The organism is Flavobacterium proteolyticum (genome assembly GCF_015223105.1).
Taxonomy (GTDB): domain Bacteria; phylum Bacteroidota; class Bacteroidia; order Flavobacteriales; family Flavobacteriaceae; genus Flavobacterium; species Flavobacterium proteolyticum.
Window position 1 is genome coordinate 576,716 of sequence record NZ_JADFTZ010000001.1, and the last position, 115,343, is coordinate 692,058.

A 115,343-nucleotide genomic window follows, 5' to 3' on the forward strand; every position below is an offset into this window, starting at 1 on the left:
TAGCGTTTGATAATGCAAAAAAACAACTTGAAAACAGTTTGATTACTATCAACAATCAAAAGGAAAACGCGCAACTTGCTAAAGAAGTTTTTGATAATACCAATAACAACTACACACAAGGATTAGCTGCATTAACCGATTTATTAGATGCTGAAAACGCAATGGTAGAAGCACAAAACAATTATACTAATGCTATTTTAGAATACAAATTAGCTGAAATTCAATTCATAAAATCAAAAGGCGAACTTAAAACACTAACCAATAAATAATTAAAATGAAAAAGACAATTATAACCATAGTAATCATTTTAGCCTCATTAGGTATAATCGGATTTATATTAACTAAAAACAAAGCAGAAAACGAAGCTAAAACAGCAATCGTAGCCGAAAAAAACGCATCAGTTTCAGTAAAAGTGGATACGGTAAAAACAGAAGAAGTTTCATTAGATTTCGTATCAAACGGAAACTTTGAACCAATTCAAGAATTAAAATTTTCTGCTGAAAAATCTGGGAAAGTAACTGAAGTTTTAGTTAAAGAAGGTGATTATGTAAAAGCAGGACAAACACTTGCAATTGTAAGAAGCGATGTTATTAACGTAAATGCGCAAAACGCTAATGCGGTATATCAAAACGCTGTTGCAGATTACACAAGATTTGAAAATGCTTTTAAAACAGGCGGTGTAACTAAACAACAATTAGATCAAGCAAGATTAGCAATGGTAAATGCAAAAGCAAATTTAACGCAAGCTAACATCAACGTAGGTGATACTAGAATTAAAGCGCCAATTAATGGTTTTATCAATAAAAAATTCATTGAACCAGGATCTATTTTATCTGGAATGCCACCAACAGAATTGTTCGAAATTGTAAACGTATCTAAATTAAAATTAAAAGTTACGGTTAACGAAAGTCAAGTGGCGAGCTTAAAAGTAGGAAGCGTAATTAAAGTAGGTTCAAACGTGTATCCTGACAAAGAATTTACAGGAAAAATTACTTTCATTGCTCCAAAAGCAGATGCAAGTTTAAACTTCCCTGTTGAAATTGAAATCACAAATAATACTTCAAACGACTTAAAAGCGGGTATGTATGGAACAGCAAAATTTGCTTCAAACCAACAAAAACAAACGTTGAAAATTGTACCAAGAAATGCATTTGTTGGAAGTGTTAGTAGCAACGAAATTTTTGTAGTTGAAAATGGAACTGCAAAACTTAAAAAAGTAACAGCAGGTAGAATTTTAGGAGACAAAGTAGAAATCTTAGACGGATTATCTAACGGAGAAATTGTAATTGTAACTGGACAAATCAACTTACAAGACGGAAACGCTGTTGAAGTTATTAAATAATCAAAACATATGAAATTAGCAGAAATATCGATAAAACGTCCGTCGTTAGTAATTGTATTGTTTACAATTCTAACGCTTGGTGGACTGTTCAGTTATAGCAATTTAGGCTACGAATTGATTCCTAAATTTGAAACTAACGTAATTACAATTGCCACAATTTATCCTGGTGCATCGCCAAGTGAAATTGAAAACACGGTAACTAAAAAAATTGAAGATGCGGTAGCTTCTTTGGAAAACATCAAAAAAATTGATGCAAAATCATACGAAAGTTTATCAACCGTATCCATTACATTAACATCAAATGCTGATGTAAATGTTTCGATGAATGATGCGCAACGTAAAATTAACGCTATTATTAGTGATTTACCAGATGATGCCGAAACACCTTCGTTAACTAAATTCTCCTTGAGTGATTTACCAATTATGACAATTGGTGCCAACGGAAAAATGGACGAAGTTGCTTTTTACGACTTAATTGATAAAAAATTAGCTCCGATTTTATCTCGTGTTCAAGGTGTTGCGCAAGTAAACATTATTGGTGGACAAGAGAGAGAAATTCAAGTAAATCTTGATGCAGTAAAAATGCAAGGTTACGGACTTTCGATTCCTCAAGTGCAACAAAATATTTTATCATCAAATTTGGATTTCCCTACTGGAAACATTCAAACGCGTGACCAAAAAATATTAATTCGTTTAGCCGGAAAATATAAAAATGTTGAAGAATTAAGAAACTTAATAGTGTCATCAAGAAACGGAATTCAAGTTCGTTTAGGAGATATTGCTGATGTTCAAGACACTCAAAAAATTGCTGAAAAAGTTGCTCGTGTAGATCAAAAAAGTGCTATTCTTTTACAAATTGTAAAACAATCTGATGCTAATGCTGTAGCGGTAAGTGAAGAATTGGTAAAAACCATCAACAAATTAGAAAACGATTATAAATCAAAAGGATTACAATTAGAAATTGCAAAAGACAGTACTATTTTTACATTAGAAGCAGCAGATGCGGTGGTTCATGACTTACTTATTGCCGTTATATTAGTAGCTTTAGTAATGTTGTTTTTCTTACACAGTGTTAGAAACTCGTTAATTGTAATGGTTTCGATTCCTGCTTCGTTAATTGCAACTTTCATTGGAATTTACTTAATGGGATATACCTTAAACTTAATGAGTTTATTAGGATTATCTTTAGTTGTTGGTATCTTAGTGGATGACGCGATTGTGGTATTGGAAAACATTTACCGCCACATGGAAATGGGTAAAAACAAAGTTCGAGCTGCTTATGATGGAACCGCCGAAATTGGAGGAACCGTTGTATCGATTACCTTAGTAATTGTGGTAGTATTTTTACCAATTGCAATGAGTACAGGATTAGTTTCAAACATTATTACGCAATTCTGTGTAACGGTTATTATTTCGACTTTATTGTCGTTAGTGGCTTCGTTTACTATTATTCCTTGGTTATCGTCAAGATATGGAAAATTAGAACACATTACGGGTAAAACCTTTTTCGGAAGAATTATCCTTGGATTTGAAAGCTATTTAACTCGTTTTACGGACTGGGTTTCAGGATTATTAACTTGGTGTTTAGATCATTATATCAAAACAATAATAGTAGTTCTAGTATTATTCTTTAGTTCAACCATCGGATTAATGGGTGGTGGATTTATTGGTGGTGAATTCTTCGCAGCATCTGATAGTGGTGAGTTTTTAGTTCAAATTGAAATGCCGAAAGACGCTTCGTTAGAACAAACCAACTTTATGACGCAAAAAGCAGAAGCTTTCCTGAAAAAAGAACCATTCGTTCACAGTCAAATTACAACTATTGGTCAAACGAGTGAAGGTTTAGGAGCTTCTCAAGCAACTGCTTATAAATCTGAGATTAACGTAAAAATGGTTGGTTTAGACAAACGTGATGAACCAGCAAACGTTTATGCTGCCAAAACAAAACGAAAATTAGAGAAAATCTTAGTTGGAGCAAAAGTTAAAACGGTTCCAGTAGGTATTTTAGGAACTGCTGAAGATGCAACTTTAGGTTTAATCGTTACAGGTCCAAATGTGGAAACAGCTATGGCATTTGCAAAAGCTGCTGAAAGAGAATTACGTACGATTCCTGGAGCTACAGAAATTGAATTATCTGTAGAAGACGGAAATCCAGAAGTAAACGTTCAAGTGGATAGAGATAAAATGGCAGCGCTTGGGTTAAGTTTACAAACTGTAGGTATGACGATGCAAACTGCATTTAGTGGAAATACCGATGGTAAATTTAGAGCTGGTGAATACGAATATGACATCAACATTAAATACAATGCATTCGACAGAAAAAGTATTGAAGATGTAAGTAATTTAATTTTCATAAACGATAGAGGTGAACAAATCAAATTAATTCAATTTGCAACGGTTTCTGAAAGTTCTGGTCCAAGTGAATTAGAACGTAGAGACAAATCAGCATCGGTAACTGTAAAAGGTCAAAATGTGGGAGTTGCTTCTGGAACTATTGTATCGCAATGGCAAGAGAAGTTAGACAAATTAGAAAAACCAACTGGAGTAGATTACATTTGGGGTGGTGATATGGAAAATCAATCGGAAGGTTTTGGAACACTTGGAATTGCTTTATTAGCAGCTATTATCTTGGTTTACCTTGTAATGGTTTCGTTATACGACAGTTTTGTGCATCCATTTGTAGTATTGTTTGCGATTCCGCTTTCGTTCATTGGAGCTATGCTAGCTTTAGCTTTAACAAACAACTCTCTTAATATTTTCACTATTTTAGGAATCATCATGCTAATTGGTCTGGTGTGTAAAAATGCGATTATGTTAGTGGATTATACGAATCAAAGACGTAAAGCAGGAGAAAGTATCAGAACAGCATTAATTCAAGCAAATCATGCAAGGTTACGTCCAATTTTAATGACTACGATTGCGATGGTATTTGGTATGTTCCCAATTGCATTAGCTTCTGGAGCTGGAGCAGAATGGAAAAACGGTTTGGCTTGGGTAATTATTGGTGGATTAATTTCATCATTATTCTTAACCTTAATTGTAGTTCCTGTAATTTATGAAATTATGGAGAAAATAATCGCTAAATTCTCTAAAGGAGAAAAAACAGATTATGAAGCAGAAATGGTTGCCGATTATGTTCACCAAGAATTAAGTGAAGACGGCTTCAACCCAAAACATACCTTATAAAAACAAAAAGTCCCGATTAAATCGGGACTTTTTTTATACTTCAAATTGAATTAGTTTTTAACTAAAACATCTTTTGACCATTTTTTTACTTCAGCAATTCTACTATCTGAAAAATCAACTTCGCTTAAAGAATCTTCACTCCAGAAAAACCATTTTCCAGTTTTAGCACCTTTGTTGTATTCTCCAATTGATTGTTTAGAACCATCTTCGTTATAAGCCATCCATTTCCCATGTAACTTCCCATCTAAATAATACCCTTCTTGTTTTACTTGCCCGTTATCATAATAATATGTTGCTTTTACCATTTGGTCAACCACTTCTAATTTTGGTTTTACTTCTTGTGCAAATGACAAACTTGAAACCAATAAAACTACTGCAATTACTACTTTTTTCATACTCTTTTCTTTTTTAGGTTAACATTACAGTAACAAATATAAAATATAATTTACAATAAAAAAACTTTTGCTTAACAATTTGGTAACATTAGATAAAAACTTAACATTGAAAAAGCCAATACATAATGTATTGGCTTTAAATAGAATATAAAATAAAGGCTATTATTTCACTAAACCATCTAGTAATTCAACCAAAGTTGCAGAAGAAGGTCTTGGCGCATCAGCCTTAACTACGTTCCCGTTTGGATCAATTAATATGAATCTAGGAATCGAATTAATTCCGAATGCTTTGATAAAATCTGACATCCAGTTTTTATCGGCAAACAATTGAATTCCTCCTAATTGTTTTTCAGTTACAAATTTTTGCCATTTCTCATGATCTTTATCTACATCAACCGAAATACTAACGAATTCAATGTTTTTACCATGATATTTTTCTTCAATTTTCTTTAAATGAGGAATTTCCGCTCTACAAGGGCCACACCAAGTTGCCCAAACATCGATATACACATATTTTCCTCTTAAATCTTCTAATTTCGTTTTTCCACCTTTGTGGTTTTCATAATCAAAAGAAGGAGCTGTAGTTCCTTCTACTTTTTTAGCAGCCGCTTTTTGATTATAATATTGGGTTAGCATCATACCTTCTTGGGCAATTCTTGGTTTTAAAGCGCTTACTAATTTTTCATCTAAACCAGCACTTTCTAATTTTGCTAAATCTTCTTTTGCTTTTTTATCAAGAGCAGCCTTAAAAGTAGCTTCGTCTTTTTCTAATAAACCTTCAAGTTCCATTTCAAATTTCTCATCTGACAATGCTTTTTGAGCTAAAAAGTTACTTTCTTTCGAACCTTTTCCAGTATAAACAATTGTTTCGTCAAATTCTTTTGCATCCAATGTTAATTTGATATCATCGCCTCCTCTTAAATACATCATTGAAGATTCTGACCCATCACTAAATTGATGTAACCCGTCAGTTACTTCAAAAGAAGCTTCAAAAACTCCTTTTTTATTAATTGGGATTACTTGTTTAAATTTATTTGGGCCAAAAACAGTTAACGTGTCACTGTTTCTATTTTCAATTTTAGCCGAAAATTTTACTTTTTCTTTTGTAGTAGTTTGTGCAAAAGAAAAACCGACTGATAATACTAATAAATAAACTAGTTTTTTCATAAAATGTGTTATAAGGTTTGTGTAAAATTATATTATTATTTTATAAAACGAAAAATAACGAATTAAAATTCTATTATTATTAACAATTGAAAACAAAAATTTTCTTTTTTGTTCTTACTTTTGCATAAAATTTTTCAAAATGTACAGAAGTCATAATTGCGGCGAATTAAACGCATCACATATTAATACAGAAGTTACCCTTGCAGGTTGGGTTCAAAAATCGAGAGATAAAGGATTTATGATTTGGGTTGATTTACGTGATCGATACGGAATCACGCAATTAATCTTTGACGAGCAAAGAACCGACAAAGCCGTTATTGAAAAAGCAAAATCTTTAGGAAGAGAATTTGTGATTCAAATCAAAGGAACTGTTATTGAGCGTGTTTCTAAAAACCCAAATATGGCAACGGGTGACATTGAAATTTTAGTTGCTGAATTAACGATTTTAAACGAAGCACAATTGCCTCCATTCACTATCGAAGACGAAACCGATGGTGGTGAAGACATTCGTATGAAATACCGTTATTTAGATATCAGAAGAAATCCGGTTAAAAACAACTTATTATTCCGTCATAAAGTTTCGATGGAAGTTAGAAAATATCTTTCTGACCAAGGTTTTTGTGATGTAGAAACACCTTATTTAATTAAATCTACTCCAGAAGGTGCTCGTGATTTCGTGGTACCAAGTAGAATGAACGAAGGACAGTTTTATGCACTTCCACAATCACCACAAACGTTCAAACAGTTATTGATGGTAGGTGGAATGGATAAATATTTCCAAATTGTGAAATGTTTCCGTGACGAAGATTTACGCGCCGACCGTCAGCCAGAATTTACCCAAATCGACTGTGAAATGGCATTCGTTGAGCAAGAAGACATTTTAAACATGTTTGAAGGTTTAACACGTCATTTACTAAAAGAAATCAAAGGAATTGAAGTAGATAAATTCCCAAGAATTACTTATGATTACGCTATGAAAACCTACGGTAACGACAAACCAGATATTCGTTTTGAAATGAAATTTGGCGAGTTAAATGCTGTAGCGCAACATAAAGATTTCCCTGTATTCAATTCAGCTGAATTAGTAGTCGGAATCGCTGCACCAGGTTGTGCAAATTATACAAGAAAAGAAATCGATGCTTTAATTGATTGGGTAAAACGCCCTCAAGTTGGAGCTTCGGGAATGGTATATGTAAAATGTGAAGAAGATGGAACTTTCAAATCATCGGTAGATAAATTCTATGACCAAGAAGATTTGAAAAAATGGGCTGAAATCACCAATGCAAAACCAGGTGATTTAATCTTAATCTTATCTGGAAACGCAAATAAAGTTAGAACACAATTATCGGCACTTCGTATGGAAGTAGCTACTCGTTTAGGTTTGAGAAAATCAGACGAATTTGCTCCATTATGGGTAGTTGATTTCCCTTTATTAGAATGGGATGAAGAAAGCGGTAGATACCACGCAATGCACCATCCATTTACCTCTCCAAAACCAGAAGACATGGCATTAATTGAAACCGAACCAGGAAAAGTTCGTGCTAATGCTTACGATATGGTTTTAAACGGAAACGAAATTGGTGGAGGTTCTATCCGAATTCACGATAGAGAGTTACAATCAAGAATGTTTGATTTGTTAGGATTTAGCAAAGAAGAAGCACAAGCGCAGTTTGGATTCTTAATGAGTGCTTTTGAATTTGGAGCGCCACCACACGGAGGTTTAGCTTTTGGTTTAGATAGATTAGTGTCTATTTTAGGCGGACAAGAAACGATTCGTGATTTTATTGCTTTCCCTAAAAACAACTCAGGAAGAGATGTAATGATTGATGCTCCTTCAACTATTGATGAAGCACAATTACAAGAATTACACATCAAACTAAGATAATATGAAAAAGGTTCTAATTGGTTTAATTGTCATTGTATTAGGCTTAATTGGTTTTGGATATTTCCAAAAAAACAATGGCTTAAATGGCGAAAAATGGATTGGAATTGGAGTTCTATTGGCTGCTTTTGTTCTTATGCCTTTATTTTTATATTCGAGGTTTAAAAATAAAGAAACTAGAGAGCGAATGCTAAACTTAGGTTTAAAGAAAAAAGAAGATACTGATAATCAGTAATTTTGAAATATTTTTAACTTTTTCTTGTTTGTGTTGGAAATAAGTATATCTTTGATAATTATTAATTTTTTACAATACAAAATGAGAACAGGTAAAGTTAAGTTCTTCAATGAATCAAAAGGTTACGGTTTTATTACTGACGATGAAACTGGAAAAGACATTTTCGTACACGCTAGCGGAATGAGAGTTGAATCTTTAAATGAAGGTGATGCTGTTAGTTACGAAGAAGAAGAAGGAAGAAAAGGTAAAGTAGCTGCTCAAGTAGTAGTTATCGAAGACTAATATATATTATTTTTTGATTACCTAGAAAGATCAAAGTCCCGATTTAATCGGGACTTTTTTTATACCATATATTTATAAATGTAACTTTATTCCATAAAAAAAGAGCTACATTACTGTAGCCCTTTTAAACTAATCAAACCATATTTTACTTAAATAAATACTTTACTCCAAATAAAATATTTCCTTTTGGCATTGGCACCATTCCTGCTTCAACATACTCTGTGTTGAAAATATTATTAGCGTAAATCGAGAATTCCAGCTCTTTTAATTTGTATGAGGCACTTACATCCCAAATGTTATAACTAATTCCTGAAGTTCTCTCTACGTATCTATATCCGATAGAATTACTAAAATTCTTGAACCATTCCATTGCATAATTTCCAACAAATTGGTGTTTCATAGAATTGATGGAATATCTTGAATAAGCAGCACTGGTTTGCTTAACATCGTCTTCGATAAAAGTGTAACCCATTTTAATTTTTTGTGGCAAAGAATTTAATGTAAAACGATATTCTACTTGTGTTTCAAATCCTTTCGTATTTACATCTTGAATGTTTTGAGGCGTGTAAACCACATCTGATTCTGTTAATCTTACATAATCTATCAAATCATTTGAATCTCTATTGAATGCTGCAAACGTAAAATCAAACTTTTTAGTTAACCATTTCACTCCAATTTCTTCCGAAATAGCTTCTTCTGGTTGCAAATTTTCGTTTCCAATGGCTTGTGGTCCTATGTAATACAAATCGGTATATGTTGGAACTCGGTAAGTATATCCAATGTTTCCATACACTCTAAAATTTGACGAAACTTGATAACCTAAATCTAATCCAGGAAATGCTTTGCTGTCAAAATCAGAAAAATAAGAAACAGCAACTCCTGGTGTTATATCAAATTTTTTATCCAAAAACTGAAAACGATGTTCTAAAAACACAGAAGCCATTTCTCTTGAATTATCACCTAATCGATTACTAGAAATGTAATATTTAGCCATTTCAATACCAAAACCAGTGATTCCCACCTTTGATTCATATGAACCATTTAATTCAGCAGCAAACTTATTGGTAATATGTAAATTTCTATAAATAGAAGGATTACTTCTTATGTAGTGATATTCATCTTGATTTCTTCTCCAATACACTCGTGGTTTCCAAGTTAAATTTCCTTTTTTAATCACCGTTGAAAGTCCAACTAAACTCGCTTGAGTTTCTTCATATTGATCTGTTGCTGATGGAATTCCGTAAAAACCATTTGCACCGAATTTTCTTTCTGAATAAGTTGTAAGTAATTCAATAGGTAATTTATTTTTATTGAATTGATTTTTCAATACATAATTGGTATTGTCAAAATCGGTATTATAACGATATCCTTCTGAAAAGTTTTTAGAAAAATGTACAATATGACTACTTTCTTTTAAACTAACTGTACCGGTAGCTTCAGCAATAAATTGACCAAAAGAACCACCTTGCACTTTAGCAATCAAAGAATTTTGTTCAACATCTTTGGTTACAATGTTAACCGCGCCTGTAAAAGCATTTTGTCCAAAAACACGAGCAGCGGGACCTTTAATTACTTCAATTCTTTTGATTACTTCAATTGGTAAAGCTAAATTCATCGTGTGATGTCCAGTTTGCGGATCATCAACTTTAATTCCATCAATAAGTAATAACGTTTGATCAAAACCTCCACCTCTAATATATAAATCGGCTTGCATTCCGTTTACACCTTGGCGTCTTACGTCAATTCCTGCTAGTTGTTGTAAAGCATCTGCGACATTAGTAACACCTAATTTTTTGATGTCTTCAGCGGTAACAATTTGAATTGTTCTTGAGTTTTCTTTGAAAGGTAAATCAATACGAGAAGAAGTAACCACAACTTCTTTAAGAGAATCTGTTTTTAATTCTGTTTCTTGTGCATTTCCTACTATAGAACCAAAAAGCAAGACAGATAAAAAGTATTTGTTTTTCATTTGAAGTTTATTTTAAAACGGCGCAAAAGTCGTAACTTTCCGGACGATTAAAATAGTCCAGTTTTAAAATGAAAGATAGTCCGGTTAATGTGTTACTAAAAGAACTTATTCACTTTGATAAAACGAGTGCTACATCGGTGTATGTTCAAATTTCCCAACAAATTATAAATGCTGTACAAAGAAGGTATCTTAAAGAAGGAACAGCTTTGCCCGGCACCCGAATTTTCAGTCACTTACTTAACATTCATAGAAATACTGCAGTTGCGGTTTATGAAGAATTAGCTTCACAAGGTTGGGTTGAAATTATTCCAAACAAAGGGACTTTTATTTTAGTTCCAAAACCAAAAACAGCTACTATCAAAGCGCGTTCCAATAAAATAAACGATGCTTATAGTTATCCTAAAACGACAGGATTTCCTTTTCAAACATCCTTTCACTTGGCATCAACACAAGAATTTTCGGAAGCTAAATACATTTTAAACGATGGCCAACCTGATTTACGATTGCATCCTATACACGAATTTTCGAAATGGTACGGCACATCAATGAAAAGAAAATCATTGATTTCAAAATGGAACAATACATCAAAAAACAGCTATTCTACGTTTGAAAATCAATTGTGTAATTTTTTAAATGCAACCCGAGGTTTTCACATCAAACCCACAAATTTAATAAGTACACGAAGTACCGAAATGAGCTTGTACATCATCTCGCAACTTTTAATTCGAAAAAAAGATGTGGTTTTGGTTGGTAATTTGAGTAATTATAATGCCAATATGATTTTTCAAGAAGCTGGAGCCAACATTAAAACCATTCCTGTTGATGAAAATGGATTAGATATTAATTACATTGAAAAACATTTTACAAAAGGCAAAATTCGATGTGTTTATGTGTGTTCCAATCGCGATTATCCCACAACAAATACTTTGTCTGCCGAACGAAGATTACAACTTTTACAACTTGCCAAGAAATATCAATTTGCCGTAATTGAAGATGATTTTGATTACGATTTTCAACTCGAAGGTTCTGCTATGTTGCCCATGGCTAGTTCAGACGGAAATGGAATGGTAATTTATCTTGGAAAGTTAGGCCAATCGTTATTTCCTAGTTTTCAAACGGGATTTGTGGTAGCTCCAGAAAATTTGATTTTGGAAGCAAAAAACTATCTTCAAATGTTAGATAAACAAGGCGATTTAATTCAAGAACAAGTACTTTCGGAATTAATTTATGAAGGTGAAATTCATCGATTACTGAAAAAGAACACCATTATTTACAAACAAAGAAGAGATTTTGCATGCGAATGTTTGAAGCGTTATTTCAATGAAACCATTCAATTTAAAAAGCCTTCTGGAGGATTAGCTATTTGGATTGAATTTCAACCTTCCATATCATTAATTCAAATTGCTGAAGAAGTTTCGAAATTAGATGTCTTTCTTCCAAAGACCATTCTTTATCAAGATAAAAATACGTGTGCCATTCGTTTTGGATTTGGACATTTGAATGAAGAAGAAATTGAAATTGTGATAAGTAAATTAAATCTTGCTTACAATTCAATTATAAAATAATACAACAAAAAAAGTCCCGCAAATTGCGGGACTTTTTACTATAAATCTATTGTCTTAGTCAGCTAAAACAATAATCTTGTTTTCATTCATTTCGATGGTACCTGAATTAATAGGCAACCAATACGTTTGCTCATTTACTTTATTGAATTTAGAAACGAATTCTTTTTCAATTTTAATGTTTTGAGCATTGATTTTCACGTTTCCTTTTGCCAATAATGAAACAATAGGTGCGTGATTATTTAGCATTTGAAACTCACCGTTAATTCCAGGAACTGCTACCGAAGTAACTTCTCCTTTAAACAATGTAGCTTCTGGTGATACTATTTCTAAAATCATATTTCTTAGTGATTAGTGAATAGTGATTAGTGATTAGCAAGTAACTGAATACTGTGACTGAACACTGAACACTGAATTATGCTTCTGCTAACATTTTTTGTCCAGCTTCGATAGCTTCTTCGATAGTACCTTTAAGGTTGAACGCTGCTTCTGGTAAGTGGTCTAATTCACCATCCATAATCATGTTAAATCCTTTGATAGTTTCTTTAATATCAACCAATACTCCAGGAATACCTGTAAATTGCTCCGCTACGTGGAAAGGTTGAGATAAGAAACGTTGTACACGACGCGCTCTAGCTACTGCTAATTTATCATCTTCTGACAACTCTTCCATACCTAAGATGGCGATGATATCTTGTAATTGTTTGTATTTTTGAAGAATTTCTTTTACTCTTTGAGCACACTCGTAGTGGTCTTTTCCTAGGATTTCTGGTGTTAAGATACGAGAAGTAGAATCTAGTGGATCTACCGCTGGATAAATACCTAACTCAGCAATTTTACGAGACAATACTGTTGTTGCATCTAAGTGAGCAAACGTTGTTGCAGGTGCAGGGTCAGTTAAGTCATCTGCAGGAACGTAAACCGCTTGTACAGATGTAATAGATCCTTTTTTAGTTGAAGTAATACGCTCTTGCATTACCCCCATTTCAGTTGCTAATGTAGGTTGATATCCTACCGCAGATGGCATACGACCTAAAAGTGCCGACACCTCAGAACCTGCTTGTGTAAAACGGAAGATATTATCAACGAAGAAAAGTACGTCTTTACCTTGCCCATCTCCTGCTCCATCACGGAAGTATTCAGCAATCGTTAAACCTGATAAAGCAACACGTGCACGTGCTCCTGGTGGCTCATTCATCTGACCGAATACGAAAGTAGCTTTAGAATCTTTCATTAATTCTTTGTCTACTTTAGCTAAATCCCATCCTCCATTTTCCATAGAGTGCATGAATTCATCACCATATTTAATAATTCCTGATTCTAACATCTCTCTTAAAAGGTCATTTCCTTCACGAGTTCTTTCTCCAACACCAGCAAATACTGATAAACCTCCGTGACCTTTTGCAATATTGTTGATCAACTCTTGAATCAATACGGTTTTACCTACTCCAGCACCTCCAAACAAACCAATTTTTCCTCCTTTTGCATAAGGTTCAATAAGGTCAATTACTTTGATACCTGTAAATAAAACTTCAGTAGAAGTTGATAAATCTTCAAATTTTGGAGCCGGTCTGTGAATTGGCAAACCGCTTTCACCTGCTTTTGGTAAATCTCCTAAACCATCGATTGCATCACCGATTACATTAAACAAACGACCAAAAACTTCACCTCCGATTGGCATTTGAATTGGAGCTCCAGTAGCAACTACTTCCGCACCTCTTGACAAACCATCTGTAGAGTCCATAGAAATGGTACGTACAGTGTTTTCACCAATGTGAGATTGAACTTCTAATACTAATAAAGTACCGTCTTTTTTAGTGATTTCTAATGAATCGTAAATTTTAGGTAATTCGTTATTTGAATCGTTGAAAACGACGTCAACAACTGGCCCGATAATTTGTGCAACTTTTCCTGTGATTCTAGACATTGCTTATGTATTTATTTAATAGCTAATTAATGTTGAAAAAATGATGTATTTTTCCGAGTGCAAAGATAGTTTTTTCTAAAACAATTTTGCAATTTATTTTTTGAATTTTTTGCAATAAAAAAGCGAAATCTTCCAATTTCGCTTTTAAAATGTTATTCTACGGTAACGGATTTTGCTAAATTCCTAGGTTGATCCACATTACAACCTCTTAAAACTGCAATATGATACGATAGTAATTGTAACGGAATTGTAGTTAATAATGGTGTAAACGGTTCGTTTGTTTCTGGAATTTCGATCACGTGGTCTGCTAAAGCTTTTACTTGCGTATCTCCTTTAGTAACTACGGCAATAATTTTTCCGCTTCTTGATTTTATTTCTTGAATATTGCTTACCACTTTATCATAATGCCCTTTGTTTGGAGCAATTACAATTACCGGCATAGATTCATCAATCAAAGCAATTGGCCCATGCTTCATTTCTGCTGCTGGATAACCTTCAGCATGGATATATGAAATTTCTTTTAATTTTAAAGCCCCTTCTAAAGCTACTGGGAAGTTATAACCTCTTCCTAAGTATAAACAATTGGTTGCGTCTTTGTAAATTTCGGCAATTTGTTTCGCAACATCATTTGTTAACAAAGCTTCTTGCACTTTTTCTGGTATTAATTCCAATTCCAATAAATAACGTTGGTAATCTGAATTATTCATTGTTCCTTTTGCTTTTGCTAAACGTAATGCTAACAATGTAAGGATTGTAATTTGTGTTGTAAATGCTTTTGTAGAAGCTACTCCAATTTCTGGACCCGCGTGCGTATAAGCGCCAGCATGAGTTTCACGAGAAATTGATGAACCTACAACATTACAAACTCCAAATACAAATGCACCGTTTTCTTTAGCTAATTTGATTGCTGCCAAAGTATCAGCTGTTTCACCTGATTGTGAAATTGCAATTACAACATCATCTTTATTAATGATTGGATTTCTATATCGGAATTCTGATGCGTATTCTACCTCTACCGGAATTCTTGAAAATTCTTCAATAATATATTCTGCAACTAATCCTGCGTGCCATGAAGTTCCACAAGCAACAATTAGGATTCGTTTAGCGTTTAAGAATTTTTCAATATTATCTTCAACACCTGACATTTGGATAATTCCTTTGTTTGCCAAAAGTCTACCTCTGTAAGTATCTTTGATTACACTTGGCTGTTCGTAGATTTCTTTCATCATGAAATGATCGTAACCACCTTTTTCAATTTGCTCCAAGTTTAATTGAAGTTCTTGAATATAAGGATCAACCAATGAATCGTCTTTAATTTTTCTAACTTTTAATGGCTTGTGTAAACGCACAATTGCCATTTCTTCATCTTCTAAATAAATAGCATTTGAAGTATATTCTATAAATGGAGTTGCATCTGATGCTATAAAAAACTCGTCTTCACCAATTCCAATTGCCAATGGACTACCTAAACGCGCTACAATAATTTCATCTGGTTTTTCCACGTCAATTACTGCAATCGCATAAGCACCAATAACCTGGTTTAATGCAACTTGAACTGCTTTTCCTAGCTTACAATTTTCTTTTTTCTTAACTTCTTCAATCAAGTTTACTAATACCTCAGTATCTGTATCCGATTTAAAAGTATAACCTCTTTTGATTAATTCTTGTTTTAATGGCTCGTAATTTTCGATGATTCCATTATGAATAATCACTAATTTTCCAGAATTCGAAAAATGTGGATGCGAATTTACATCATTAGGAACTCCATGAGTTGCCCAACGTGTGTGTCCCATTCCTATTTTACCAATAGTCGTTTTCTCGCTTTCCGCTTTAGCTTCAAGGTCAGAAACTTTTCCTTTGGTTTTTGATAATTTTAAATCTTTTCCATCATACAATACAATACCGGCACTATCGTAACCTCTGTATTCTAAACGATGTAATCCTTTAATAATTACAGGATAAGCATCTCTATGACCAATATAACCTACAATTCCACACATACAATACTAGTTAGGTTTAGTATAATAAATTTTTAATTTCAATTTTTTATCTTCAGGAACATTAACATGATTTCCATATAAAATTGTTCCCAATGTATTTATAGCAGAAGCAAGTGGAATATTTTTTTGGATATCTGAACCAACTAAAAAAGGATATCTTAAACTAGCTGAAACAGAAAGGTTAATATTTTCAGTAACTACTAAACCTAATCTCATGTCACTCTTCAAAAACTTATCTTCACTATTAATCCATTTTTTCAACTGTTCTGTTATTCTTATTTTGTAATAGTATTGATCATTTTCTTTTACAAGAATTCCTCCATAGATAAATTTATTTTTCTTTATATCTTCTGAAACACTATTATCTACCAAATAATCATATACAAGAGTATTATCACCTGCGTTGAATAAGTAAATTCTTTTAGGCTGATCAACTCCAGCAGCAGACATGTGAGTTCCGTCAACATAAAATTTAAGATATGCATCATTAATTAACCAATTATTAGCACGTATTTCTTCTAATTTATCCGCAATACCATTTGAGTCTGCATCATCTCCAAATAATTCAATATAAGAAACTGCACCGTCACCTCCTTTTACATAAAGTCTTTCATCACCTGTTAACTCATTAGAATTGTTAATTCCTGTTTCATAAACTGAGCCTGAAATATCATTATCAAAGAAATTAATTCTATTTCCTCCAAGTTTAATCTTAACACTTCTTTTTGTATTAACTGTTGAAATGGTTGAGTGATACTGAACAGTTATATATCCTCTCGAAAAATCTAGCTTTGCTAAAACTCCAGCCTCACCACTATTCTCTTCCGCTTTAAAATACAATCCTCTAAAATAATCTTTAAAAAGACTGTTATTGATTAGATTACTTGGATTTGCTAATAATACTTTATTTTTAAAAAAATCTTTATCTAAATTGATCCACATACCTGGAACCAATTTTTCTTTTACAACTTTTTCTGCAGGATCAGTTGTAATTGCGCCTGATGAATCTAAAAAATTTCCACTACCATCTGTTTTGTAAATAATAATTTCGTCTTTTTTAAATTTAAACTGACTATTCTCTTCGGTATTTGAACCGTTATTTAATTGAAAACCTGTTAAATTAGATTCAACCAAATTTTTATCATCAGAGTAATACTTTTGTGAATAAGAACCTACTTCTCCGGGATTTGGATTTGGTTCAAAATCTCTAATGTAATATTTATTTTCGTAAATTTTTAAATTTATTGAACTTTCAACATCACCGTAAATAGAATCTAAAGTGTATATATTTTCATTGTTTACAACTTTTTTAGTTGAAAAATATGGAACATAAAGATAAACTGAATCATTAGGTTGAATTTCAATTTCAGTACCGTAATCGGCTCTAGGAGCTACCAATTCTAATTGAGAAACAAAACTTGCTGTTGTTTTTCCAAACTTAGGATTATTATATACACCTAGTGCATTAATAGGTAAGTTATTTGCTTGCACAGCCCCTGTTCTTTTAGAAAAAGCTAACAAAGGAACATCATCCACCGACTCTAAATCAAAATGAGGATCATCAACAAGATCAGAACCCACAGTGTTAAAATCTTTGTCACAAGAAATAATTGTAACAGCAACTGTAATTACAGAAAATATTTTAAGAAAACTTTTTTTCATAGTCGAAAACCCTTTTATAATACGTGATTTTTAATAAACGAAGTATAAACTTCTTTAATTGTGTCTTTGGAGGCGAAAGGTAAAAAAGGTTTGTTTGAACTTTCTATAAATTTTGTTAAAGTTGGAGACAACACTTCAGAACCCGCCACTACTGCATCGGAATGCATAATTGAAACCTTCATTAAGTTCTCATAAGTAGGTGATGCTAAATCTGAAACAGCATCTTTATTAATGTTATCAAATAATACTTTATTGATAAATTCTTTATCTAATTCTCCTTCAAAACCTTGCTCGTAAACCGATGAAATAATTTTTGTTTCCGCAAAAATACCTTCATCTTTATAATAATGTTTCAAATAAACTGGCAACATAGCTGCCATCCAACCATGAACATGAATTACATCTGGAACCCAATTTAATTTTTTAACAGTTTCAACTACTCCTTTTGCAAAGAAAATAGCTCTTTCGTCATTATCAGGATATAAAACACCTTCTTCGTCAGAAAAAGTTGCTTTTCTTTTGAAATATTCGTCATTATCAATAAAATAAACTTGAATTCGCTCTTTAGGAATTGAAGCTACTTTAATAATTAGAGGCATATCCATATCATTTACCACCAAATTCATCCCTGATAAACGAATAACTTCGTGTAATTGATGTCTTCTTTCGTTAATATTACCATATCTAGGCATAAAAATTCGTATTTGACCGCCTAAATCATTAATCATTTTTGGCATTTCATACGATTGTAACGATACTTCATTTTCAGCTAAATAAGGCACCACTTCAGATGATACATACAATATCCTCTTGTCTTCCATAATGTATTCTAGTTAATTAATGTTTTAAAAAACCTTGCAAAATTACAAAATTTTATGGATTTATCCACTAAAATAGTAAGTTTGCACCTGAAATAACAAAGTAGAAAATGCTCATTTTTAACAAAAAGTCCGATTTAAGCGCTTTTTTAAGCCCATTAATCAAACAAAATAAATCCATTGGATTTGTTCCTACCATGGGAGCACTGCATCAAGGACACTTGTCGTTACTAAAAAATTCGCTTTCTGAAAACGATGTAACGGTGATGAGTATTTTTGTAAATCCTACTCAGTTTAACAACGCTGAAGATTTAGATAAATATCCAAGAACTCTGGAACGCGACGTACAAATCATGCAAGATTTAAGCAACAAAATCATCGTTTATGCACCAGAAGTAGCCGATATTTATGAAGGAAACACCGTTTCTGAAAATTTCAATTACGATGGTTTAGAAAATCAAATGGAAGGCAAACACCGACCAGGACATTTTGATGGCGTAGGAACTATTGTGAAACGTCTTTTCGAAATTGTTCAACCGAACAAAGCTTATTTTGGTGAAAAAGATTTCCAACAACTACAAATTGTGAAAAAATTAGTTTCAAAACACAACATTCCAGTTGAAGTTATTGGTTGCCCCATTCATAGAGAAGCAAATGGATTAGCTATGAGTTCAAGAAATGAACGCCTTTCAGAATCTGCAAGAGAAAAAGCAGCTGTAATTTATCAAATTTTAAATACGGCTAAAGATTTTTTCCAAAGCCATTCAGCAGAAGAAACCACAACATTTGTAGAAAAAGAATTCGAAAAACATCCTGAGTTTCAATTGGAATATTTCGAAATCGCCGATGAAGCAACTCTTTTACCCGTTTCTGAAAAAGAATCGAATAAAAAATATCGCGGATTTATCGCCATTTTCATTGAGAATATCAGATTAATTGATAATATTTCACTAAATTAATTACCTTTGCATCATGCAAATTCAAGTAGTAAAATCGAAAATTCATAGAGTAACCGTAACGGGTGCCGATTTGAATTACATAGGAAGTATCACCATTGACGAAGCCTTAATGGAAGCGTCTAACATTATTGAAGGTGAAAAAGTACAAATCGTTAACATTAATAATGGCGAACGATTAGAAACGTATGCTATCAAAGGACCTAGAAACACAGGCGAAATCACATTGAACGGACCAGCAGCTCGTAAAGTGCACCGTGGTGATATTGTTATTATCATTTCTTACGGAATTATGGACTTTGAAGAAGCTAAAAAATTCAAGCCTACTTTAGTTTTCCCTAACGAGAAAGACAACTCTTTAACTTAGTTTGAAAGCCAGTATCCGAAAATTTTTAAGTCTATCTATCCCACTTTTAATTGGGTTAGGAATTATTTATTATCAGTTTACCACTCTTTCATCTGACGAATTAGAAAAAATTAAAATCAGCTTTGTTAAAGCTGATTATTTCTACATTTATTTATCTCTTTTTATAGCGCTTTTCGGGTTTTGGTCAAGAGCCTACCGCTGGAAATTTGCTTTACAACACTTAGGTTATCACACTAAATTTCACAACGATTTACTTACTGTTTGTGTTTCTTATTTAGTTAACTTAACCATTCCTCGCTCTGGTGAAGTATCGAGAGCAATGCTACTAAAAAAATATGAAGACGTCCCTTTTGACAAAGCTTTTGGAACCATCGTAGCCGAACGTATTGTTGATATGTTGATTTTTTTACTCTTTGTTGCTATCGGTTTTTTATTGCAGTTTGACACCATTTACCAATACCTAGTTAATAACGGGGTAGAATTCGAAACTTTAATTTGGGCTGGAATTTTAGGATTTGTTTTATTTATAATTTTCATTCTAATTTGGATTTATGCCGAATGGAAGATTATCTTAAAACTTAAACAAAAACTTTCAGGATTAATTGAAGGCATGCAAAGTATCTTAAAAATGAAAGACAAATGGAAATATATTTTTCATTCTTTCTTTATTTGGTTTTCTTACTTAGCCATGTTTTATGTAACCATTTTTGCTTTACCCGAAACCACTAATATTAGTTTTGATGTTGTAGTAATGGGATTTATTTTTGGAACACTTGCCGTTGGATTTACTAATGGCGGCTTAGGCGCTTATCCTTTAGCCGTAGCTTCAATTTTAGGTTTATACGGAATTTCGGAAGGAATTGGAACTGCCTTTGGTTATTTAATTTGGGTTTCACAAACATTGTTAACCATTTTATTAGGATTATTATCTTATTTGCTTTTACCTATTTTAAATAAAAAATAAATTAGTAAATTGCTAATCTATTTAACCAAACTATTTAAAATGAAAACCAAACTTTTCCTTTTTGCTTTATTGGTATCGTCATGCTTATTTGCACAACGCACACCAGAAACTATCGAATCTAAAAAATTAGGCACGAGAACTTTTACAGTTGTAACGCCAGCATCATACGCTACTAGTCCAGAAAAAAGCTACCCAACTTTGTTAGTTTTAGATGGAGAATATCTACTAGATCCATTTGAAGGAATTTTAAAATATGGCGCTTATTGGGATGATTTACCCGAAATGATTATCATCGCCGTAAATCAAAACAATGGGGAAACTCGTTTTGCAGATAGCGAATTTGACCAAGCTGGATTTCCTTCTGGTACAGGAGCAAATTTCTTTGAATTCATTGGACAAGAACTTTATCCTTATGTAGATAAAAAATACCGCACCATTCCTTTCCGAATGATTGCTGGTCATGACACTACCGCTGGATTCTTGAACTTTTACTTGTACAAAGACAACCCAATTTTCAATGCTTATATTTCATTAGCTCCAGAAATGGCTCCAGAAATGGAAAAACGTGTAGCAGAACGTTTAGCTAAAATGACTAAACCAGTTTTCTATTATCAAGCTACAGGCGAAGGTGATCTAAAAGAAATCAACGAAAAAGCAGCAGAGTTAGACGCCAATATTAAAGCCGTTCCAAATGCAATATTTAAATATCAAAACGATGCTTTCAAAGGTGCTTCGCATTATTCTTTAGTAGCTAAAGCTATCCCAAATGCCATCTATTTTATTTTTGATGGATACCAACCGATTTCAATGGTAGAATTTCAAGATAAAATTTTAAAATTAGATGCCGGTTATACTGATTATTTAGTTGCGAAATACGACGAATTAGAAAAACGTTTTGGTTTTAAAATGAAACCAAGATTATCTGATTTTAAAGCTATCGAAGCCGCAATCATGAAAAACAAAGCTTACAATGAATTATTAACTTTGAGTGATTATGCTAATAAACATTATCCAAAAACTACTTTAGGAACTTATCACGAAGCTTTATATTATGAAAAAACAGGTAATTACAAGAGAGCTATTAAAACCTATCAAAGAGCTTTCACGCAAGAGCCAATTCGTGAAATAACTAAAGATTTCATGTTGAACCGTGCAGAAGCTTTAAAAGGAAAACCAGATAAACCAACTGAAGAAGCACCAGCGGAAGTTCCAACTGAAACTCCAACAGAAGAAAAAAAACAAGAATAAAACCAAATGAGTAAAGTAAAAACCGCTTTTTTTTGCCAAAATTGTGGCACCCAATATTCAAAATGGCAAGGTCAATGTAACGCCTGCAAAGAATGGAATACCATTGTAGAAGAATTGGTTCAAAAAGAAGAAAAAGTAGCGTGGAAAACCACAACAGCTACATCTAAAACGGCTTCAAAACCTTTACTTGTAAAAGAAATAGACACCGCACAAGAAATCCGATTGAACACGACTGATAACGAGTTGAATCGGGTTTTGGGTGGCGGATTGGTTCCAGGTTCCTTAACGTTGTTAGGTGGCGAACCTGGGATTGGAAAAAGTACTTTGCTCTTGCAGATTGCTTTAAAATTACCTTACAAAACGCTTTATGTTTCGGGAGAAGAAAGCCAAAAACAAATTAAAATGCGTGCCGAACGTATTACCTCAACCGGCGATAATTGTTACATTTTAACTGAAACCAAAACCCAAAATATCTTCCGTCAAATTTTAGAAATTGAGCCCGATATTGTGATTATCGATTCGATTCAGACTTTACATACGGATTATATTGAATCGTCAGCGGGAAGTATTTCTCAGATTAGAGAATGTACAGCCGAGTTGATAAAATTTGCCAAAGAAACCAATACACCCGTGCTTTTAATCGGTCACATAACCAAAGACGGAACCATCGCTGGACCGAAGATTTTGGAACACATGGTCGATACCGTTTTACAATTTGAAGGTGATCGAAATCACGTGTACCGCATTTTACGTTCGTTGAAAAATCGTTTTGGTTCTACTGCCGAATTAGGAATTTACGAAATGCAAGGTTCAGGCTTACGCGAAGTAGACAATCCTTCTGAAATTTTGATTTCGCATAAAGATGAACAACTTTCAGGAACCGCTATTGCTACCACTTTAGAAGGCATGCGTCCGTTGATGATTGAAATTCAGGCTTTAGTAAGCACCGCAGTTTATGGAACACCACAAAGAAGCACCACAGGTTACAACGCCAAGCGCTTAAACATGATTTTAGCCGTTTTAGAAAAACGTGCTGGTTTTAGATTAGGCACAAAAGACGTTTTCCTAAACGTTACAGGCGGAATTTCAGTCGAAGACACCGCCATTGATTTAGCAGTTGTAGCTGCTATTTTATCCTCAAACGAAGACATTGCTATTGCAGAAGGTTTTTGCTTTGCTGGAGAAGTTGGACTTTCAGGTGAAATTAGACCTGTTAACCGCATCGAGCAACGCATTCAAGAAGCAGAAAAATTAGGCTTTACCACGATTTTTGTTTCCAAACACAACAAAATTTCCTTGAAAAACACCGGAATCAAAATTGTTTTAGTGGCAAAGATTGAAGATGTGGTGAGTGAGTTGTTTGGCTAATCTTTTAATCTTTTAGACATGAAGAAAGAAAAATTAAAAATACTTCCATTTCTATTATTACTATTCTATTATGGAATTACCAAACTTTTTAAAGATTTGTCTTTTGAAAAGAAGATGGCAATGTTGCTACCTATTATTCTAATTTCAATAATCATCTATAGTATTCAATACAAAAAAAATCCATCGGAAAACAAAAAAACAAAATTTTACATTTTGCTGTTTTTCATTATCGTTTCTACTTTAATAACTTGGTTTGGATATAATGCAATTGAATAATAAACATTCTTAATTAAAAGATTTTGTCCGATTTAAAAGAACGAAGATTAAAAAGTCTTGATTACCAAATTCAAGAATTAGAAAACCGCCCCAATTATTATAAAAAATATTGGCTTAGGATAATTGTAATTGGTGTTTTAGTAACTTTAATTGCTCCAGAATATACAGCAAAAAATTCTAAAAATTTAATCTATTATTTTGATTACAACTATCCGTTGTGCTATACCATTGTAGCACTTTCTTACATCGTACTTTGTGCAATAATGCTATTAACTTTTAATATCCAAGACAAGAAAAAGTTGAAGAAATTAAAAGAAGAACGCGATTTGATGGATTTGTTTAGGAGTTAAGAAAACAAGAAATTAATTAAAAATATTGAGGAATAACTTGATCAGAATATAAAGGTTTTCCAATTCTAGATACTCCTTTTTTTAATTTCAAATAATTTGTGGCAAGTTGCCAAATATATTCATAACCTTTATCGCCAATTTCATTTTTCCTTCTTTCAATTTTAGTTACATCACTTGAAACTAAGTCTGCAATTATTGGATGAACTAATGTCCACATTCCTGAATTATTTTCACCAGGAATTAAATCTGATTGTAATTGAGATATTTCTGCAAATGTATTAACACAAACTAATCTATCTTGAACCTTAAAATTATATTTATTTTGGATTTTGTCTTCAAATACCAGCATGACAATACAATCAATATCTTCATTATAAGCTGCAATTAACAACGGATTTGTTTTTACAACTATTGCGCCTTGACTATCTCCATATTTTACATGCTCAGAAATAACTTCAATATGAGTTGCAAAACCCCAATTCTTGAATTTATATTTAATTTGCTGAATCGGGCTAAATATTTCTGGAATTAGAAACTTTAATTTTTTTAAATCGATACCAATTCCAATTGAATCAGATGCGAAAGACGAATTATCGTGATATTTCATAGTTTTTTTAAAATAATTGAAGAAAGGTAATCATAAATTTTAACTTAAACTAAATGTCGATAGCGCGGAATTGCATTCCGTGCCCACAATCTACTTCAAAACAAATCTATCATAAGACCAGACAGGTTTTTGAAACCTGTCTGGTCTAAAATTGCGCTATCGTTGCGGTGAGATATCTGAGCGGTTGGGTTTGTTTAGTAGTTAAAACACCAAACGTCGAAAGTGAGGATTTACAATTCGTGCCTACTATCAACTTCTAATAATCTATGAATTAAAAATTCCTATAAACATAATAAGTAAACAAAGTTAAACCTAAAGAAAACAGACCGTAAACATCAACTAAATATTTCTTTTTCCCTAAATTATATTCATTTTTTGTAATTATAGTATCTAATTTTTTTAGTTTCAGATAATAGAAATTATTAAAAATTACAATGACAATTTGAATTACAAAATAATAGTAATGAATTTTATATTCGAAATGAAAATTGGCTAGATAAAAAATAACATTTAAAATAGTTAACACGTTATTTGCCTGACAAAAAGACAAAAATGTTATTACAGGAATTTCTGGCGAAGCATTTACTTTGACACTATCGCTATAAAGATTGTAAAATATGCAGTTAAAAAACCTTTTCATCCAGTATAAATTTACTTATTCACCTAGTAATACTTATCCAAAAAACATTTCCCTAATTGGAAATACTAGGATTTTCATCATACAAATCCTCTAAATCCCCTCCAACAACTCCAACGCCTTATTCACACTTTTCACATTATCAAAAGTAAGTAATAAACGTAAGCCGTTTTTGGTTTCTTTTTCTTTTATTTTACATACATTGCCGTTGCGTTGCGCAAATTGTAGCACTTTCATAAAACGGTTACTTTGGTAGAAATCACTTTGTTGGTCGCCAATAAAATAGCCTATCATTTTGCCTTGTTTCATCATCAAACGTTCAATTCCCATAGCGGTAGCTTTCCATTTAATACGCACGCTATTTAGTAAGGCAATCGCTGGTTTTGGTAAGGCGCCAAAGCGGTCAATTAGTTTTTGTTCAAATTGTTGTAATGTAGCTTCGTCTTTAATTTGGCTTAATTCGTTGTATAAATTCAAACGCTCGGTGATGTTGTTGATGTATTCATCTGGGAACAGCAATTCAAAATCGGTATCAATTTGAATGTCTTTGACAAACTCTTTGGTTTCGATGTCGTTTTCTTCTTGGTACAAATCTTTGAATTCGTTTTCTTTCAACTCGTCAATGGCTTCGTTCATGATTTTTTGGTAGGTATCAAAGCCAATTTCGTTGATAAAACCACTTTGTTCTCCGCCTAATAAATCACCCGCACCACGAATTTCCAAATCCTTCATCGCAATGTTAAAACCGCTTCCTAATTCGCTGAATTGCTCCAAAGCCGTAATACGTTTTTGCGCTTCTCCCGTCATCATCGAATACGGCGGCGTAATGAAATAACAAAACGCTTTTTTATTACTTCTTCCCACGCGACCACGCATTTGGTGCAAATCAGACAAGCCGAAATTATTAGCATTATTGATAAAAATCGTATTCGCATTCGGTACATCTAATCCACTTTCGATGATTGTGGTAGCTACCAAAACATCAAATTCACCTTCCATGAAAGCCAACATCAATTCTTCTAGTTTCTTCCCATCCATTTGACCGTGACCGATGCCTACTTTTGCTCCTGGCACCAAGCGTTGAATCATTCCGGCAACTTCTTTGATGTTTTCAATTCGATTATTGATGAAATAAACTTGTCCACCACGCTGAATTTCATACGAAACCGCATCGCGAATCACTTCTTCATTAAAACGAATAACTTGCGTTTCAATCGGATAACGATTTGGCGGAGGCGTTGTAATTACTGATAAATCGCGAGCCGCCATCAACGAAAACTGCAACGTTCTCGGAATCGGAGTTGCAGTTAATGTCAAGGTATCGACATTCGTAGCAATAGTTTTCAATTTGTCTTTTACGTTTACTCCGAACTTTTGTTCTTCATCGATAATCAACAATCCTAAATCTTTAAACACTACATTTTTGTTTACCAATTGATGTGTTCCAATTAAAATATCGACTTTTCCTTCTTGTAGTTTTTGAAGGGTTTCCGCTTTTTGTTTCGCTGTTCTAAATCGGTTCAAATAACTCACAGTAACCGGCATATCTTTCAAACGTTCCGAAAACGTGCGGTAATGTTGATAGGCTAAAATAGTTGTTGGCACTAAAACGGCAACTTGTTTTCCATTATCCACTGCTTTAAAAGCCGCACGAATAGCAACTTCTGTTTTTCCGAAACCAACATCGCCACAGACTAATCGGTCCATTGGACGTTCGTTTTCCATATCGGCTTTTACATCGGCTGTAGCGGTAACTTGGTCGGGCGTATCTTCGTAAATGAACGAACTTTCTAATTCTTTTTGCAAATAACTATCGGGTGCAAACTGAAAACCTTTATCTAATCTTCGCTTTGCATACAACTGAATTAAGTTGAACGCAATGTGTTTTACACGTGCTTTTGTCTTTTGTTTTAAGGCTTTCCAAGCGTTGCTTCCTAATTTGTAAATCTTAGGTGGCGCGCCATCTTTCCCGTTATATTTTGAGATTTTGTGTAGCGAATGAATGCTCACATACACAATATCGTTATCGGCATAGACCAATTTTATGGCTTCTTGCGTTTTGCCTTCGACCTGAATTTTCTGCAAACCACCAAACTTTCCAATTCCGTGATCGATGTGCGTTACATAATCGCCCACCGACAAGGAAGTCAATTCTTTTAACGTAATCGTTTGCTTTTTAGAATACCCATTTTTGATAGAAAACTTATGGTAACGCTCAAAAATTTGATGATCAGTGTAACACGCTATTTGATTTTCTTCATCGATGAAACCCTCAAACAAAGGCAACACCATGGTTTTGTATTGTTTGCGAATGCTTTCGTGATTGGCTTCATCAATATCTTCAAAAATATCATGAAAACGACTCGCCTGATTTTCATTAGAACAACACAAATAATTTTTGTAACCATTAAAATGATTTTCGCTCAAATTATTCAACAACAAATCAAATTGTTTATTGAACGAAGGTTGCGGCTGAATATGAAATTCAACTTTTTTATCGGTTTTAAAAACAGCGTTCGTATGTAATTCAATTACTGAAAAATCAAGAGCTCTTTTCAAAAATTGCTTTTGATTTAGGAATAATTCTTCGGGTTTTGCGTGTTGAATGTCTTTGGATAATTTCTCGAAAGCTTCATTGGCTTTATCGAATAATTTATCCAATTGTTGTCCTAATAATTCGGTATTTTGAATCACTAAAACCGTTTTTTCGTTGATATAATCTAAGAAACTTTCGCGATTTTCTTGCAGTAATTTATTCTCGACATTTGGGATAATCGAAATCTTTTTCAGCTTTTCAACTGATAATTGGGTTTCCACATCAAAACTTCGGATGCTATCGACTTCGTTTCCGAAAAATTCAATTCGGTACGGATTATCATTGGAAAACGAAAACACGTCTATGATTCCACCACGAACGGAAAATTCGCCTGGTTCCGTAACAAAATCGACACGTTTGAAATTGTATTCAAATAAGGTTTCGTTGATAAAATCGATAGACAAATTATCACCAACCGACAATTTCAAAGTGTTTTTCTCTAACTCTTTTCGAGTAACTACTTTTTCAAAAATGGCTTCGGCGTAGGAAACAATAATCGCAGGTTTTTTTCGCGAATTGATTCGATTTAAAACTTCGGCACGTAACAAAACATTAGCGTTGTCGGTTTCTTCAATTTGGTAAGGTCTTCTGTACGAACTTGGGTAAAAAAGAACGTCTTCGGTATTAATTAATTGCTCTAAATCGTTCAAATAATACGCTGCTTCTTCTTTATTACTGAATAAAATCAGGAAAGGAAGTTCAGATTTTTTAAACAACGAATGTGCCACAAAAGACAACGAAGACCCGACCAAACCCGTCATTTGAGACTTTTGGCGCGCTGCGAATGTACTTTCTAAAAGGGCAATCTTTGGTGACTTATCGTAAATGGATATAATATCGGACTTGCTCAAAATGAAATTTTTAATGGACTACAAAAATAAAAAAACCACTACGTTTTCAATAGAAAAGTAGTGGTTATATTACTGAAACGTTTGTTAAAAAATAAATTTCTTAGCAACGGTAACGTTATTTTCTAATGTTGTCTTAATTATTAAAGCTTGATTGTTTCGTGTTAATTCAGAAAGAACAATTTCTGAAGTGTTTATTTTATCTTTTGAAAGGATAATTCTTCCTAACATATCATATACAATTACGCTTGTAATGTTTGATTTTGTAGAAAGGATTTTTGGTTGATTATCATTTTTGAAAACGTAAACAGAATTTTCATTTCCTACAAAATTATCATTTGACAAAGAAATATCTTGATAATGGATTTTAAATCGAGAATCAAAAGTTCCAATTGTTGTTGTGAAAGTAAAAGCACTGTTTTTCAAATTGTGAAAAGTACCTGTGCTAGTGTCTTCTAAAAAAATATCTTTATCAGCGAAAAAAGTATCAAAATGATCAATAGCAATATCAAAAGTTCCTGCTTGCGACGTAGTGTAACCTAAAGGAATAACATCGCTAATTGACCAAGGATAAGTTCTTGCTTGAATTCCAAATCCAAAAGTTAATGAATTTATCAAAGAATAAAAACGAATCGCTCCTTCAGTTGAAGCTAAAGCATCTGAACCAAAATCATAATCATTAGTAGCATCTTCTTGATAACCAACAGCAATTTGCTTAAAGGCTCCCAATGTATTGGTCATGTTTAAATGAAAATAATAATTCAAAGGCAAGTCCAAAGTTGCTCTGTAAAATTGAGTATTGTTTCCTGCAACACGCATTGCATTAGTAAAATTGATGGTTGTAGTTGTCCCTGCCGACGCAAAAAAACCCTGTCCTGCTGCAATATACAATCCTGGAGCAGTTCCTCCTGTAACAGCCGCTGTTCCTGTTGTTCTTGTGCGTATGGCATAATCATTCGATGTAAAAACATTGTTGGTAATCGCAGAATTATGAGTCCAGAAATAAAGGGTTCCAAGGTTAGTATTATCAATTAAAGTAACCACATTTATAGCTGAAGGGTACGGATTAGATAATAAATTATAATTTAACAATCCTGGATTAAAAGCAACAACATTTGCCGGAACATTTCCGTTATTTGGAGTTCCTACAAACTGGCCATTAAAAACTTGAGGTGTTGCTGTATATCCTTGAGGCGCTCTTATGGCATACCCTTTACCAGGTGTCATAACACTACTTGAGTTTTCTAAGACCCAATTATTAACCCCAATACTTGAATTGTAAGAATAAAATTTGTCAGAAAGTGTTAATGGTGAAAAAACATTTAAAACTTGACCTATAATTGGCGAACCCCAATACGTGTATTCAAACTCTCTCATTGGTGCTGCATTTCGTTTATAAGTAATATTACCAACATTAATTGCACTAGAATTAGCCTGTAACAATGACGCATTATTCTCAAAAACTAAGTTTGATCCCGAAACAACATTAACACCGTTTTCAACTGACAAAGTATGATTGGAATTAATGGTTACTATGGCATTATTTGTTACTGTTATTGAACAAGCCGTAAAATCAGTCAAAGAGGAATAATTTCCAGTAAAAACCACATTTTTATTAGCATTTGGTTCGCCTTTATCCCAGGATGTTCCATTCCATGTGGTAGTCATGGCACATTTTTGAACTAGTAACTTATTTGCGTGAATGTTGTTTAGATCATTTCCAGCATCCGTATTCCCAACATATAATTTAAACCCTGAAAATTGACCAGTTCGTACTCCTGAAGAATAACTATCAGAACCTCTCGTTATTACAACCTCATAAGAATTTGAATCAACTTGATTGACTTGCAATTGAAAAACAGAAGCTTGGTCATAAGTCCATCCAAGATTGGCATTTGTAGTTGTAACATAAATGTCAGAGCCAACATTAAAATTGTATAATAAATTAAAATTTTGATCCATTAAATCAATTCCTTTGTAACCATTTCTAAAAGCAATTGCTAAATCAATTTTAAACGTTTGTCCTGATAACAAATATTGTCTTCCTCCAACAGCCGGCGAACCTGTGTTGTTCAAAAAACGTTGTGCATTAGCCTGAACGAAAGTTCCTCCAGGATTGGCATACATAGAAAATGAACTTCCTGAAGTATTGACATCACCAAAACCTTGTCCAGTAGAACTTCCCAGAAAATGGCCTGCAAAATGAGTTCCATCAGTGTTTTGAGTCCACATATCCCAATTAGAAAAACCAGTTCCGGCATTGCTTCCATTAGTCCAAGAACCATAGTTGGAAGCATTGTCTGAAAACAATGTTAATTGTGCAAAGCTAGTTTGTAAGAATAGAAAAGCTAAAACAATAAAAAATGTAGAGGTATAATTTTTTTTCATTTGTAACTATTTGATAATAAATATAGTAAAAAAATTTATTTAATTTTATCAGAAATTTCCATCTTTTTTCGCATTTCATCTGGATTTGCGTTTCGCGTTGTATCCAAAGCTTGCAGCATTAACTCCTCACCAATTTCTTTAGGAATGGCTTTTTTAATGATAATTTCGTCCCATTGTTTGTACAATCCTTTAATTTCTTCATTGATTTCTGGAATTAACTTAGCAATTCGTTGTTCTGGAATTACTCTTAAATTCATGAAAGTTTCAAGTGATTTTAATTTGGTATTTAAAGTAGTAATTCTACTTAAAATCTGAGGTTTGTTATATTCGAAAGGAACTGTTAGAGCTAAAGTATCTGCTTTTTTTGACAAATTCTTTGTCTTCATTTGAAAAGCCGACAAGGTAGATTGCGGTTTTTGAAGCATTTCAATTTCAAACTGACGCCATTCATTCCAACGATCTAAAGTAGTTGCTACTTCAGGTCGTGGCGTTGGAAAATTAAACTGCCACATTTTCGAAATGTTCTTAAAAACTGCTTCGTTTTTTTGAGCTACTTTTTGGGCTTCTAATTGTTGATTTTCATTTTCGCATGAAATCAATGTTAAAACTAAAAGCGACAAACTATATAAGAAAACTTTCATTCGGATAAATTAAAAAGCAAAGGTACAAATGTTTACTTAACGTAGTTACTTTTCTAATAATATCTTAACACCAGTTTTACATCTAAATTGTTAATCTGCTAAGAAAAATCTTTGAAAAGATGTTAATTTATTAAATATCTAAATTAAGCAAAGCATTTATAAAAATATCACAAAAAACCATCCTAAAAATCAGTACTAAAATATTATATTTGTTACCTCATTACACTATCAAATGGACACAAAAATTTTAATAATTGGTGCTTGTGGGCAAATTGGCACTGAACTTACAGCTAAATTAAGAGCTACCTACGGAGTTAATAACGTTATCGCATCAGATATCAGAAAATTAGAAAATGATGTAGTTAACAACGGAATTTTTGAAGTAGTAAACGCTCTTGATTATAATCAAATTGAGCATTTACTTGAGAAATATCAAATTACTGATGTGTATTTAATGGCGGCATTGCTTTCGGCTACGGCTGAGAAAAATCCGGCATTTGCTTGGGATTTGAATATGAATTCGTTGTTTCATGTTTTAAATTTAGCCAAAGCAGGAAAAATTAAAAAGATTTTTTGGCCTTCAAGTATTGCCGTTTTTGGACCTACAACACCAAGACACAATACACCTCAATATACCGTTATGGAGCCTTCAACTGTTTATGGAATTTCGAAACAAACAGGTGAAAGATGGTGTGAATATTACCATAAACAATATGGTGTAGATGTGAGAAGTATTCGTTATCCAGGTTTGATTAGTTGGAGTACCGAAGCTGGTGGAGGAACTACCGATTACGCAGTAGATATCTATCACAAAGCTATTACGGATGGAAAATTCACGAGTTTTTTGTCTGAAAATTCAGAATTACCGATGATGTATATGGATGATGCAATTAAAGCGACAATTGGAATTATGCAAGCTCCAGCGGAACAAATTAAAATTCGTTCGTCTTATAATTTAGCTGCGATGAGTTTTACACCTAAGCAAATCGGAGAAGAAATTAAGAAACATTATCCAAATTTCGAATTAAGCTACGAACCTGATTTCCGTCAGAAAATTGCTGATAGTTGGCCTGCTAGCATTGATGATACTTCGGCAAGAGAAGATTGGGGTTGGAAAAACGATTTTGATTTAGAAAATATGACCGTAGATATGTTCAAAAACTTAAACGAACATATTTATAACAAATAAAAAAACGCCTCGATTACTCGGGGCGTTTTCCATTAAAACAAAAAACAAACTTACTCCTGAACGATAGGAGCTCTCAATGATTCTAATACAGCAACAACTTCACCAATTAAAGCAGGATCTGTAACCCCGTTTAAACCAGCTGCCGCTCCAACATATCCTATAAATTTATCGTATTCAGCATCATTAGATTTTTTCCCCATACGAGGATTTTGTGCTGGATCATGTGCTGCCACCATATTCAATCCTGTATAAGTATTAGTAGCACCTCCCCCTGTATTTGCTGAGAAGAAATCGGTTAAATTATCACTCAAAATAGCAACATTAGTAGTATTTCCGCTTAAAGCTTCTGAAATTACTGGTGCAAAATGTTGCCCTAAGTTTCCTTCTGCTCCTACCACAATGTCAGAAACAATTAAAGTGATAGTTGAATCCACTACAGAACGATAGCTCAAACGTCCCTGTTCAATCATTTGTCCAGGATTGTTTGGATCAGCTACCATAGTAGTACCACCTAATTTTGCATATAGAGATTTTGGTTTTGCTGAATCATCATCACTACATGATATAAACAAGCTTCCCGATGCAATAAACAAAGCCACCAAGGCTAATTTTGAAAAATTTTTCATAGTAATAGTATTTGGAAATTAATTAAAAATTCGTTGAATTCCTCTAGAAAATTTGTAACTAAAACTGTCCTCAGACATAACAGGACAAGCTGTTTTATTTTCTAATTCTTTTGGAAGCACAAAACGTTCTGCTTTGTAATTCCCCATTGCCATAAGCTTATTGTAAATAGTTTTAGAATCCGCTACTTTTATATCGTGAAAGAAAACTAAAACACCTGTTTCTTTATTCAATCTATCGGTTTTAACTCCTGGAATAGATTTTAAATTACGATGGATTTCTTTTGCTTTAAGCGAATCTATTGGTTCTTTGAAGTCAATTCTGCTAATTTGTAAAGTAGCATTATCTACGACTATAGGTTTTGCAGTTGCGATGTGAACTACTAAAACCAGAAATAAAATTAGGAAGATTCCGAAGACACTTCCTAAAGCAATTTTGATTTTTCTATTAATTTTCATTTTGTTTGAGATTTTTGTTTAGTTGCATTTACGAGAACTACATCACTTTGGTTTTCTCAAACTGAAAAAAAATTAATTTTTAACATTTGGGCATAAAAAATCCCAAGACAAAATCTCTTGGGATCAACAATTATTTCTGTTTGTTTTACTTCTTTTCGGAAAGAATTTTATCTTCTATAACAGATTTTATTTTTACAACTTCATCCACATTGTCATTTGGAACCGTCATCGAAAGCACATAATGTTTGATTTTCCACTGTTCGTTTTCTTGAACCAAAACACCAGAACCACGACAGATTTTCATTTGGGTACTCAATAATTCATCAAACCATACTGTTTTTCCGTTTTCACTAAAATAAATATTACGTTCGATTGCTTTAAAGTTCCAAGCTTTCCCTTTATCAAAATACGGTTTTGCAAACGCTTGAAATTGTTTTTTGTTCCAATTTTCAGTGGCGTCTGTTCCAATGAAAATGGATTCGTCAGACATAGCTCCAAAATACGCTTCGTAGTTTGCAGCGGCAGCAGCTTTGTGCCAATTGTCTAAAAGGGTCGTGATGTTTTGTTTTTCTGATTGTATTTTTTCCTCGCAGGGCTTGCAGGAGAAAACTAGAGTTGATAGGATTAGGATGGTTAATTTTTTCATATTAAAAAGTATTAATTACAACTGTTTTCACATTCACAAATTCTTTGATGCCGTCTTCGGCTAATTCTCTTCCGTAACCTGATTTTTTGATTCCCCCAAAAGGTAATCTTGGGTCGGATTTTACCATTTCGTTGATGAAAACAGCACCTTCATTAAAAGCTGAAATCTTGGTTTTGATGAAATCAATGTCTTGAGTAAAGATGGAAACTCCCAAACCAAATTCCGATTGATTACTTAATTCGATGGCTTCTTCAATGGTTTTGAAAGTTATGATAGCTGCAACAGGTCCGAAAGTTTCTTCATTGAAAACTGGCATTTCTGTTGTTACTTTTGTTAAAATTGTTGGTTCATAGAAAGCGTCTTTCCTGTTTCCACCAGCAATCAACTTAGCTCCCATTTGAATGGATTTTTGAACTTGCACTTCTAATTCTTCGGCTAAGTCAACTCGAGCTAATGAACCGATTTGCGTTTCTTTATCTAACGGATTTCCGGTTTTTAAGTTTTGAATCGCAACTTTGGATTTTGCTACAAACTCTTCTGCAATATCTTCGTGTACTAAAAATCGTTTCGCTGCGATACAGCTTTGACCAGCATTTTGCATTCGGGCATTCACAGCTATTGCTACTGTTTTCTCTAGATTAGCATCTTCTAAAATGATAAAGGCGTTACTTCCGCCTAATTCTAAAACACACTTTTTTAAATGTTTGCCAGCTTCGGTAGCGACTGCGATTCCAGCTTGTTCACTTCCTGTTAAGGAAACAGCTTTTATGATTGGATTTGCAATGATGTTTGCGACTTCGCTACTTGGAATAGGTAAGTCTTGATAACAGCCTTTTGGAAAACCAGCTTGCTCAAATATTTCTTGAATTAATTTAGCTGATTTAGGAACATTACTTGCATGTTTTACAACAATGGTATTTCCAGCGACAATTGTTGGAACTGCAAATCGGAAAACTTGCCAAAATGGAAAATTCCAAGGCATTACACCTAAAATCACACCTAAAGGTTCGTAGGTGACAAAACTTTCAGAAGCTTCGGTTTTTATGTTTTTTGTTGCTAAAAAGGTTTCGGCATTTTCGTAATAGTAATTGCATAAAAGGGCGCATTTTTCAACCTCAGCAATGGCTTGCGAAATGGGTTTGTGCATTTCGGTGGTGATGCAAGTTGCGTATTCTTTTTTATTCTCTAAAAGTAGTTTTGCCAATTGGGGCAAAAAAGATATTCTATTTTTAATAGATAATTGTTTCCATGAAAGTTGTGTATGGGCTGAAAATTCTAATTGTGATTGCATAACAAAAGTGTTTATGTAAAATTACGCATTAAAATTGAAAACACAGATTGGTTAAAAATCCTTTGTTACAAAAACAACAAATTTAAATTCGAAAGGAAATAATATCTTTGTATCATATTTGCAATTTTATTAAAAATGGAAGATTGTTTTGAAACCTTAATTTCGAGTTATTTGGATTCGAAAGTAGGCATTGTAGAACATTTTGTATCGGAGGAATTGGCGCAACATTTGTTAAAGAGATTGTTTGAATTGAAAGAACAAAATTTACTAAAAGCCGCCGGAATAGGAAATGCAGCGAAACTGACTCAGAATTCGGCAATACGAAGCGATGCTATTTATTGGTTAGACAGAGCGAATAATAACGAACATGAAAATGCATTTTTAGATCAAGTAGATGATTTTGTGTCGTATTTGAACCGAAGTTGTTATACTGGAATTACAGGTTATGAATTTCATTTTGCGTTGTTTGATAAAGGCAGTTTTTATAGAAAACACTTGGATCAATTTCAAGATAACTCAAGCCGACAGTTTTCGATGATAACGTATTTGAATGAAAATTGGCAACCTGAAGATGGTGGCGAATTGTGTATTTATGATGGCGATGAAACTCAAAAAATAGCTCCAACGAATAGAAAAACGGTTTTTTTTAAGAGCAATGAATTGGTTCACGAAGTGTTAGAAAGTCACAAACCTAGATTGAGCGTTACGGGTTGGTTGAGACGAGATTAAATAAAAAAACCGATACAATTAGTATCGGTTTTTTGTTGCTCCCCCTCTTGGGCTCGAACCAAGGACCCTCTGATTAACAGTCAGATGCTCTAACCAACTGAGCTAAGGAGGAATCACCTCAAAGGTTTATGTTTTGCTAAAAAGTTGCTCCCCCTCTTGGGCTCGAACCAAGGACCCTCTGATTAACAGTCAGATGCTCTAACCAACTGAGCTAAGGAGGAAGGTATTTATCTTTTTAGCGAGTGCAAATATAAACTGATTTTTTATTATCGCAAATTATTTTATTGAAAAAATTATAAAAGTTTATCTACCACTAATTGGTAAATATCTTTTCCGAAAGTTAAAGCCATTAGCGTCAATAAGATAATCATTCCGGCTGTTTGTACATAACCTGCAGCTTTGTCTGATAATTTCTTACCTGTTATCATTTCAACTATTGTAAATAATGCATGTCCACCATCTAATCCTGGAATTGGTAATAAGTTCATAAATGCCAACCCAATTGAGAATAAGGCCGTGAAATTCCATATGAATTCCCAGTTCCAAGTGTCTGGTAAACGACGTGCAATTCCAATTGGGCTTTGAACGTGTTTGTAGGCTTCTGTTTTTGGGCGTAAAATTAATTTAAACTGTTTTACATTATAAACTAACAGCGACCATGATTCTTTTACCGCTGCAGGAACCGCTTGACCGAAAGACAACTTATTATTTACTTCGTAATCTAATTTATCTAAAGCTTTGTTGATGAAACCTAATTTTCCTTCTTTATCAACCTTAGCTTTCAATTCGACCATTTGAGTTCCTCTCAAAACTGATAAAGAGATGCTGTCATTTTTATGTTTTGAAATTCGTTCTTTAAACTCATCATAATAAGTAAAAGCACTTCCGTTTAAAGCTTTGATTTTATCTCCTTTTTTTAAACCTGCTATATCTGCTGCCGATTTTGGAACAACCGAATCTACTACGGTATTTGAAAAACGAGGCCCAACAAATTCTTTCCCTTCTTTGCTGATGATTTCACCTTTCATTTCGTCAGTTAAAATCACATCAACTTTTTGACCATTACGTTCTACCTCAACTTTATCGCCAAGTAAAACGTCTAATGTCATACGATTAAAACTTGGCTGAAATTGCCCGTCAACAGCTAAAATCTTGTCTCCATTTCTAAAACCTGCTTTCTGACCTACTTCGCCAAAAGCTAATCCGTTTTCTTGAATTTTTTCAGTAGCAATGAATTTCTGTCCAACAGTTGCATACATAATAGTAAAAATCAACCATGCTAAAATTACATTCACAATAATTCCACCTAACATAATAATCAAACGTTGCCAAGCTGGTTTTGAACGGAATTCCCAAGGTTGTGGTTCCTGATTCATTTGTTCTGTATCCATACTTTCATCAATCATTCCTGAAAGTTTTACATAACCTCCTAATGGCAACCATCCAATTCCCCATTCTGTTTCTCCAATTTTCTTTTTCAATAAAGAAAAACCAGCGTCCATAAATAAGTAGAATTTCTCAACTCGTACTTTGAACATTTTAGCCGTTATATAGTGGCCAAATTCGTGAAGAATTACTAAAACTGATAATATGAATAATATTTGTGCTACTTGAATCATTTTTATGCATTTATTTAAACGACAAAAGTAAGGTTTTCACCTTACTTTTCATCAATATTTTATTTTGGAACTATTTTTTTATAAAATTTTTATGAATTGCACCTTCCGAAGTCGTGATTTTCATAACATGCATACCCGAACTTAAATTGTCAATTCTGAAATCTGTTGTTTGATGTGTTGCCAATAATTGTCCTAAAGTATTATAAATTTCTACTTTTTCTAATTGTGTTGTGGTCGGCATCATAATATGCAATTCGTCATTTGCAGGATTTGGGTAAACCGAAATTGTTTGTTCTAATTCGAATGATTCATTTGATAATGTTACCACATTATTTTTAGAAATAATATGCTTGTTAGGGTCAAATGTTACTCCAGCCACAACAAACGGAACTGGCACTACAAATTCTTGATTATTAACGGTGTTGTTTACAACCACATCATGATTTACACCTCCAGCACTTGTTAGTCGAATTTCTAAAGGCATTTCAAAAAAAGAAACTGACGCATGCGACTGTGTTTGACTTACTGTAATTTTTGCCTGACCAGCACCCCAATTTTGAGCCGTAATGGTATATGTAGGATAGCCTTGCATGTAAAGCCAATCGTTAAAGAATTCTGAAAGACTACTTCCATGAACTGCTTCTAAATGTCCTTTTAAATTATTTGTAAATGCATATCCATAAGCTAAATTTGAATCAGACAAATAATTACGTAAAGCTTGGAAAAAATTTGCATCCCCCATTACCCATCTTAGCATGTGAGTTACCATAGAACCTTTATTGTAAGACAATCTACTACTAAAAATACGATTTACATCAAGTGCTTCAGCATCTGTTAAATAAACTGCACCAGATGTTGAAGATGTAATACTAGAAATCTTACCACTTTTCCAAGAAACAAAACTAGCAGCACCATCTAATTCTTCAACCATAATTCCTGCTGTGTATTCTGTTAGCCCTTCGTTTAACCAAATATCTTTCCAAGAACCACAAGTAATTTTATCACCAAACCACTGATGACCCAATTCATGAGCGATTAAACTTCTACTCCAACCTCCCATTGAAGAAATTGTTGCATGTTCCATTCCACCACCCCAACCAAATTGCACATGACCATATTGTTCATTTCTGTATGGATAAGGGCCAAATTTGGCCTCAAATACATTCATAATAGGAGCAGTAACATCAATTGCCGTTCTTGTTGCAGCTGTATTACTTTCAGGGTACAAATAATTGTTAATTGGGAAAAATGGGCTCTCAGCTGTTCCTAAACCTGCTTGAATATTATAGGTTGTGTAATTAGTTACATTTAACGAAATCAAATAAGCAGGTATTGGATAATTGTGTCTAAAATGTCGCGTTGTATTTCCTCCTGAAGTAACTGTACTTTGTAACAATCCATTAGAAACTCCAATATAAGTATCAGGGCAAGTAATATACATGTCAAAGCTTCCGATTTTATCATTCAAATCCTGCTTACAAGGCCACCAATCTCTAGCTCCAAATGGCTCAGAAAGTGTATAAATTACAGGCGTTCCACTATGCGTACTTCTTGTAAAAGCTCCTTCTGCTTGCGGAGGTGAACCTGCATAAGTAATTTCAACTGTTGCACTATTTCCTGTTGTTAATGTTGAAGGCAAATTAATATTAAGCTCATAGTTACTTTGATTAAAAGTAAGACTAGTACTATTCATTGTTACCGAACTCACTACTAATGCCGTTGCCATATCAAAAGTTACAACATTCATATTTGACAAGGCTGTAAAAGTAGTTTTTACCACACCATTAATGTAAGGTGTTGTATTATTTGGATTTACTGTAAATCGAAATTCATGATAGGTAACATCATAATTCAGAGTATTGGGATTAATTCTGAGATTTTGAACCGAAGAAGCCGATTTCATTTCCGCCTCTACCATTCTATCAAATTCAGCGTTATCTGTTTGGGCAAAACTGATAATACTAAAAAAGAACAATAAACTTAAAGTAATTTTTTTCATTTTTATGTAGGTTATTAAATTGGGGGCTAATATCTATACTAACTAAATTTCGTATTCTTTTATAAATTTGATTTAAAATTATGAAATTATACAAAAATTAAGCGAATATACAATAATATCTTTATTTTAAACTTAGTTTCCATGAGAATTTACTCAATTCATAAAAACACTCCAGCGGTTATATTTTTTATACATTATCTAAATTCAATTCATTAAATTTGCATCTTTAAAATCCTATATATTATGTTACAGATAGCGTACATTAGAGAAAACAAAGACGAAGTAGTAAAACGATTAGCTAAGAAAAACTTAGATGCTAAAAATGCGATTGAAGAAGTCATCGCATTAGACGAAAAAAGAAGAGCAACTCAAGCAGAATTAGATACTATCAAATCCGAGTCAAATAAGCTATCCAAAGATATTGGTGATTTAATGAAAAGTGGCGAAAAAGCAAAAGCTGAAATCTTAAAAGAAAAATCAGTTCAACTTCGTGAAAAAGACAAAGAATTGACCGAAGTATTGAATACACATGCCGCTAAATTACAAGAAGAATTATACAAATTACCTAATTTACCAGCTGACATCGTTCCAGAAGGGAAAACACCTGAAGAAAACTTAAACGTGTATCAAGAAGGTGAAATCCCAAAATTACACGAAGGCGCTTTGCCTCACTGGGAATTAGCGAAAAAATACGATTTAATTGATTTCGAATTAGGAGTTAAAATCACAGGAGCAGGTTTTCCAGTTTACAAAGGGAAATGTGCTAAATTACAACGTGCTTTAATCACTTATTTCTTAGACAAAAATACCGATGCTGGTTACTTAGAATACCAAGTTCCTCATATGGTTAACGAAGCTTCTGGTTTTGGAACTGGTCAATTACCAGATAAAGAAGGTCAAATGTACCATGTAGGTGTTGACGATTTGTATTTAATCCCAACAGCTGAAGTTCCAGTAACGAATATCTTTAGAGATGTATTGTTAAACGAAAATGATTTACCAGTTCTTTGCACAGGATACACGCCATGTTTCCGTCGTGAAGCGGGTTCGTATGGTGCTCACGTTCGTGGACTAAATCGTTTACACCAATTTGACAAAGTTGAAATCGTTCGTATTGAACACCCTGACAAATCTTACGAAGCTTTAGATGGCATGGTAGAACACGTAAAAGGAATTTTACAAGAACTAAAATTACCATATAGAATTCTAAGATTATGTGGTGGTGATATGAGTTTTGCTTCTGCTTTAACGTATGATTTTGAAGTGTATTCAACAGCACAAGAGCGTTGGTTAGAAATTAGTTCGGTTTCTAATTTTGAAACTTTCCAAGCAAATCGTTTAAAATTACGTTTCAAAGACAAAGAAGGTAAAAACCAATTGGCACACACGTTGAACGGAAGTTCATTAGCGTTACCAAGAGTATTAGCTGGAATTTTAGAGAACTACCAAACACCAGAAGGTATCGTAGTTCCTGAAGTTTTAAGAAAATATACTGGATTTGACATCATTAACTAAACGTTAATCTTTATAAAATAATGTACTAATTTGACGCTAAAAAGTGTTACTTTAGTACATTATTTGTTTTATTTATGTTGCAAAAAATAGCTTTTTTCATTTTGTTTTTGTCCTCGTTTTGGGTTTCGGCACAGAATGAGCAATTGGCATTTAATTATATTGATGCTGGAGAATACGAAAAAGCTGCAACCATTCTTGAGGAAGTTTACACAAAAAACAAACATTTATATTTGGACAAACTTTTGTATTGTTACCAACAGTTACAACAATATGATAAAGCGTTAAAATTTATAAATGAATTAAAGCCTAAAAACAACAACCCTACTCTTTTAGTAGAAGAAGGCTATGTTTATCAACTACAAAAAAGACAGTCTGAAGCCGATAAAAAATATCAAGAAGCCCTTAATGAAATTGATAAAAATGCCAATTTTGCATACAATTTAGGAAGTGTTTTCGAAAGAAAAGTATTATTAGAATGGGCATTAAAAGCCTATGAAAAAGGTCAAAAATTAAACCCAAATCTAAATTTCGATTACCAAATCGCCATGATTCAAGGGCAATTAGGTAATTTGGAATTGATGCTAAATAAATTATTAGATTATGGTTTCAACACTCCTGACGGAACTCCAATGGTTCAAAATCAGTTGACTCGTTTTTTAATGGATGATACCGATGGTTCTTTTGCTGCGACTATTCGAAAAAACTTATTGCTAAGAACTCAAAAGTCGCAGGATGTATATTGGAACCAATTTTTGAGTTGGTTTTTTGTACAACAAAAAGAATACGGAAAAGCGTTTGTTCAAGAGAAAGCAGTTTATAAGAGAAATCCTGAAACCATTTATAATATAATAATTTTAGGAAAATTAGCTATCGAAGAAAATCAGCACGAAGATGCTAAAACTATTTTTCAATTTATCTTAGATAATTCAACCGACCCGCAACTTCATCTTGAAGCTTATGATTTTCTTTTATCTTCTCGTATAGAAAATGCTCTTCCTAATGAATATCAAGAAATATATAATAGTTTGAATAACGTTTTAGGAAAGTATCATCAAAATCCTTATCTAACAAAAATTGTTTTACTAACTGCTAGATTTGAAGCATTTTATTTAAATAATTCTGAAGCTGCAAAAAAAAGGCTTAATGATTATTTAAACAATACTTTAAACATCAGAGAACAATCAAAAGTTAAAATGGAATTGGCCGACATTATGGTGTATGATGAAAAATTCAATCAAGCCATTTTGTATTATGCGCAAGTAGAAGACAATTTGAAAAACGATGTTTTAGCTCATGAAGCCAGTCTAAAATTAGCAAAAGCCAACTTCTATAAAAAAGATTTCGATTGGACATTGCAACAAGTGAAAGTCTTGAAACAATCGCCAAGTTTATTAATTGCAAATGATGCAATTGAAATGTTTTTGCTAATCCAAGACAATTCTGCCGAAGACAGTTTACGAGTTGCACTTCAAGCCTATTCAACAGCCGATTTAAAATCGTATCAGAATAAAAAAGAAGAAGCGCTTCAACTCTTTTTAGCCATTTTACAAAAACACAAAGGCGAAAGCATAGAAGAAGGAACCTTATTCAAGGTCGGGAAAATTTACGAAGAAAAAGACGATTTCAACAAAGCTTTGACATATTATCAGAACATATTGGACAATCACAAAGACGGAATTTATAAGGATGAAGCTTTATTCTTTTCGGCAGAGATTTATAGAAAACATCTTTTAGACAACGAAAAAGCAAAAGCATTATACGAAAAAGTAGTTTTAGAACATCCCGATAGTCTGTATTACACCGAAAGCAGAAAGCAATACAGAATGTTGCGTGGTGATTCAACGATTTAAGATTAACCACAAAGTACTTAAAGAAAGCAAAAGGTACACGAAGATTTTTTTAATTATTCCAATTTTTTTAAATCTGTGTTCCAAAATTGATTTTTGAAATTGTACTTGAACTTGAAATTTATTAAAAATGATTATATACAACGTAACCATAAACGTAGACGAAAGCATTCATTCCGCTTGGTTAAAATGGATGCAAAACAAACATATTAACGATGTTTTAGCAACCGGTTTATTTACCAATGCTAAAATGGTAAAGGTTTTAGTGGAAGAAGAAATGGGAGGCACCACCTATGCCGTTCAATATTTTACCGATTCTAGAGCGAAATTAGAAGACTATTACAAAAATCATGCGCCAAGATTACGCCAAGAAGGTTTACAACTTTTTGCGGACAAAATGTTAGCTTTTAGAACGGAGTTAGAAGTAATGGAAGAATTCTACGGAGAAACGAATTAATTTGTTTAGATGAAAAAAGAACTATCAACATCAGAGATAATAATTAAAGGACATCTTTGGGTAAACCTTCCAATTACAATTTTGATAATTTCTGGATTCTACATAATCCATGAATATCTTAAACAAAGTTTCAATATAGCATTAATTGGAGGAATTGTAATTGGTTGGACATATTGGAGTTTTTCAGTAAAACGTTGGATAAAATGGGCATTAACAAATAATGTTGATTCAGAAAAATTATACAAAATTGGAATAAGAAATCTTCTGATTTGGTCTAGAAACGATATAAAACAAGTAGCTGATAAGCTAAATAAAGAATAATGGAAAAAGTAACCGCAAAAAAACACTTAGGACAACATTTCCTAAAAGACGAAAGCATCGCAAAGGATATTGCCGACACACTTTCGCTAGAAGGCTATTCTAAAATTTTGGAAATTGGTCCAGGAATGGGTGTTTTAACCAAATATTTATTGGACAAACCAACCGAAACCTATGTAATTGAAATCGATAAAGAATCGGTGGAATATTTGGGCGTTCATTATCCTAAATTAGAAAATCATATCATTTCGAAAGATTTTTTAAAATACAATTTAAACGAAGTTTTCAATGGTGAACCTTTTGCTATTATTGGAAATTTCCCGTACAATATTTCAACTCAAATTGTCTTCAAAACGTTAGAAATGCGTGATCAAATCCCAGAATTTGCTGGAATGTTTCAAAAAGAAGTAGCCGAAAGAATTTGCGAGAAAAAAGGTAGCAAAACCTACGGAATTCTATCAGTCTTAGCCCAAGCATTTTATGAAGCAGAATATTTATTTACAGTTCCGCCAGATGTTTTCAATCCGCCACCAAAAGTAGATTCTGGTGTAATGCGATTAAGAAGAAAAGCAGATTATTCGTTACCATGTGATGAAAAATTATTCTTCCGAGTAGTAAAAACTGCTTTTCAACAACGAAGAAAAACATTGCGAAATAGCTTAAAAACATTCAATTTTTCTGATAATTTAAAAGAAGATAGTATCTTTGACCTGCGTCCGGAGCAACTTTCGGTAGAACAATTTATTGAAATCACCCAAAAAATAGCAGCCGATGGAGTTTAAAATCAGCAGAGAGTTTCTAACTGAAATAGAACAACTTATAAGTGAAAACAAGTCGCAAGAATTACTTTTGCTTCTTGAAGATATTCACTTTGCTGATATTGCCGAAATCATGGAAGAACTCGATGATTATGGCGCTTCTTACATTTTTAACACCTTAGATTCTGAAAAAACAGCCGAAATTCTTCTCGAATTAGATGAAGAAGTTCGTGAAAAAATCTTGCGCAATTTATCTCCAAAAGAAATTGCAGAAGAGCTTGACGAATTAAGCACAGACGACGCTGCCGACATTATTGCCGAGTTACCTCAAGACAAAAAAGAGCAAGTAATCTCTGAATTAGAAGACGTTGAACACGCAAAAGATATTGTTGACTTATTACGCTATGACGAGGACACCGCTGGTGGTTTGATGGGAAAAGAGCTGGTAAAAGTTAACGAAAATTGGAACGTTTTAACGTGTGTAAAAGAAATGCGTGCACAAGCTGAAAATGTTTCAAGAGTACATTCTATATATGTAGTTGATGATGAAGAGCGATTGAAAGGACGTTTGTCATTAAAAGATTTATTGACTACCTCAACAAAAACACCCATTAGCGAAGTTTACATCAAAAAAGTAGATTACGTAAAAGTAGACACGAAAGATGTAGAAGTTGCGCGAATCATGCAAAAATACGACTTGGAAGCTATTCCGGTTGTAGATGAATTAGGTCGCTTAGTAGGTAGAATTACCATTGATGATATTATTGATGTCATCAAAGAAGAAGCCGACAAAGATTACCAGTTAGCAGCCGGTATTTCGCAAGACGTTGAAGCCGATGACAGCATTTTGGAACTGACAAAAGCACGTTTGCCTTGGTTAGTTTTAGCTTTATTTGGGGGATTTATTTCGGTACACGTTTTAGGGATTTTTGAACCTGTAATGGACTTGCACCCTGAATTATTTTTCTTTACACCGCTAATTGCTGCGATGGCTGGAAACGTTGGAGTTCAATCTTCTGCAATTATTGTACAAGGTTTGGCAAACAACACTATTATTGGACCAGTTGTCGAGCGTTTATTAAAAGAACTTTCCTTAAGTTTACTTAACGGAATTATTCTTTCTGCAATTTTACTTTTAGGAAGTTACTTTTTATTAGGATACGAAATTCATGTTGGTTACACAGTTTCAATTGCGCTACTTTCAGTAATTATTATGGCATCGTTAATTGGAACTTTTATTCCAATTATCTTAAACAAATACGGAGTTGACCCAGCGCTAGCAACGGGTCCGTTTATTACGACAAGTAACGATATCTTAGGGATTTTGACTTATTTTACAATTGCTAAGATTATTTTGGGAATTTAATTTCACTCACTTCCCAACCTTTTCCATTTTATTTCACTCTATACTATAAACACTAAAGTTTATAGAGATGAAAAAAATATTCGTTTTAACCTTGTTCTGTTTTTCAGCAATGGTATTTGCTCAAAAACCAATTTTTACTTCAGCAAAAATTAAAAGCGCTACAGTTTATAGCAATTCGGCTGAATTATTACAATCGGCTGCAGTTACACTTCCATCTGGAACCAGCGAAATTGTAATCAAAAACGTAGCGGATTATGTAAATGAAAACACCATTCAAATTGGTGCTCCAGCTAATGTTACCGTTTTGTCGGTTCAGTTTACACGAAATTTTATTTCGGAATATGAAATCGACGAAAGTAATCCTGCAATCAAAAAAGTTCGTGATAGCATTGCCATCATTGAAAAAGAAATGGGCAAAATCGCCAATGAAAAAGTTTCTTATTCCAAAACGATTGATTTATTAGATAAAAATCAAAACGTTGCTGGGCAAAACTCAGGTTTAAATGTTACCGAATTAATCAAACTAGTAGATTATTACAGAGCCAAAAGAAATGAATTGAGCAATTTGGTTGATGTCCTTATTGAAAAAGAAAACAAGTTAAAAGACAAACTATCAAAACTGAATTCTAAATTAGAATTGAATACCCAAAAACAAGAAAAAACCTCACAAGGAAAATTGGTTATACAAGTAATGACGGATGCAGCAAGCTCAGTAAATCTTGACATTAATTATTTAACCAATAACGCTTCATGGTCGCCATTTTACGATTTGCGTGCCGACAACATCAACTCGCCAATCAACTTAATGTATAAAGCAAAAGTGGTGCAAAACACAGGAATCGATTGGAAAAAAGTAAAACTGACACTTTCGAGTGGTAATCCAAATCAAAACAACACGGCTCCGATTTTACAAGCTTGGTTTTTGAGATTTGGCTATCCAAGAGTTTACAATAATAGTAATACGGCCATAAATTCATTACAAGGAAGAGTGTCAGGACTTGCTCTGAACGATGATAAATCTTATAAAGAAGAATCCTCAATCTCAAATTACACAACAATCAACGAAAACCAATTAAATGTTTCTTTTGATATTGATATTCCATATGATATTTTATCGAATGGAAAAGCGCATAGTGTAGCCTTAAAAGATTTGAAATTACCTGCAACATATAAATATTATGCGGTTCCAAAAGCAGAAAAAGAAGCTTTCTTATTAGCTGAAATTAGCGAATATTCTAAATTCAATTTATTACCTGGTGAAGCAAATATAATCTTCGAAGGAATGTATGTTGGTAAAACAATGATTAACCCAAATCAAACTTCAGACACGTTGAATTTGAGTATGGGAAGAGATAAAAAAATTGCTATCAAACGTGAAAAAATCGCAGATAAATCAGGAACTAAATTCTTATCAGGTTATAAAGAACAAACGTTTACTTATGATATCACCGTAAAAAACAACAAAAAAGAAGCAATTGAAATGTTGTTAAAAGATCAATATCCAATCAGCACCGATAAAGAAATTACCATCGAATTGCTAGAAAACGGAAAAGCAAAAGTAAATGCTGAAACGGGAATTCTAACCTGGGATGTAAAACTTAACGCTGGAGAAACTAAGAAATTCAGAATCAGTTATAAAATCAAATATCCAAAGGATAAGTTTATAGATAATTTGTAAATCAGTGTTCAGTGTTCAGGAGTAAGTGTTCAGTATATAACTGATTACTTATAACTGAACACTGATTACTTTTTTAAGGCGCTGGATTCGGAATTAATTCCTGAATTTTCTCAATTTCAGCTACAATTTCGTCTGATAAAATGGTGTCAAAAGCTTGAATGTTTTCTTGCAATTGTTCCATATTAGTAGCACCAATGATCGTTGAAGTCACAAATTTTTGACGGTTTACAAAAGCAATCGCCATCTGCGTTAACGTTAATCCGTTTGCTTCTGCTAATTCTTTGTATAATTTGGTTGCTTTGAAGCAATTTTCATTGGTATAACGAACGAAATTTGGAAACAATTTCATACGAGAATTCTCCGGATAACCATTTAAATATTTTCCAGATAAAAATCCAAAACCTAATGGCGAATACGCTAACAACCCAACATTTTCACGCATTCCAATTTCTGACAAACCAACTTCATATAAACGATTCAATAACGAAAAAGGATTTTGTATTGTGGAAATTCTTGGCAAACCGTGTTTTTCACTTTCCATTAAAAAACGCATAACACCCCACGGATTTTCATTAGAAACCCCAATATGTTTAATTTTTCCTTCTTTAATTAATCCGTCATAAACTGTTAGTACATCAAAAATATTGTCTTGCCATTTGGTATCAATTTCTTGAACACCGCGCTTTTGAAACATGTTCATCACACGTTCTGGCCAATGCATTTGATACAAATCGATATAATCGGTTTGCAGATTTTTTAAACTTAATTCTACCGCTTCGTGAATACTTTTTTTGGAAAAATCTAATGGTTGACGAATGTATTCCATTCCTCTATTTGGTCCAGCTATTTTTGTTGCTAAAACTAATTTCTCACGTTCCGAAGCACCAATTTTCTTAATCCAAGTTCCAATGAAACGCTCGGTACTTCCAAAGATTTGAGCATTTCCACCAATTGGATACATCTCAGCAGTATCAATAAAATTGATTCCTTTTTCAATAGCATAATCCAATTGAGAATGCGATTCACTTTCGGTATTTTGATTCCCAAAAGTCATGGTTCCTAAACAGATTTTACTGACTTTTAGTTCGGTATTAGGTAGTGTTGTGTAGTTCATTTCTGAATTTGAAAATTTAAAGTTCAAAGTTACAAAGTTTAAACCAAAGAAAAAGGCTTGAATTTAGAACTCAAGCCTTTTTTATCAATCTTTTATGAAATGTTATAGGTCATTCAACATTTTAGAAATCTCATCTAACTTAGGTGTTAAGATAATTTCGATTCTTCTGTTTTTTGCTTTTCCTTCAGCTGTTTCATTACTCATTAAAGGCGCATATTCACCACGACCTGCAGCTGTTAAGTTTTCTTTTTTTACTTTAGCATTAGCCGATAAAATATTCACAATTGCAGTTGCTCGTTTTGTAGATAAATCCCAGTTGTTTTCCACTCCACCACCAATAGTACCAGTGATTTTATCGTTATCCGTGTGACCTTCAATTAAAACAGAAATATCTGGATTGTCACCTAAAACTTTCCCAACTAAATCCACCGCTTTTTTACCTTCAGAACCTACAGTCCAACTTCCCGATTCGAAAAGTAATTTGTTTTCCATAGAAACGTATACTTTTCCATCTTTTTCCGTTACCGTTAATCCTTTTCCTTCAAATGCTTTTAACGATTTAGATAAGGTTTCTTTCAGTTTTTTCATAGCCGCATCTTTATCAGCCATCATTTTTTCTAATTCAGCTAAACGTGCTGAAGATGCTTCTAAATCTTTTTTCAATTTATTTAAACGATCTTGTTCCGCTGCTAAAGCTTTTTGTTTTGCTTCTAACTCAGCTAACAATTGTCTGTTTTTATTAATATTGGCTTCTAAGGCATCGTTACTATCTTTTTCAAGAGCCGCATAAGACGCTTTTAAATTGTCTAAACTCTTTTTGGTTGCTGCATAATCAGCAGCTAATTTATCGCGTTCTGCCTTAGTTTTATCTAATTCCGATTGCAGTTTATTTTTATCCGCTTCTAACTGATTTTTGTCTGTTTTTAAAGTGGTGTTTTCATCCGATAAAGCGTTGTGTTCTTTCTTTAAATCCGCATATTTGTTTTCTAAATCTTGGTAGATTTTTTTAGAAACGCATGAAGTAGTTAAACTTAAAACTACACAAGCAAGGGCAATTTTTCTAATCATTATTTTCTATTTTTGATTAATTGATTCTTATTTAATTTCTACTAAAACTGGACAATGGTCAGAATGTTTGGCTTCTGGCAAAATTAATGCTCTTTGAATTTTATCTTTCAAAGAGTCGGCTGCCAAACAATAATCGATTCTCCAACCTTTATTATTATTTCGAGCATTGGCTCTGTAACTCCACCAACTATAATTATGTGGTTCTTTGTTTAAATGGCGAAAGGTATCGATAAATCCACTTTTCATAAAACCATCTAACCAAGCGCGTTCTTCAGGTAAAAATCCTGAAATTTTTGCATTTCTAATTGGATCGTGAATATCGATAGCTTCGTGACAAATATTATAATCACCACAAATTACCAAGTTTGGAACTTCTTTTTTCAACTCATTAACATAGTTTTGAAAATCGTCCATGAACATGAACTTATGCTCTAACCTATCAATATTTGTGCCAGATGGAAGATACAAACTCATAACTGAAACATCTTCAAAATCTACTCGCAAATTTCTTCCTTCAAAATCCATATGTTGAATTCCTGTTCCGAAAACCACTTTTTTAGGTTCAATTTTAGACAAAACAGCAACACCACTATATCCTTTTTTCTCCGCTGGAAAATAATATTGGTATGGATAACCTGCTGCCTCAATTTCTAATTTTGGAATTTGATCTTCGGTTGCTTTAATTTCTTGAAGACAAATAACATCGGGATTCGCTTGTTGCAACCATTCTAAAAATCCTTTGGTTATAGCTGCTCGAATTCCGTTAACGTTGTATGATATGATTTTCATTTCGTATTGTAGCTTTTGACCAAATATAGGAAAAAGGTTTTTAAAAATAAAGTTTAGAATCTAAGGAATTCATAATTTGCTAACTATCAGACTACTAAAAAACCTAACAAAATACCCTTTTTTATTACCCGATGAAAAGTGCTGAAAATTCAGCAAAATTCTTATCTTTGTTTCTTGCTCAATAAACAAAAATAAATGGGTTTAGTTACTGCTAAAGAAGTTGCAAAAGCGATAAATGCTGACAAATATGGGGTTTTCGGGACTTTCTCGGGCTGGTTGCTCATGAAAGTGCTTAAGATTTCTACGCTGAACAAAATTTATGATAGAAACAAACATTTGAGTGAATTGGAGTTCTTAAATGCTATTTTAGATGAATTCCAAATCAAGTTTGAAATCCCTGAAGAAGATTTAAAACGTTTACCAAAAGACGGCGCTTATATTACCATATCAAATCATCCACTTGGAGGAATTGATGGTATCTTACTATTGAAATTAATGCTTGAAAGAGAACCAAATTTCAAAATTATCGCCAACTTTTTATTGCACCGCATTGAACCGATGAAGCCGTACATCATGCCGGTAAATCCGTTTGAGAATCATAAAGATGCCAAATCGAGTGTAGTTGGAATCAAAGAAACATTGCGTCATTTAAGTGATGGAAAACCACTAGGAATGTTTCCTGCGGGAGAAGTTTCTACTTATAAAGATGGTAAGTTAGTCGTTGATAAACCTTGGGAAGAAGGTGCAATAAAAGTAATTAGAAAAGCACAAGTTCCAGTTGTACCTATCTATTTTCATGCTAAGAATAGTAAATTATTTTACTTCTTATCGAAGATTGATGACACGCTTAGAACAGCAAAATTACCAAGTGAGTTATTAACTCAAAAAGATAGAGTAATTAAAGTTCGTATTGGAAAACCTATTTCGGTAGCGGAACAAAACGAATATCAGGATATTGAAAGTTATGGCGATTTCTTACGTAAGAAAACCTATATGCTTTCGAATGCTTTTGAAGATGAAAGCAAAATTAATTTACCAAAATTAACGATTCCAAAACCTCCAAAGCAAATTGCTAAACCAGCCAATCACGAACAAATCCTGGAAGAGATGGCATGTTTAAAAAAAGGTGATTATCGCTTATTACAAAGTAAGAATTATGAAGTTTACTTCGTAACGGCTGATAAAATCCCAAACATTTTACATGAAATTGGACGTTTGCGCGAAATTACGTTTAGAGAAGTTGGTGAAGGAACCAACGAATCGTTAGATCTTGATGATTACGATAAATATTATCATCACATGTTTTTATGGGATGATGAAGCGCAATGTATTGCAGGAGCTTATAGAATGGGATTAGGTTCGCATATTTATCCTCAACACGGAATAGATGGTTTTTATTTACATGAATTGTTCCGTTTTGAACCTGAATTGTATGATATGATGAGTAAATCTATCGAAATGGGTAGAGCCTTCATTATTAAAGAATACCAACAAAAACCAATGCCATTGTTCTTGTTATGGAAAGGAATTGTTCACACAACTTTACATTATCCAGAACATAAATATTTAATTGGTGGCGTAAGTATTAGTAATCAATTCTCGGATTTTTCTAAATCGTTGATGATTGAATTTATGAAGTCGCATTATTACGACCCATATGTTGCGCAATACGTTCACCCGAAAAAAGAATACAAAGTAAAACTAAAAGACGCCGACAAAGATTTCGTTTTCAACGAAACCGAAGCTGATTTAAATAAATTTGACAAAATTATTGACGAAGTAGAACCAGGAAATTTACGTTTACCCGTTTTAATTAAAAAATACATCAAACAAAACGCTAGAGTGGTAGCTTTTAATGTGGACCCATTGTTTAATAATTCGGTAGACGGCTTAATGTACATCAAAATTGCCGATTTACCCGAAAGCACCGTAAAACCCGTTATGGAAGAATTTCAAGCGGAATTGGAAAGAAAAGAAAAAGGATAAAAAAAGGCTTACGAATTTGTAAGCCTTTTTTTATTTCCAAATACTTTGTTGCACAATATCATTCCAAGAATTTTCTTGAACAAAAAGAATTAATCTTATTATGTGATATCCAATTAGAAAAGCAGCTAAATAATAGGCTAATTTTCGATTATAAAACCATTTTCTAAAGTAGGTTTTCTTTGTTTTAAGTTCAACTAAAAAAAGAACGATAATAAAAAAACAAAAACCCACAACTAATGGTCCAAAAAGATGAAAACTCAAACTTTTGAGCAAATTTCCATCATAAAAATAAACAATTGATTTTGTGATTCCGCATGACGGACAAGGAAAACCTGTTGTAGCTTTTAGTGGGCAAAAAGACTGCTCTTTATCTAACGAATGATTGCTGTTTTGAAGCCATAAAAAAAAAGGTATTACAAGTGTTAAAATCGCACCTGTAATACCTAAAATTCTATTTAAAATAAATTTTTTAATTGTATAATCTATTAATATCTCCTTGAACAATCATAGCAGCTGCAAAAGGAAAAAACAAACCTAGAATAATTAATAAAGTAGATTGATCCTTATTTAATTCTCCTGTTCTTTTGTATACATTTGGCAAACCATCTTTACCTAAAACGTAATAAAAATATAAATTTACAGGTAAACAACATCCAGAGAAAACAGCTACTGGCGTAGAAATCACTTCTCTGTTTGACACTGCGTTTATAACTTCTGCTACTTTTATATTCCAGTAGATTAAATACAATCCACAAGTTATAAAACTTAATAATAACACCATAATTGGGTCAACTTTGAATACCGGAATGTTGTTGTTTGGCTGATTCCAAGTCTCTTGTTGGTTAGTTACTTCCATTTGTTTTTAGTTTTAGTTAGTTTTTACGAATATATAAAAATATTACATATAAGTCTAACTTGTCAAATTTTGTTACAAACTAATTTGCGTAAATAGCTTTTATTTTATCTACAATCGTTTGCGCTAATTTTTGATGACTTTCAAAAGTCCATCCTGCAATATGTGGTGTTAGTAATACATTTTCAGCTTGTAATAAATATTCGAAAGCGGCTGGTTTTTCACCTTCAAATAAAGTTTCGAAAGATAGTTTTTCGTATTCCAAAACATCTAAACCTGCGCCTAAAATTTTACCTGATTTCAATGCTTCAACTAAATCAGCTGTTACCACCGAATTTCCTCTTGCGGTATTAATCAACCAAAATGTTTTTTTAAATTGATTAATAAAATCAGCATTAATCATTTTATCAGTTTCGGGTGTCCAAGGTGTGTGCAAACTTAAAACATCAGCTCTTTCTTGAAGTTCAGATAATGAAACTTGAGTAGCATTACTATCTCCCATATTCGGCAAGATATCAAGACACAAAACGGTTACATCAAATCCGCGAAGTTTCTTTGCGAAAGATTTTCCCATATTTCCATATCCAATAATCCCAACTGTTTTCCCTTCTAATTCATGTCCGCGATTGGCTTCACGTTTCCATTGACCCGATTTTACTTCGTTATTGGCTTTGTTCAAGTTATTAAAAAGTGATAATAACATTCCGATAGCGTGTTCGCCAACAGCATTGGCATTCCCTTCTGGAGCCGCTATTAAATGAATTCCTTTCGCTGTAGCGTAATCACAATCGATACTTTCTAAACCAGCACCAACTCGTGCTATGAATTGTAAATTAATAGCTTTATCTAAAAAGGTTTTGTCAATTTTAAAACGACTTCTAATGACAATTCCGTGATAATTTTCAATTTTAGCTTCTACTTCTTGTTTAGATGAAGTAAAATCAGCTTCGTTTTGAAAACCGGCTTGTTGTAATTGTTCCCAAAGCAAGGGATGATTACTATCTATGTGAAGTATTTTAATTTGGGATAAATTCATGATTTTCTATTAAAATATAAAAGTACATAATTGATTCAAAAAAAATGAGGCCAATTTGACCTCATTCTTATTTTATAAGTTTAACCAAGATTCTGGATTTAGTGTTGTCGTATTTTGTAATACTAAAAACTTAATTACTGCATTTCCTGATGAATCTGTATGAATTTTTCCGATATTTTGTTTGATTGTCACTTTTTGTCCTTTGGTAACACTTACCGATGACAAGTTTAAGTAAACCGTAATAAAATCTCCGTGCTGAATATAAACTGCTTTATTATTTGCTGAAATTACCTGAACTTGTAACACTTCGCCACCAAAAACAGCTCTTGCCGAAGCACCAGGTTTAGTAGAAATTTCGACACCACTATTATGAATAGTCAAATTCTTATGAACTGGATGCGGTTGATCGCCATGTTTTAATGAAATATAACCATCAACTACTGGCCAAGGTAATTTTCCTTTATTCGCTTTAAAATTATCTGAAGCTACTTTCCCTTCTGCAGATAAAACAAACTTAGAAGCTGCAGTTGTTCCGGCTTTTGGAGCTGTAGTTCCTGACTTCTCTGCGTTACGTTTGTTAGCAGCAGCAATTTCGGCAGCAATTAATTTTTTAATTTTTGCATCAATATCTTTTGCTTCTTTTTGCTTTTTGGTAATCTCAGCTGCTAATTTCTTTTTATCTTTTTGTATCGACTTAACTAAGCGTTCTTGCTCTTGTTTTTCTTTTTCTAACTCTTGCTTTTCTTTTTCAGTTTGTGCTAAAACAACTTCTTTTTCCTTTTTGCTTTCAGACAAACGTTTTTCGGCTTGTAATAATTTTGTTTGCTTGTCTTTAATTTCTTCACCTTGCATTTTTCTGAATCCTGCATATTGTTTCATGTATTGGATTCGTTTGTAAGCTTGGAGGAAATTCTCAGAGGAAAGAATAAACATAATTCTACTTTGCTCGTTTCTACTTTTATATGATTTTACAATCATTTTTTCGTAGTCTTCTTTTAGCACTTTTAATTCTCTATTTAACTTGTTCATTTCTAACTGAGTTAAATAAATTTCATCGCTCAAAATTCGAGTTTGCTTTGCGGTTGTATTCAATAACTTTTGTCGTAATTGAATCAACTGTTTTTGCTGATTAATTTGGGTTAAAACCGATTTCTCTTTCTTCTTCTCGGTTTCTAAACGCGATTTATTTTCTGAAATTTCTTTCAGAATTTGTGCTTTGCGCTCTTCTAACTTTTGCTGTTCAGAAGGTTGAGCAAAACATAGGCTTGTAATGAAAAAGAAAAATACGATTTTAATGAATTGGTTCATGCAATAAGGATTTTTACAAAGGTAGTTTTTTTACTTAAATAAAAAATTAATTGATTTCAACCGCAGTGTAACCACTAGGTACTGAATAAGGATAACTCAAATTCTCATTAAATGTTGTGTTCTTATATTCAATATCAATTGCTATTTTGTCTTTTTGTTCCGCTTTAATATTGATTTCGTTTGGTAAAAACATACCTTTATCTTCTTTGTACGAAGGATAACGAATTTCTAAATTTCGGTTTTTACTAGCTTGATTTATCGTTTCTTTTTTCAACAAATAATTAGCGCCCTCAAAATAAAATTCTTTTGCAACATCAGAATCATTTGGCAACGACAACTTAAACATTTTCTCTACGACTTCAGAAATCCATTTATCTTTTGTTAAATCGTCAATTGCTTTCCCAAGAAATAAATTCTGTACTTTTTGAAAATCTAAATCAGTACCCAACCAATTACTTAACATACTAAAATCGCCTTCAAAATACGTATTATTTATTTTTTCATAATAACTTACTTTGGTTGGAGTAATCATTGCTTTTGCCATTGGAATTCCTAAGAACTTAATGTTTATCCAAATGATTTCGTCTTTTTTGATGCGAATATCGGCATTCATAGAATGAGATTGTTTCGCATCTTCGTATTTGGCGTTTGCTCTGATATTTAGCGTAGTAAAATCGTGTTCATTTTTATAATGACCATTGATGACTTTTGAAACTTCGGTATTTTCATTTGCAGCGGCTGTAGTAACGGATTGCTTTGATTTACATCCGATTAAAAAAACGATTAAAAAGGCTGATATAATTGACTTCATTTATTTTTGTAATTGCTTTAATTTGTTGGTATACGTTTCTTTTTTTGCATTATCATTCAAATTCTCGCAACTGATAATTAATTGTTTGTAAAAATTAACATTGAAACGATTGTTGTAAATTCCAGATTCTGACGGATTAAATTCAACAACAAAATCCAAGCCATTTTCTAAAATATTCTTTGCTTTTTTATATTCTTTAAGTTGATTGTATCCTAAACCGGCATAAAAATAAAACCCAACTTGAGTAGGAAATGACTCCAAATATTCTTCTGCTTTCTTAGTTACTGATTGAAAATCTTGCTTCTGAATTAAAACTTCTAAATTCAATTCCATAGCTTCTAGGTCATTGGAATTTCTTTTAATTCCTTTCTCAAAATATTTCGTCGCATTTTCTAAATCATTCTTTTTCCAGAAAAATTTTGCCACTTCTTTTGCTACATTAATTTCTTTGTCGTTATCAAAATACGGAATTGCTTTGTCAATATCTTTTAAATAAGTTGGATTTTTAACAGCAAAAATTAAAAACTCATTAAAAACACGATGTTTGATTTTTAAATCCATTCTATCGTTGTCCAAAACTTTGAACATCGATTTAGAAGCATTTTCACCATCGTTATTATTCAAATGGAATTTTACCAAACTTACGTGTGCCCAATCGGAATTTGGAATTTCTTTTTCCAATTGTTTTGCCACTTCAAAAGCTTTATCTTCTTGATTGAAACTCGTATACAAAACAATCAAATCGATATAATTTTGTTCTACTTTTGGATTCTTTTTAATCGCTTCTTCTAATTGTTCTTTCTGTGGTTTTGTATAATCATTCGATTCTTGAATCTTCAATTTATAGAATTCCATGGTGCTGGTCAACTTGGATTTCGATTCCATGTTTTTCAACAATTCCAAGGCTTTCGTGTGTTGATTTGTGTTCATGTAAAGCGATACCAAATCTTCTTTCATGTTAGCATCAAACTCAATTAATTTCTCTACAATAGGAATTGATTTTTGGTAATCTTTCGTTTGATAATACACGTCGTATAATCCGTTCCAATACCAACGTTGTTTGTTGTCTAACTCCACTGCTTTTTTGAAAGCATTTTCTGCATCAACATAATTTTTTAGGCTCAAATAATTCTTGCCTAATTCATATTGAAAAGAAGCATTTTTAGGTTCTTTTTCAATACATTTTTGAATCGCCACAATCGCTTTATCGTAATTTTCGATGCCGCGTTGTTTCACAGCTTCGTAAAAATTATTTTCCAATTGGTCATCCACCAAAGCAATTGTATCGGGGTTTTCTTGCGCGAACAAGTGATTCCCAAAACTAAAAAGCAGGAACGCCAAAAAAGCTATGTGTTTTTTCTTTATCATCTATTCTAAAACCGAATAATCTCCGATACTAATACTTGTAAAATTGCCATCAAAACTAGCATGATTTCCTATCATTGCGTTATCTAAATTGGCATTTTTAATATGTGCGTGAGTTTGAATCAAACTATTTTTTATAGTAGAATCAATCACGTGACATCCTTTCCCTAATGAAACATTTGGTCCAACCGTAGCATTAATCAACACTACATCTTCACCAATATAACATGGAGGAATAATAGTTGAATTCTCTAATTTCACATCGTAATCAACTAAATGTTCGCCATCGTTATGTAAAAAACCTAACATTCTTGTGTTGGTTTCTACTGTAACGTCTTTATTTCCACAATCCATCCACTCGTCTACTTGTCCTGGTACAAATTTCATGCCTTTTGCCATCATTTGTTTGATACCATCGTTGATTTGGTATTCGCCACCATGGATAATGTTGTTGTCTAACACCGATTGTAATTCGTTTTTCAACACCGCAATATCTTTGAAATAGTAAATTCCTATAACTGCTAAATCCGACACGAATTCTTTTGGTTTCTCTACTAATTCGATGATTTCGCCATTATCATTTAAGTTTACCACACCAAAAGCTTCTGGTTGATCCACTTGTTTTACCCAAATTACGCTATCCGCAGTAGTGTCCAAATCAAAATCGGCACGAATTAACGTATCCGCATAAGCAATAACTGCTGGACCTTCCAATGAATCTTTCGCACACATTATCGCATGACCAGTTCCTAATGCTTCGTTTTGATAATAAATCGTCCCTCTTGCGCCTAACTTTTGAGCAATCGCAATTAAATCTTCTTCTACTTTTTTACCAAAACTTTCATGAATAATAAAAGCTACTTCGTCTATTTTCTGATTTAAAACACCAGCAATATCTTCCACTAAACGGTGAACAATTGGTTTTCCAGCAACTGGAATTAATGGTTTTGGAACAGTTAAGGTATGTGGGCGAAGGCGTGAACCACGACCTGCCATAGGTACGATTATTTTCATGGTATCTTTTTATTTTAAACGCTAAGCTTGCAAAGGTTTTTCGCAAAGTTCGCTATGATTATATTTTTGATGTTTTTCTGAACAAATTATTCTGAACACTGCGACTTCGCGCAGTCTGACAAACTGTTAACTGCGACTGAACACTGAACACTTATTTCACTCCCGTACTACCAAAACCACCTTCTCCTCTTGAAGTTTCTGATAATTCAGTTACTTCAATCCATTCCGCGCGTTCGTGTTTGGCAATGATTAATTGAGCGATGCGTTCTCCGTTTTCGATTACGAAATCTTCATTGGATAAATTTACTAAAATCACACCGATTTCTCCACGGTAATCAGCATCAACTGTTCCTGGTGAATTTAACACGGTGATTCCTTTTTTGGCTGCTAAACCGCTTCTTGGTCGAACTTGCGCTTCGTAACCGATTGGTAATTCAATGAAAAGTCCAGTTTTTACGATGGTTCTTTCTAATGATTTTAAAGTGATTGGTTCTGAAATATTGGCGCGTAAATCCATTCCTGCCGAAGCGATAGTTTCGTAGTTAGGTAACTCGTGATTGGATTTATTGATAATTTTGATTTGCATATTATTTTCTTCTGATAATCGTTAAAATGGTTTCTTTTTCGTTTCGGTACACAAAGTAAGCAAAAAACAAGATAGCTGCAATTCCGAATACGTAAGTTTCACGTAAAATTGGCACATAAAATGAAATTCCTGAAAGCACTATTGCCAATCCCAAATAGGTGAAAATCGATTTCTTGTCATAAGGAATTGGATATTTCTTTTGTCCCATGTAATACGAAATAAACATCATGGTTCCGTAAGCCAAAATAGTAGCAATTGCTGAACCCATGTAACTTATCATTGGAATTAAAATCAAGTTTAAAACTAAAGTTACAATTGCTCCAACAATAGAAATGTAAGCACCGATTCGGGTTTTGTCGATTAGTTTGTACCAAACGGATAAATTCGTATAAATACCTAAAAAGAAATTGGCTAGAACAATTAGTGGCACGACATCCATCGCGTCCCAATAAATGTCTTTTGGAACTAAAATCAATTTCAAAATATCGGCAAAAACGATAACGCCTAAGCAAATAAACGAACCGAAAATGACAAAAAACTTGGTAATCGTAGCATAGGTTTGTGGTGCATTTTCATTTTTAGCGTGACTAAAGAAAAAGGGTTCGATTCCTAATGTATAAGCCGTACGGAACAACACCATAAACATTCCGATTTTATAACAAGCAGAATAAGCTCCAATATCCGCCATGTCGACATTCATCCAATCTAATAAAATTTTATCGAAATGTTCGTTGATGGCAAAGGCAATTCCAGCGACTAAAATGGGTAATCCGTACTGCATCATTTTCTTCCACAAATCTGCATCGAATTGCCATTTGATTTTGAAATAATCAGGTAAAACGAAAAGTAAAGTAGCTAAACTTGCAATTAAATTCGCAACGAAAATATAGCCAATTTGAAAATCATCGTGATAAATCGTTTGAATGAACGGATTCGAAGATTCGTTTGCAAAATCAGGCAACAGAATCAAAAAGAAAACATTAAGTAATAAATTAATTAATACGTTTGAAATCTTAATCACCGCATATTTTATGGGACGACCTTCAGCTCTAATTTTGGAAAACGGAATAATCGCCAACGCATCTAAAGCTAGAATCCAAATGGTAAAAACAATGTATTCCACATTGATTTCTGACCAAAGTGCTAAATCTTTTCGAAACAAAAGGAATAACACTAAAAAACCAATTGTTGACCAAAAAAGCGAAATAGTGGATGTAGAAATTACTTTACTCTTATCGTTTTCAGAATTATAAAATCGGAAAAAAGCCGTTTCCATTCCATAAGATAAAATCACATTGAAGAAAACTAAATAGGAAAAAATAACGGAAACTTCTCCCATTTTTTCTTTATCCGTAAGGTAATAAACGAAAATGGGATTTAGAATAAAACTGATAATTCTAGGCAAAACCGTTGCTATGCCGTAGATTGCCGTTTGTTTAAAAAGACTTTTATAGAGGCTCAAATTTTATTTATTTATAGACAACAAATATAATTAAAACTTTGGTCTAGCAGAAGGATATTCTAAAGCTGGTTTTTCAGTTACATTGGTAATTTTTTGCTGGTATTCTTTGCCGTTTTTTGAGAATACTAGAATAGCCTCATTATCTTTAAGTTCTATATTGTTTTTTGGACTAGTGGATGTGCTTTTTTTATCTCCCTCAAATCTTTCCTGATTGACTCCTGTAATTATTGCAGCGTTATAAGACAACGCATCTTGCTGGGTAAATGGTACTTCAAAACCTTTAAAAATAACGTGTTTTAACTCTACTCCCTTTGGCAATTCAGATTTTAATTTTAAATTAAAATTAATTCCTCCTCCGCCTCCACGAACACCACCAATCCAGCCTTGATATGTAGCAGATTCAATATTATCTTGCGCAATTATATGTGTAGAGCCACAAGAGATTATAACTAAACTCAATAAAATTGTTACTAAATATTTCATGATGCCTCGATTTTTAAATTCACACTAAATTAAAGCAAAAAAAGAACCAAAACGAAGTTAATTACAAATTAATTTGAATATTTTCGCCTTTGGTAATTTTCTTACGGCATTTAACATGAAAACAATAGTTTTATTATTTATTTTTTTAATTAGTTCGGGTTTAAACTTTGTTTTTTCTCAACAAAAAATTGAAACCAAAAAAGTTCCCTCAACGCTTTCAAAACATGGAATTACCATACAAGACGATTATGCTTGGTTGGAAAACACTACTGAAAAAGAAGTTGCTGATTGGGTAACTTTACAAAACAATATTAGCGAAGAAAAACTATCAGAATTAGTTAGAAATTATAATTTTTCATTCAAAATAAAAGATTATGATTATTTGTCTACGAATGGATTACCAACTAAAAAAGGAAAGTACTTTTACAATACCTATAGAGTTGAAAAAAACAAACCAAGCGTTTTATATTACAGAGAAAGTCTAAATGATTTAGGCAAACCTTTGGTTGATCCGTTTGATGTTTATAAAGATGCGAATGTAGTTTTATCTGGATATTTTCCTTCTAAAAACACTAAATATTTGGCTTTTAAAATTAGTCCGAACGGAAGCGATAGACAAGAAATTAAATTTAAAGACTTTGCCAACAAAAAATATCTTGACGATGTTCTAACGGATGTTAAATTTTCAAATGTTGCCTGGAATGGCGACAGAGGTATCTTTTATAAGAAAAATTCAAACAAAGAATTCTTTGAAAAAGATTCTACTTATCAGTTATACTATCATAAAATTGGAGATATTCAAAGTAAAGACCAATTGGTGTTTGATACTTCAAAATCAAAAGCTAATTTCATTTTTTTTACCAAACAAAATAAATTATTTGTTGTTGAAACAAGCGAAGATGAAACCACAAAAAACTACTATTATACTACAATTGAAAACGAACAATTTCAATTTAATAACTTCATAAAAGACGATAAAACGAATCTAAATCTTTTAAATATTATTAACGATAAATGCTATTTCTCGGATGAAAAATATCCATGGGGAAATGTGAGTTACTTTGATATAAACAATCGAGCAGAAAGTACGGTCTTAATTCCTCAAGTATATTCTCATTTGCTTATTGGAACTACCTTTTTAGAAAATTATATTATTTGTAAGTATAACAATATGGGCAAATATTATATGTCTGTTTACGATTATACTGGAAAATTTATTCGAAAATTTGAAGCGCCACACAATATGGATTTTCAAATTAGATTTTATGACGAAAAAACAAATGACCTTTTCGTTACGTTTTATTCGTACACCATTTCTTCATTAAATTACAAGCTAAATATTACAACTGGAGCGAATGATATTTATTTTAATGATTTCATTCAGCCAAAACCAACTTTATTTCCATTTAACTATTTTGAAACCAAAACGATTACTTATAAAAGCAGAGACAATAAAGATATTCCAATCGTTATTATTCACAAAAAAGGCATTGAACTTAATGGCAATAATCCTACTCTACTAAGAGCTTATGGTGGTTTTGGAAGTATTAGCAGTCCAAATTACGACACTGGATTATTGCACTTTTTAGAAAAGGGTGGTGTTTATGCTTTTGCACAAGTTAGAGGTGGTGGCGAAAAAGGAAAAAACTGGCATAAAGAAGGAAAAAGATTAAAAAAAATCAATTCGATTAACGATTTTGTGGATGCTGCTGAGTTTTTAATTCGAGAAAAATATACCAATCCAAACAAATTAGCTATTAATGGAGGTTCGCATGGTGGATTAGTCGTTGGAGCAGCCATGACTCTGCGTCCTGATTTATTCAAAGTCGTTATTTCTGAAATGGGAAGATTAGATATGGCTTCGCTTGAAAAATACACTTCTGGAATTCATCATTTTGACGAATATGGAAATCCAAACAACAAAGAAGAATTTCAATCTATGCTTTCATATTCGCCTTATCACACGATTAAAGAAGACGTTAATTATCCAACTTGCTTAATTATTACTTCTGAAAACGACGATAGAGTGCCGCCTTTTCAATCCTATAAATTTACCGCAAGATTACAAAATAGAGCCGCACAGAAAAATCCTATTTTTTTGAAAGTAAATAAGGTTGCTGGTCATTCAGGTAACATTTCGAGCTACGAGAAAAGAGTAAAACAACAAAGCGAGTTCTACAGTTTTATTTGGGAATACTTAAATAATTAATCCTTCAAATATTTCACAAAATGAAATCCTTTGGGTACAAAACCGTGATTCATGTAGAATTTTTGGGCTCCAAAATTGGTCGTATAAGCATCTAAAGCAATCATATTACAGTTTTCATCGATTGCTTTTTGATTGAGATAATTTGTCATGATACTTCCAATTCCTTTAGAACGAAAATCTTCATGTACGACTACGTTATCCATTTCCAAATATTTGCCACTCCACAATTTAGTTCCAATCCAAAATCCTGCCAAACCCATCGTGATTCCGTTTTCGACTACAATGAGTTGTTTGTAATTGTGCGGAATCATTTTGTCTAATAAATTCCCATAAATTTCTAAAGTATAATCAGGATATAATTGTTGGATGATAGGCAATTGCTCTAACATTTCGGCTTTCGTTCCTAATTCGAGTAACTGTAGCATTTTATTTATGTAATAGATTTTCGTTGAATAAATTTAAAATTCTTCGGTATTCGTCTACCCAAGAATACGTTTCAGTAAAACCATGCGCTTCTACTGGAAAAACGCCTAAATCCCAATCTTTCTTTCCTAATTCAATGAAACGTTGTGTTAATCGCACAATATCTTGGAATTGCACGTTGTCGTCTACCATTCCGTGTAACATTAACAATTTGTCTTGTAAGTTATTTGCGAAATAAATTGGTGAGCTTTTCTTGTATGCTTCAGGATCAGTTTCTGGGAAATTCAAAATATTTGAGGTGTAACCGTGGTTATAATGCGCCCAATCGGTAACTGAACGTAAAGCGGCTCCTGCTTTGAATTCGCCTGGTTCTGTTAACAAAGCCATTAATGTGATGAATCCGCCATACGAACCGCCGTAAATTCCCACTCGGTTGGCATCAATTCCTAAATTTTGAACCAAATATTTCTTTCCATCCAATTGATCCGATAAATCTTTTCCGCCCATGTGACGGTAGATTCCGGTTCTGAAATCGCGACCATAACCATCGCTGGCTCTGTAGTCGATATCTAAAACGGTGTAACCTAAATCCGTTAACATATTGTGAAACATGCATTCTCTGTGATACGTGCTCCAATAATTATGCGCATTTTGCAAATAGCCAGCACCATGAACAAAAATTACAGCTGCTTTGTTCTTGTTTTCTGCTTTTGGTTGGTATAAACGTGCATAAACATTGGTTCCGTCATTGGCTTTAAAAGTGATGACTTCTGGTGTTTTCCAATTGTATTTTTTGAATTCTGGCGTAGTGGAGAACGTGATTTGTTTTAAATCGGAATTCGGTTTATTAGCTCCAACGTATAATTCCCATGGTTTGTTTTTATAAGAATAGCGCACTAAAAGCGTCTTTTCATCGGGAGATAATTCTACTTCGTAGTTGCCATCATTCGTTAAAATTCCCGTCATTTTTTTAGAAGCGATGTCTAATTTGTAAAAACTTCTGTTTCCTGGATGTGTTGTCGTTGTGGTGATGTAAAATGAATTTTTATCGTTTGATAATTTCACTGCACGAACTTCCCAATTCCCTTTTGTTAACGGTTCTTTTTTCTTGGTTTTTAAACTGTATATGTACAAATGCGAAAAACCAGTAGCTTCCGATTGAAAATAAAAAGTCGAATTATCAATAAAACCTAAAGTTCCACTGCTGAAACTATAGCCTGGAATTCCGGGTCCGCCAATCCAAGCTTCGTCGTGTTGGTGGTCTAATTCGGTGATTTTTCCTGAAACCAAATCCAATTGCACAATCCAACGGTGTTTATTGTCTTGACTTCTCATTTCTAAAACGGCATTTTTCCCGTCTGGACTATAAACTGGACTCATCATTACAATAGCGGTTTCGTAATCCGATTTATCTTTTAAATTATCGTATTCTTGATAGTATTTTGGTGCTTCTTTTATTCCCGATAAATTGGAAAACGAAACGTAATAGGTTGTATCTTTTTCAATATTAAAAATTCCGAATTTATGTTTGCTGAAATTAGAAATCGAAACTTTGGCTCTTGCTTTTTCTTGACGCGTAAATCCGTCAGCGGTAATGAAATTTTCAACGTTTGTTGATGGCTGATTTGGATAATCAGAAATTCGAAAGGTTACAAATTTTCCATCTGGTGAGGGTTTAATTTGCTCTAAAGACGATTTATCGTAATAGATTTCTTTTGGGAATTTCTCTTTCTTGTTTTTAGATTTTTCTTCGTACCATTTGGAAGATGCTTCTTCATCGCGAACAAATTGAAACAATGCTGCCTGTTGGTTTTTTAAAAAAGAATCTTCTTCTTTTGAAACTTTATTTTCTTTTCCCGATTTAAAATTAGTCAATTGAACAATCGAAAAATCTTTGGTATTGAATTGATACACATTGCGATTTTGCTGAAAAAAAATCACATCAGCATTCGTGCTTCTTTCTACCGAGTTAATTCTATCGGCTAATTGAATGACTTTTTTTATCTTTTTTGTGGATTTGGTATACGAATACAAAACGCCTTGATTCGTATAATACACCACATCATAATCTTTCTGTGTTGCCATGAAATCCAAATCGTAAATCGGATTTGAAGTCGTTACTTTTTGTGGTGTTTTTAAGGAAGCATTCCAGAAATACGTGCTGTTTCCTATTTCGTTATTCGGGTTCCAATCAAATAAAACGGTTTGCCCATCGATGGACCAACGGTGATTATCAGGTTGGTGCCCGATGAATTCATTTCCTTTCATGATGTCTTCTAAACGAAGATTTTGTGCCGAAGCCAAAAAGGTAAAAAGTAGTAGAACGAAAGACGTATATTTTTTCATTGGTGAATTGTTATTCTTACAAATATACCAATAAAAGTAAATGAGGGAAAAAAGGTTTTGTTAAATGAAGTTGTGCTATGTGGAGAATTCTTTGTGGGCACGGAATGCAATTCCGCACTAACGGATGCAATTCCATTAAATCAAGAATTAATAGATTAACTGTCTTGGATAAAAAGTAGGGCTTAATATTATTAATAAAATGTATAATTCTAACATTAAAAACACAAATATACAAGTAGTATGTAAAAGTCTCTTTCTTTTTGACACATTAGAGAATTCATTATTATTCATTACAGGATAGTTTTTAAAATTTTTATTAATCAAATAATAAATAACAAAGGCTAATATTAAGCCTACAATTTTAAAAACATCCTTAAAAAAATTTCCAAATAAAATAACAAAATCTGTATGCTCAAACAAGAGTACCCTAAAAAACATTAAGACATCAAATATTCCAAAAAAAGTAATAAAAGACAAAATTATTTTACCCGTTTCGCCATTCTCACCAAAGTGTTTATAATTTATATGAGCACAACACCAGTAAACATATCTTATTAATTTAATCATTTTAATATTTAAAATAAATTTAATATACTAACAAATATAAAACAAAAAAGTCCCGAATAAATCGAGACTCTTTATAATATCTAAATTAAAATTAGTTGTTCAACGCTTCTGCTCCACCAACGATTTCTAGGATTTCTCCAGTAATTGCTGCTTGACGCGCTTTGTTGTAAGTTAATTTTAATTGGTTTCTTAATTCTGTAGCATTATCAGTTGCTTTGTGCATTGCGGTCATACGCGCTCCGTGTTCTGCTGCAAATGAATCTCTAATCGATTTGTATAATTGTGTTTTTAATGATTTAGGAATCAGAGTCAACACAATTTCCTCTTTAGAAGGTTCAAAGATATAATCAGAAGCTACTACTTCACCTCCAACAATTGGAGCCAAAGGTAAAAACTGTTGCGTTCTTACAATTTGAGTCGCAGCATTTTTGAATTCATTATACACGATTTCAATTTTATCATACTCACCTGCTACGAATTTATCCATTAACTGTTGCGCAATAGCAGCTGCATTGTCAAAAGTCAATTGATCAAAAACACCATTTTGAACGTCAACCACATTATGTGTTTTACGTAAAACGTCGTTTCCTTTTTTACCGATAGCAAAAACATCCACTTGTTTTCCTTGGTAAGCATCAGCTACTACTTTTACTTGTTTGATAACGTTTGAATTAAACGCACCACACAAACCTCTATTAGAAGTAATTGCAACGATAAGCACTTTTTTTACTTCTCTTTGAGTTGTAAAAGCACCACCTACTTCTCCTTCAAGAGTTGCACTTAAGTTTTGTAATAGTTCAGTAAGTTTTTCTGCATACGGACGCATAGCCGTAATGGCATCTTGCGCTTTTTTTAATTTAGCAGCAGAAACCATTTTCATCGCCGATGTAATTTGCATCGTAGATGAAACAGAAGTAATTCTATTACGTATTTCCTTTAAGTTTGCCATTTTTCTTTAGTAATTAGTAATCAGTGAATAGTAATTAGCTTTTTACTAATCACTATTCACTTTTCACTTGAATTAATATTTTGCTGAAATTTCTTTAGCTACGTTTTCTAAAACGTCAGTAATTTTGTCATCAAATTTACCTGCTTTTAACGCGTCTAATGTATCTCTGTGTTTTGCATTTAAGAACTCTAAATAATCTTTTTCGAATTCTTTTACTTTATCAACTGGTACATTTCTTAATAAGTTTTTAGAACCTGCATAGATAATTGCTACCTGATTTTCAACTGTAAATGGAGAGTTTAAACCTTGTTTTAAGATTTCAACGTTTCTCTTACCTTTTTCAATTACGTTTAAAGTAACAGCATCTAAGTCAGAACCAAATTTCGCGAAAGCTTCTAATTCACGGAATTGAGCTTGGTCTAATTTTAATGTACCAGCAACTTTTTTCATTGATTTGATTTGTGCATTACCTCCAACACGAGATACCGAAATACCTACGTTGATAGCAGGACGAACTCCAGAGTTGAATAAATCACCATCTAAGAAGATCTGACCATCAGTAATCGAAATTACGTTTGTTGGGATATAAGCAGAAACGTCACCCGCTTGCGTTTCGATAATTGGTAATGCTGTCAACGAACCACCACCTTTAACGATTCCTTTGATAGAATCTGGTAAATCGTTCATGTTTTTAGCGATTTCGTCGTTAGCGATAACTTTACAAGCTCTTTCTAATAAACGAGAGTGTAAGTAGAAAACGTCTCCAGGATAAGCCTCACGTCCTGGTGGTCTTCTTAATAATAAAGATACCTCACGGTAAGCTACTGCTTGTTTAGATAAATCATCATAAACAATTAAAGCTGGACGACCAGAATCTCTGAAATATTCTCCGATTGCAGCACCCGCCATAGGAGCGTAAACTTGCATTGGAGCAGGATCTGAAGCGTTAGCCGCTACAATGATAGTATAAGCCATAGCTCCTTTTTCTTCTAATGTTTTTGCTAAAGCAGCAACAGTTGAAGCTTTTTGACCTACAGCTACATAGATACAGAATACAGGTTGACCTGCATCATAAAATTCTTTTTGATTTAAGATCGTATCGATACAAACTGTTGATTTACCAGTTTGACGGTCACCAATAACTAACTCACGTTGTCCACGACCTACTGGAATCATCGCATCAACTGCTTTTACTCCTGTTTGTAATGGTTCAGTTACTGGCTGACGGAAAATAACTCCAGGCGCTTTTCTTTCTAATGGCATCTCATATAACTCACCACCGATTGGACCTTTACCGTCAATTGGGTTACCTAAAGTATCTACAACACGACCTACCATTTGCTCTCCTACTTTAAGAGAAGCAATACGTTGTGTTCTTTTTACTGTAGAACCTTCTTTGATTCCTGTTGATGGTCCTAAAAGTACCACCCCAACATTGTCTTCTTCTAAGTTCAATACGATAGCCTCTAATCCGTTTTCGAATTGTACTAACTCTCCGTATTGAGCGTTTGATAATCCGTAAACACGAGCGATACCGTCTCCAACTTGAAGTACTGTTCCAACTTCTTCTAACGATGCACCAGATTCAAAACCTGATAATTGTTGTTTTAATATTGCTGAAATTTCAGCAGGTTTAATTTCCGCCATAACTATGTGTGATTATTATCCTCCTATATTAATATTAACGCCAGATCTTTTAGGCGTTTGATCATTATTATTATTAATTATAATTGTTGTTGACGAAGCATTTGCTTTATCCGTAAAAGGTGTTCCGTATTTTTCAACCATACGTTGCACACGCTCTTCATTTAAAGTTCCGTCTTCGTTTACTACTTTAGCGTCGTAAAATTTTTTAAGCAATTTACCATTTATTAAACCAAATCCTTCAGAAAAATCCAAATCGACTGACTTATTTACACCTAAAAAATTAACTTTCCAATATTTTTGATCTGCAGTATCAGGTTTGCTTAACAATTTCATGTAAATGATTTCCTCACCACTCAAATTATAAACTGTACAAACTTGATCCCAACCTCCGCAACCATCATATTTTAACCAATTGACATTATCCACAGTAACAATGCCTTTTTTTAATTTTATGTCTTGCGAAAATCCATAAAAAGAACAAAATAATAATATTAAAATTATTCTTTTCATATTAATTACTAAACTCTCTTTTTAAATTTTGCAATCTGCTTGCTACAGATGCATTGTATTGTTTGTCGCCCATTCTTAAAATAAATCCACCTATGATAGCTGGATCCACAATATTTTGAATGGTGATTTTTTTATTTGAAAACGATGCAATTTTTGCCAATACTTTAGTTTCTAACTCAGCAGTCATTGGAACAGCTGTTGTAACTTTAGCTACTTCAATTCCGTTAAGTTCATCATATAAAGCATTGAACTGTAAAGCAACATCGTTTAATAATTCAAATCTTTTGTTAGCTAAAAGCAATTGAAATAATCCTTTTGTCTCTTTTTGAGCAGAAGCAAAAATTTCGTTTAAAGATGAAAATTTAATTTCCCCTTTAACAACTGGGCTTTGCAAAAAGTTTTTCAATTCTGCACTTTCTTTAACTGCTTTTGCAATAGCAATCATATCTGCATTAACTGCATCTACAGAATTGTTTACTTTGGCAATATCCAAAATAGCTTTAGCGTATCGAATTGCCGCTCTAGTTCCTGCCATGATATTAGTTTAATTTAGCGTCACCTAACATTTTCTCAACTAATTTAGTTTGAGCTTCTTTGTTAGATAATTCTTCTTTTAATAATGTCTCAGCGATTTCTAATGACAAAGAAGAAACTTGATTTTTCAATTCTGCCATAGCTGCATTTTTCTCACTTTCGATAGAAGCTTTAGCAGCCTCAATCATTTTTTCGCCTTGTGCTTGCGCTTCAGATTTAGCATCAGCAATCATTTTTTCTTTGATTTCTCTTGCTTCTTTAATCATCAAGTCTCTTTCAGCTCTAGCTTCAGCTAATAATTTTTCATTATCCGACTTCAAGTTTTGCATTTCTTTCTTAGCATTTTCAGCTGCTAATAAAGCGTTAGAAATTCCTTCCTCACGAGCTACAATTGAATTCATGATAGGTTTCCATGCAAATTTAACCATTAATACGATTAATATTAATAAGATAATAGCTTGCCAGAAAAATAGTCCGAATGAAAAATCGTTAATTAATTTCTCCATGTTTTGAAAAATATATGTTTAAATAGTACTTTCTTTTTAAAAGCAGTACCTGTAACCAACCGTTACAGATACTGTTTTTTGTTTCTTTATTATTTTCCTAAGATTAAAGCAGCGAATGCTAAACCTTCTAATAAAGCAGCGATAATAATCATCGCTGTTTGAATTTTACCAGCAGCTTCTGGCTGACGCGCGATAGCGTCCATTGCAGAACCACCAATTTTTCCTAAACCTAAACCTGCACCGATTACTACTAAACCAGCTCCAATTAAATTGTACATAATAATTGATTTATAAAATTAAACAATACTCAAATTTTAATGATGATCATCGTGATGATGATCTTGAACTGCCATACCAATAAATAATGACGACAACATTGTAAAGATAAAAGCTTGTAGGAATGCTACTAAAACTTCGATAATTGAAATGAACAATGTTAATCCTAATGATATAGGTAAGTCAGCTGCTAAATTTTTTCCAACAAAAATCATTGCAATTAAACTCATGATTACAACGTGACCTGCTGTAATGTTTGCGAACAAACGAATTAATAATGCGAATGGTTTTGTTAATGTTCCCAAAATTTCAATTGGCATTAAGATAATCTTCATTGGAACCGGAACACCTGGCATCCAAAAAATGTGCATCCAATAATCTTTATTAGCACTAAATTGTGTAATAAAGTAAGTGAATAACGCCAAACAAATAGTTACTGCAATATTACCTGTAACGTTGATTCCTAGTGGAGTCATTCCAAGTAAGTTTAATAACCAAATTAAGAAAAACACAGTTAACAAATAACCCATGAATTTTCTATATTTTTTCTCTCCGATATTTGGGATAGCAATTTCGTCTCTGATGAATAAAATAAGTGGCTCTAACACTCTTCCGAAACCTGTTGGGATTGGTCCTTTTTTGTATGATTTAGCCAAACCAACAAACATGAACAATAACAATGCAGAAGTAAACAACATTGAAAACACGTTTTTCGTAATTGAAAAATCTAATGGTTTTGCATTTGTTGGATGATGATGCTCGTCATAATTAATAGTTCCAGCAGCATCTGTTTTATAAATTTTTCCGTGGTATAATTTGTAGAAATTTCCATCAACTTCAGCTACAGTTTCTCCGTGGTGAAATTTAGAAGATGAAAATACTTTTAAACCATTATCAATTAAAATAACTGGTAATGAAAACCCATAATGTTTACCTTCTTTTTCATCTGAGAAAAAAGTAAAATCGTGAGAATCTTGTAAGTGATGTTGAATGTACGCATCTACTTTAGCTTTCTTGTCCTGAGGTTCAGCAGTTTCTCCATGATTAGCATCAGCAGCAACATGAACTTCATGAGCTTCTTTTTTTACTGTATCATTAGAAACATTAGCAAAACTAAATAAAGGCAATATCGCGATTGCGATTGCTGCTATTACATGAAGTGGTTTTCTTGAAATCACCATATTGATTATATTCTAAAATTTTGGTCCTAAAAATTTTTGCAAAAGTACAACTTTAATTAATATTCCAAGTTTCAAAAATATTTTTTTTTGAATATTTAATGATTTTTTTGCCTCAAATTACTTTTTGTTTAGCAATCTTATTGTAAAATAGACATCTAGACTTAAAAAAAACAGAAAAGTGATAAAAAAATTAAATTTGTTTGTTTCAAGCGTTGTCTTGTTTTGAAATAAATATTCGGTAGCAAAAAAATAACTAATTCCTACTTTCAAGGTAGACAACCCTAAAAAAGCAAAACCTAATTGTTCTTTAGCTGTTTCATAAATTTTAATCATTGCTAACAAAATAACCAATGTCATTATAATTTGTAAAGCATATGACATTAAAAAAGGCGTTGTGTCAATCTTATTTAAAAAAGTAACTATTCCAAAATGAATTAGAAAAAAAACAATCGAAATTAATAACACTTGAACAGTTACGGGTAATTTTTTTAACATCTTTACTTATTATTATTTAATTGATTTACTTGTTTGATTACATTATATAGCGCAACAAAAACTCCAAGAAGCGTAATTCCTTTTAGAAAATAACCTTCAGGATTTGGATATTTTTCATCGAGCCAACCACCAAGATACGAAAAGCCAAAAATAATCAATCCCATTTGAAATGGGATATTAATTAGTGCTAACCACTTATTGGATTGTTTCTTATTAGAATCCATTATTTGTTCTGGGTTCTCATTTCGCAACTAGCTTCAAATCGAGCTCCTGGTTCTACGGCTAATTTACCTACGATTACTTCTCCTGTTATATGTGCTTTCGATTTTACATTTAACATCCCTTCTGCTTGCAATTTTCCAGAAAAAACACCTTCGATATCGATACTTTTACATATGATATCACCGATAACTTCTCCCGTAGGACCAATTACAATTTTTCCTTCGGAAGTAAAATTTCCTTTTAATTTTCCGTCTAAACGAAAATCCGCTAAAGTAGTGATGTCACCAGTTATAGTAGTTCCGTCTACAATTCTATTGGTTTTGCCTAATAAATGATCTTGATTCTTTACTTTTTCAAACATATTAATAGGGATTTGGGTTCTTATTTATTTAACAAAATCCATTCTTGCAACTTCTTCTTCATTTGTACAATCTTGTAATCTTCAGTTGAAATAATATAAACTTTGTCGGTTAGTTTGTAATTTTTATGCAATTGTAATACTGATAAAACCGATATCGCAGCATCTTTATTGTCAAAACCATGAATGACGATAAAATTATCGGTTAAGGTGTAAATATCTTCAGATGATTTTAACGCTACTGCATTGGTGTCTTTAATATACTTCGCTATTTTATCTGTTAGATTTTTAACTTCTTTTCCGTAAGGATACGTTTTAGGGAAGATGATTTTATAGCTTGTTGGTTGAGCTAATCCAAAATCAAGTGCTTCAATTAATGGCACTTCCATTTGCACCATTTTTTCAGCTTGTTTTCCTTCTTCTGTATTTGGATACGTTAAAGCTACGAAGTTTAATGCTTTTTTATATTCTTCAACACCTTTTAATCGTCCAGTTATTTTTGCTTTTAGCATTTCAAATTTCGGAAGCGATTCTTCTCCTGCAAATTTAAAAATTGCTTCATCGACCTCTACAAAAACTTCTCTTAATTGATTGCTTTCAAACTTCTTATACAAAGCATTAAAAACCAATTCTGGATTGTCATTATCGGTAATTTCAACTTCTGGATTGTTCAAAATTTGCGCATAACGGCTATCTGGATATTGCGACAAGATTTGTTGCTTGATATTTGCCGCTTTTGAAGGCGAAATTTGCTGATAAATTTTGTATAAATTGTACATCGCCGGAAGCACCAAACGTTCTTCTGGTTTATTTTTTAATAATTGCTCTAAACGAGAAGCCGCTAATTCGTATTCTTTGAATTTTTCCTTATAAATCAATCCCAATTGATAGTAAGCCAAATTTCTATCTTTTGCCAAACTATCTAATAGCTTAGAATCTGTTGGAATTTGATTTAAATAAAAATCACTTGTATATTTCGGATTTTCAACTACTGCTACTGAATCCTTATCGGTTTTATCTTTATCAACATTTTCTGCATCAGCATCAGCATTAACTCCTTTTTCAGAAGACCATCTCCAATTATCTTTTAATGCCCTTTTTCCCCATTTGTTTTGGAAATCTTTCTTGCCAAATTCAACTGCTACAGGATTATAAAAATAAAAACTAGAATTGTCTGTTCCCATACCCGGTGGCAAAAAAGAAGGATTATTTGGACTTTGCACTTGAATATCCTTACTTTTTGTGTTTGGATTTACCAATCCTAATCCATTAGAATTGTTATTATTGGCCTGCAAATTAGCTTCTTTTTGAGCTTTTTCAGCTTCTATTTTAGCCTTTCTATCGTCTTCAGCTTTTAATTTTACGATGTAATCCTCATAATATGCTTTTCTCTCAGAATCAGACATAGCAACAACATACAAAATACTGTCATTTTTTTGAGCTATAGTTTCGTATTTGATTACATCTTCTAAATTGTCTCGTTTCTTTTTTATCTTTCTGTATTCTCTTGTACGCTCGTTCAAATTTATAAGTGTACTATCATAATATTTTCCTGCCGATTTGTAATCTGCTTCTCTAAAGTAAATCTCACCTAAATTTCTATAATTAGACGCTACTAAATATTTATCATTAGAAACTGATTTAATTGATTTATTATAATACTTTTTGGCCGATTTATTCTTAGTATTTTTATCATAAAAAACACCAACTTGATGATTCAAAACATCCAAATAAGGACGGTTTTCTCTATCTTCAATTAACTTATTAAATTTTTCTAAAAAAGCTAACGTATCTCCTTTAGTGTAATCAAATTGTTGAGCTTGTTTGGCATGAGCCTGAATTACATAACGACGCGGTGCTTTTCGATTCATTTGAATTACTTCTTCAAAAGCAGCATATGCACTATCATTATATTGCATTTGCTCGTAAAGTTGCCCTAAAATAAAGGTATATCTTGCTTTTTCTTCGTTATTTTTTGTTGCTTCTTTAGCCACTTTTAAAGCCGCAATAGCCGTGTCTTTAACTTGAATGTTCATGTAAGCTTGTGCCAACATTGCATTTGCATCTGCTAAATCCTGACCTTGAATTTTTTGATCTTTTAAAAGTCGTTTTAAATTTTTGATGGCTACATCTTCGTTATCTAAACGAATGTTTACTTTTTCGCGCCATACTTTAGCATGGTAAATTCGATCACTAAGTGGATATTTATACAGAATGTAATTTAGTGACTCTAAAGAAGGTATAAAACGATTTTCATAATAACGGGATTTAGCCAACAGAAGATAAGCTTCATCCATTTGCGGATTTTTTTCAGTTCCGGCGATATTCATAGCATGTTTTTGAATAGCCTTTACCGCTTTTTCTTCAGCACGCTCAAAATTTTTATTTTTTGTTTGTCCTGGTAAAATAGCTTCTTCAGCATCAGATGTTCGCTCAACAGGAAGCACTTCCCAAAAGTTATCTTTATAGGTTTGCTTAAGCTCTTCAAGTCCTTTTTCTAAAGCAATATTACCATTATACAAAACGTTATATTTTGTAGTGACAGCATGAAAATTACGATTAACAAACTTATCTTTTTTAACAGAACAAGCTATTAAAAAAAACAAAAAACCTACGACAAGAGAGTATTTAATTATAGTGCTTTTCAATGTAAAAACGTTTTTGTACTTTAACTACTAAAATCACTTTTTAGTATGTATAGAATGGTAAAAATACGTTTCTTTTTTTGATGTGAAAAAAAAATAGAAGACTTTTTATTAATCGAAGACATTTTTAAGGTCTTTAATAACCTTAAACGCTACATCAATTTGGTCGTCACTAACAATAATGGTAAATTCATTTGTAGTTGAAATTACCTCGTGAATGATAATTCCTTCCCAAGCCAATCTTTGAAAAATATAATAGTAAACACCAGGAGTTGAAATATTTTCTTGTGGCAATTTTACAGTTATAGAAGATAAATTTTCGATTTTGTGCGTTAACTTCTCGTTTTTAAAAATAGCCTCCACCATTGGTTCAATTGATGTGCTTGTTACAATATTGGTTTCATTAACACCGCGAGAAGAAGTATAAAAAATATCTTGTTGCTTGTTAATTTCCGAAATCAACTTAGCTTGATTGTCTAAAAGTGAATCCGAACTAATAAAAGTAAAATCGGTAAGCGAAGAACGAACCGTGATCTCACCTATATTTTTTAAAACCTTTGAAATTTTGTAATTGATTTTGAAATCTAACTCTTCAGAAAGTCTTTTTAATGACATTACAACGGCACCTTGTTTCACATCTTTTCCTAAATGCGCTTCCAATTCTGGCATCATAATACGAGCCAAAGAAGTCAAATTGATAATGCCTTGCGAAAGTGAACTCAATAAAAAAGGCTTCGATTTAATATATTGTTCTACTACTGAAGATATTGTTTTCATGCTTTTAGTTGTTTGTTTGGCGCAAAGATAAAAACAAAAAACAAATTGTTATAAATTTAACATTAAAAATAATAAAACGCTTCTTCAATATGTTCTATAACAAAATCAGAGTTTTCTTTATGAATAGCCACGATATCAAATCGAACTTCAACATCTAAATCGTTTTGAGTAACATACTCATTTATAGCTTTTACCAACAATTGAATTTTCTTAGGTTTTACAAAATCTTGAGGCAGACCAAATTCAATACTCGAACGCGTTTTTACTTCAACAACTGCTAGTATTCCATTTTTTTGAGCAATAATATCTATTTCGGCTTTATCAAAAACCCAATTCGTTTCCAAGATTTCGTAGCCGTTTTTTTCTAAGAAATCAACTGCTAATTCTTCTCCAAATTTTCCTAATTCGTTGTGTTCCGCCATCTTTTCAAGTATTCAGTGTTCAGACTTTAGTGTTCAGTTATTTGAAAGATAAAATCACTTCTTTGTCATTCACTTCAAAATCTACTTGTTTTCCAAGAATTAAAGTTCGGTTGTCTTTTTGGTGTCCTGCTGGAAATTCAAACACGATTGGAATATTGTATTCTTTTGCAATTGCAGTAATAATTTGCACTTCATTTTGCCCGAAAGGAATTTCGTTATCGTGCATGTCGGCCATACTTCCTACAATAATTCCTTTTACATTTTCGAAATATTCATTGCGTTTTAAGTTGTACATCATTCTGTCGATATGATACAAATATTCATCCAAATCTTCAATAAAAAGAATTTTTCCTTTCGTATCAATCGATGATTTCGAACCCAATAAACTATATAAAATAGAGATATTTCCACCAACTAATTCGCCCGAAGCTTTTCCTTTTACATCATACGATTTTGATGAAATAGAATATGAAATTGATTCTCCAAAAATTGCTTTTCGCAAAGTTTCTTTCACTTCTTCCGGAGCTTTTGGAACTGTAAATGGCATTATAGAATGTAATGTAGCAACTCTTTCCACATTTAATTGACTGTGCAAAACGGTAACATCAGAAAAACCCATTATCCATTTTGGATGCTTTTTGAATTTAGTAAAATCTAACGAATCGATAATTCGAACGGTTCCATAACCACCACGAGCGCACCAAATGGCTTTAACATTGTCGTCATCCATCATTTCCTGAAAATCGGCAATTCTTTCGGCATCAGTTCCACCCAATTGGCAACTATCTAAACCTATGGTTTTGCCTAATTTGGCTTTCAATCCCCAAGATTCTAATAGTTCAATAGCGGGTTTTGCGTCATCTGGAAAAAATTTACGAGCGGTACAAACAATAGCAACTGTGTCGCCTTTTTTAAGATAAGGTGGAATTTTCATTTTCTTTTGCGAATGAGAAAAGTTTGAAATTAAAATAAGTATCAAAATAAATCTATACATCGTCAGATTTTATTAACTCAAAAGTAAACAAAATCCAATTAAAATTCGGGATTTCGTCACTAATCGATTATTTTTGTTTCAGTTTTTACTAAAATAATCTTTGCTCTCTTAAATTAACACTTAGTTTGTTCAAAATTTAACGCAAAGTTTAGAAGTTTTTCGCAAAGTTAAAAAAGGAAAAATGACAGAAAATGAAATCTCAAATAGAGTTATTGGAATTGCCATTGAAGTTCATAATGCATTAGGACCTGGCTTACTTGAAAATACATATAAAGAATGTCTTTATTATAAACTTGTACAAGCAGGATTTAAAGTTGAAAAAGAAAAATCAATTCCAATGATTTTCGAAGAAGTAAAACTAGATTGCGGTTACAGAATCGATTTACTTGTAGAGGATAAACTCGTTTTAGAATTAAAAAGTGTTGAAGAACTTTCCGAACTTCATTTTGCTCAAACTCTAACTTATTTACGGCTTGGTAACTTCAAATTAGGCTTACTTTTAAACTTTAATTCCGTTCTTTTAAAAGAAGGTATCAGACGAGTTGTGAATAAATTATAATTTTCACGACATTTGCACTTTTAAAACTTAAATTTCTTTGCAAAGCTTTGCGAAAAACTTAGCGTCTTTGCGTTAAAATAAAATAAATTATGTTAGAAAATCCGAAAAGATATACGATTACAGCGGCTTTACCTTATACAAATGGACCTATTCACATTGGACATTTAGCAGGTGTTTATGTTCCTTCTGATATTTATGCAAGATATTTGCGTTTGCAAGGAAAAGATGTGGCTTTCATTTGTGGAAGCGACGAGCACGGTGTAGCGATTTCAATGAAAGCTAAAAAAGAAGGAATTACGCCTCAACAAGTAATTGATAAATATGACGGAATTATTCGCAAATCGTTTTTAGATTTCGGAATTTCTTTTGATAATTATTCGAGAACTTCTTCAGAGATTCATCATAAAACAGCTTCAGAATTTTTTAAAAAATTATACGATAACGGAGATTTCATTGAAGAAACTACCGAACAATTATATGATGCAAAAGCTGACCAATTCTTAGCAGATCGTTTTGTAACTGGAACTTGTCCAAAGTGCGACAATCCGGAAGCTTATGGTGATCAATGTGAAAAATGTGGTTCGACTTTAAATGCAACCGATTTAATTAATCCAAAATCGACAATTACTGGCGAAACTCCGATTTTAAAATCAACAAAACACTGGTTTTTACCTTTAAATCGTTACGAATCATTCCTAAAAGAATGGGTTTTAGAAGGTCACAAAAACGATTGGAAACCAAATGTTTACGGACAAGTAAAGTCATGGGTTGATGGTGGTTTAGAACCAAGAGCGGTAACGCGTGATTTAGATTGGGGAATTGATGTTCCAGTTGAAGGCGCAGAAGGAAAAAAATTATATGTTTGGTTTGATGCGCCAATTGGTTATATTTCATCTACCAAAGAATGGGCAGCTCGCGAAGGAAAAGACTGGGAACCGTATTGGAAAGATGCCGATACAAAATTGGTTCACTTCATTGGAAAAGACAATATCGTTTTCCATTGCATCATTTTCCCAGCGATGTTAAAAGCGGAAGGAAGTTATATTTTACCTGATAATGTTCCAGCAAATGAATTTTTAAATTTAGAAGGAAACAAATTATCGACTTCTAAAAACTGGGCGGTTTGGCTACACGAATATTTGCAAGATTTCCCACAAAAACAAGATTCGTTACGTTATGCGTTAACCGCAAATGCTCCAGAAACCAAAGACAATGACTTCACTTGGAAAGATTTTCAAGCAAGAAATAATAACGAATTAGCTGCGATTTTTGGAAATTTCATCAATCGTGTTGTGGTGTTAACTAATAAATATTACAATGGAATTGTTCCAGCTCCAAACGAATTTTCGGAAGTTGACGAACAAACATTAGCCGAATTAAAAGCGTATCCAGCCGTAATTTCAAGTTCAATTGAGCGTTACAGATTTAGAGAAGCATTAGGCGAATTAATGAACGTAGCTCGTTTAGGAAATAAATATTTAGCGGATGAAGAACCTTGGAAAATGGTAAAAGAAAATCCTGCAAGAGTACAAACGCAAATGTATGTGGCGTTGCAGATTGCTTCTGCATTAGCAGTTTTATCGGAACCATTTTTACCTTTTACAGCTAAAAAATTATCGAATATTTTGAAAATCGATGCATTAGGTTGGAACGATGTAACTACTAAAACTGATTTGTTACCAGCTGGACATCAAATCGGTCAAGCCGAAATTTTGTTTGCCCAAATTGAAGATGCTGAAATTCAAAAACAATTAGACAAATTAGAAGCAACTAAAACCGCAAATAAAGTGGAAAATGCAAAAGCGGAACCGCAAAAAGATATCATTACCTTCGAAGATTTTGCCAAAGTAGATTTACGAATTGGAACCATCATCGAAGCTGAAAAAATGCCAAAAGCTAATAAATTGTTAGTATTAAAAGTAGATACTGGAATTGATGTTAGAACCATCGTTTCTGGAATTGCTGAGCATTTTACACCTGAAGAAGTCATTGGAAAACGCGTAACCGTTTTAGTAAACTTGGCACCAAGAGCTTTACGTGGAGTAGAAAGCGAAGGCATGTTGTTATTAACGAATAATGCAGAAGGTAAATTAGTTTTCGTAAATCCAGATGCAGAAGGCGTGATTAATGGCGCGATGATTTCTTAATTAAATAACAACAATGACTCCAAAAATAATTGCTTTCGACGCAGATGACACTTTATGGCACAACGAACCTTATTTCGATGAAGCGCAAGAACGCTTTTGTGTTTTGTTTCAAGATTATGCTTCGAGTCAGGAAATTTTGGGATTGATTTTGAATCATCAGGTGAAGAATTTGCCTTTGTATGGTTTCGGAATTAAAGCGTTTACCTTGTCAATGATTGAAACTGCTTTGCAATTGACCAATCATCAAATATCCGGAAAAGGAATTGAGCAAATTTTAGCTATTGGAAAAGATTTATTGCAAAAACCGGTCGAATTATTACCAAACGTAGAATCCGTTTTGGAACAATTAAAAGGAAAATACAAATTGGTTGTAGCTACAAAAGGCGATTTAAAAGACCAACATCGTAAGTTACACGATTCTGGAATTGGTGCTTACTTTCATCATATTGAAGTAATGAGTGATAAAGCCGAATTAGATTACGAAAAAATGTTAGGTCGTTTAGATTGTAAAGCTGAAGATTTTCTGATGATTGGAAACTCGTTAAAATCGGATGTTTTACCAGTTTTAAACATTGGCGGACATGCGATACACATTCCGTATCACACCACTTGGGAATATGAGAAAATTGACTTTGAAATCAAACACGATAATTTCAAATCGTTCACCAATATTACTGAGATTTTACCCTTATTGAAATGAAACAAAAAATAGACATATCTTCTTGGAATCGAAAAGAACATTTTGAATTTTTCAATACTTTCGAAGAGCCCTTTTTTGGTGTTACAACATCAATCGATATGACTATTGCTTACGAAAAGGCGAAAGCCCAGCAAATTCCGTTTTTTGTTTACTATTTACACAAAACGATTGCTGCAATAAACCAATTAGAAAATTTCAGATACCGAATTGAAGAAAATGAAGTAGTACTTTATGACGAAATTGACGCTTCATCTACCATTATGCGTGAAGATAAAACGTTTGGTTTTTCGTTTATGAAGTTTCATGAAGACATTCATGATTTTAATAAAATAGTTCAAACAGAAATTGAGCGAATTCAAATAACACCAGGACTTTTTACCAGAGAATTTCCTAAAAATATTATTCATTTTTCTGCTGTTCCTTGGATTAATTTCACAGGATTAACTCACTCTAGAAAGTATACTTTAAAAGATAGTTGTCCAAAAGTTTCTTATGGAAAATTAATGACCGAAAATGGTAAAAAAACCATGGCAATGACCGTTTTAGCACATCATGGCCTAGTTGATGGTTACCACATGGGATTGTTTGTAGATGCTTTACAAAACTTACTGAATTCGTAAATGTTTCCTATTGCATTTCATCCTATTTATAAACATCCGTTACCTGAAGGTCATCGTTTCCCGATGTTGAAATACGAATTATTACCACAACAATTACTACACGAAGGTATTGCTTTAAAAACCGATTTCTTTGAACCTGAAATTATTCCGATTGAAACTGTTTTAAGAGTTCACACTAAAGAATATGTTTCCGATTTATTAGATTTAACTTTAGATGCAAGAGCTGCGAGAAAAATTGGTTTTCCGCTTTCTAAAGAACTTGTAGAACGAGAATTGCGAATTGCCCAAGGAACCATTTTAGGTTCCGAAAAAGCGTTTGAAACCAAAGTAGCATTTAACATCGCTGGCGGAACGCATCATGCTTATTCAGATCACGGGGAAGCTTTTTGTTTATTGAATGACCAAGCCATTGCTGCTCAATATTTGTTAGATAAAAAACTAGCAAAAAAAATCTTAATCATCGATTTAGATGTGCATCAAGGAAATGGAACAGCTGAGATTTTTCAAAAAAACGATAACGTCTTTACCTTTTCTGTACATGGTAAATCAAATTATCCGTTCAAAAAAGAAACTTCTGATTTGGATATTGCTTTTGAAGACAATACTTCTGATGAGGATTTTTTGAAAACCATTTCCGAAATTATTCCTAAATTAATAGCACAACAAAAACCCGATTTCATTTTCTATTTGGCCGGAGTTGATATTTTAGCTTCCGATAAACTAGGAAAATTAGGTTGCTCTATCGATGGTTGTAAAAAAAGAGACGAAATTGTTTTCCAAAATTGCGAACGTTACCAAATCCCAGTTCAAGTAAGTATGGGCGGCGGATATTCTCCAGAAATCAAAACGATTATTGAAGCACACGCGAATACGTATCGAGTAGCGAAAGACATTTTGTTTTAAATAAAAACCACCAACTTTCGCTGGCGGTCTTTTCTCAAACGGCATTTAAAATTGCTAAAATATCTTCTCCGAATCGCTCCGATTTTTGTTTTCCGAAACCTTTGATTTGTTGTAATTCATCTAAGTTACTTGGCTTATACATGGCTAAATCGATTAATTCTGAATTGTGACAAATCATATACTTTTTCAGTTTCAAAGCTTCCGATTTTTCGTTTCTCCATTGATTCAAATACCCATAAACTTGTTTGTCTTTTGGATTCAAATCTTCGTAAGATTTTCGTTCTAGTCGTTCAGGCTTTTCTTGTTCTTCTGATTCATAATGAACAATTACCGACCAATGGGCTTCTTCACTTTCAACAAATTGCGTACTCGATTTTTTAAACGTTACCAAATTCAAAAAAGCATTCAATTGTTGTTGGTCGTACTCCAAAAATGCGTTATCCAAACGGATGGAAAATACTCTAACTTGCATAACATCCTTATTTACCGATTAACAAAATTTCGTTCGCAATTACTTCTGTAACATAGCGTTTGTTTCCGTCTTTGTCGTCGTAACTTCTGTGAGTTAACTTCCCTTCAATACCGATTTCTTTTCCTTTGGTTACAAATCTTTCGATAATGTCGGCTGTTTTGCCCCACGCTGTTACTCGATGCCATTGTGTTTGTTCAACTTTGTCACCGTTTTCACGATAATATACTTCGTTTGTAGCGATGCTGATGTTTGCTAATTTTTTTCCTCCTTCTAGGTTTTTGATTTCTGGTTCTTGACCAACGTGTCCGATTAATTGTACTGAGTTTTTCATGGCGTATAAATATTAAATGTTTGTGTTATTTGATTTTTTGGAACACAGATTTAAAAATTGAAATAATCTTAAAAATCTATGTGTTGAAATTTGAGATTGAACTTGCTCTTGAGCTTGATTACTTGCTTAATAAAACCAATTCATTAGCAACCACTTCTGTAATGTAACGTTTGTTTCCGTCTTTATCATCATAGCTTCTGTGGGTTAATTTGCCTTCGATGGTAACGTGACTTCCTTTGGTTAATAACTTTTCAATAATGTCCACTGTTTTCCCCCAAGCGGAAACACGGTGCCATTCGGTTTGTTCTACTTTTTCACCTTTGGCGTTGGTGTAATTTTCATTCGTAGCGATTGTGAAGTTAGCTACTCTTCCAGATTCTAAGTTTTTGATTTCTGGTTCTTGACCTACATGTCCGATTAATTGTACTCTGTTTTTCATAAGGCTTATATATTTATTTATTAAGGTTTTATGTAATTCGCATTTCGTTTAGTTTTTGCCTAAGGAAAATGCTCATTTCATGGCGTGTAAAAATTTAAATGTTTATAATTATTAATATTGATTCTTTTTTGGAACACAGATTTAAGAAATTGGTATAATTTAAAAAATCTAAAGTTTTGAAATTTGAACTTGCTCTTGTTTTTGAACTTGAACGCGTTGTTTCATTTCGACAGTGCAAAGATGGGACAAGAAAAAAACGTTATTCGGTATTTAGCTATTTAATATCGGTTGTAAATATTTGTAAACGTTTGTAAATGGAAATTATTTTTGTATATTCGCTTTAATTATAAGACTTTACAGATGAAAAAATCACTCTTCCAAAAAAGTATTTATTTTTTACTTTTTATTTGTTCGTTTACTGCTTTTGCACAAAACACCTTAAATTATAATGATGAAAAAGGTTCGCCAAAAGCTACTTTACAAGATGTAAAATGGATTGTAGGCAATTGGACAGGCGAAGCTTTAGGCGGCATTTGTCAAGAAACTTGGAGTGAACCGATTGGAAATTCGATGATGTTCAGCTTCAAATTAGTGGTTGATGGGAAAGTTGCTTTTTATGAATTGGGACACATTATTGAAAAAGAGAAAACCCTTTTATTACAACTAAAACACTTCGATGGCGAATTAAAAGGCTGGGAAAAAGCGGAAGTAAGCGAGAATTTTAGATTGGTAAAAATTACCCCAACCCATGTGTATTTCGACAAATTTACGTTTGAAAAAATTTCAGATAATGAAATTAATCTTTACGTGGTTTTTGAAGATAGTGGTAAAGAAATGAAGTTTAATTTTAAGAAGTAAAACTTGAAAAAAATCATCTTAATACTAATTCTAATCCATTCACTATTTTCATTCAGTCAAAATGAAAAAATGAATCAAATTTATGTGGATTGGGAAAACCCAAAAAACTTTGAGAAATTTAATTTAAAAAAAGTAACCGTTTTTTCGAAAGATGTCAAAAATAATGGAAAAATTAAAAGAGACAGTTTACTTTTAAAGCAATATGAATATAACAAAGAGAAATCTACAATAAAAGGAACAAATCACAATTGGCTTTTTATTAATCATGGAGGTGGAAGCCATAGACAATATTATAATTTTGAAAACGACTATTCAAAAGATAATTTTATTACCAAAAGATTAACTTTTTATTTATCAAAAGAAAAAAGAGAAAAGGATAAAATAAATCACAATTCAACAATAGAAGAATTTGAATATGATTCATTTGGAAATATTATTAAAAACATTTTTTACAATAAACGTGAAGAAATCTATATATTAAAAAAAGATACAATTGATTTGTTCATTTCAATAAATAATCCAAAAATAATTCAATTCGAATACGATTTAAAAAACAGAAAAACGAAAAAATACATTTCAATTGATAGTACAACGTATTATTCAAAATTCGATATGAAATCTGATTTTAAAATTTCCAAAAGTTGTTCTCATTGTGAAGAAAAATATTTACAACAAGAATGGAAATATGATGATGATAAACTTCTGGAATGGACAACATATACTTATAAAAGCGAAAAACATACCAAAAGAAATTATTTTTACGATGAAAATAAAAATCTAGTAAAACAAATTGACTCTTCTGGCTGGTATTTGATTAATAGAAAACCCTACTTAGAATCTACAACTGAAATAGTATATAATCAAGAAGGAAAAATTGTTACCTCAATTGATAATTTGAATAAACTGTTGCCAAAACATTACAATAAAACAATTCAATATTTTGACAAAAACAATTTATTGATTAAGGAAGAAAAACATTCTGAAAATCAAATAGACACTCATGAATACTTTTATGAAAATTCAATTTTAAAAAATGAAACTTCTAAATATGATGAAGATGCTGTAATTAGGTTTGAATATTCATATAATGAAAAAGGGCTTTTAAAAGAGATAAAACATTACATCGGTGAAAAATTAGTAAATATTGAACGACATTATTATGAGTAAAACCTGTTTAGAATGTGGCGATAAAATTATTGGTCGTGAGGACAAAAAGTTTTGTTCGGATGGCTGCCGCAATGCATACAACAATAAAATGAACAAAGATCAGAACAATCTGATGCGCAACATTAATAACAAATTGCGTAAAAATTATCGCATTTTGTGTGAACTCAACCCAGAAGAAAAAGGAAAAACCACCAAAACAAAATTACTAAGTAAAGGTTTCGATTTTGAATTTTTCACGAGCATGTTACAAACGAAAACCGGCAACACCTATTTCTTTTTGTATGACCAAGGTTATCGTGCTTTGGAAGACGATTTTTATATGTTGGTGAAGAAAGATAGTTAAGAGAATAGATGAAAAACAATAAAATATACTTTGCATTTGTCACACTTTTAATCATTGCTTTTTTTGTTATAAATGAGCATAACAAAAGACAACGAAAGGAAGAAATTGAAAATTATAAAGAAACCACTATTGCTTTTACTCTTGAAATTAAAAATTATGAAGATTCCTCGGAATTAAAATTTTACTTTTATTCAAATGGAAAATTATTCATTGGCAAACAACATTCAAGTGACTATTTCGATAAAAGCATTTTGAATAGATATTATGTGGTTAAACACGATACTCAAAATCCAAGAAAAAATTACATCTATTTAAACGAAGAAATCCAACCAGATTCAATCGCTTTAACTAAAGCTGGCTTTAAATATGTTATTTATTACGATTACGATATTCCAACAAATACCTACATAAAAAAACACAAATGGGAATAAAAATCTCCATACTCGGCTGCGGTTGGCTCGGTTTACCATTAGCCAAATCATTGCTTTCAAAAGGTTACAAAGTAAAAGGTTCTACGACTTCGGAAAGCAAATTAGAAGTGTTGAAAAATGCTGGGATTTCGCCTTTCCAAATTCAATTGGAAGCACATCAAATCATTGGAAATATAGAAGATTTTCTGAAAGAAACCGATGTTTTAGTGATTGATATTCCACTTGGATTAAGAAGAGAAACTTCGACTTCGAACGAAATGACATTTGTAAATAAAATAAAAACGTTGATTCCGTTTATCGAAAAATCAGGGATTCAAAAAGTTATTTTTGTGAGTTCGACTTCGGTTTATGGTGATAGTTTTCCTATTGTTGAAATTACGGAAGAAACAAAACCCAATCCCGATACCGAAAGTGGCAAACAATTAGTAATTTCCGAAACCCTTTTGCAATCAAATCCGAATTTTAAAACTACAGTAATTCGTTTTGGTGGTTTGCTTGGCGATGATCGTCATCCTATAAAATTTTTGGCAGGAAGAACCAATGTTGAAAATCCAGACGCTCCAGTAAATATGATTCAAAGGGAAGATTGTATTGGAATTATTGAAAAGATACTGAAACAAGTTCAGCATGACAATTGGGGAGAAACCTTTAACGCTGTCGCACCTCAGCACCCAACACGCAAATCATATTATCACAAAAAAGCTGAAATATTAAATTTGCCATTGCCTACCTTTGCGGAAGATTCGGAATCGAAAGGTAAAATTATTTCTAGTGAAAAAGTGGAAACCATTTTAGGTTATTCGTTCCAAAAAGAAATTTAGTAATGGCGTATTTTAGCGTATTTCACAATTACATCCAACAAAAGAAAAATGCAATTGGTTTACCCATTTTAGCATTAATTTGGATTAGCTTTTTCTGGGGAACCACTTGGATTGCTTCCAAAGAAGGTGTCAAACACATGCCTCCGATGCAATTGGTTGCGCTACGTCAACTTTTTGGTGGATTGTTGTATCTACTTTATTTCTTAATCAAAAAACATCCTTGGCCAAACAAACGACAATGGCGCACAATTCTCGTTTTGAGTGTTTTAAACTTCATGCTGAGTAACGGTTTGAGTACTTGGGGCGTGAAATATATTTCTAGTGGTTTGGGTGCGATTATTGGTTCTATTTTTCCACTTTGGATTGTAATCATCAGTTTGTTTCGCGGACAAAAAACATCTTGGAAAGCCGTTGTAGGTTTAATTGTTGCTTTTGGTGGAATTTGTGTTATTTTCTACGATTACCTTAACGATTTCTTAGAACCTGAATTCCGATTTGGAATTTTACTTTCGGTAATTGCTACGTTTACTTGGGCATTATCTTCGATTTATATCAAAGAAAACAAGACGAATTTCAATCCGTATTTTAGTTTGGGATTACAAATGTTGATTTCGAGCGTTGTGATTTCGAGTGTAATTGGATTTAATGGCACTTCGGTTCCATTGAGTGAAATTCCAGAAATTTCTTGGTGGTCGATTGGGTATTTAGTCGTTTTTGGTTCTGTGTTAACGTTTATTGCGTTTATTTATGCTCTAGAAAATTTACCAACAGAAATCAGTAGTTTGTATGCGTACATAAATCCAATGGTGGCATTGTTTTTTGGTTATTTGTTGTTTAATGAACCTTTGACAACAGCTATTATTATTGGTGGAACGATAACCATTATTGGACTTTATTTAGTGAATCGAGCAATTAAAAAGAAATAAAAAATCCCACCTAAAAGATGGGATTTGATTTTATTTTGAATTTGATTACCAAATTTTCACGCGTTTTTCAAAAGGCAAATACATACCGTTGTGTGGTAAAATATTGAAGGCTTTATAGAACGCTTCCACATTTTGTAACGGCACATAAGCACGATACATTCCTGGTGAATGTGAATCAGTTTTAACTTGATTTTTGATGGCTTCATCACGCATTTTACTTCTCCAAATGGTTGCCCAAGAAATAAAGAAACGTTGTTCAGCTGTAAATCCGTCGATTAAATCAGGCTTTCCGTTTGCTTTCAAATAGATTTGTAATCCGTCGTAGGCGGCGTTAACTCCACCTAAATCTCCAATGTTTTCACCTAAAGTGAATTTTCCATCCACAAAAATTCCTGGTAAAGGTTCTAAAGCGGAATATTGATCTGCTAAAGCGCTTCCTAATGTTGTGAATTGTTTTAAATCTTCATCACTCCACCAGTTTACTAAGTTTCCATCCGCGTTATATCTTGAACCTGAATCGTCAAATCCGTGTGAAATTTCGTGACCAATTACGGCTCCAATTCCTCCATAATTAACTGCTTCATCCGCTCTATAATCATAAAATGGTGGTTGTAAAATCGCAGCTGGGAATACAATCTCGTTATTTGTTGGGCTGAAATACGCATTTACCGTCTGAGGCGACATTCCCCATTCTTCTTTATCAACAGGTTTCCCCATTTTTTCGATGTTTTTCTTGTGACTCCATCTCGCGTACATTTTTGAATTTTCAAAATACGTTCCGCCTTGTTCTGGAGATTTTACTTCAAGAGCTGAATAATCTTTCCATTTGTCAGGATATCCGATTTTCACTCGGAATTTATTCAATTTGATTTTTGCATTTTCCTTAGTAGCTTTAGTCATCCAAGGTAAATTATCAATTCGGTTATTGAAAGCTTGCATTACGTTTGCAATCATATCTTGCGCTTTTGCTTTAGCTTCTGGCGGGAATTTTTTAGCTACGTAAAGTTTTCCTAATGCTTCACCTAATCTTCCGTTAACCGTTGCTAAAGCTCTTTCTTCAGCTGGACGTTGTTTTACAGCTCCTGTTAAGGTTTTTCCGTAGAAATCAAAATTCGCATTTTCGATATCCGTTGATAACAAACCTGCCGAACCTCTTAAAGCGGTCCAACGCATGTAGGCTTTCCAATCTTCAACTTGGTTATCTTTTAAAATGATTTCAACCGTTTGTAAATATTTTGGTTGCGAAACTACTAAAGAATCTACTTTTCCAATGCCAACACTTTGGAAATACGTATCCCATTTTACTGTTGGCGCTAATTTTTGTAAATCAGCAAAACTCATTGGATTGTAGGTTTTTCTTCTATCTCTACGCTCTACTCTATCTAAAGTTGCGGTTGACATTTTAGTTTCTAATGCTAAAATTTTCTTTGCATTCGCATTGGCAACTGTTTCAGATTCTCCGATAAATTGCAACATTCTGGTTACGTGAGCCACGTATTTTTCACGCTTTTCTTTGTTGTCTGGCGCATCCGAAACATAATAGTCTCTGTCAGGCAAACCAAGACTTCCTGTTCCTACATAAATTACGTTTTTGTTGCTGTTTTTAGCATCAGCACCTATGTAACTTCCGAAAAAACCTAATCCCATTTCTGGTTCCAATTCGGCTAATAAAGCAACTAATTGATCTGCATTCTGAACACTATTAATTTTAGCTAAATAAGGTTTTAACGGGTCGATTCCTGCTTTATTTCTACTTACTGTATCTAAAACCGTTTTGTATAAGCTAATTGCTTTTGCTTGGTCTGAATTTGGATCGATCGTTTTGTCTTTAATAGCTTCTTTCAAGATGGCCATTACATCGTCATCGGTGTTTTTACGAAGTTCGTCAAAACTTCCCCAACGCGTTCTGTCGGCCGGAATTTCGGTTTTATCTAACCAAGTTCCGTTTACATAACGATTAAAATCATCTGCTGGATTTACGGATTTATCCATATAGCCAACGTTGATTCCAATAGACTCTTTTTTAGATGCCACCTCTTGTGACGATTTACAAGAAGACAAAGCGATTGATAAAAAAAGGAACCCTAAACCTCCTTTTAGAATGTGTTTATTCATAGTTATTCTTTAATAATTCTTTTAACTGTTGATTGATTGTTTGCTGAAATTTTCACAAAATAAATTCCTTGTGCAACGGCTGATAAATCTAATGAAACTTCCGCATTTGAAATTGCAAAATCTTTTTTAGACCAAACGATTTTTCCTGTTACATCGTAAACATCAATTGCTGATGGTTCAATAGTACCTAATGCAATGTTGAATATTCCTTTTGATGGATTTGGATATAACACAATATTTTGTAATTCAAAGTTTTGATTAGAAAGTGTTCCATTGATTACAAAATCATCAATGTTAACTCCTAATTGATTTGCCGATTCATCAGAATGGAATACAATTCTAAAAATTACATTTGTTTCAGAATTAAGAGCGTTTAATGGATAAGTATAAGTTGTTAACGTAGTGTTTGTTCCCGTCCATTGTGCTCCAGGGCAGTTGTAACAGTCACTTCCTGTTGTAGCTTGGGTTCTATTACTATTATACCATCCTGCACCCATAGTTCCTAAAACTGTCCAACTTGCTCCAAAATTAGTTGAGTATTGAACATAAACTACATCCCAATTTTGCTCTAAATCAAACTTCATTGCAAAACTAATTTGTGGATTAATTACATTGGATAAGTTATAGCATTGAGAAACTAAATAGGATTTAGTGGCATCTGGATAGTTACCTGTTAAATTTGTTGTGTAAACGGTATTACCTGATGTAGTCATTGTTCCTGTTCTAGTTCCTCTAACCCATAATGAACCCGTACCTCCTTCATTATATGAAATTAAGGCATCTGTAGTATTTGTAAATGGGTTTACTACGCCAACAACTCCTCCGTCATTAACATAAAACGTTGTACTTCCTGAATTGTTATCAGAATAAGCATCACTAGTAGTTGTTGCAGTAACATTTAAAACGTGTGTACCTCTTGTTAATGTAGCTGACGGTAAATTAATTACTGCAGAGGCAGCAGAAGCTAAAGCATTATTCCAAACATAATTATAAGGAGTTCCATCGATTGTATAATTAACTGTTACAGAAGAAATAGAAGTTGTTCCGTTATTTTTTACTTCAACTTGTGGGGCAACACTACCACCACAATTGATATTGATTCCAGGATTTTGAATACTAACAAATTTTAAATCGATTGGTGGTACTTGAACTGGAATATCGGTTTGCCATATTCCTCTTCCGTATGTTGCAGCAATTAATTTTGCATCTTCTAAATTAATTTCCAAATCTCTTACTGATACATTAGGTAAGTTAGTATCAAAAGGAGACCATGAAGACATAGAATCATCTCTATAATAAACGCCTAAACTAGTTCCTACATATAACGGATTATCCGTATTTCTTCCTTGATGAACAATACATTCTTTACCAATTGAAGGAAGTCCTGTTGAAAAATCAGTAAAAGTAACTCCTCCATTTGTTGATTTCAAAACTTTACCCGAAGCACCTTCTGTAACTAAATAAACGATGTTGCTATCTGTAGAATGAACTTCGATAAAAGTTATATTTCCATTTACGGAATTGAACACATTTGTAAAATTCACTCCTCTATCAGTGCTCTTGTAAAGACCAACACCATTTGCAACATACATAACGTCATCATTTGATGGATCTACAGCAATTTCATCTAAATTGCCCGTTCCTAAAGGCGATACATTTTGTTGTACCCAAGCACTACCTACCAATTTGTATAAACCAGCAAACCCAGAAAACAATTCTCCTGAATTATTCGCTATTAAAGGAGTTACCCAGTTACCATTTACTCCTCCTGGAGAAGAGACTGATCCTGAATTAGAATTTCCTGCATTATTACTTATATAAAGACTATTACCATACTGAATAAATCCATAATACTGATTCTGATTTGTTGGGTTAATTGCTGTATCCATACCATCAGCACCATAATAGTTTTTCCATTGGCTTCCACTATAGGCATGACCTCCATTATCTTGTAAACCTCCAACCATGTTTGCAGATGATTGTTTAGCAACCGAAATCTTATAAAATTGGCTAATTTGGGCACCAGCAGTTAAATCTGTAAAATTAGTTCCATTGTTGCTTGAAACATATATTCCACCATCTGTTCCCGCAAATAATTTTGTTCCATGAAAACCTAAATAATGAATATCTGCATGAGTGTAAGAAGGACCTGTAGGATTACTCCAACTATTAATTTTGGTTAAGTTTGTTCCTCCATTGGTTGATTTCCAAACATTCAAACAACCCGTATAAATTTCTTCTGCGTTAGTGGAAGAGATCCCTAAAGCTAAATCATACCAAGCTTGTGATGGTGATGTTGTATTTTCAAAAATATTTGTTGTTGTATTTCTAGCAGTAAATGTCGTCCCTCCATCAGTTGATCTATAGATTCCTTGAAAATTGTAATTATCTGTACTTAATTTAGAACTCAATATGTAGATATATTCTGGATTTGCTGGAGTAACATCCATTACAAATCTTCCTGAAGTAGCTGGTAATCCAGTTGAAACTTGAGTAAAAGTAGTTCCAGTATCTGTAGAACGATAAAAGGCATTTGAAGTTACTGCGTACACTGTAGAAGGGTCTCCAGGTTTCAAACGAATATTTCCTTGAGAAAAACTACCTGTTTGCACTCGAGTCCATGAAGTTCCTGCATTTATAGTTTTGTATATTCCATTATTGGTAGCACACCAAAGTATTTGATTGTTTGTTGGATGGATTATAAGATCTCCAGCTCTTGATGGGTTTGAACCTCCCATAGTTCCGGTAGCATTCCAAGTTACACCACCATCTGTTGATTTATAAACCCCTACTGAATACGTATCTCCAGCATCTTTATCTCCAGTTGCTATATAAATGGTATTTGAGTTCGAATAATCAACTGCAATACCAGAAACTCCAATTTGAGGTAATTCATCTGTTAAAGGCGTCCAAGTGGTTCCGTTGTTAGTAGATTTCCAAATTCCACCTGCAGGCGAACCTAAATAAATTATATTAGGATTGGATGGATCAACATGCACAATATTTACACGTCCTTGCCCAGATGACCAGGAACCTGTATTTGTATGTGTAAATGGTCCAACAGGTTGCCAATTACTTGTAGGCAATGCTCTACTTGTATTGTTTCTGTTTGCCTTAACTTGATTTTTTTGTCTCCATGCATTCCAAAATTGCTCAGATGGAATTATATAACCTTCTTCATTGGTTAAATTTCTCCAATAATATTCCCAACGCATAAAAGGTTTATAACCAGAACCTTTTGCTTTTTTATCTCTGGTAGACCAATAAGTGTTAAAAGCCTCCACTATTTCATCAATAGTTGCTTCTCCATTTTTAGCTGTGTTTATGTTAGTCATCCATGGAGCAGAAGGATTGTATTGTGAAAATCCTAAAAAAGAACACAATAAACTAACAATCAAGTAATTTTTAATCATATTTTTAGTAGTTTTATGGTATGGTTTCACAAATATAACTAAGAAAATCAACATTTTATAATTTTAACAAATGTCTATTGGTGTTTTAACAAAACTCATTTGATTTATGATTAATTTTGCAAAAAAAATATATGCTTGATTTTCTAGCTCCTTACAAGAAATTTTTTATCATTTTTGGAATACTTTCTGTCATTATATATTTCGGGATTTATAACTTATTATCTCCAGAAAAAATGCTTCCCATTTATTCGCCAAGAGATATTAATCCAGTATTAGTAGATTCAACAGTGCAACACATCGGCAACGATCATAAAATTGCTGACTTTGCTTTTACGAATCAAAATGGGAAAATCATTACCCAAAAAGACTATGAAAATACCATTTATGTAGCCGATTTCTTTTTTACAACTTGCCCAACGATTTGCCCTAAAATGACCGACAATATGGTTTGGTTACAAAATCAATTGAAGAATAATCCAGAAGTAAAACTATTGTCATTCTCTGTTACGCCTGATATTGATACGCCTGATGTTTTAAAAAAATATGCTCAAGAAAAAGGTGTTGATGATTCGCGTTGGAATTTAGTTACTGGAAATAAAAAAGACATCTATTATTTAGCCCGAAAATCCTATTTAGCTGTAAAAACAGGTAAGCCAGAAGAATTATACGACATGGTGCATACCGAAAATTTTATTTTGGTAGATAAGAATAAACGCATTCGCGGATTTTACGATGGCACTAATCTAGACCAACCCACGAATGATACCAAAACAAAGAACATGAAACAACTTTTAGAAGATATTTTGTGGCTTTGTGAAAACCAATAAATTTATTTTTACAAATAATTTACTAAAGTTGACAATTATCAGTTTTAGTCCGATTATAATTTTTACTTTTGTATTTTAATTCAATCTAAATAAGAAAATGGAAATTTGTTCTTCTGAACTTAAAATTGGAGAAGTTGCCGAAATAACCTCCATCAATCTAGATGAAATCCCACTAAAGCTTTTAGAAATGGGGTGTTTGCCTGGAAATTCCATCACTTTAATTCAAATTGCACCTTTAGGTGATCCTTTGTATTTTAACGTAAATGATTCGCATGTAGCCATTCGATTAGAAACGGCTAAAGAAATCACAGTTACTAAAATGTAATTCTCATGAGTAAAAATCCTATCAAAGTTGCTTTAATTGGAAACCCAAATGTGGGCAAAACATCGGTTTTTAATGAATTAACAGGATTGAATCAACAAGTGGGAAATTACCCTGGAATTACCGTTGAAAAAAAACAAGGCGTTTGTAAATTAAACGAAACCATAAAGGCAAAAATCATCGATTTACCCGGAACTTACAGCTTAAATGCCAGTTCTATTGATGAAAATGTGGTGATTGAATTATTATTAAATAAAAATGATGAAGATTTTCCAGATGTTGCCGTTGTGGTGACCGAAGTGGAAAACTTAAAACGAAATTTACTCCTTTTTACCCAAATCAAAGATTTAGAAATTCCGACCATTTTAGTCATTAATATGGCGGATAGAATGAAATTGAAGGGAATTGAATTGGATATTCCGGTCTTAGAAAAAGAACTAAAAACAAAGATTGCTTTAATTAGTTCACGTAAAAAAATTGGTATTGATTATTTGAAAGATTTGATTCTGAATTATAATGCTCTTTCTACCGAACCTTGTTTGAATGCGTCTTCAATTGATCCAGAATATTTCAATAATTTAAGAAGAGCGTTTCCAAATCAATTACTGTACAAACTTTGGTTAGTGATTACGCAAGATGTGAATTTCTTGAATTTAGACCGAAACGAAATCAAAAGTTCATTTACCAAATCGCATTCCGATTTAAAAAAATTACAACAAAAAGAAACCATAAAACGCTATCAGTTTATCAATGACACCTTAAAATTGGGTCAAAAAATAGACGTCTCGAAAGCAACGGATATTCGTGCGAAAATTGACCGAATTCTGACACACAAAATTTTTGGTTATGTAATTTTCTTCGGAATTTTGATGCTAATTTTCCAATTTTTATTTGATTGGAGTAGCATTCCAATGGATTTCATTGATGAAACTTTTGCCAATTTGAGTTCGCTTGCCAAACAACATCTTCCTGCGGGAGAATTTACCAATTTAATCAGTGAAGGTTTGATACCAGGAATTGGTGGAATTGTTATTTTTATTCCTCAAATTGCCTTTTTATTCTTGTTTATTTCTGTGTTAGAAGAAAGCGGTTATATGAGTCGTGTGGTATTTTTGATGGATAAAATCATGCGAAAATTTGGGTTGTCTGGAAAAAGTATTGTGCCTTTAATTTCGGGAACGGCTTGTGCCATTCCGGCAATTATGAGTGCGCGAAATATCGAAAATTGGAAAGAACGATTAATCACGATTTTAGTCACGCCTTTCACCACTTGTTCAGCAAGATTACCGGTTTATGCGATATTAATTTCCTTAATTATTCCCGAAAAAAGAATCTTCGGATTTTTAAGTTTACAAGGTTTAACCTTAATGGCGTTGTATTTGCTAGGTTTTGGAATGGCGATTTTTTCGGCTTTCTTACTTAATAAGTATTTGAAATTAAGTTGCAAATCCTATTTTGTTGTGGAAATGCCAAGCTATAAAATTCCGATGTTTAAAAATGTTGGAATCAATGTGTTAGAAAAAACAAAAGCGTTTGTAACTGGTGCAGGGAAAATCATTTTGGCCTTATCCGTAATTTTATGGTATTTGGGTTCCCATGGTTTAAGTGATGATTTTAATAACGCAGAAAAAATTATTACCCAACAAAATCAAAACAAAACCATCTCAACCGAAGCATTTGAAGATCAAGTAAATTCTTTCAAATTAGAGAATTCATATATCGGTTATATGGGAAAAGCCATTGAACCCGTAATTCGACCTTTAGGTTACGATTGGAAAATTGGCGTTGCTGTAGTGAGTTCGTTTGCTGCTCGTGAAGTTTTCGTTGGAACTTTAGCCACTATTTATAGCGTAGGAAGTCATAGCGAAGAAGAAACAACCATTAAAAACCGAATGGCAGCCGAAGTTCATCCTGAAACCGGGAAAAGAGTATTCAATTTTGCAACTGGAATTTCATTATTGTTATTTTATGCTTTCGCCATGCAGTGTATTTCTACTTTAGCGATTGTGAAAAAAGAAACCAATTCGTGGAAATGGCCGATAATTCAGTTAGTTTTCATGAGTGGATTTGCTTACATAACTTCTCTAATTGCTTATCAATTCTTGAAATAAAAGGCATAATTTTTGATTGTCTTCAAAAAACAAAATTGATGAAAAAAACATTATTTGTTCTGATTACTATTTTAACTTTAAATAGTTTGTTTTCTCAGAAAATCGACAAGTCTAAAAGTGAATTAAAATCTGGAAATTCTTCTCGTTCTTCGAGTTCGGGTTCTTCCAGAAGTTCTTCTTCAAATGACTTTGGATTAGCAGGATTATTTGTTGAAGGATTTTTATATGTGAGTTTTTATTCCACTATTGGCGATTATAGAAGCGAAAATCATTTGTATAATTCACTTTCTAAATATCCTTATTTCGATGGCGAATCTGGAAATTTTAGAAATGACAACGACAGTATTCAATATGGAAATTTGATGCGATTTGATGTTGAAAATCATTTTCTTTACAGCAACAACAATATATTTGGAAATCATCTAAAAGCAAAATTTAGACCTTTTCAATATTTTTATGTGCAAGCTGATTACCGAGAACTGTTGGAAAAAAACATATTTACAAATCGTTTTTCAAACCTGTCATTGTTTCAATTTAACGTGGCTTATGATAGGATTCGATTTAAAAAATTCAATTTAGGTTGGACGCTTGGCGCTACTTACGTTGGTAATGATGTTCAAAAAGTAGGCTTCTCCTATGGTTTGCATACTGATATTTTTGCAATAAAAAACATCAGTTTTAATAGTGCGATGATGTGGAGCAAAATAAATGGTTTGCCTGTAAATTCTTTTGAACTTAGAGGAAAATATCACAAAAAGAATTATTTTTTCTCGTTAGGATATGAACACTTAAAAATTGCTTCACCTAATTATAATTTCATAACAGTTGGAGCAGGTATATACTTTTAAAAAAGTTGTTTTTATTACAAAATGTTAAAGTTTTTATCGATTTTTTTTTAAAAACAATTTTTTTTTCTTAAAACTCCCAATTGTAAATAATTCGACAAAAATCTTTATTTATAATTTGTCTAAATAAATTTTAGTGATTATTTTTGCTTTGTAGAATTAATCTAAATAAAGATGAAATATATAATTGCTCCAATTACCCTATTAATCTCAGGAATAGCTTTTTCACAAGAAAACGAAACTAAAAACGATTCTGTAAAAACATTAAAAGAAGTTGTTGTTTCTGCCAATCAAATCATCGGAAGTAAATTTGAAGCAGCTAATAAAACAGGTTCAGCTTCCTACATTTCAACAGAAGATTTACAAAAATTCAACTATACCGATATCAACCGTGTTTTAAGAACAGTAACAGGAGTTAATGTTTATGAAGAAGATGGTTTTGGCTTAAGACCAAATATCAGTTTAAGAGGAACTTCACCTGATAGAAGTGCAAAAATCACTCTAATGGAAGATAACGTTTTAATTGCTCCAGCTCCATATTCAGCACCAGCAGCCTATTATTTCCCATCAGTTGCTCGTATGAGTGCTGTAGAAATCTTAAAAGGAAGTAGTCAAATTCAATATGGACCATTTACTACGGGTGGTACTATCAACTTTGTTTCGGCAGCGATTCCTAAAAAATTTAGTGCAGGATTTTTAACGGATTACGGAAGTTTTAATACGAGTCGTACTGTTGCTAATGTTGGAATTGCAAATGAAACGGTAGGCGCTGTGGTTCAATTCTTAAACTACAATTCAGATGGTTTTAAAAATTTACCAAGTGGTGCCAACACAGGTTTTGACAAAAAAGATGTAATGGCTAAATTTAGAGTGCAATCTAAACCTACTAGTAAAATTTACAATGCTATTGAATTTAAAATGGTTTATGCAGATGAAGATGCTAATGAAACATATTTAGGTCTAACAGAGGAAGACTTTAATAATTCTCCTTTTATGCGATATGCAGGTTCGGAAAAAGATAACATTACAACAAAAAATAATCAATTTTCGGTTACACATACCTTAAAAACAAGCAACTATTTTAGTGTAACCACAACGGCTTATCGTAATAAGTTCTCAAGAAACTGGTACAAACTAAACGATGTACGTTTTGGTGGAACTACTTACAACATTGATGCAATTTTAGAAGATCCAACAACAAATGCATTAGCTTTTGATTATGTAACAGGTGCACAAAACTCACCAAACAACGCTTTACGAGTTCGTGCAAACAATAGAGGATATTTAGCTCAAGGAGTTCAAACTAAGTTAGATTTTCATTTCTTAACAGGAGACGTTTACCATGATTTAGAAATAGGCGTTCGTTATCACAAAGACAGCGAAGACCGTTTTCAATGGAATGATAGCTATGCTATGATTGATGGTTCGATGGTATTGACTACAGCAGGAACTCCAGGAACACAAGACAACAGAATTGCTTATGCTGAAGCACTTGCAGCACACGCATTATACAAAATCAAATATAACGACTTAACTGTTACGCCTGGTATACGTTTTGAAACTATAGATTTATTAAACAAAAACTACGGAACAAATGACGTAACAAGAACGGGCGCAAACTTAGTTGAAAATGATAATCATGTTAAAGTTTGGTTACCAGGTGTTGGAGCAAATTATAGAATCAACAATAACTTATCATTTTTCGGAGGAGTTCATAAAGGTTTTGCACCACCAACAAACAGAGAAGGGACTGAAGCTGAGAAAAGTGTAAATTACGAATTAGGTTCTCGTTTTAAATACAACAAATTGTCAGGAGAAATTGTAGCGTATTTTAATGACTATTCTAATCTATTAGGTAGCGATTTAGCTGCAAGTGGTGGTTCTGGAACATTAGACCAGTTTAACGCAGGTGAAGCAAATGTAAAAGGAATTGAGTTGTTATTAAACTACCAAGTTTTAAAAGAAGAGAGTAAATTCAAATTACCAATTACTTTTGGATATACTTTAACCGATACCGAATTTGTTAACGAATTTGCAAGTACAGATGGAGCTTGGGGAACAATCACAAAAGGAGATGAGATTCCATACATTTCAAAACACCAATTTAATGCTTCAATTGCATTAGAACACGCTAAATTTGAATTGATTTTAGGTGCAAGATTTAATGGTGAATTCAGAACAGTTGCCGGTCAAGGTTCTATCCCAAATGAATTTTCTGTACCAAACAATACGGTTGTAGATTTTGGTTCAAAATATAAATTCAACAAACATTTTAGCCTAACTGGAAACATCAACAACCTTTTTGATACTACTTATTTAGTTTCAAGAGTTCCAGCAGGATTAAGACCAGGAATGCCTTTCAGTGCATCAATCGGAATTGCCGCTCAATTTTAATAATTTTCAGTTAGTTTTAAGTTAATAAAAAAGCAATCTCAATAATAATGAGATTGCTTTTCTTATTTTTGCATTATGGATATACAACAAATCTTAGTTTACCTTTCATTAGCCATAGCCGTAGGTTTTTTGGTAAAGAAATTCTTTTGGAAAAAACGCCCAAAGAAATCAAAACCTTGTGGCGATGATTGTGCTTGTCATAATTAGTGCTTCTTTTTATGACTTGGTTCGTATATCAATCGTAAGAACGAACTAAAACGTTCATTTTCTCTATTTACTGGAATTCCAGTAACAATTCCTACCATTAGATTTTCAGCAATTCCTACTCTCATTTGTGGACGAATGGTCATATCAAAATCGTTATTGTGATTGATTTCTTTATTGAATTCTATTCCAATAAAATTACGAGTTCCCGGAATCATATAATGAAAATTGGAATTGATTTGGTAATTCGTATGCCAAGAATTCTCACTAAAATTATGCTCAAAAACAGGTCCGGTGTACAACAATGTATGAAAATTATCGCCCCATCTTTTAGCTGCTACAAAAAACGGATTGTATAGATTTCCTTTAAAAAATCGATCATTGTCATAATTTTTAAATTCCGTCATTTCAAATTCATGAATGTAGCCAATTGCTAGGGAAGTTTTATACTTTTCCGAAACCAAAAAAGAATATTGAGCAGCTAATTTTAAGCCATTAAGCTTGCTATTTGGAGCCTTTACATCATTTGCTAATGGATAATAAAACGAAAAAGGTAATTCAATTTCCAAACCCAAACGGTCTATTGGCGCCCATTCGTATTCTACCAAGGCAGTGTATTTATCATACGAATTAGCATCCGCTAAACCAAAACCAACATTCCATTCTTTTTCGCCTTTTCGAGCTCCCAAATCCCGAATTAAATCAATATAAAGCGGCTCGGCATGTAAGATTTTAGGTCGAAGTTTTGGGTTTTCAACTTCTTGAATAAACAAACTGTCTTTTATTTCGTTTTCAGTTTGTGCTTGTAATGGAATTGTAAAAAGGGAAACCATCAACCCTACTAAAACATAATAGTGTGTTTTCATATTCTAATTTGATAGTAATAAACATGTAAAAATTACTCCGTTTTTGGAGTTAAAATAAGTTATAAAAAATCAAATTAAATAAGTGGTGGTGGCGAAGTTATTTCTAAAGAAATACTATCAAAAAATGGTAATTGTAAAATCGACTTTTCATTGGAATTCCAATTAAAGTTATTACTGTTAAAACCATCATTTAGATTGAAAACAAAAAAATCTAAAGAAGTCGATTTTTTTATTGATTTTTGAGAAGTATTCTCAACATCATCTTGCTCAGAAATAGCATTTTCAAAACCCAATACTTTTTCAACCAAAAGTTCTACAATACTCTCTTGATCGTTGAATTTTAGATTTTCTTGTTGAGAAAAAATTTGGACATCAGGTGCATCTACACTACAATTCAAGAAATAAAACGCCATGAAAATCCAAAGGAATTTTCCAAAACTAGTTCTATTTATCAATCGTATCATGACGCAAAAATAAACATCGAAAATACAATGTAAAACGTTTTAACAAAGATTTATAGCTTAACCTAGAGCTACATCTAAAGTCATCATCACGATAAATCCGCCGATAAAACCTAACGTAGCGATATCGGTATTTTTATCTTGTTGCGTTTCAGGAATTACTTCTTCAACTACTACAAAAATCATGGCTCCAGCTGCAAAAGCCAGCGCATAAGGTAAAATTGGAGTGAAAAAAGTAACAGCAACAGCTCCTAAAACTCCAAAAATTGGTTCTACTATAGCAGATGATTGTCCGTACATGAAACTTTTTCTTCTGTTCATTCCCATTCTTCGTAATGGCATAGAAACGGCAATTCCCTCAGGAAAATTTTGAATTCCAATACCAATAGCCAAAGTAACCGCTCCAGCAATTGAAGCTTCTGGAATTCCCGCTGCGACTCCGCCAAACAAAACCCCAACCGCTAATCCTTCAGGAATATTGTGCAACGTAATGGCTAATACTAAAAGAGTGGTTCTTTGCCAAGGCGATTTAATTCCTTCCGTTTCTTTGAAATTAATGTGCATGTGAGGCAACACTTTATCCAATCCAAAAATAAATAAAGCTCCCATAGCGAATCCAACCGTTGCTGGAATTACTTTTACAAAACCTTCTCCATGACTCATTTCGATAGCAGGAGCTAATAAACTCCAAAAACTTGCTGCCACCATAACACCTCCTGTAAAACCAAGCATTCCATCTAACACTACACGATTCATATTCTTAAAAAAGAACACAAATGAAGCACCAAATGCTGTTAAACCCCACGTAAATGTTGTAGCCAAAAAAGCCGCCAAAATAGGGTCAATACTCTCAAAAAAATGGATAATTGAATCAAACATAATTATTGAACGTATAAATTATTAGCAATTTTATTGGAAATCGTTAATCTTTTTCCATCAATTTCAACGGTTAACGTGTCATCAAAATCTTCTCTGTCGATTACCTTAACAACCGAACCTAAAGCTATTTTTTGCTTATCTAAATATTTTAAAAAATCGGTTGAAGAATCTTTTACTCCGACACAATGAAATGAAGCATTTATTTCCACTTCTGATAAGAGTTGTTTCTCTATTTTCTTAATCACACCTTTTGCATCTGGAATAGGATCTCCGTGTGGATCAGCAACTGGAAAACCTAAAAAAGCATCCAATTTATTAATTAATTGTTCGGATTTGATGTGTTCTAATTCTTCAGCAATTTCATGCACTTCATCCCAAGAAAAACCTAATTTATCCACTAAAAAAACTTCCCACAAACGGTGTTTTCTCACAATCATTTTTGCTGAAAAAAATCCTTTATCTGTTAAAGTAACGCCTTGGTATTTTTGATAACTTACCAAATCTTTATCCGAAAGTTTCTTCAACATATCGGTAACCGATGACGCTTTGGTATCTAGCATTCCTGCTATAGCGTTAGTATTAACGCCTTTTGGAGAAACCAACGACAAATGATAAATAACTTTAATATAGTTTTCTTCCGAAATGGTCATAAACAATTCATTTTGACAAATATATAAAGTTTTTTTAGTTTTGTAAATGTTTTATTTTTAGTTTTGTCTAAATTTAATTTTATAATGTTTAAAATATTTATTTATACAACCCTACTTTTCTCACTTTTTACCTTTTCACAAAACACCATAAAGGGTAAAGTGACAACTAAAAATGAAGCTTTGTCATTTACCAACATTTATATAAGTGAATTAAATAAAGGTGTTGAAACCGATGAAAATGGTTTATATGAATTTAAAGATATTCCATCTGGTTCTTATACAATTACAGCTTCCTACATTGGGTTTAAACCCGAAAAAAAGAAGATAACGCTCACAGAAAACAACGAAACAACCCTTAACTTTAACCTAATTGAAGATGCAAACACATTAGATGATGTGGTAATTTCTGGAACTCTAAAACCCGTTTCAAGAATGGAAACTCCTGTTCCCGTTGAAGTATATACCACTGCTTTTTTAAAGAAAAACCCAACTTCTAATATTTTTGAAGCTTTACAAAACGTAAACGGTGTTCGCCCTCAACTCAATTGCAACATTTGCAACACTGGCGATATTCACATCAACGGATTAGAAGGTCCGTATACGATGGTTACGATTGACGGAATGCCGATTGTAAGCGCACTTTCAACTGTTTATGGCTTATCAGGAATTCCGAATTCTTTGATTGAGAGAGTTGAAGTGGTAAAAGGTCCAGCATCAAGTTTATATGGAAGTGAAGCCGTTGGAGGTTTAATAAACATTATTACCAAAAAACCTTTGAGTGCACCTTTGTTTTCTGCTGATATTTTTTCGACTTCTTGGTTAGAAACCAATGTGGATTTAGGTTGGAAAAGTTCGGTTGGAAAAAAAGCGGTTACTTTAATCGGCATCAATTATTACAATTACAACCAACCGATTGACAATAACAACGATAACTTTACCGATGTAACCTTACAAGAACGCATTTCCATTTTCAACAAATGGAATTTCGAACAAAAAAACAACAAAGAATTCACCATCGCAGGACGATTATTTTACGAAGACCGTTGGGGTGGCGAAATGCAATGGAACAAATCGTATCGCGGTGGTTCGGAAGTGTATGGAGAAAGCATTTACACTAAACGTGTAGAACTTTTGAGCAAATATCAATTACCAACTACAGAAAACATGTATTTATCGTTTTCAATGACTGCTCATGACCAAAATTCGGTGTATGGAAATACGATTTACTTGGCAAATCAAAAAATTGCTTTCGGACAATATACTTGGGATAAAAAGTTAGAAAATCACAATTTGTTATTGGGAGCAGCTTTTCGTTATCAATATTATGACGATAATACACCGGCGACAATTTCGGCAGAACAGACAAAAATTTATAGTGTTTTTCTTCAAGATGAAATAAAATTGGCTACAAAACATCATATTTTATTAGGTGCTAGATACGATTACAATAACAATCACGGAAACATTTTTACACCTAGAATTGCCTACAAATGGAATCCAACCGAAAACGATGTGTTCCGAATTAATGCCGGAACTGGATTTAGAATTGTGAATTTATTTACCGAAGATCACGCCGCTTTGACTGGATCAAGAGACGTTATCATTACTGAAGATTTAAATCCTGAAACTTCGTACAATATCAATTTCAATTATTTGAAGAAAATTAGATTTGAAAATGGCACTTTTTTAGGATTTGAAACTTCGGCTTGGTATACGTATTTTAACAACCAAATTATTCCAGATTACGACACCAATCCGAACCAAATTATTTATTCCAACCTAAACGGATATGCCCAAACTTTGGGAATTAGCGGTAATATCGATTTGGTTACGTCTTTTGGATTGAAAGCAATTCTTGGTTTTACGATTATGGAAGCAAAGAATGTTCAAAACGGAGTAAGTTCAACACCTGTTCTAACAGAAAAATACAGCGCCAATTGGGCCATAACGTACGATATTCCAAAATGGTTTTTATCCATTGATTACACTGGGAATTTATACGGACCGATGCGATTGCCGATTTTAGGCGATTTAGACCCAAGACCTGAATATTCTCCTATTTGGAGTTTGCAAAACATTCAGTTTACTTATAAAAAATTTCGTAGTTTTGAACTTTATGGCGGTGTAAAAAATATTTTGAATTGGACACCAAACAAAGGAACTCCATATTTAATAGCTGGAGCTGAAGATCCTTTTGGTGAAAATTTTGACGCAACTTATGTGTATTCACCTAACCAAGGAATTAGAGGCTTTTTAGGAATTCGATATACGATTTATTAATGCAACATTATCATTACATTTTTACAGGTTCAGGATTATCGGCTTTAATGACAGTTTATGAAATGCTTGTATCTGGAAAATTCGATGACAAATCCATTTTACTAATTGATGAAAATACTAAAAAAGTAAACGATAGAACTTGGTGTTTTTGGGATGAAGATAATTTATTTGAAGACATCGTATCAAAAAAATGGAATCAAGCGATTTTTGCGAATGAGAAATTTAATCGAGTTTTAGAATTAGCACCTTATCAATACAAGAAAATTAATGGTTTGGATTTTTACGAATCGGTTTTCAAAAAGATTTCCGAACATAAAAACATTCATTTTCTAAATCAAAAAGTAGTTGATTTTACAGAATTAGGAAATCATTGCATTGTAAAAACAGAACAAGAGGCTTTCACTTGTAACAAGGTTTTTAATTCTATTTACAATCCAGAAGCTGTAACCTCACAAACCAAATTTCCTTTAATCCATCAACATTTTATAGGTTGGTTTATTAAAAGTAAAGAAGCGGTTTTTACTCCAAATTGTGCTACTTTCATGGATTTTTCGGTGGAACAAAAAGGCAATACGCGTTTTATGTATGTTTTGCCAACATCAGAAAATGAAGCGTTGTTGGAATACACCTTATTTTCAAAAAACTTACTTTCTAAGGAAGAATACGAAGCTGAAATTCAGAAATACATTGAAAATTTAGGTATAACAGAATACGAAATCACAGAAAAAGAACAAGGGAATATTCCGATGACGTGTTATCCGTTTTGGAAACACAACACTAAGAATATTGTAAATATAGGTTCGGCTGGCGGTTGGACTAAAGCAAGTACAGGTTATACTTTTAAAAATGCTTCCAAAAAATCAAAAGCTCTAGTTCAATTTCTAAAATCTGAATCTGACTTTACGAAATATCACAAAAAAGATAAATTTTGGTTCTATGATTTGTTGTTGTTGGATATTTTGAGTTCAAAAAACGAATTGGGTTCTAAAATATTTTCTTCGATGTTTAAAGAAGGAAATTCAAGTGTAATTTTTAAATTTTTAGATGAAGAAACTTCTTTTTCAGAGGATTTGCAAGTGATTTGGAGATGCCCAAAAATGATTTTTGTGAAAGCTTTATTTGGTAGAATTTTCAAATAAGAGCAAACTATCCAATCATAACAAATCTTTATGAATTGGTATTCTGTAACTAGCAAAAAACTTTGTAACTTTGCGAATCGTTAACTTATAACAATATACATTATGTATCCAGAAGAAATGGTAAACCCAATGCGTGCTGAATTAACAGATGCAGGTTTCAAAAATTTATATACAGCAGATGACGTAAAAAACGCTATCAAAGCTGAAGGAACAACTTTAGTGGTGATTAATTCGGTTTGTGGTTGTGCTGCTAGAAATGCGCGTCCAGGAGCAAAAATGAGTTTAGAAGGTGGTAAAAAACCTGCTAACTTAATCACTGTTTTTGCTGGAGTAGACAGAGAAGCTGTTGATGCAGCAAGAGCAGAAATGTTCCCTTTTCCACCATCGTCTCCAAGTATGGCATTATTTAAAAATGGAGAATTAGTTCACATGTTAGAACGTCATCACATCGAAGGTCGTCCTGCAGAATTAATTGCTGAAAATTTAAAAGACGCTTACAGCGAATTTTGTTAAGATACTATGCTGGCATACTATAAAAACCACCAAAACATTGGTGGTTTTTTATTTTATAGCTTACTTTTGCTCAAATTGATTTTCATATGGAAAAAATTCTTTCATACCCACTATCAATAGTTTATTACATTCTATTCTTACTTTGGTTATTGATTTTCCACCCAATACAATGGATTTGCTTCAATGTTTTTGGGTATAATGCGCATCGTTTAAGTGTGGCTTATTTAAACTGGTTTTTGGTTAGAACCGCACATGTTGTTGGAACCACCTATCATATTAAAGGAATGGAAAATGTTCCTGAAAACAAACCTTTAGTTATTGTTGCAAATCATCAAAGTTTACATGATATTACTACAATCATTTGGTTTTTACGAAAAGTGCACCCAAAATTCATCAGTAAAATTGAATTAGGAAAAGGAATCCCTAGTGTTTCATACAATTTAAAACACGGAGGTTCGGCTTTAATTGACAGAAAAGACCCAAAACAAGCTTTACCTGAAATTAAAAAAGTAGCCGAATTAATTAATAATAATAATTACTCGGTTGTCATATTCCCAGAAGGAACAAGAAGTAAAACCGGAACCCCTAAACCATTTGCAGTGAACGGATTAAAAATGTTATACAAATTTGCTCCAGATGCCTACTTCTTGCCAATTACTATAAATAATTCATGGAAAATGACTAAATTCGGTACTTTCCCTCTCGGATTAGGAACTCGTTTAGAATTCACCATTCATGAGCCTATGAAAATTTCAGAACATCCGTTTGAAGAAATTTTTGAAAAAACCGAATCTGTAATTACAAAACATATTAAAATATAACCCCTATGTCTATTCAAAATGTCCGTTTAGAAGTGATGCAATTTTTAGAAAAAAAAGTGGATCATTTCATGGAAGAATTCTTAATTCCTGTCGAAAAAATTTGGCAACCAACTGATTTATTACCTGATTCGTCAAAAGAAAATTTCTTAGAAGAAGTAAAAGAACTACGCGAAATCGCAAAAGATTTACCTTATGATTTCTGGGTTGTATTAGTAGGTGATACTATTACAGAAGAAGCTTTACCAACATACGAAACCTGGTTAATGGATGTTGAAGGTGTTTCGCAAAAAGGAGAAAAAGGCGATAACGGTTGGGCAAAATGGTTACGCCAATGGACAGGTGAAGAAAATCGTCACGGTGATGTTTTAAACAAATACTTATACCTTTCGGGAAGAGTTAATATGCGCGAAGTTGAAATTACAACACAGCATTTAATCAACGATGGTTTTGATCCCGGAACTGATCGAGATCCATACAAGAACTTTGTTTTCACTAGTTTTCAAGAATTAGCTACGTATGTTTCACACAATCGTGTAGCACAGATGGCGAAGAAATTTGGTGATAAAAAATTATTCAAAATGTGTAATTTAATTGCTGGAGACGAAATGCGTCATCACTTAGCCTATAGTGAATTTGTAAAACGTATTTTTGAAATTGATCCAAGCGAAATGATGTTGTCGTTTCAATACATGATGAAGAAAAAAATCACAATGCCTGCACATTTAATTAGAGAATCTGGTGAAAGTATTGGAACTGCTTTTGAAAAATTCTCAGAATCAGCACAACGTTTAGGTGTTTACACGGCAATGGATTATGTAGACATTCTAAAAAAATTGAATGAAAAATGGGAGATTGATAAAATCTGTAATCTTACGGATGAGGCTGAAAAAGCTCGTGATTACTTAATGAAACTACCTGAAAGAATGACAAGAATTTCGGAACGATTAGTAGTTCCTGCTGAAGGGCAACTTTTTAAATGGGTGCAACCTGCTTTGGTAAAATAACATTCTGAAATTAAAATTTAAGATTCCAAATTCAATTATGAGTTTGGAATTTTTTTGTAAATTAGAACCATGCAAATTATCAATAATACTATACTTTTTGTAAAGAATCAACTAGCTCATGCTGAGGGTGGTCACGATTGGTTTCACATTGAACGCGTTTATAAAAATGCTTTATTAATTGCCGAAGGCGAAGAATGTGATTTAACCGTAGTAAAACTTGGTGCACTTTTACATGATATTGCCGATTCTAAATTTCATGGTGGCGATGAAACGGTTGGTCCTAAAACAGCGAGAACTTTTTTAGAATCGCAAAATGTTTCAGAAGACATTATTTTACATGTAATTGCTATTATTGAAAATATTTCGTTTAAAGGCGGAAATTTCGAAAAGAAATTCAATTCCAAAGAATTAGAAATTGTTCAAGATGCCGATCGATTGGATGCGCTTGGCGCGATAGGAATTGCTCGTACTTTTAATTATGGAGGATTCAAAAACAGACCTCTTTACAATCCAAATATTCAACCAAACTTAAACATGAGTAAAGAGGAATATAAGAATAGTGAATCGCCAACTTTGAATCACTTTTACGAAAAACTATTACTTTTAAAAGACAAAATGAATACCGAATCAGGTAAAAAAATCGCCCAAAAACGCCATGATTTTATGGTAACGTTTTTGAGTCAATTTTATGCTGAATGGGACGGACAGGAATAAAAAAAGGAGATTGTGAAAACAATCTCCTTTTTTTTATAAAGTAACTTTTAGTAGTTGTTTTTTCTTGCCTTTTCGACCTATGAAATAAACAGAATTTTTAGAAAGTGCACCATCCGAAACCATAAATGGTACTTCATTTGCTTTATCATCTAAAATTTCTTGAAAACTAAAATTTCCATCTGGAGTAATTCTTATTACATTAAGATTAGATCGTTTTGTACTTGTTTGACCAAATTGAATTCTATCATTACTCAATTTCTTTACTTTTTCGCCTGTATTGATAAAAAAGTACGTATCGTTTCCTTTGATTGTAGAAGTATACGAAATATAAGATTCATCCCCGCTAGTTGATTGACGCTTGTTTATATTTCTTGCCCAAATAATACTACCGTCGTTTGCCATTTTTGCACTTACAATATCATCATAATGATAAACATATCTCCAATAACCACCACCATTAGGAGTACTTTGATAATGTGATGTTACGTAATATTCTTCTGCATTAAAAACAATTTCATTTTGTTGTGTTATCAAAATACCTCTAAAAGATAAATTTTTCAATTCTTTATCTTTATTTTTTCCGTATTTATCAATAATAAATTGCTCGGTAAATGGATTGTATTTCGATTTACGAATTGCCAAAGTAATTGGGTCTAGTTCAAAATAACTAATTCCTTTGAAGCGATAATCTTTTCTATCAGAATAAAAACCAATACAGGTTAATTTATCTTGAAAAACAATTGTTTTTAATGAACCTGAAAAATGCTCATCAGTGTCAAAAACTTGTGTTGCTTGCCCTTCATTACTAATTCTGGTTAACTCATACTGATATTTTCCACCTTCTTTTTTCTTCTTTTTCTCTTCTGTAAAAACCTTACCTAAAAGATATAGATTCTTTCCATCTTTTGAAACATCGATATTTTCGTATACAAACTTTTTATCTTTGATATCTCGTTTAAAATTGTGTTCAATATTTTTGTTCAACTTGTTGTCAAATAAAAATACTTTGTGTGTTTCTGTATTCTTATCTTTAATATCAATTGTAATAGCAAATGCTGTTTTATCTTCATTAACTATAAAGTTTGTTCCTGAATCTCCATCAAATTGATTATCTCCAAACCATTGTGATTTCATTACATCTTCACTAGCAATTCTGAAAAGTTCTTTTTTATTAAATTTAAACTCATTGATGCTTGAAGTTAATGCTGAACAAACAAAAGCTTTATCTTTTGTATTATATACAAAATCAATTAAACTAACTTGATTTCCATTCATTATAACGCCTAAAATTGAACCATATTTTTCAATATCAGAACGTTTCATTTCATATTCATATTCTTTAATTAATTTCAAACTAGAATCGTAATGTTCAAAATAATATCCAGCTCCTGAGGAAAACAATCCTCCTGCATAACTTCTTACAATAAAAACACCGTCATTTCCATCATCCTCTACTAAAACAATAGACGAATGTTTATATTCATCTTTAAAAACTTGACTTTTTGTTATACTATGTGGAATTTCCTGAGCATAAAAATTAGTAATCGAAAGGCTTATAATTAAAACCGTTAAAAAATTTTTCATATTTATAAATTAATTTATTTTCCTGGAAATTCTGCTTTTCTTTTTTCTAAAAACGCCGTTGTTCCTTCTTTAAAATCTTCTGTTCCAAAAGAAAGACCAAAGTTTTTAATTTCTACTTCATAACCGTTTGTTCCATCTTCAAAATTGGCATTAATTGCTTCAATTGCTTTGGCGATAGCTACACTTGAATTTTTTGTGATTTTTGTTGCAATTCCTGTAGCCAATTCTAACAATTCTGCTTGTGGAACAACATGGTTTACTAAGCCGTAGTTTTTAGCGGTTTCTGCATCAATCATTCCTGCTGTCATAATCATTTCCATAGCACGACCTTTTCCTACTAATTGTGCTAAACGTTGTGTTCCTCCATAACCTGGAATAACTCCTAACGTTACTTCAGGTAATCCCATTTTTGCGTTATCTGATGCTACTCTAAAATGACATGACATCGCTAATTCTAATCCACCACCTAAAGCAAAACCATTAACTGCTGCAATTACTGGAGTGCTTAAATTTTGAACAAAATCAAACAACAATCTTTGTCCTTCAGCAGCTAATTTTCCGCCTTCTTCTACTGAAAAATTGGCGAATTCAGAAATATCGGCTCCGGCAACAAAAGCTTTTTCTCCGCTACCCGTTACAATAATTGCTTTAACTGATTTATCTTCATTTAATGATTTAAATCCTTCGTGTAATTCTTGAATAGTTGCCTTATTTAAGGCGTTTAATTTCGTTGGTCTGTTAATCGTTACAATTGCAATAGCATCTTGTTTTTCAATAAGAATATTTTCCATTTTTGTTTGTTTTGATTATTTATTTATTGGGAAAGAAACCAAAAATTCAGTCCCTACATTTGGTTCCGTTTCAAAGGTAATGGTTCCGTTATAATTTTCTATGATATTTTTAATAATGGCCAAACCAAGTCCCATTCCACTTGATTTTGTTGTAAATTTTGGTTCAAAAACGCGTTCCTGATTTTCTTTTGAAATTCCTTTTCCGTTGTCTTTTACTGCAATTTTAACCTCGTTATCTTGTCTAAAAACGGTAACAAAAACCAATTTATTTTCTTGCTCTTCAGGTATGGCTTGAATAGCATTTTTTACCAAATTCGTAATCACACGAATTAGCTGTGTTCGATCTAATTTAGCGATAATTTCGTCTTCCAATGCTGAAAACTGAATATAATCTTCATTAAAAATTTCCAAAGCCATTTTTACAATTCGAACCACATTTAAAGTCTCATTTTGCTGTGCTGGCATGGTTGCAAAATTTGAAAAAGCACCCGCAACAGCCGTCATCGTATCAATTTGCTGTAAAATAGTTTTAGTGTAATCGTCTAGTTTTTGAGTGATATTTGGATCGTTTGCATCAAACTTTCTTTGAAAACTTTGTACGGTTAATCGCATTGGTGTCAATGGATTTTTGATTTCATGTGCTACTTGTTTTGCCATTTCGCGCCAAGCTTGCTCTCTTTCACTTTGTGCTAAAATGGTGGCACTTTCTTCTAACTTATCCACCATATTATTATACGAATTAATCAATAAGTTAATCTCTTTACTACCGTCTTCAATTACAATTTTCTCGTTACGTTGATCCAATTGCGTCTCTTCCATTTTATCACTAATAATCTTCAACGATTTTGTAATATAACTTGATAAGAAATAAGATAAGATAATCGAAATTAAAAACATAAAAACATAAACCTGTCCAAAACGAATTAAGAAATTTTGAACTTCATTGTCATAAAATTCTGTGTTTTCTTCGTATGGCAAATTTAAAATTCCCATGGGTTTAAACTTGGTATCCTTTAAATAAGAATAAGAAGAACGAAACGATTGACCGTCAATCTTTGAAAATTCTATGTAACGTTTATCCAATGAAGATTGAATAATTTTTAATGTGGATGGATTTATTTTTGGCTTGTCTTTATCTAATTTAAAAATGGCTTTCGACGAAATCAACAACTTACCTTGTAAATCGAAAAAATTAATTTCCATACTGTGGATATCCGATAACTCAAAGATTTTATCCTTAAAAATTAAGGGAATATTTTCTGTTGTTAATGGATAAGTTGTTGTTTGAAGCACATAATTAATGTGTTCCGTAATTGCAACTTCTTTTCGCTCTAGTCGATCTTGATGATATTCTCTAGCTTCTTTTCTAAATTGATAAATGGAAACCGCAGCTATAAGGACAGACGCAATAAGCGTTAAGAATATCATAGAAAGAAATATTCTTACCCGTAACGAAAGATTTTTAAAATTGAATATTCTATCCATTAGTTGCGCTAAAAATTAGCTGTTATTTTTTTCTCGGATTTTCTTGTATAATTTATATCCTAACATTAATAGAATTGAAAAAACAATAATTCCAATAACGCCAAA

General features: G+C 32.8%; 108 protein-coding genes and 2 tRNA genes (2 of these 110 running past the window's edge). 47 read left to right on the forward strand and 63 right to left on the reverse strand.

All coding sequences use genetic code 11. The features are described from left to right. The 3 genes in view from IM755_RS02510 to IM755_RS02520 are tightly spaced (at most 9 nt apart) and all read left to right on the forward strand, a layout consistent with a single transcriptional unit that may run on beyond the window. Nucleotides 1-269, forward strand: partial view of a TolC family protein gene (locus tag IM755_RS02510; protein WP_194093471.1) — the final stretch only. The gene continues 1,072 nt to the left of window position 1, outside the view; only the last 269 of its 1,341 coding nucleotides appear in the window; its start codon lies beyond the left edge, outside the window; it ends in the stop codon at nucleotides 267-269. A 5-nt stretch (nucleotides 270-274) separates the two neighbouring features. Beyond that, nucleotides 275-1,342 carry an efflux RND transporter periplasmic adaptor subunit gene (locus tag IM755_RS02515; protein ID WP_194093472.1) on the forward strand — a complete coding sequence of 356 codons (1,068 nt, stop codon included), beginning with the start codon at nucleotides 275-277 and terminating at the stop codon, nucleotides 1,340-1,342. 9 nt (nucleotides 1,343-1,351) lie between these two features. After that, nucleotides 1,352-4,528 carry an efflux RND transporter permease subunit gene (locus tag IM755_RS02520; protein WP_194093473.1) on the forward strand — a complete coding sequence of 1,059 codons (3,177 nt, stop codon included), beginning with the start codon at nucleotides 1,352-1,354 and terminating at the stop codon, nucleotides 4,526-4,528. Between the two features lie 50 nt (nucleotides 4,529-4,578). Here IM755_RS02520 and IM755_RS02525 read toward each other — a convergent pair whose 3' ends face one another. Together IM755_RS02525 and IM755_RS02530 are read right to left on the reverse strand one after the other, a co-directional pair. After that, nucleotides 4,579-4,923 (reverse strand): toxin-antitoxin system YwqK family antitoxin, encoded by a 345-nt coding sequence (locus IM755_RS02525; RefSeq protein ID WP_194093474.1) that lies wholly within the window; start codon nucleotides 4,921-4,923, stop codon nucleotides 4,579-4,581. A gap of 162 nt (nucleotides 4,924-5,085) precedes the next feature. Next, nucleotides 5,086-6,090, reverse strand: coding sequence for a TlpA family protein disulfide reductase (locus IM755_RS02530; protein ID WP_194093475.1), 1,005 nt, complete (start codon nucleotides 6,088-6,090; stop codon nucleotides 5,086-5,088). Between the two features lie 139 nt (nucleotides 6,091-6,229). On the opposite strand from IM755_RS02530, the gene aspS reads away from it, so the two are divergent. The 3 genes from aspS to IM755_RS02545 all read left to right on the forward strand — a co-directional run bounded on the left by aspS (nucleotide 6,230) and on the right by IM755_RS02545 (nucleotide 8,489). Then, nucleotides 6,230-7,975: an aspartate--tRNA ligase gene (gene aspS, locus IM755_RS02535; RefSeq protein ID WP_194093476.1), complete on the forward strand. Its 1,746-nt coding sequence runs from the start codon at nucleotides 6,230-6,232 to the stop codon at nucleotides 7,973-7,975. Between the two features lies 1 nt (nucleotide 7,976). Beyond that, nucleotides 7,977-8,207 (forward strand): hypothetical protein, encoded by a 231-nt coding sequence (locus IM755_RS02540; RefSeq protein ID WP_194093477.1) that lies wholly within the window; start codon nucleotides 7,977-7,979, stop codon nucleotides 8,205-8,207. Nucleotides 8,208-8,288: 81 nt separating this feature from the next. Continuing rightward, on the forward strand, nucleotides 8,289-8,489 hold the full coding sequence (locus IM755_RS02545) for a cold-shock protein (protein ID WP_008255794.1): 201 nt from the start codon (nucleotides 8,289-8,291) through the stop codon (nucleotides 8,487-8,489). 145 nt (nucleotides 8,490-8,634) lie between these two features. On the opposite strand, the gene IM755_RS02550 is transcribed toward IM755_RS02545, so the two are convergent. Continuing rightward, nucleotides 8,635-10,458, reverse strand: a complete 1,824-nt coding sequence (locus IM755_RS02550; protein ID WP_194093478.1) for a TonB-dependent receptor plug domain-containing protein — start codon at nucleotides 10,456-10,458, stop codon at nucleotides 8,635-8,637. Nucleotides 10,459-10,526: 68 nt separating this feature from the next. Between IM755_RS02550 and IM755_RS02555 the strand changes: the two genes are divergently transcribed. Beyond that, the gene (locus tag IM755_RS02555; protein ID WP_194093479.1) at nucleotides 10,527-12,023 is read left to right on the forward strand and encodes an aminotransferase-like domain-containing protein; all 1,497 of its coding nucleotides are present in this window, start codon (nucleotides 10,527-10,529) and stop codon (nucleotides 12,021-12,023) included. A 54-nt stretch (nucleotides 12,024-12,077) separates the two neighbouring features. Here IM755_RS02555 and IM755_RS02560 read toward each other — a convergent pair whose 3' ends face one another. From IM755_RS02560 to IM755_RS02580, 5 genes are all read right to left on the reverse strand, one after another. Beyond that, nucleotides 12,078-12,359, reverse strand: a complete 282-nt coding sequence (locus IM755_RS02560) for a F0F1 ATP synthase subunit epsilon (RefSeq protein WP_026725933.1) — start codon at nucleotides 12,357-12,359, stop codon at nucleotides 12,078-12,080. A 76-nt stretch (nucleotides 12,360-12,435) separates the two neighbouring features. After that, nucleotides 12,436-13,947 (reverse strand): F0F1 ATP synthase subunit beta, encoded by a 1,512-nt coding sequence (atpD, locus tag IM755_RS02565; RefSeq protein ID WP_194093480.1) that lies wholly within the window; start codon nucleotides 13,945-13,947, stop codon nucleotides 12,436-12,438. Between the two features lie 152 nt (nucleotides 13,948-14,099). Then, on the reverse strand, nucleotides 14,100-15,947 hold the full coding sequence (gene glmS / locus IM755_RS02570; protein WP_194093481.1) for a glutamine--fructose-6-phosphate transaminase (isomerizing): 1,848 nt from the start codon (nucleotides 15,945-15,947) through the stop codon (nucleotides 14,100-14,102). A gap of 6 nt (nucleotides 15,948-15,953) precedes the next feature. Continuing rightward, the gene (locus tag IM755_RS02575) at nucleotides 15,954-17,609 is read right to left on the reverse strand and encodes a DUF4270 domain-containing protein (protein ID WP_194093482.1); all 1,656 of its coding nucleotides are present in this window, start codon (nucleotides 17,607-17,609) and stop codon (nucleotides 15,954-15,956) included. Nucleotides 17,610-17,623: 14 nt separating this feature from the next. After that, the gene (locus IM755_RS02580) at nucleotides 17,624-18,430 is read right to left on the reverse strand and encodes a glycogen/starch synthase (protein WP_026725937.1); all 807 of its coding nucleotides are present in this window, start codon (nucleotides 18,428-18,430) and stop codon (nucleotides 17,624-17,626) included. Between the two features lie 107 nt (nucleotides 18,431-18,537). Between IM755_RS02580 and panC the strand changes: the two genes are divergently transcribed. Genes panC through IM755_RS02615 form a run of 7 tightly spaced genes read left to right on the forward strand, consistent with a single transcriptional unit; the run spans nucleotide 18,538 to nucleotide 23,956 of the window. Next, on the forward strand, nucleotides 18,538-19,386 hold the full coding sequence (gene panC / locus IM755_RS02585) for a pantoate--beta-alanine ligase (RefSeq protein WP_194093483.1): 849 nt from the start codon (nucleotides 18,538-18,540) through the stop codon (nucleotides 19,384-19,386). Between the two features lie 13 nt (nucleotides 19,387-19,399). Then, nucleotides 19,400-19,750, forward strand: coding sequence for an aspartate 1-decarboxylase (panD, locus tag IM755_RS02590; protein ID WP_008255780.1), 351 nt, complete (start codon nucleotides 19,400-19,402; stop codon nucleotides 19,748-19,750). A gap of 1 nt (nucleotide 19,751) precedes the next feature. Next, complete coding sequence (locus IM755_RS02595) at nucleotides 19,752-20,714, forward strand: lysylphosphatidylglycerol synthase transmembrane domain-containing protein (RefSeq protein ID WP_194093484.1); 963 nt, start codon at nucleotides 19,752-19,754, stop codon at nucleotides 20,712-20,714. 39 nt (nucleotides 20,715-20,753) lie between these two features. Continuing rightward, nucleotides 20,754-21,962 (forward strand): alpha/beta hydrolase, encoded by a 1,209-nt coding sequence (locus tag IM755_RS02600; protein ID WP_194093485.1) that lies wholly within the window; start codon nucleotides 20,754-20,756, stop codon nucleotides 21,960-21,962. Nucleotides 21,963-21,968: 6 nt separating this feature from the next. Continuing rightward, nucleotides 21,969-23,330 carry a DNA repair protein RadA gene (gene radA / locus IM755_RS02605; RefSeq protein ID WP_194093486.1) on the forward strand — a complete coding sequence of 454 codons (1,362 nt, stop codon included), beginning with the start codon at nucleotides 21,969-21,971 and terminating at the stop codon, nucleotides 23,328-23,330. Between the two features lie 18 nt (nucleotides 23,331-23,348). Further along, the gene (locus tag IM755_RS02610; RefSeq protein WP_194093487.1) at nucleotides 23,349-23,606 is read left to right on the forward strand and encodes a hypothetical protein; all 258 of its coding nucleotides are present in this window, start codon (nucleotides 23,349-23,351) and stop codon (nucleotides 23,604-23,606) included. Between the two features lie 23 nt (nucleotides 23,607-23,629). Continuing rightward, on the forward strand, nucleotides 23,630-23,956 hold the full coding sequence (locus IM755_RS02615) for a hypothetical protein (RefSeq protein WP_194093488.1): 327 nt from the start codon (nucleotides 23,630-23,632) through the stop codon (nucleotides 23,954-23,956). A 16-nt stretch (nucleotides 23,957-23,972) separates the two neighbouring features. On the opposite strand, the gene IM755_RS02620 is transcribed toward IM755_RS02615, so the two are convergent. The 4 genes from IM755_RS02620 to IM755_RS02635 form a co-directional block, all read right to left on the reverse strand. Continuing rightward, entirely contained in the window at nucleotides 23,973-24,563 is a 591-nt protein-coding gene (locus IM755_RS02620) for a hypothetical protein (RefSeq protein ID WP_194093489.1), read from the reverse strand. Between the two features lie 730 nt (nucleotides 24,564-25,293). Beyond that, nucleotides 25,294-28,557 (reverse strand): transcription-repair coupling factor, encoded by a 3,264-nt coding sequence (gene mfd / locus IM755_RS02625; protein WP_394368300.1) that lies wholly within the window; start codon nucleotides 28,555-28,557, stop codon nucleotides 25,294-25,296. A gap of 174 nt (nucleotides 28,558-28,731) precedes the next feature. After that, the gene (locus IM755_RS02630; protein WP_194093491.1) at nucleotides 28,732-31,032 is read right to left on the reverse strand and encodes a T9SS sorting signal type C domain-containing protein; all 2,301 of its coding nucleotides are present in this window, start codon (nucleotides 31,030-31,032) and stop codon (nucleotides 28,732-28,734) included. 35 nt (nucleotides 31,033-31,067) lie between these two features. Next, a complete protein-coding gene (locus IM755_RS02635; RefSeq protein WP_194093492.1) occupies nucleotides 31,068-31,673 on the reverse strand; it encodes a hypothetical protein in 606 nt (201 codons plus the stop codon). A gap of 232 nt (nucleotides 31,674-31,905) precedes the next feature. Here IM755_RS02635 and IM755_RS02640 point away from each other — a divergent pair, with 232 nt between their 5' ends. Beyond that, a complete protein-coding gene (locus tag IM755_RS02640) occupies nucleotides 31,906-32,862 on the forward strand; it encodes an NAD-dependent epimerase/dehydratase family protein (protein WP_194093493.1) in 957 nt (318 codons plus the stop codon). 50 nt (nucleotides 32,863-32,912) lie between these two features. Here the strand turns inward: IM755_RS02640 and IM755_RS02645 are convergent, their stop codons facing one another. The 4 genes from IM755_RS02645 to IM755_RS02660 all read right to left on the reverse strand — a co-directional run bounded on the left by IM755_RS02645 (nucleotide 32,913) and on the right by IM755_RS02660 (nucleotide 35,881). Then, nucleotides 32,913-33,488, reverse strand: coding sequence for a globin family protein (locus tag IM755_RS02645; RefSeq protein WP_194093494.1), 576 nt, complete (start codon nucleotides 33,486-33,488; stop codon nucleotides 32,913-32,915). Between the two features lie 18 nt (nucleotides 33,489-33,506). Further along, the gene (locus tag IM755_RS02650) at nucleotides 33,507-33,944 is read right to left on the reverse strand and encodes a hypothetical protein (RefSeq protein ID WP_194093495.1); all 438 of its coding nucleotides are present in this window, start codon (nucleotides 33,942-33,944) and stop codon (nucleotides 33,507-33,509) included. Nucleotides 33,945-34,089: 145 nt separating this feature from the next. Continuing rightward, nucleotides 34,090-34,590 carry a nuclear transport factor 2 family protein gene (locus tag IM755_RS02655; RefSeq protein ID WP_194093496.1) on the reverse strand — a complete coding sequence of 167 codons (501 nt, stop codon included), beginning with the start codon at nucleotides 34,588-34,590 and terminating at the stop codon, nucleotides 34,090-34,092. A 1-nt stretch (nucleotide 34,591) separates the two neighbouring features. Then, nucleotides 34,592-35,881 carry an NAD-dependent succinate-semialdehyde dehydrogenase gene (locus tag IM755_RS02660; RefSeq protein ID WP_194093497.1) on the reverse strand — a complete coding sequence of 430 codons (1,290 nt, stop codon included), beginning with the start codon at nucleotides 35,879-35,881 and terminating at the stop codon, nucleotides 34,592-34,594. A 135-nt stretch (nucleotides 35,882-36,016) separates the two neighbouring features. On the opposite strand from IM755_RS02660, the gene IM755_RS02665 reads away from it, so the two are divergent. Then, on the forward strand, nucleotides 36,017-36,610 hold the full coding sequence (locus IM755_RS02665; protein ID WP_194093498.1) for a 2OG-Fe(II) oxygenase: 594 nt from the start codon (nucleotides 36,017-36,019) through the stop codon (nucleotides 36,608-36,610). Between the two features lie 38 nt (nucleotides 36,611-36,648). Here IM755_RS02665 and IM755_RS02670 read toward each other — a convergent pair. The 4 genes from IM755_RS02670 to IM755_RS02685 form a co-directional block, all read right to left on the reverse strand. Then, nucleotides 36,649-36,722, reverse strand: a tRNA-Asn gene (locus IM755_RS02670). Between the two features lie 35 nt (nucleotides 36,723-36,757). Then, nucleotides 36,758-36,831, reverse strand: a tRNA-Asn gene (locus tag IM755_RS02675). Nucleotides 36,832-36,903: 72 nt separating this feature from the next. Beyond that, nucleotides 36,904-38,229: an RIP metalloprotease RseP gene (rseP, locus tag IM755_RS02680; protein WP_194093499.1), complete on the reverse strand. Its 1,326-nt coding sequence runs from the start codon at nucleotides 38,227-38,229 to the stop codon at nucleotides 36,904-36,906. Between the two features lie 70 nt (nucleotides 38,230-38,299). Further along, nucleotides 38,300-40,228, reverse strand: a complete 1,929-nt coding sequence (locus tag IM755_RS02685) for a M1 family aminopeptidase (RefSeq protein WP_194093500.1) — start codon at nucleotides 40,226-40,228, stop codon at nucleotides 38,300-38,302. Between the two features lie 243 nt (nucleotides 40,229-40,471). Here IM755_RS02685 and serS point away from each other — a divergent pair, with 243 nt between their 5' ends. The 7 genes from serS to IM755_RS02720 all read left to right on the forward strand — a co-directional run bounded on the left by serS (nucleotide 40,472) and on the right by IM755_RS02720 (nucleotide 48,167). After that, nucleotides 40,472-41,743 carry a serine--tRNA ligase gene (gene serS / locus IM755_RS02690; RefSeq protein WP_194093501.1) on the forward strand — a complete coding sequence of 424 codons (1,272 nt, stop codon included), beginning with the start codon at nucleotides 40,472-40,474 and terminating at the stop codon, nucleotides 41,741-41,743. A 74-nt stretch (nucleotides 41,744-41,817) separates the two neighbouring features. Beyond that, the gene (locus IM755_RS02695) at nucleotides 41,818-43,593 is read left to right on the forward strand and encodes a tetratricopeptide repeat protein (RefSeq protein ID WP_194093502.1); all 1,776 of its coding nucleotides are present in this window, start codon (nucleotides 41,818-41,820) and stop codon (nucleotides 43,591-43,593) included. Between the two features lie 127 nt (nucleotides 43,594-43,720). Continuing rightward, on the forward strand, nucleotides 43,721-44,047 hold the full coding sequence (locus IM755_RS02700; protein ID WP_194093503.1) for a DUF4286 family protein: 327 nt from the start codon (nucleotides 43,721-43,723) through the stop codon (nucleotides 44,045-44,047). A 9-nt stretch (nucleotides 44,048-44,056) separates the two neighbouring features. Then, on the forward strand, nucleotides 44,057-44,368 hold the full coding sequence (locus IM755_RS02705) for a hypothetical protein (protein WP_194093504.1): 312 nt from the start codon (nucleotides 44,057-44,059) through the stop codon (nucleotides 44,366-44,368). Next, nucleotides 44,368-45,147: a 16S rRNA (adenine(1518)-N(6)/adenine(1519)-N(6))-dimethyltransferase RsmA gene (gene rsmA, locus IM755_RS02710; protein ID WP_194093505.1), complete on the forward strand. Its 780-nt coding sequence runs from the start codon at nucleotides 44,368-44,370 to the stop codon at nucleotides 45,145-45,147. Before IM755_RS02705 ends, rsmA begins: the two co-directional genes overlap by 1 nt. Beyond that, nucleotides 45,137-46,489 carry a magnesium transporter gene (gene mgtE, locus IM755_RS02715; protein ID WP_194093506.1) on the forward strand — a complete coding sequence of 451 codons (1,353 nt, stop codon included), beginning with the start codon at nucleotides 45,137-45,139 and terminating at the stop codon, nucleotides 46,487-46,489. Before rsmA ends, mgtE begins: the two co-directional genes overlap by 11 nt. Nucleotides 46,490-46,556: 67 nt before the next feature. After that, entirely contained in the window at nucleotides 46,557-48,167 is a 1,611-nt protein-coding gene (locus IM755_RS02720) for a DUF4139 domain-containing protein (RefSeq protein WP_194093507.1), read from the forward strand. A 73-nt stretch (nucleotides 48,168-48,240) separates the two neighbouring features. On the opposite strand, the gene IM755_RS02725 is transcribed toward IM755_RS02720, so the two are convergent. The 3 genes from IM755_RS02725 to IM755_RS02735 form a co-directional block, all read right to left on the reverse strand. Further along, complete coding sequence (locus IM755_RS02725) at nucleotides 48,241-49,281, reverse strand: aldo/keto reductase (protein ID WP_194093508.1); 1,041 nt, start codon at nucleotides 49,279-49,281, stop codon at nucleotides 48,241-48,243. A 102-nt stretch (nucleotides 49,282-49,383) separates the two neighbouring features. Beyond that, nucleotides 49,384-50,349 carry an OmpA family protein gene (locus tag IM755_RS02730; protein ID WP_194093509.1) on the reverse strand — a complete coding sequence of 322 codons (966 nt, stop codon included), beginning with the start codon at nucleotides 50,347-50,349 and terminating at the stop codon, nucleotides 49,384-49,386. 27 nt (nucleotides 50,350-50,376) lie between these two features. Next, nucleotides 50,377-51,138: an exodeoxyribonuclease III gene (locus IM755_RS02735; RefSeq protein WP_194093510.1), complete on the reverse strand. Its 762-nt coding sequence runs from the start codon at nucleotides 51,136-51,138 to the stop codon at nucleotides 50,377-50,379. Between the two features lie 195 nt (nucleotides 51,139-51,333). Between IM755_RS02735 and IM755_RS02740 the strand changes: the two genes are divergently transcribed. Further along, on the forward strand, nucleotides 51,334-53,124 hold the full coding sequence (locus IM755_RS02740; RefSeq protein ID WP_194093511.1) for a GNAT family N-acyltransferase: 1,791 nt from the start codon (nucleotides 51,334-51,336) through the stop codon (nucleotides 53,122-53,124). A 30-nt stretch (nucleotides 53,125-53,154) separates the two neighbouring features. Here IM755_RS02740 and IM755_RS02745 read toward each other — a convergent pair whose 3' ends face one another. The 10 genes from IM755_RS02745 to IM755_RS02790 form a co-directional block, all read right to left on the reverse strand. Further along, entirely contained in the window at nucleotides 53,155-53,628 is a 474-nt protein-coding gene (locus IM755_RS02745; RefSeq protein ID WP_228063879.1) for a DUF2752 domain-containing protein, read from the reverse strand. Then, nucleotides 53,594-53,980: a DUF4234 domain-containing protein gene (locus IM755_RS02750; protein ID WP_194093512.1), complete on the reverse strand. Its 387-nt coding sequence runs from the start codon at nucleotides 53,978-53,980 to the stop codon at nucleotides 53,594-53,596. The genes IM755_RS02745 and IM755_RS02750 overlap by 35 nt, the downstream gene beginning before the upstream one ends. A 79-nt stretch (nucleotides 53,981-54,059) precedes the next feature. Then, nucleotides 54,060-55,013, reverse strand: a complete 954-nt coding sequence (locus IM755_RS02755; RefSeq protein WP_194093513.1) for a 2-hydroxyacid dehydrogenase — start codon at nucleotides 55,011-55,013, stop codon at nucleotides 54,060-54,062. A gap of 72 nt (nucleotides 55,014-55,085) precedes the next feature. After that, nucleotides 55,086-56,321, reverse strand: coding sequence for a murein hydrolase activator EnvC family protein (locus IM755_RS02760; protein WP_194093514.1), 1,236 nt, complete (start codon nucleotides 56,319-56,321; stop codon nucleotides 55,086-55,088). A 46-nt stretch (nucleotides 56,322-56,367) separates the two neighbouring features. Further along, the gene (locus tag IM755_RS02765) at nucleotides 56,368-57,132 is read right to left on the reverse strand and encodes a DUF4292 domain-containing protein (RefSeq protein ID WP_194093515.1); all 765 of its coding nucleotides are present in this window, start codon (nucleotides 57,130-57,132) and stop codon (nucleotides 56,368-56,370) included. After that, nucleotides 57,133-58,473: a tetratricopeptide repeat protein gene (locus tag IM755_RS02770; RefSeq protein WP_228063880.1), complete on the reverse strand. Its 1,341-nt coding sequence runs from the start codon at nucleotides 58,471-58,473 to the stop codon at nucleotides 57,133-57,135. A 27-nt stretch (nucleotides 58,474-58,500) separates the two neighbouring features. Beyond that, entirely contained in the window at nucleotides 58,501-59,511 is a 1,011-nt protein-coding gene (locus IM755_RS02775; RefSeq protein ID WP_194093517.1) for a sugar phosphate nucleotidyltransferase, read from the reverse strand. A 151-nt stretch (nucleotides 59,512-59,662) separates the two neighbouring features. Next, a complete protein-coding gene (gene dut, locus IM755_RS02780) occupies nucleotides 59,663-60,097 on the reverse strand; it encodes a dUTP diphosphatase (protein WP_026725976.1) in 435 nt (144 codons plus the stop codon). A gap of 1 nt (nucleotide 60,098) precedes the next feature. Then, nucleotides 60,099-61,559 (reverse strand): lipopolysaccharide biosynthesis protein, encoded by a 1,461-nt coding sequence (locus tag IM755_RS02785; RefSeq protein ID WP_194093518.1) that lies wholly within the window; start codon nucleotides 61,557-61,559, stop codon nucleotides 60,099-60,101. Nucleotides 61,560-61,589: 30 nt separating this feature from the next. Further along, nucleotides 61,590-62,042: a hypothetical protein gene (locus tag IM755_RS02790; protein ID WP_194093519.1), complete on the reverse strand. Its 453-nt coding sequence runs from the start codon at nucleotides 62,040-62,042 to the stop codon at nucleotides 61,590-61,592. Between the two features lie 115 nt (nucleotides 62,043-62,157). Here IM755_RS02790 and IM755_RS02795 point away from each other — a divergent pair, with 115 nt between their 5' ends. Beyond that, nucleotides 62,158-64,251 carry a prolyl oligopeptidase family serine peptidase gene (locus IM755_RS02795; protein ID WP_194093520.1) on the forward strand — a complete coding sequence of 698 codons (2,094 nt, stop codon included), beginning with the start codon at nucleotides 62,158-62,160 and terminating at the stop codon, nucleotides 64,249-64,251. Here IM755_RS02795 and IM755_RS02800 read toward each other — a convergent pair. The 17 genes from IM755_RS02800 to IM755_RS02880 form a co-directional block, all read right to left on the reverse strand. Continuing rightward, complete coding sequence (locus tag IM755_RS02800) at nucleotides 64,248-64,676, reverse strand: GNAT family N-acetyltransferase (RefSeq protein ID WP_194093521.1); 429 nt, start codon at nucleotides 64,674-64,676, stop codon at nucleotides 64,248-64,250. The two genes, IM755_RS02795 and IM755_RS02800, sit on opposite strands and share 4 nt — an antisense overlap. Nucleotide 64,677: 1 nt before the next feature. Further along, nucleotides 64,678-67,020 carry a S9 family peptidase gene (locus tag IM755_RS02805; protein WP_194093522.1) on the reverse strand — a complete coding sequence of 781 codons (2,343 nt, stop codon included), beginning with the start codon at nucleotides 67,018-67,020 and terminating at the stop codon, nucleotides 64,678-64,680. Nucleotides 67,021-67,167: 147 nt separating this feature from the next. After that, nucleotides 67,168-67,587, reverse strand: a complete 420-nt coding sequence (locus tag IM755_RS02810; protein WP_194093523.1) for a hypothetical protein — start codon at nucleotides 67,585-67,587, stop codon at nucleotides 67,168-67,170. A 91-nt stretch (nucleotides 67,588-67,678) separates the two neighbouring features. Beyond that, a complete protein-coding gene (gene atpG, locus IM755_RS02815; protein ID WP_194093524.1) occupies nucleotides 67,679-68,536 on the reverse strand; it encodes an ATP synthase F1 subunit gamma in 858 nt (285 codons plus the stop codon). Nucleotides 68,537-68,608: 72 nt separating this feature from the next. Then, entirely contained in the window at nucleotides 68,609-70,183 is a 1,575-nt protein-coding gene (atpA, locus tag IM755_RS02820; RefSeq protein ID WP_194093525.1) for a F0F1 ATP synthase subunit alpha, read from the reverse strand. A 15-nt stretch (nucleotides 70,184-70,198) separates the two neighbouring features. Continuing rightward, nucleotides 70,199-70,693 carry a hypothetical protein gene (locus tag IM755_RS02825; protein ID WP_194093526.1) on the reverse strand — a complete coding sequence of 165 codons (495 nt, stop codon included), beginning with the start codon at nucleotides 70,691-70,693 and terminating at the stop codon, nucleotides 70,199-70,201. Nucleotide 70,694: 1 nt separating this feature from the next. Next, the gene (gene atpH / locus IM755_RS02830) at nucleotides 70,695-71,228 is read right to left on the reverse strand and encodes an ATP synthase F1 subunit delta (protein ID WP_194093527.1); all 534 of its coding nucleotides are present in this window, start codon (nucleotides 71,226-71,228) and stop codon (nucleotides 70,695-70,697) included. Nucleotides 71,229-71,232: 4 nt separating this feature from the next. Next, nucleotides 71,233-71,733 carry a F0F1 ATP synthase subunit B gene (locus IM755_RS02835; protein ID WP_194093528.1) on the reverse strand — a complete coding sequence of 167 codons (501 nt, stop codon included), beginning with the start codon at nucleotides 71,731-71,733 and terminating at the stop codon, nucleotides 71,233-71,235. 89 nt (nucleotides 71,734-71,822) lie between these two features. Then, on the reverse strand, nucleotides 71,823-72,011 hold the full coding sequence (gene atpE / locus IM755_RS02840; protein WP_111566383.1) for an ATP synthase F0 subunit C: 189 nt from the start codon (nucleotides 72,009-72,011) through the stop codon (nucleotides 71,823-71,825). Between the two features lie 36 nt (nucleotides 72,012-72,047). After that, nucleotides 72,048-73,190 carry a F0F1 ATP synthase subunit A gene (gene atpB, locus IM755_RS02845; protein WP_194093529.1) on the reverse strand — a complete coding sequence of 381 codons (1,143 nt, stop codon included), beginning with the start codon at nucleotides 73,188-73,190 and terminating at the stop codon, nucleotides 72,048-72,050. 117 nt (nucleotides 73,191-73,307) lie between these two features. Further along, entirely contained in the window at nucleotides 73,308-73,685 is a 378-nt protein-coding gene (locus IM755_RS02850; protein ID WP_194093530.1) for a hypothetical protein, read from the reverse strand. 2 nt (nucleotides 73,686-73,687) lie between these two features. Continuing rightward, nucleotides 73,688-73,909 (reverse strand): AtpZ/AtpI family protein, encoded by a 222-nt coding sequence (locus IM755_RS02855; RefSeq protein WP_194093531.1) that lies wholly within the window; start codon nucleotides 73,907-73,909, stop codon nucleotides 73,688-73,690. Next, entirely contained in the window at nucleotides 73,909-74,268 is a 360-nt protein-coding gene (locus IM755_RS02860; protein ID WP_133608836.1) for a bactofilin family protein, read from the reverse strand. Before IM755_RS02860 ends, IM755_RS02855 begins: the two co-directional genes overlap by 1 nt. Nucleotides 74,269-74,288: 20 nt before the next feature. Beyond that, the gene (gene porW / locus IM755_RS02865) at nucleotides 74,289-76,913 is read right to left on the reverse strand and encodes a type IX secretion system periplasmic lipoprotein PorW/SprE (RefSeq protein WP_194093532.1); all 2,625 of its coding nucleotides are present in this window, start codon (nucleotides 76,911-76,913) and stop codon (nucleotides 74,289-74,291) included. Between the two features lie 108 nt (nucleotides 76,914-77,021). Then, on the reverse strand, nucleotides 77,022-77,687 hold the full coding sequence (locus tag IM755_RS02870) for an aspartate kinase (RefSeq protein WP_026725490.1): 666 nt from the start codon (nucleotides 77,685-77,687) through the stop codon (nucleotides 77,022-77,024). Nucleotides 77,688-77,749: 62 nt separating this feature from the next. Further along, complete coding sequence (locus IM755_RS02875; RefSeq protein ID WP_194093533.1) at nucleotides 77,750-78,109, reverse strand: YraN family protein; 360 nt, start codon at nucleotides 78,107-78,109, stop codon at nucleotides 77,750-77,752. A 37-nt stretch (nucleotides 78,110-78,146) separates the two neighbouring features. After that, complete coding sequence (locus IM755_RS02880; protein WP_228063881.1) at nucleotides 78,147-79,043, reverse strand: S66 peptidase family protein; 897 nt, start codon at nucleotides 79,041-79,043, stop codon at nucleotides 78,147-78,149. A 241-nt stretch (nucleotides 79,044-79,284) separates the two neighbouring features. Between IM755_RS02880 and IM755_RS02885 the strand changes: the two genes are divergently transcribed. The 5 genes from IM755_RS02885 to IM755_RS02905 all read left to right on the forward strand — a co-directional run bounded on the left by IM755_RS02885 (nucleotide 79,285) and on the right by IM755_RS02905 (nucleotide 84,032). Continuing rightward, the gene (locus IM755_RS02885; protein WP_194093535.1) at nucleotides 79,285-79,662 is read left to right on the forward strand and encodes a GxxExxY protein; all 378 of its coding nucleotides are present in this window, start codon (nucleotides 79,285-79,287) and stop codon (nucleotides 79,660-79,662) included. An 89-nt stretch (nucleotides 79,663-79,751) separates the two neighbouring features. Then, nucleotides 79,752-81,809 (forward strand): methionine--tRNA ligase, encoded by a 2,058-nt coding sequence (gene metG, locus IM755_RS02890; RefSeq protein WP_194093536.1) that lies wholly within the window; start codon nucleotides 79,752-79,754, stop codon nucleotides 81,807-81,809. A 13-nt stretch (nucleotides 81,810-81,822) separates the two neighbouring features. Then, nucleotides 81,823-82,509, forward strand: coding sequence for an HAD family hydrolase (locus IM755_RS02895; protein WP_194093537.1), 687 nt, complete (start codon nucleotides 81,823-81,825; stop codon nucleotides 82,507-82,509). After that, a complete protein-coding gene (locus IM755_RS02900) occupies nucleotides 82,506-83,129 on the forward strand; it encodes a chloramphenicol acetyltransferase (protein WP_194093538.1) in 624 nt (207 codons plus the stop codon). The genes IM755_RS02895 and IM755_RS02900 overlap by 4 nt, the downstream gene beginning before the upstream one ends. Then, nucleotides 83,130-84,032: a histone deacetylase family protein gene (locus tag IM755_RS02905; RefSeq protein ID WP_194093539.1), complete on the forward strand. Its 903-nt coding sequence runs from the start codon at nucleotides 83,130-83,132 to the stop codon at nucleotides 84,030-84,032. Between the two features lie 34 nt (nucleotides 84,033-84,066). On the opposite strand, the gene IM755_RS02910 is transcribed toward IM755_RS02905, so the two are convergent. From IM755_RS02910 to IM755_RS02920, 3 genes are all read right to left on the reverse strand, one after another. Further along, nucleotides 84,067-84,504, reverse strand: coding sequence for an HRDC domain-containing protein (locus tag IM755_RS02910; RefSeq protein WP_194093540.1), 438 nt, complete (start codon nucleotides 84,502-84,504; stop codon nucleotides 84,067-84,069). A 7-nt stretch (nucleotides 84,505-84,511) separates the two neighbouring features. Then, nucleotides 84,512-84,835: a single-stranded DNA-binding protein gene (locus tag IM755_RS02915; RefSeq protein ID WP_111566398.1), complete on the reverse strand. Its 324-nt coding sequence runs from the start codon at nucleotides 84,833-84,835 to the stop codon at nucleotides 84,512-84,514. Nucleotides 84,836-84,953: 118 nt separating this feature from the next. Beyond that, nucleotides 84,954-85,274: a single-stranded DNA-binding protein gene (locus tag IM755_RS02920; RefSeq protein WP_194093541.1), complete on the reverse strand. Its 321-nt coding sequence runs from the start codon at nucleotides 85,272-85,274 to the stop codon at nucleotides 84,954-84,956. Between the two features lie 360 nt (nucleotides 85,275-85,634). On the opposite strand from IM755_RS02920, the gene IM755_RS02925 reads away from it, so the two are divergent. The 6 genes from IM755_RS02925 to IM755_RS02950 all read left to right on the forward strand — a co-directional run bounded on the left by IM755_RS02925 (nucleotide 85,635) and on the right by IM755_RS02950 (nucleotide 89,820). After that, complete coding sequence (locus IM755_RS02925; RefSeq protein WP_228063882.1) at nucleotides 85,635-86,132, forward strand: DUF6265 family protein; 498 nt, start codon at nucleotides 85,635-85,637, stop codon at nucleotides 86,130-86,132. A 69-nt stretch (nucleotides 86,133-86,201) separates the two neighbouring features. Then, a complete protein-coding gene (locus tag IM755_RS02930) occupies nucleotides 86,202-87,299 on the forward strand; it encodes a hypothetical protein (RefSeq protein WP_194093542.1) in 1,098 nt (365 codons plus the stop codon). Next, the gene (locus tag IM755_RS02935; RefSeq protein WP_133608856.1) at nucleotides 87,292-87,642 is read left to right on the forward strand and encodes a hypothetical protein; all 351 of its coding nucleotides are present in this window, start codon (nucleotides 87,292-87,294) and stop codon (nucleotides 87,640-87,642) included. The genes IM755_RS02930 and IM755_RS02935 overlap by 8 nt, the downstream gene beginning before the upstream one ends. Before the next feature lie 8 nt (nucleotides 87,643-87,650). Continuing rightward, entirely contained in the window at nucleotides 87,651-88,073 is a 423-nt protein-coding gene (locus IM755_RS02940; RefSeq protein WP_194093543.1) for a hypothetical protein, read from the forward strand. Next, a complete protein-coding gene (locus IM755_RS02945; protein WP_194093544.1) occupies nucleotides 88,064-88,894 on the forward strand; it encodes an SDR family oxidoreductase in 831 nt (276 codons plus the stop codon). Before IM755_RS02940 ends, IM755_RS02945 begins: the two co-directional genes overlap by 10 nt. Nucleotides 88,895-88,896: 2 nt before the next feature. After that, nucleotides 88,897-89,820 carry a DMT family transporter gene (locus tag IM755_RS02950; protein ID WP_194093545.1) on the forward strand — a complete coding sequence of 308 codons (924 nt, stop codon included), beginning with the start codon at nucleotides 88,897-88,899 and terminating at the stop codon, nucleotides 89,818-89,820. Between the two features lie 45 nt (nucleotides 89,821-89,865). On the opposite strand, the gene IM755_RS02955 is transcribed toward IM755_RS02950, so the two are convergent. Both IM755_RS02955 and IM755_RS02960 read right to left on the reverse strand, forming a co-directional pair. Next, on the reverse strand, nucleotides 89,866-91,935 hold the full coding sequence (locus IM755_RS02955) for a M13 family metallopeptidase (RefSeq protein ID WP_194093546.1): 2,070 nt from the start codon (nucleotides 91,933-91,935) through the stop codon (nucleotides 89,866-89,868). A 2-nt stretch (nucleotides 91,936-91,937) separates the two neighbouring features. Continuing rightward, the gene (locus IM755_RS02960) at nucleotides 91,938-95,348 is read right to left on the reverse strand and encodes a T9SS type A sorting domain-containing protein (RefSeq protein ID WP_194093547.1); all 3,411 of its coding nucleotides are present in this window, start codon (nucleotides 95,346-95,348) and stop codon (nucleotides 91,938-91,940) included. A gap of 131 nt (nucleotides 95,349-95,479) precedes the next feature. On the opposite strand from IM755_RS02960, the gene IM755_RS02965 reads away from it, so the two are divergent. The 5 genes from IM755_RS02965 to IM755_RS02985 all read left to right on the forward strand — a co-directional run bounded on the left by IM755_RS02965 (nucleotide 95,480) and on the right by IM755_RS02985 (nucleotide 101,847). Further along, nucleotides 95,480-96,175, forward strand: a complete 696-nt coding sequence (locus IM755_RS02965; protein ID WP_194093548.1) for an SCO family protein — start codon at nucleotides 95,480-95,482, stop codon at nucleotides 96,173-96,175. Nucleotides 96,176-96,272: 97 nt separating this feature from the next. After that, nucleotides 96,273-96,500: a FeoA family protein gene (locus IM755_RS02970; RefSeq protein WP_194093549.1), complete on the forward strand. Its 228-nt coding sequence runs from the start codon at nucleotides 96,273-96,275 to the stop codon at nucleotides 96,498-96,500. A gap of 5 nt (nucleotides 96,501-96,505) precedes the next feature. Continuing rightward, nucleotides 96,506-98,608 carry a ferrous iron transport protein B gene (gene feoB / locus IM755_RS02975; RefSeq protein WP_194093550.1) on the forward strand — a complete coding sequence of 701 codons (2,103 nt, stop codon included), beginning with the start codon at nucleotides 96,506-96,508 and terminating at the stop codon, nucleotides 98,606-98,608. Between the two features lie 38 nt (nucleotides 98,609-98,646). Continuing rightward, the gene (locus IM755_RS02980) at nucleotides 98,647-99,456 is read left to right on the forward strand and encodes a hypothetical protein (RefSeq protein WP_194093551.1); all 810 of its coding nucleotides are present in this window, start codon (nucleotides 98,647-98,649) and stop codon (nucleotides 99,454-99,456) included. A 171-nt stretch (nucleotides 99,457-99,627) separates the two neighbouring features. Beyond that, nucleotides 99,628-101,847 carry a TonB-dependent receptor family protein gene (locus tag IM755_RS02985; protein WP_194093552.1) on the forward strand — a complete coding sequence of 740 codons (2,220 nt, stop codon included), beginning with the start codon at nucleotides 99,628-99,630 and terminating at the stop codon, nucleotides 101,845-101,847. 203 nt (nucleotides 101,848-102,050) lie between these two features. On the opposite strand, the gene IM755_RS02990 is transcribed toward IM755_RS02985, so the two are convergent. The 4 genes from IM755_RS02990 to IM755_RS03005 form a co-directional block, all read right to left on the reverse strand. After that, a complete protein-coding gene (locus IM755_RS02990) occupies nucleotides 102,051-102,884 on the reverse strand; it encodes an HAEPLYID family protein (RefSeq protein ID WP_228063900.1) in 834 nt (277 codons plus the stop codon). 107 nt (nucleotides 102,885-102,991) lie between these two features. Next, the gene (locus tag IM755_RS02995; RefSeq protein ID WP_194093554.1) at nucleotides 102,992-103,381 is read right to left on the reverse strand and encodes a hypothetical protein; all 390 of its coding nucleotides are present in this window, start codon (nucleotides 103,379-103,381) and stop codon (nucleotides 102,992-102,994) included. A 57-nt stretch (nucleotides 103,382-103,438) separates the two neighbouring features. Beyond that, complete coding sequence (locus IM755_RS03000; RefSeq protein WP_194093555.1) at nucleotides 103,439-104,257, reverse strand: ZIP family metal transporter; 819 nt, start codon at nucleotides 104,255-104,257, stop codon at nucleotides 103,439-103,441. Nucleotides 104,258-104,259: 2 nt separating this feature from the next. After that, nucleotides 104,260-104,907, reverse strand: a complete 648-nt coding sequence (locus IM755_RS03005) for a metal-dependent transcriptional regulator (RefSeq protein WP_194093556.1) — start codon at nucleotides 104,905-104,907, stop codon at nucleotides 104,260-104,262. 84 nt (nucleotides 104,908-104,991) lie between these two features. Between IM755_RS03005 and IM755_RS03010 the strand changes: the two genes are divergently transcribed. The 6 genes from IM755_RS03010 (at nucleotide 104,992) to IM755_RS03035 (ending at nucleotide 111,378) form a co-directional block, all read left to right on the forward strand. Then, nucleotides 104,992-107,187 carry a TonB-dependent receptor gene (locus IM755_RS03010; RefSeq protein WP_194093557.1) on the forward strand — a complete coding sequence of 732 codons (2,196 nt, stop codon included), beginning with the start codon at nucleotides 104,992-104,994 and terminating at the stop codon, nucleotides 107,185-107,187. Continuing rightward, entirely contained in the window at nucleotides 107,187-108,326 is a 1,140-nt protein-coding gene (locus IM755_RS03015) for a lycopene cyclase family protein (RefSeq protein ID WP_194093558.1), read from the forward strand. Before IM755_RS03010 ends, IM755_RS03015 begins: the two co-directional genes overlap by 1 nt. A 102-nt stretch (nucleotides 108,327-108,428) precedes the next feature. Further along, nucleotides 108,429-108,839, forward strand: a complete 411-nt coding sequence (locus IM755_RS03020; protein ID WP_194093559.1) for a BrxA/BrxB family bacilliredoxin — start codon at nucleotides 108,429-108,431, stop codon at nucleotides 108,837-108,839. Nucleotides 108,840-108,925: 86 nt separating this feature from the next. Further along, on the forward strand, nucleotides 108,926-109,660 hold the full coding sequence (locus IM755_RS03025; protein ID WP_194093560.1) for a lysophospholipid acyltransferase family protein: 735 nt from the start codon (nucleotides 108,926-108,928) through the stop codon (nucleotides 109,658-109,660). 5 nt (nucleotides 109,661-109,665) lie between these two features. Beyond that, nucleotides 109,666-110,664 carry an acyl-ACP desaturase gene (locus IM755_RS03030; protein WP_194093561.1) on the forward strand — a complete coding sequence of 333 codons (999 nt, stop codon included), beginning with the start codon at nucleotides 109,666-109,668 and terminating at the stop codon, nucleotides 110,662-110,664. A 69-nt stretch (nucleotides 110,665-110,733) separates the two neighbouring features. Beyond that, a complete protein-coding gene (locus IM755_RS03035) occupies nucleotides 110,734-111,378 on the forward strand; it encodes an HD domain-containing protein (protein WP_194093562.1) in 645 nt (214 codons plus the stop codon). Nucleotides 111,379-111,411: 33 nt separating this feature from the next. Here the strand turns inward: IM755_RS03035 and IM755_RS03040 are convergent, their stop codons facing one another. The 4 genes from IM755_RS03040 to IM755_RS03055 form a co-directional block, all read right to left on the reverse strand. Beyond that, nucleotides 111,412-112,962, reverse strand: coding sequence for a hypothetical protein (locus IM755_RS03040; RefSeq protein ID WP_194093563.1), 1,551 nt, complete (start codon nucleotides 112,960-112,962; stop codon nucleotides 111,412-111,414). A 14-nt stretch (nucleotides 112,963-112,976) separates the two neighbouring features. Beyond that, a complete protein-coding gene (locus tag IM755_RS03045) occupies nucleotides 112,977-113,753 on the reverse strand; it encodes an enoyl-CoA hydratase/isomerase family protein (RefSeq protein WP_194093564.1) in 777 nt (258 codons plus the stop codon). Between the two features lie 15 nt (nucleotides 113,754-113,768). Next, the gene (locus tag IM755_RS03050) at nucleotides 113,769-115,181 is read right to left on the reverse strand and encodes a sensor histidine kinase (RefSeq protein WP_194093565.1); all 1,413 of its coding nucleotides are present in this window, start codon (nucleotides 115,179-115,181) and stop codon (nucleotides 113,769-113,771) included. A gap of 72 nt (nucleotides 115,182-115,253) precedes the next feature. Then, a protein-coding gene (locus IM755_RS03055; RefSeq protein ID WP_194093566.1) for a CopD family protein crosses the window boundary here: on the reverse strand, nucleotides 115,254-115,343 show its final stretch. The gene runs 465 nt beyond the window's last position; 90 of the gene's 555 nt are visible here — the last part of the coding sequence; its start codon lies beyond the right edge, outside the window — the gene reads right to left on this strand; the stop codon is at nucleotides 115,254-115,256.

Coding starts and splice junctions, on each gene's coding strand:
- IM755_RS02600 (WP_194093485.1), top strand. CDS start 20,754: ATGAAAACCAAACTTTTCCTTTTTGCTTTATTGGTATCGTCATGCTTA.
- IM755_RS02750 (WP_194093512.1), bottom strand. CDS start 53,980: ATGGAAGTAACTAACCAACAAGAGACTTGGAATCAGCCAAACAACAAC.
- IM755_RS02695 (WP_194093502.1), top strand. CDS start 41,818: ATGTTGCAAAAAATAGCTTTTTTCATTTTGTTTTTGTCCTCGTTTTGG.
- IM755_RS02740 (WP_194093511.1), top strand. CDS start 51,334: ATGGGTTTAGTTACTGCTAAAGAAGTTGCAAAAGCGATAAATGCTGAC.
- glmS (WP_194093481.1), bottom strand. CDS start 15,947: ATGTGTGGAATTGTAGGTTATATTGGTCATAGAGATGCTTATCCTGTA.
- IM755_RS03040 (WP_194093563.1), bottom strand. CDS start 112,962: ATGAAAAATTTTTTAACGGTTTTAATTATAAGCCTTTCGATTACTAAT.
- atpH (WP_194093527.1), bottom strand. CDS start 71,228: ATGGCAGGAACTAGAGCGGCAATTCGATACGCTAAAGCTATTTTGGAT.
- IM755_RS02720 (WP_194093507.1), top strand. CDS start 46,557: ATGAAAAAAATATTCGTTTTAACCTTGTTCTGTTTTTCAGCAATGGTA.
- IM755_RS02730 (WP_194093509.1), bottom strand. CDS start 50,349: ATGATTAGAAAAATTGCCCTTGCTTGTGTAGTTTTAAGTTTAACTACT.
- IM755_RS02645 (WP_194093494.1), bottom strand. CDS start 33,488: ATGAAAAATTTTTCAAAATTAGCCTTGGTGGCTTTGTTTATTGCATCG.
- IM755_RS02660 (WP_194093497.1), bottom strand. CDS start 35,881: ATGCAATCACAATTAGAATTTTCAGCCCATACACAACTTTCATGGAAA.
- IM755_RS02555 (WP_194093479.1), top strand. CDS start 10,527: ATGAAAGATAGTCCGGTTAATGTGTTACTAAAAGAACTTATTCACTTT.
- rsmA (WP_194093505.1), top strand. CDS start 44,368: ATGGAAAAAGTAACCGCAAAAAAACACTTAGGACAACATTTCCTAAAA.
- serS (WP_194093501.1), top strand. CDS start 40,472: ATGTTACAGATAGCGTACATTAGAGAAAACAAAGACGAAGTAGTAAAA.
- IM755_RS02985 (WP_194093552.1), top strand. CDS start 99,628: ATGAAATATATAATTGCTCCAATTACCCTATTAATCTCAGGAATAGCT.
- IM755_RS02935 (WP_133608856.1), top strand. CDS start 87,292: ATGAGTAAAACCTGTTTAGAATGTGGCGATAAAATTATTGGTCGTGAG.
- mgtE (WP_194093506.1), top strand. CDS start 45,137: ATGGAGTTTAAAATCAGCAGAGAGTTTCTAACTGAAATAGAACAACTT.
- IM755_RS02685 (WP_194093500.1), bottom strand. CDS start 40,228: ATGAAAAAAATTACTTTAAGTTTATTGTTCTTTTTTAGTATTATCAGT.
- IM755_RS02620 (WP_194093489.1), bottom strand. CDS start 24,563: ATGAAATATCACGATAATTCGTCTTTCGCATCTGATTCAATTGGAATT.
- atpG (WP_194093524.1), bottom strand. CDS start 68,536: ATGGCAAACTTAAAGGAAATACGTAATAGAATTACTTCTGTTTCATCT.
- aspS (WP_194093476.1), top strand. CDS start 6,230: ATGTACAGAAGTCATAATTGCGGCGAATTAAACGCATCACATATTAAT.
- IM755_RS02790 (WP_194093519.1), bottom strand. CDS start 62,042: ATGAAATATTTAGTAACAATTTTATTGAGTTTAGTTATAATCTCTTGT.
- IM755_RS02610 (WP_194093487.1), top strand. CDS start 23,349: ATGAAGAAAGAAAAATTAAAAATACTTCCATTTCTATTATTACTATTC.
- IM755_RS02800 (WP_194093521.1), bottom strand. CDS start 64,676: ATGCTACAGTTACTCGAATTAGGAACGAAAGCCGAAATGTTAGAGCAA.
- atpE (WP_111566383.1), bottom strand. CDS start 72,011: ATGTACAATTTAATTGGAGCTGGTTTAGTAGTAATCGGTGCAGGTTTA.
- IM755_RS02930 (WP_194093542.1), top strand. CDS start 86,202: ATGAATCAAATTTATGTGGATTGGGAAAACCCAAAAAACTTTGAGAAA.
- IM755_RS02835 (WP_194093528.1), bottom strand. CDS start 71,733: ATGGAGAAATTAATTAACGATTTTTCATTCGGACTATTTTTCTGGCAA.
- IM755_RS02725 (WP_194093508.1), bottom strand. CDS start 49,281: ATGAACTACACAACACTACCTAATACCGAACTAAAAGTCAGTAAAATC.
- IM755_RS02630 (WP_194093491.1), bottom strand. CDS start 31,032: ATGAAAAAAAATTATACCTCTACATTTTTTATTGTTTTAGCTTTTCTA.
- IM755_RS02775 (WP_194093517.1), bottom strand. CDS start 59,511: ATGAAAATAATCGTACCTATGGCAGGTCGTGGTTCACGCCTTCGCCCA.
- IM755_RS02765 (WP_194093515.1), bottom strand. CDS start 57,132: ATGAAGTCAATTATATCAGCCTTTTTAATCGTTTTTTTAATCGGATGT.
- IM755_RS02635 (WP_194093492.1), bottom strand. CDS start 31,673: ATGAAAGTTTTCTTATATAGTTTGTCGCTTTTAGTTTTAACATTGATT.
- IM755_RS03035 (WP_194093562.1), top strand. CDS start 110,734: ATGCAAATTATCAATAATACTATACTTTTTGTAAAGAATCAACTAGCT.
- IM755_RS02760 (WP_194093514.1), bottom strand. CDS start 56,321: ATGAACCAATTCATTAAAATCGTATTTTTCTTTTTCATTACAAGCCTA.
- IM755_RS02860 (WP_133608836.1), bottom strand. CDS start 74,268: ATGTTTGAAAAAGTAAAGAATCAAGATCATTTATTAGGCAAAACCAAT.
- IM755_RS03050 (WP_194093565.1), bottom strand. CDS start 115,181: ATGATATTCTTAACGCTTATTGCGTCTGTCCTTATAGCTGCGGTTTCC.
- IM755_RS02530 (WP_194093475.1), bottom strand. CDS start 6,090: ATGAAAAAACTAGTTTATTTATTAGTATTATCAGTCGGTTTTTCTTTT.
- IM755_RS02905 (WP_194093539.1), top strand. CDS start 83,130: ATGTTTCCTATTGCATTTCATCCTATTTATAAACATCCGTTACCTGAA.
- panC (WP_194093483.1), top strand. CDS start 18,538: ATGCTCATTTTTAACAAAAAGTCCGATTTAAGCGCTTTTTTAAGCCCA.
- IM755_RS02910 (WP_194093540.1), bottom strand. CDS start 84,504: ATGCAAGTTAGAGTATTTTCCATCCGTTTGGATAACGCATTTTTGGAG.
- IM755_RS02995 (WP_194093554.1), bottom strand. CDS start 103,381: ATGATACGATTGATAAATAGAACTAGTTTTGGAAAATTCCTTTGGATT.
- IM755_RS02580 (WP_026725937.1), bottom strand. CDS start 18,430: ATGGAAGACAAGAGGATATTGTATGTATCATCTGAAGTGGTGCCTTAT.
- panD (WP_008255780.1), top strand. CDS start 19,400: ATGCAAATTCAAGTAGTAAAATCGAAAATTCATAGAGTAACCGTAACG.
- IM755_RS03030 (WP_194093561.1), top strand. CDS start 109,666: ATGTCTATTCAAAATGTCCGTTTAGAAGTGATGCAATTTTTAGAAAAA.
- radA (WP_194093486.1), top strand. CDS start 21,969: ATGAGTAAAGTAAAAACCGCTTTTTTTTGCCAAAATTGTGGCACCCAA.
- IM755_RS02900 (WP_194093538.1), top strand. CDS start 82,506: ATGAAACAAAAAATAGACATATCTTCTTGGAATCGAAAAGAACATTTT.
- IM755_RS02895 (WP_194093537.1), top strand. CDS start 81,823: ATGACTCCAAAAATAATTGCTTTCGACGCAGATGACACTTTATGGCAC.
- atpD (WP_194093480.1), bottom strand. CDS start 13,947: ATGTCTAGAATCACAGGAAAAGTTGCACAAATTATCGGGCCAGTTGTT.
- IM755_RS02915 (WP_111566398.1), bottom strand. CDS start 84,835: ATGAAAAACTCAGTACAATTAATCGGACACGTTGGTCAAGAACCAGAA.
- IM755_RS02640 (WP_194093493.1), top strand. CDS start 31,906: ATGGACACAAAAATTTTAATAATTGGTGCTTGTGGGCAAATTGGCACT.
- IM755_RS02575 (WP_194093482.1), bottom strand. CDS start 17,609: ATGAAAAAAAGTTTTCTTAAAATATTTTCTGTAATTACAGTTGCTGTT.
- IM755_RS02755 (WP_194093513.1), bottom strand. CDS start 55,013: ATGAATTTATCCCAAATTAAAATACTTCACATAGATAGTAATCATCCC.
- IM755_RS02960 (WP_194093547.1), bottom strand. CDS start 95,348: ATGATTAAAAATTACTTGATTGTTAGTTTATTGTGTTCTTTTTTAGGA.
- IM755_RS02540 (WP_194093477.1), top strand. CDS start 7,977: ATGAAAAAGGTTCTAATTGGTTTAATTGTCATTGTATTAGGCTTAATT.
- IM755_RS02955 (WP_194093546.1), bottom strand. CDS start 91,935: ATGAATAAACACATTCTAAAAGGAGGTTTAGGGTTCCTTTTTTTATCA.
- IM755_RS02810 (WP_194093523.1), bottom strand. CDS start 67,587: ATGATTAAATTAATAAGATATGTTTACTGGTGTTGTGCTCATATAAAT.
- IM755_RS02850 (WP_194093530.1), bottom strand. CDS start 73,685: ATGTTAAAAAAATTACCCGTAACTGTTCAAGTGTTATTAATTTCGATT.
- IM755_RS03045 (WP_194093564.1), bottom strand. CDS start 113,753: ATGGAAAATATTCTTATTGAAAAACAAGATGCTATTGCAATTGTAACG.
- metG (WP_194093536.1), top strand. CDS start 79,752: ATGTTAGAAAATCCGAAAAGATATACGATTACAGCGGCTTTACCTTAT.
- IM755_RS03005 (WP_194093556.1), bottom strand. CDS start 104,907: ATGACCATTTCGGAAGAAAACTATATTAAAGTTATTTATCATTTGTCG.
- IM755_RS02870 (WP_026725490.1), bottom strand. CDS start 77,687: ATGAAAACAATATCTTCAGTAGTAGAACAATATATTAAATCGAAGCCT.
- IM755_RS03000 (WP_194093555.1), bottom strand. CDS start 104,257: ATGTTTGATTCAATTATCCATTTTTTTGAGAGTATTGACCCTATTTTG.
- atpA (WP_194093525.1), bottom strand. CDS start 70,183: ATGGCGGAAATTAAACCTGCTGAAATTTCAGCAATATTAAAACAACAA.
- IM755_RS02515 (WP_194093472.1), top strand. CDS start 275: ATGAAAAAGACAATTATAACCATAGTAATCATTTTAGCCTCATTAGGT.
- IM755_RS02855 (WP_194093531.1), bottom strand. CDS start 73,909: ATGGATTCTAATAAGAAACAATCCAATAAGTGGTTAGCACTAATTAAT.
- IM755_RS02885 (WP_194093535.1), top strand. CDS start 79,285: ATGACAGAAAATGAAATCTCAAATAGAGTTATTGGAATTGCCATTGAA.
- IM755_RS02950 (WP_194093545.1), top strand. CDS start 88,897: ATGGCGTATTTTAGCGTATTTCACAATTACATCCAACAAAAGAAAAAT.
- feoB (WP_194093550.1), top strand. CDS start 96,506: ATGAGTAAAAATCCTATCAAAGTTGCTTTAATTGGAAACCCAAATGTG.
- mfd (WP_394368300.1), bottom strand. CDS start 28,557: ATGACGGGTTTGGTCGGGTCTTCGTTGTCTTTTGTGGCACATTCGTTG.
- IM755_RS02795 (WP_194093520.1), top strand. CDS start 62,158: ATGAAAACAATAGTTTTATTATTTATTTTTTTAATTAGTTCGGGTTTA.
- IM755_RS02560 (WP_026725933.1), bottom strand. CDS start 12,359: ATGATTTTAGAAATAGTATCACCAGAAGCTACATTGTTTAAAGGAGAA.
- IM755_RS02945 (WP_194093544.1), top strand. CDS start 88,064: ATGGGAATAAAAATCTCCATACTCGGCTGCGGTTGGCTCGGTTTACCA.
- IM755_RS02925 (WP_228063882.1), top strand. CDS start 85,635: ATGAAAAAATCACTCTTCCAAAAAAGTATTTATTTTTTACTTTTTATT.
- IM755_RS02700 (WP_194093503.1), top strand. CDS start 43,721: ATGATTATATACAACGTAACCATAAACGTAGACGAAAGCATTCATTCC.
- IM755_RS02735 (WP_194093510.1), bottom strand. CDS start 51,138: ATGAAAATCATATCATACAACGTTAACGGAATTCGAGCAGCTATAACC.
- IM755_RS03010 (WP_194093557.1), top strand. CDS start 104,992: ATGTTTAAAATATTTATTTATACAACCCTACTTTTCTCACTTTTTACC.
- IM755_RS02970 (WP_194093549.1), top strand. CDS start 96,273: ATGGAAATTTGTTCTTCTGAACTTAAAATTGGAGAAGTTGCCGAAATA.
- IM755_RS03015 (WP_194093558.1), top strand. CDS start 107,187: ATGCAACATTATCATTACATTTTTACAGGTTCAGGATTATCGGCTTTA.
- IM755_RS02650 (WP_194093495.1), bottom strand. CDS start 33,944: ATGAAAATTAATAGAAAAATCAAAATTGCTTTAGGAAGTGTCTTCGGA.
- IM755_RS02805 (WP_194093522.1), bottom strand. CDS start 67,020: ATGAAAAAATATACGTCTTTCGTTCTACTACTTTTTACCTTTTTGGCT.
- IM755_RS02880 (WP_228063881.1), bottom strand. CDS start 79,043: ATGAAAATTCCACCTTATCTTAAAAAAGGCGACACAGTTGCTATTGTT.
- IM755_RS03020 (WP_194093559.1), top strand. CDS start 108,429: ATGTATCCAGAAGAAATGGTAAACCCAATGCGTGCTGAATTAACAGAT.
- IM755_RS02990 (WP_228063900.1), bottom strand. CDS start 102,884: ATGGTTTCCCTTTTTACAATTCCATTACAAGCACAAACTGAAAACGAA.
- IM755_RS02920 (WP_194093541.1), bottom strand. CDS start 85,274: ATGAAAAACAGAGTACAATTAATCGGACATGTAGGTCAAGAACCAGAA.
- IM755_RS02655 (WP_194093496.1), bottom strand. CDS start 34,590: ATGAAAAAATTAACCATCCTAATCCTATCAACTCTAGTTTTCTCCTGC.
- IM755_RS02965 (WP_194093548.1), top strand. CDS start 95,480: ATGCTTGATTTTCTAGCTCCTTACAAGAAATTTTTTATCATTTTTGGA.
- IM755_RS02665 (WP_194093498.1), top strand. CDS start 36,017: ATGGAAGATTGTTTTGAAACCTTAATTTCGAGTTATTTGGATTCGAAA.
- IM755_RS02705 (WP_194093504.1), top strand. CDS start 44,057: ATGAAAAAAGAACTATCAACATCAGAGATAATAATTAAAGGACATCTT.
- atpB (WP_194093529.1), bottom strand. CDS start 73,190: ATGGTGATTTCAAGAAAACCACTTCATGTAATAGCAGCAATCGCAATC.
- IM755_RS02525 (WP_194093474.1), bottom strand. CDS start 4,923: ATGAAAAAAGTAGTAATTGCAGTAGTTTTATTGGTTTCAAGTTTGTCA.
- dut (WP_026725976.1), bottom strand. CDS start 60,097: ATGCAAATCAAAATTATCAATAAATCCAATCACGAGTTACCTAACTAC.
- IM755_RS02825 (WP_194093526.1), bottom strand. CDS start 70,693: ATGAAAAGAATAATTTTAATATTATTATTTTGTTCTTTTTATGGATTT.
- IM755_RS02875 (WP_194093533.1), bottom strand. CDS start 78,109: ATGGCGGAACACAACGAATTAGGAAAATTTGGAGAAGAATTAGCAGTT.
- IM755_RS03025 (WP_194093560.1), top strand. CDS start 108,926: ATGGAAAAAATTCTTTCATACCCACTATCAATAGTTTATTACATTCTA.
- IM755_RS02940 (WP_194093543.1), top strand. CDS start 87,651: ATGAAAAACAATAAAATATACTTTGCATTTGTCACACTTTTAATCATT.
- IM755_RS02520 (WP_194093473.1), top strand. CDS start 1,352: ATGAAATTAGCAGAAATATCGATAAAACGTCCGTCGTTAGTAATTGTA.
- rseP (WP_194093499.1), bottom strand. CDS start 38,229: ATGATTCAAGTAGCACAAATATTATTCATATTATCAGTTTTAGTAATT.
- IM755_RS02550 (WP_194093478.1), bottom strand. CDS start 10,458: ATGAAAAACAAATACTTTTTATCTGTCTTGCTTTTTGGTTCTATAGTA.
- IM755_RS02980 (WP_194093551.1), top strand. CDS start 98,647: ATGAAAAAAACATTATTTGTTCTGATTACTATTTTAACTTTAAATAGT.
- IM755_RS02545 (WP_008255794.1), top strand. CDS start 8,289: ATGAGAACAGGTAAAGTTAAGTTCTTCAATGAATCAAAAGGTTACGGT.